Consider the following 115,343-nt stretch of genomic DNA (forward strand, 5'->3'; position numbering starts at 1 on the left):
AGACAAGCGATCAGGGCAAGCGCGAACTGAATTGAAAATAGCCATGAGTAAGCCGCTAAACTCGCAGAGGCAAGTACCACCTTAATTAACTTGGCACTCTTGAGGGCTTTCATACCCAGCGACACTAGCCCTATTAAGCTAAAACGTTTCTCAGGCTTAGGTGCTACAACGGGAGTTTGTTGCTCGATATCTTTAGTATTGCGATTGCCTTCGGTGATGGTTTGGCCATTAACAGACGCTTTGTATGTCATCTCAAATGGTTGCCATTGAACCAACGCCTCAACGTGACACTGCAACGTTTCTTCTCCAGATCGGAGCGTAAATGTATGCGTTCTCGCATCACCTTGATCTGTCGTTGCATCCAACTGAGAGACCAACGTGTTATCCCAAAATAACTGTTGCCACCCTGCCATTGACCCCTCTAAACGAAGCGGTTTACCAAGAAACTCTATCGCGAGTAATTCCAAACTAAAATTCCAATTTAATGACTTTCTAAATGAACCAACATTATGCCGATTTAGCGATTAGCGGTAAACATAAACAAAGTTGTTACATATTGAGCAGTTGAACACTATTTGTACCAATGAGATTCACAATCATTCTGGTCACACCTCCAACCACCAATAAACCATTGATTGTAGTTATATTATTAGTGTTAAAGTCCCGCCCCTTAAAAATATAACTTCACAAAATAACAACTCATTCTTTGACTTTATATGAAATATGAATTTAACATGCCATTTACATTAGAGCTTAGACACCAACAATGCTCAGTGTGTTTTCAACAATAAGAATGAGATTTGATGCCCTAGGAGGGTCACGGATGAAAACAATACAACGCTCTCTCGTTTCGCTTTCTGTGCTATTTGCATGTAATTCACTTGCGGCTGGTTTCCAAGTTGCTGAGCATTCTGCCTCAGGTCTTGGTCGCGCCTTTTCAGGTGAAGGTGCAGTAGCTGATAACGCGAGTGTGCTAGCGAGAAACCCCGCCGCAATGACCCTATTTGATACAGCCCAATTTTCAGGCGCGGTTTCTATCGTTGATCCAGAAGTGGATATTACTCAAAACAACGTTCCAGGATCTGGCGGTCAAAGCCAAGTATCCAAAGACGTAGCGCCACTTCAAGTCGTTCCTGCCGCTTACTACATCAGCCCAATCAACGATAAATGGGCTTGGGGTATAGGTATGTTCTCTAACTATGGAGTTGCTACTGATTATCCGGATGATATTTATGCGGGTGATCTTGCCGGTGATACTTCACTTGTGTCAGTGAACCTGAACCCGAATGTGGCGTATCGAATTAATGACCAATTCAGTGTTGGTGCTGGTGCAAACCTTGTTTACGCAGAGGCAGAACTTAATCGTCACCAGGGTTCTATATCGAACATCACTGGCGATCCTGCTTCTACAAAACTGATTAGCATGACAGGCGAAACCTTTGCATTTGGTTGGAACATAGGCGCGTTATATGAACTGAATGAAAACAATCGATTCTCTATCGCATATCGTTCAGAAGTGGACCTAGATTTTGATGATGGCGACTTCAGCGATTACACGGGCAGCATCGTGCAAGGTAGTGCTACGACAACAACAGGCCGTCTAAAAATTACATTACCTTCAATCATTGAAATCTCAGCTTTTCATCAACTGACGGACCAATGGGCGATTCATTACGGTTGGCAACAAACTGGGTGGAGTAGTTTTAAAGAGCTTAAAGCGACGAGTTCAGATTGTGTAAGTGGCGAGTGTTTTAAAAAGACCGAAGACTACGACGACAATAACCGTTACTCATTGGGTGCGACTTACCAGTTAAACCAAGAATGGACCTTACGAGCGGGTTTAGCTTATGACGAGCAAGCTGGTGAAGCGACATTAAGCATCCCTGACAGCGACCGTTTCTGGTACAGCGCAGGTTTGACTTATCAGTACAGCCCTAACCTTTCAATCGATGCTGGTTTCGCTCTTGTTCAAAGTAAAGAAGGTGATTTCACTGAAACCAATGAACTTGGTCAGGAACTTGAATTCTCTGGTGACGCTGTAGCTTACCTATCTGCAATTCAAATGAACTACACCTTCAACTAAACGGAATTAAAACATGAAAAAGTTATTTAATGTTTCGCTGCTTGCGTCAGCAATGTTTCTTGCTGGTTGTGGTGATGGCTCTTCGAGTTCAGGTGCTTCAACTGCGATTCAATATGAGCAATACATTCAAGATTCACTCGCACAAGCGACGAGCATCAAGTTTCAACTAACGGGCGCGGATATTGCGGTTCCTCTTCCTAGCTTCGCGTTGATGGATGCTACCGACGGTACACTTGGTTTACCGACTGGCGGTGATGATTCATTAACCAACCCTATTGCAGCAATGAATACAATGGATGGCTGGTCAACTTCGATGCCAATCATCATGGACTTTGAAGGTACTGGCTTAGCTGACGGCGTAGCGACTGGTGGGGTTTACCTATTAAAGCTTAGTGGTTCGCTGACTTCAGACACAGCACCAACTGTTACTGGCGTATTGGCACAAGGCACTCATTTTAATGTTCTGTCTAGTGCTTCAACCGACACCTTCACGATCGTATTCAAAGACTCTCTTGATGCTTCAAGTGAATACGTATTGGCGCTTTCCAATGAACTAACGGACGTTAATGGCGATCCTGTTGGCATGTCGGCAAGTTACGCTGCGCTGAAATCAAGTGCGGTAACTTACACCGAAGGTAGCCTTGCTCAAGCACAACAAGTAACACAAGGTGTTGAAAAGATCTTTGCTGGAGCGACTGCAGCTGGTGCTATTAACCTTGATACTGAAAACATCATTTATTCGACGTGGTTTACGACAGAGTCTGTCGGTGATTCCCTTTTCGCTACCAAAGCGGCAACGGCAACAGGATTGGCTACAGCAAACCTCAATAGCGTTTGGACAGGTAGCGCAAACCCTAACTCTGTTGACCTGTCGACAGCTTATGCGATGCAGTTTGGTGCTACAGAGTTGTTCACAACAGCGCTAGCAAACGATACTGACTTTGATAAGTATGTTGCCGGCAGCGACGCGACAACTATCGCAACCTTGAAAGGCGCGATTAATGGCTTGTATGGCGCGACAGACAACGTAGATGTGACTCAAGGTTTTGTTCAATTACCTTATTATCTAGAGACAAGTGCTACTGAATGGAACTCACAGCCATTCGAATCGGGTATGCCTAGCTTAGCAAAAGTTTCAAGTGCTTTAAGTGATGCTAACGAGCAAGCTAACATGGCTGCTCAATTAGTTGCTGCAGGTATCGATACTAGTGTATTAGCGACTGACCAAACAGAACAGCTCAAACTGGTTGGCCTAAACCTTACTCTAGTAGATGGCTCACCACTTGATAGCGAAAGAGTTATAACGAAATACTCTCCAGTTCCTCAAGTTAAATCATTAGAATCTGTCGAATTCTTGCTATTTACGCCTAATGGTACAGATCCTACTGATGTGGTCATTTACCAACACGGTATAACCTCTGCTAAAGAAAATGCTTATGCGTTCGCTTACAACTTAGCGAGAGCTGGCGTTGCTGTTATCGCAATTGACTTACCAATACATGGTACGCGCAGTCTAGATGATACCCGTTCAGCAAACGCAGATGTGTTGGCTTACTTGAACCTTGCTAACCTTCCGGTAGCTCGCGACAACGTTCGTCAAAGTGCACTCGACGTAATGGGATTACGTGCGGCATTGGCAGTATCATCGCAAGCAAACTTACTTGTCGGATCGCCACTTTACAAGTTTGACCTACTTCCACCCACTCTTTCAGAAGTCAAATTCTTGGGGCATTCATTAGGTGGAATTGTTGGAACAACTGCAGTTGCATCATCTAACCGTACGTTAGGTAGTGCGACTGCCGATGCTTTATACAGCTTCAGCGCTGCAGCTATTGAAAACTCTGGCGGACAAATATCTAACCTTTTGCTGGGTTCACCATTCTTTGGCCCACAAGTTAAGCATAACGTGGCATCAGGTGCTTCTACCGAATACGCAAGTTTCGCTAGCGCAAACTGTACGGGTTTAACAGATCAAGTTTGTTATAACACGTTTGAAAAGAATGCAACTGTGGCGCAAAAAGCAACCATGACCGCAGCATTTCAACAGTTTGCGTATGCGGCACAAACCGTGTTAGATACCATTGACCCTTACACAAATGCTGATTACTTGCTAGCAGCTTCTACTCAGATGCCTATTTATATGGGGCAAGCACAAGACGACCAAACAGTGCCAAATACTGTTGCGGATGCACCTTTTGCTGGTACAACACCGCTTGCTACTAAACTTAGCCTAGAAGTGGTAGATGGAAATAATACGACACCAAATGGCACTAAAGACTTTGTTAAGTTTAGTGATGTGGCATCGCACAGTACATTTGTCGCTCCTCAAGATGACACTACACCTATGCCACTAGATTTAAACCATCACATTAGCATGCAGACACAAGCTACAGATTTCTTGGTAAACAACGCTTTATCAGCAGGCTCAATTAATGGAGCAGTATTGGAACAATAACTCTTCCTTACTGAAACCAAATGCCAGCCTAACCGCTGGCATTTTTGTCTCTGTCGTTCGAACAATTCCCTAGTTAACCGTTTGCATAAACCTTTAAAACACAAATGGTTGATCTCAGCTAAAATTAATCAAGGCAGAATACCGTACGACCTCTTTCTTTATTGTAAATAAAGTGGATAATAGCCCCGTAATTTAATACCTAATAAATGTGAGTCCATTATGTCTTCTGAAGCTACGATGCTAGAACGCTGCCAATCTAAATGTGAACTATGTGGTTCTGATTCTTCTCTTACTGCATACGCAGTGCCGCCACACAGCCACGTAACAGTGGATCACGGCATCATGGTATGTGACAAATGTCTTGGTGAGATTGACGACCCTAAAGATATCAACCACTGGCGTTGCCTAAGCGACAGCATGTGGAGTCAAGAAGCGCCAGTTCAAGTAACTGCATGGCGTCAACTTACTCGTCTGAACTCTGAAAGCTGGGCTCAAGACGCACTAGACATGATGTACCTTGAAGAAGAAACGTCAGTTTGGGCACAAATCGGCATGTCTGCTGATGATAAGCCTCTTGATGTGAACGGCGTTGAACTTAAGAAAGGTGACGACGTAACAGTAATCAAAGACTTGCCAATCAAAGGTACTAACCAAGTGATTAAGCAAGGTACTGTTATCCGTGGTATCAGCGTTGGTGACGATCCTAAGCTTGTTTCTGGTAAAACAAACGGCGGTCAATCAATGTACGTAATCGCTGAGTTCTGCCGTAAGAAGTAATCTTACGGTAAGAAAGTGATAGAAAACGAAAAGGCGCTGATTAGCGCCTTTTTTACACCTGAAATTCTTACAACTTGAAGCTATCAATAAGGTGCTCTCGATAGTTCTTGATGACCGATACCAAAGAACCTTTTATTCCGCTGATTTGTTTTGAGTGCGGACACCATAATGCAAAGCCAAACTTGAAACCTTCTACCATTTGTTGGGAACGAATAGGTTCTATCGAATACTTTGAAAACTCCAAATCAGTAAAAAAGGCTTTAGGTAACAATGACCACCCCAACCCTTCTTCGAGCATTTTGATAATCAAAACCAGTTGGTCGATTTCTTCATAATCAGAGCTCACCATAATCTTTTCTGACATCCCTTCTTCAATCAAAGATCTCAATACAAACTGCTTCGAATTTCGGAGTGCCACAAGGACTTCATCTTTGCTCAAGGTAGATAACTCTCCACCTTTTTGCGCAAATGGAAAGAATTCGAAATGCCCTAGAAAAGTGGCATCTAAACTGTGCATAGCACGGCTATCATGAACGTTAACCAAACCAAAATGGTAATCGCCAGTCTGTAACCCTACTTTAATTTCTTTCTTATTCCTGACGAGGAAATTTACTCGCATCATCGGAAAATCGTGTTTTAACTGCTTACGAATATCCACCAGCACACGTTGAGGAATCACACTAGAGTAAGCAATCGTAATGTTTTCTAATCCACCATAGGACAGACTCAACGCCACTTTGTCAAAAGTCCTAGCTTGTTCAATCGTCTGTTTCGCGTAGTGATAAAGAAGGTGCCCGTCGTCGGTCGGCTCGACAGAACGGCCGACTCTTTCAAAAAGATTGACTGCGAGATGATCTTCCAAGTTAGTAATAACTTGTCCAATAGTCGTTCTGTGCTTGTTAAGCTTTACTGCTGCTTTACTAAATGACCGTTGCTCGTAAACGGTCACAAACGCGAGAAGTTGTTCAATACTAAAATTCATTCGATCGCACTGGCTTTCTTGATTATCTCTTTAAGTTATCACGAAATGGTCTGTTTGCACTTTTTGAGGACAACAAAGACAAATCAGATCGACTAGACAAGCGTGAACTGTCTAATTTGTAATCATCACCCATCTATATAAACCACAGTTTTCTGCTTTTGATGGATCTGATCCTCTATAAGCGATTATCCAAATTGTGCCAACTGCTTTATCGTTCTGCCTATCAGAACGAATAGAGAACAACACCATGAACACAATGCCACATGAACTCGTGTGGGGTGAAATCTACTTCCCACCGCTGTTACTGGTTATCGCGCTCGCTTATATGCTGACGATTTTGACGGGTTCAATAGCAACCAAGTTCGGACTGCACAAATATGTCGCCTTTCCTGCATTAGCAGAAATAAGTCTAATTGTGATTTTTACTGGCGTGATTGGCCAATTCATTCCCATCTTATAAGGCCTTACCTTGATAAAACGTTACCTCATCACATTACTATTATTTGTTGCTGCAGGCTCTGTGGTTTATAGCTATTACCAATCTTATACAAGTAACCCTTGGACGAGAGACGGGCAAGTCAGTGCCTACATAGTGTCTATTACTCCTCGTGTCACCGGACAAATCATCAAAATCCACGTAGATGACAACTCTCAAGTGTCTAAAGGCGATCTACTTTTTGAGATCGACCCTAGTATTTATAGAGCGGCTTACAACAAAGCACTAGCGACACAAAAACAAGCGCTTGCTCTACTTGCGAAAGCAAAGAATGAAGAGCAACGTGCAGCGAACCTAGAAAAGAGAACCTCTGGTGCCGTGCCCGTTTTAACGTTGAACAACTTAAGCAATGCTGTTGAAACCTCATCAGCGAATGTTCAAGTAGCCAAAGCCAATGTTGAGGAAGCACATTTGAACCTCGAATTTACCAAGGTCTATGCGCCTACCAACGGATACATTACTAATTTTAACTTACGTGTTGGATCGCAAGTGGTTGCCAACTCACCTGTGGTTGCGTTGATCGATGAAGATAGCTTTTGGATTGAAGGTTATTTTAAAGAAACCGACCTTGTTGGGGTCAATCCACAGGACAAAGCGTTTGTCACTCTCATGATGCACAACAACGTCCTGTTGAAGGGTCACATCAAGAGTATTGGATTTGGCATTGCTAAACAAGATGGCAGCACTGGCAATGATCTTCTACCTAACGTGAACCCAAACTTCGAATGGATTCGTCTTGCTCAGCGTATACCGATTAAAGTGAAGTTAGATAATGTGCCTGAAAACCTACAACTTCGTGTCGGGATGACAGCTTCAATCAAAATAATCAAATAGTTGGATGGCTTTTATGTTCAATGCATCAACCAAAGAAGCGATTAAAGCGGCGCTTTCAATCGTTATCGCGATCTGCCTTGCGCTGTGGTTTCAATGGGAGAAGCCTTATTGGGCTGCAATAGCGGTTGCCGTAATGGCATTGAACGAGAGTTTTGCTCATTCAATCAATAAAGGCCACAACCGTTTAATGGGCACCCTATTAGGAACCGGTTATGCCTTTTTCTTGATCGCGATGTTTTCACAAGATCGTTTTCTGTTCCTGACGTTTTTTACCTTGTTCCTAGGAATATGTATCTTCATGTCGAGTGATGAAAAGTATGGGTACGTCTTTTCGATTGGGTTCGCTGTATGTTCCATCATCGCGTGTATGGGTGGTTTCGATAGTCAAGTAACGTTCTACTTTGCAGTATTACGGATACAAGAAACTCTGCTCGGCGTGATAACGTTCTCTATTGTGTATCGCTTAGTTTGGCCGGTAAACACGGAGCAAAACTTTGTACAGCGCTTTGAAGCGAGCAGAGAGGCATTGTTAACCGCAATGCGTAACACCGACAGCTTAGATATAGAAGCCTTAGAATCCAACACCGCGAATATTGATAAGCTCTACCAACTGCTAGATTTACCATTAAACGGCAGTTATCACCTTAAAGAGAATATTCAAGACTGGCGGTTGAGAATCCATGAATTGGCTCATATTCAGGCTCGACTGCTTGAACTCGCCTCAGATGAACTTACTCATGCTATTGATTGGATTGCTCTGACCCAAAAAATGGAAAAACTGGAGTTAATCGCGCCAAACCAGTCATTGATTGGTGATGTATCGTATGTGGTCGGTAAGAACCAAGGAGTTTCTTGGCACCACGAACATCGCACCTTTGTTCAACATTTGAATGAGGATGGGAGAAAAGTCTTACAAGGTGTCTCGATGTTCGTAACATCGCTATTGGTTTGGATATATCTACCTGTACCAGGTGGTTTTATCTTCCCAATGATTGCAGGTGTGTTTTCTTCCATGCTACCGACCATGCCACCAAGTGTTATCAAAGATGCATTTTTCGGGGTGATCGGCACTGGTACCATTATTTTGCTTCAATACGTCTTTGTCATGCCAATGATGAGTGAACTTTGGCAACTCGCACTTTTTTATTTCGTTAATAGCGTAGTGATATGGAAGGTTTTCGCAACACCTAAGCTTATGATTCATAGGATACTTGGTATTAACTTGCTCGTCGTGCTTACTTCTGGCGCTCTTAACCTAACGCCAATATACCAAATTGAGACACCATTGCTTATGTTGACCACGATCCTGATTATCTTGATGATCGCCAAGCTGTTTACTGATCTCTTTAGAGTAAAGAGCACTGCTTGACTTAAGCGTTAACAAGATCTTTTGAGAACAGACTGACAGACACAAAAAAGGCGCAATTAAGCGCCTTTAAAAGTCTCTTTTTACCGATTCAATATCAGTTATTTCTCAACCAAACATCTTGGTTTTTAGGTGCTTTCTTCTTTTTCTTCTTGCCTGTGCCTGCCGGTGGCGCAACGGGTTTTAATGCAGCAACAAGTGCAGCGGTTGCCTCTTCATCCACTTCAAAGCCTTCAATTTGCTCACGCTCAAGACGAATTTTGTTCTTCTTCTCGATGATTGTGAAGTGATGATAGTCTTCGTGATCGATCAAAGACAATGCTAAACCAACCTCACCCGCACGACCACTTCGGCCAATACGGTGCATGTAGTCTGATGGGCTACGCGGTAAATCAAAGTTGATTACGACAGGAAGCTTTTCAATATCCAGACCACGAGCAGCGATGTCTGTCGCGATCAGAACATCAATCTCGCCAGATTTAAAATCTTCTAGGATACGAGTACGTGAACCCTGGCCTTTATCACCGTGGAATACTTCCGCAATGATACCGCGCTTGTAAAGCTTGTCTGCCAAATGTTCACAGCTGTTCTTCGCATTCACGAAGATCAGGGCTTGGCGCCATTCGTGTTGTTGAATCAGGTGCGCTAACAAAGCTGTCTTGCGGCCTTTTTCGACTTCAAATACACGTTGAACCAGTGTGCTTGCATTAGCACTTTGAAGTTGGACTTCAATTGGGTCGTTCAGTAATTCGTGAGTCAGCGTTTTAACTTGCTCAGGGAAAGTCGCAGAGAACAACAGAGTTTGCTTCTTGCTTGGCAGCAGCTTCAAGATCGCGTCAAGTTCTTCGGTAAAGCCAAGGCTCAACATACGGTCAGCTTCATCAAGCACTAACGTTTTAACTTTATCGAGTTTGATAGCGTTGCTTGAGATTAGGTCAAGCAAACGACCCGGCGTTGCCACCAAGATGTCTGTGCCGCCACGTAGCGCTTGCATCTGAGTGTTCACCGATACACCACCGAATACACAAACAGTTTTGATTGCACCGTTGAAATGTACTGCGTAAGACTTAACGCTATCGGCAACTTGCTTAGCAAGCTCACGTGTAGGAACCAAGATAAGGCCAGAAACATAGTTACCTTTGCCCGAACGACGGTCTAAAGGTGCATCTTCATGGATCTTCTGTAACAGTGGAAGTGCAAATGCTGCGGTTTTACCTGAACCTGTATTTGCGCCTGCAATTAGGTCGCGTCCTGCTAACACACTTGGAATAACTTGCGCTTGGATAGGCGTTGGCTGTTGGTATTCAAGCTCGGTTAGACGAGCCATCAAAGGAGAAATTAAGCCAAGATCGGAGAAGTTGGTTGGTGCTGTGGTGTTAGTCATTAATTGCAGGAACTCAAAGCTAAAATAATAGCGCGCTATATTAACGTATTTCAGCAGTATTACGTAACTAAATCGCCCCTTTATCCCTTGTTTCAGTGGTTAAGACCCACCAAACCAAGCAAGAGATGAAGTAAACGGTATTAGAAGTGTTCTAATCATCGTCTCAGCTTCATCTCAATGTCGTTTATCTTATTGGATTGTCACTCGTGTAACACGGTTGCTCTTGCAAAACGGTCATCCTTACAATTTAGTTCAACCACCCTGCTACCGTTTGTTCCGGCACATACGAGTTAGGCTCGGTTAACCACACGGCCACGGCATCTGGCGTGGCGACTAATGGATCAAAGTCGACATTGAATTGCCATTTGGATTCACCGCGTTGGTAACCATCGTAAACCACCACAAAATCATGCTCGAGTTTCTTACCTTTGTTCTCACCTGCTTTAACGCTAGTGACTTCGTTCATCGCCAATAAGGCAATATGAGCCACATAATCCCCTTTGTCTTCGTAACTTACACTGAACGTATCGCCTTTATGATTGACGGTTAACTTAGGGTTACTTTGTTGTTGGAGCGAAGGGAGATTTCTATCGAGCCAATTAAAGTAACCGCGCCACTCTTTTCCATCGACGATAAAGCCCGGAGTATAAACGCCACTTGTTACTCCATAAGCTTTGTACAAGCGTTGCTTCTGACTGAATGCCTTGCTCGCGAACTTATCTCCCCACCCTAGGTAATCCCAATAATCGACGTGATAGGCGAGCGGAATGACTTGCGTCCAAAGATTAGGGTCGTCTTCAAAAGTACTAAGGTAGGCATCAGCAGGCGGACAACTTGAACAACCTTCAGAGGTGAACAATTCAATAACCTGCGCAGGTTGACCTTCATTACTCCAGGTTTGTGCAAACGACACAGAGGAATAAAAGCCGATCGGTAAGGCAAGTAAACAGAGTTTAATCAATGGTGAGTTGCATTTGGCGTGTGACATACAGAGATCCTTGTACAAAGCGAATTGATTGGCGCTCAAATACAGACCGTTATGCCTAAGTCTTTCTTTCAGGTGATGAGTTTCTTTCAGGTGCTTAGTTTGCGAAGAGATAGAGTTTATTGCAGATACAAAAACGCCAGCTTCAGAAGCTGGCGTTTTCTTAAAATTCTATATTTTACATGTTAACGCTAAGATTAACGGTTAATACCGATATCGCGTTGCATGTGACCAGATAGGTCGCTTGCGTAGTAACTACGTGGAGAGTTGTCTACGAAAAGAATATCGAAAATGTGTGCAATCAATCCTTTGAAGTTAACCGAGTAGGTCTTCTTATCCATAGAGTTAGGAACAGCGATAGTATTCATTTGCATTGCTTGAGCCATGATTGCCTCTCTATAAATTTGTTTATGTGGTTCGTTCTGATGGCAAGAATAATAGGTGATCTTTTGCAGGTTAAAAAATGACTAAAATTAGATATTCGAATTAGTTTTTCTAATAAAACAAACCATTAACAACCCTAAGAGATACATATGCACAATGGGTGAGTATAAATTCAACATGATGCAAAAATCATGCATTTAGTACAAATAACCCACAAACAAAAGTGGCCAATGTCACAGAAATTTTACATAAATAAATTTTCCACTTCATCGACCACGTATCCCTTATCGAGTTTTCGATAAGTTATATTTGTTTTAATTTACTTGTTCAATGTCTGGCTTCTTTGCATAAATCGACGCTATAACCGCAATCGTCATAGTAGAAATAAGCACCGCTAACGACCAATACGTTGGGATAGCCCATTCGCTGTCGACCAGTAGCATTTTCACACCAATGAAGACCATGATGAACGCCAATGCTGGCTTCAAGTAGATGAACTTATCCATCATGCCTTGCAGCACAAAGTACAGAGAGCGAAGGCCAAGTAATGCAAATACGTTTGCAGCAAGTACCAAGAACGGTTCTTGTGTCACCGCAAAGATAGCTGGGATAGAATCCAGTGCAAACATCACGTCCATGACGGCAATCGCACCAATCACCAACATCATTGGAGTAAACGCCCATTTAACGCCCTGTTTAACCATTAACGCAGGACCATGAAAGTCCTCGGTGACAGGCATAATTTTACGAAGTAACTTCTCAGGTAGTGTGTTAACACTCTCTTCTTCGCCCTTGTCTAACGCCAACTTAATACCAGTACCAATCAAGAACGCCGCAAACACGTAAAGCACCCAGTGGTATTCAGCCAACAGCTGCGCGCCTAATGCGATCATAATTGCACGAAGCACCAATGCACCGATTACACCCCAAAGAAGCGCACGTGGTCTTAGATGCTCTGGAACTTGGTATTGAGCAAAGATCATCGCGAATACAAACAGGTTGTCTACGCTCAATGATTTTTCTAACAAGTAACCGGTAATGAATGACACTGTTGCTTTTTGTGCGGTGTAGTCACTATTTGGAGCATAGATGTCCCAAAATAGGTAGATAGAACCTGCAAACAAAAACGCGAGTACGAACCAGAAAACGCTCCAAATTGCCGCTTTCTTAATGGTTACGCTGCCACCACGAGTTTGATAGATATCAATAGAGACGAGAATTACTGTCAGCAGGAAAAAGCCCACATAAGTCGTCATGATTGGCGATGAAAAAAAGGATTCACTATTGGTAGATAATAGAGATTGAGTTGAGTTCATTATTCCTCCGGGCGGAAGAACTGTACAAAGACCTTCCGCAAACAAAGCATATCAAGCTCCATTACGGATCTTGACTGTGATTGCGTTGGTCTCGTTGAAGTGAAATATGGGATTTCACCTTTACATACCGGATAGACTCTTGGCCTAACGAGATGACGATATGTAAACTTGCGCTAACTACTCCCCAAACGCGTGGATAATATTCCCCTATTTATGTTTCGTCTAGATAAATTTGTTCTAAAAAAGAAAAAAGAAGCAAAAGCTCCTTTTTCTATTACCGCTGTTTTATCAAAATGACACACACATTGATTCTAAGAATACCACTCACGTGTTCACCCTAGATGAATGCTTAGTGATACTTGAAACGAATGATATTCACCTATAAACCAGCCATGGGTACCAAGTACACTAACGCAGACCAAACAGACACCCACCCAACGACGGCTACCGCGTCTAACCAATCTTTCTTATCCATGCTTATCTCCACAAGAAGGCAACCTGCAGAAATAAAGCATAAACAATGCCAAATTTATAAATCACCCTCACTAATAATACTAAGTGCAAATATTATTAATGATTATCGAAAGCACTCCATGCAATTAAGCGGCTCGTTGTATTGAAGTGACTCCGGGTGGTCTTGTAAGAATTCAATAAAGCAGTCGGCCATTGAGTCAGTAGTAACAAAGCCATCGCCTATCATATCTAAGACGGCATTATAGCCTTCTTTGCCTTTCATGGTGTAGGCCGATGACGCGCCTCGGTAAATTCGGTCGCGAGCAACTGGCTGCCAACCGGATGTTTCAGAGTGTATTTCTAGATGATGAATACGATGTCCTAAGGGTGCTTCTTTGTGATAACAAAACCTCAAGTTATGAGTATAAGGAAAGCTGCCAGAACCCGTACCTACCACACCATTATCCAGCGCGTTGTTAATTGCCCCTTCTAACATGCCTGCGATCGTTTCACCTTTTACGTCATACACACCAATAGGTACGGCAAACGGTAGTAGTTTTCCGGCAATATCGGCAACGGAGACGTCTCCGCTATTGAGTGAGTTTCTCACCCCACCAGAATTGTGGATCGCAAATTCTACGCCGTGTCCTTTTTTGTTCATCAGATATTGAAACGACTGGGCAACCAAAGGCGCAAGTTGACTAGGCCCTTGTTCGTCAGGGATACGAACATGGCGGAGTTTTGTGCCAGCATGAGCGATAACTTGTTGTTGAAGCTTTCGAACTCTCGGCTGATATTTATCCGTCAGAATGCTTTGCAGTTTAGGATCTTTTTTACATACCGCGATATTCGAGTGGTTGTTTAAAAACTCACACGCCATATCGTGAGCATCGCCTTGCCCTACTTCACTTAATTTGGCGTCTATAAACAATCGACGTCCCAACAGCAGTTCATTCTTGCCATTAAAATGTGTCACTTTGCCTGCAGAATCGAACTCAATTTCACAGTGTCCGAGGCTCATTGCGTGGAAACCGGCTTGTACAACATAGGTGTCGCCAATTTTTACGCCGTAGTCATCGTCTTTCACTAAGCCGATATCTGAGAAATCGCCTTGCAAGCGGTGACTATGACCGCCAACAATCACACCGATGCCTTGCACATTCGAAGCTAGCTCTAAATCAGCTTCATAACCAAGGTGACTAAGCAGCACTATCTTGTTAATACCAGCCTGGTGAATTTGTTCTATCGTTGCTTTTGCCGTTACTAACGCGTTTTCAAATGGTGTATCAAAGTCTGGATTCGCAATGCCCGCCATTTTGTCGATGCTTAACCCGAAGATTGCGACCTTCTCGCCATCAAACTCTTTCGTTATAAAAGAAGCACTTCGAGTTTCAGTTAGGTAAGGCTTAACAATGTCGTTGTCCGCTAAGGTATGAGTTTTATTGATATCCTCATTCGACAAATTCCAGTTACCCGCCAACAATGGGAATCTGATTCTTTTAGCGAAAATGGCGACAGGCTCATTGCCCATGTCTAGCTCATGGTTGCCAAGGGTCATGGCATCAATATTAAGGGCGTTCAACAAATCGGCGTTGGCTTTTCCCTTGAATAGCGAAAAGTACAACGTGCCTTGGAAGCAGTCTCCAGCATGCAGGAACAAGGTTCCGACCTTCTGACGTTTAGCATCTTGCTCTAATTGTTTAAAGCGTGTTGAGATTCGAGCAAAGCCACCAGCACTGACATAAGGTTCAATGATGTGGTTGTTCATTTTAAGTGATAGCTGTAACGAGGTTGGTTCAAAGTATGAGTGGGTGTCGTTGATGTGTGCCAACACTATTTTTGTTGGCTTATTCTTTTTAGTCATATTTTCTTCTCTCTTTGTCCCTTCATACTAGGTTGAGAATCATGACAGAATCGTGAATTTTATGAAACTGCACTGCAAAAAAATACTCAAGATAGATCAAAAATCTCGTTTTGATCCGTATGAATAAAGAGTGGGTTTTGTGACAACTGAGCATACCGGATAACAATTTTTCGATTATGATTAAAGATATCTGTTAGCTTTCAAACAATTAGCAGAGCCTTCCGTTAGGAGTAAGCCTATGCAACTAGAAAGAATCGAGATTTCTGGCTTTCGAGGTATCAAGCGTATTTCACTCGCGTTTGACGAGCTAACTACGCTGATTGGTGAAAATACTTGGGGTAAGTCTTCTTTACTTGATGCTTTGTCCGTCGTTCTTCCTTCAGACGGAGTCCCATATCACTTCGAAATGACTGATTTTCATGTCGATTATTCTGTTTCACATCCACAGTCTCAACATCTTCAAATTGTTCTCGCATTAAAAGCTAACGACAAGAGCGAACTCAACGCAGGTCGTTACCGCAAACTCAAACCTATCTGGGTTCAAGACGAGTTTGGCACATACCGTATCTATTACAGAATCAGTGCGACGTTAGAGCAATATGAAACGACAACCCACTACGCCTTTCTAGGAATCGATGGCAACCCTTTAAAGCTTCATCACTCTGAGAAACTGGCGCAGGAGTTAATGACATTACACCCTGTGATTCGTTTGCGAGATGCAAGGCACTTTGATCGTCCTTTCAACAGCAAATCGCTGAACCACAATGCTCACCTACCAGCCAATGTTCATGCTAGTAACGTTCACGCTAATAATGTGAATGGAAATGGTAACGGCCAGAGTCAAACAACCAATGGTAATGGCAGCAATGGAAACGGCAATAACGGAAATGGGCGTCAGGCAAGGATAGAAAAGCGCATCGACAACACCTGTCGTCGCTTAATGGCAATACCTGGTCATGTAAATAAAGGCGAGATGCGCAGTAGCCTAGAATCGATGCAAAGCCTAATTGAGCATTACTTTTCTTTCAAAAGTACTTCTCGACGAAATCCGAGAAAACAGAGGGATGGTTTGCTTTATTCTGCAGGGGCAAATGACAAGAGCATTCATCAACTTGTCGAAGAGACCAAGAATAAACAGACTCGTTTGTTATTCATGGGTTTGCTCAACGCATACTTACAAGCCAAAGGCCCTACCGATCTAAGACGTTGCGCGCGCCCTCTTTTGATCCTTGAAGATCCAGAAGGTCGATTGCACCCAACACACTTAGCAAGAGCTTGGAGCTTAATGCAAAAGCTGCCGATGCAGAAAATTCTCACCACCAACAGTGGTGATCTTCTTGCTGCCGTGCCTCTTCAGTCTATTCGTCGATTGGTTCGTCAATCAGACAAAACTATCGCTAATCAACTGAACATGAACCATTTCAGTAAAGATGAGCTAAGACGCATTGGTTTCCACATTCGTTTCCATCGTTCAGGGGCTCTGTATGCTCGTTGTTGGTTATTAGTGGAAGGTGAAACCGAGGTTTGGTTGTTTAATGAGTTAGCCAACCAGTGTGGCTATAACCTTGCTGCAGAAGGTGTGCAAATTATCGAGTTCGCGCAGTCTGGTCTTAAAGCGCTCATTAAAGTAGCGCAAGAGTTTGGCATTGATTGGCACGTGGTGACTGATGGAGACGCTGCTGGTAAGAAGTACGCTGCGACTGTGTTATCTAAGCTTGGTAATGATCAGGAAAGACATCGACTTACTGAACTGCCCGATAAAGATATTGAACATTACTTGTATATGAATGGCTTCGAAAACTTTTTCCGAGATATGGTTAAAATCCCTTACGATCACCCTATCCCTCCGAAGAAAGTGGTGGCTAAGGTTCTTAAGAAACACGCGAAACCCGACCTTGCACTCGCGATCGTTTCTCACTGCGAGAATCAGGGACAAGACTGCATTCCGCTGTTACTAAGGTGGACGCTAAAACGTGTTATTACCATGGCAAACGGCAACACCTAAGCGCTTTAATTAATTGATAGGTGCTATTGATTCTCCTGCAGAGAAGTTTTTTAACTGATTACCTAAACCAAAACCAAAAAAGGCACACCAAGTGGTGTGCCTGTATAAATCGATATACAAATTAATTGGGGGTTATCTTGCAAGAGTTCACAGTGACTAAACTAAGGTTAACGAATTAAGCCTTAACTTGCTTAGCGTGTTGTTCAACCGCTTCCGAAGATTGGGTCGATTTTTCGTGAAGCCATAGCCCCGTTGCTTTCATCAAGTATCCGAATACACCACCAAGCAGTAAAGATGGCACGACAAGTTGCCAATCGCCACCTGCCGCAAACGTCGCACAGCAACCAATAAAGGTTCCTGGGATATAACCTAACCACGCTTGTTTCGCTTGAATACACATGAAGAAAGCCACAATAGCAGTAATCACATAGCCTAGAATCTCTAACCCTGCGAAGGTTGAGCTTTCGATAATCACCATTGCCCAGAATACGCCCGTCATGTTGGTCAGTAAGCTACCAGCTAGCCCTTTAACACCGCCTGTTGGCGACGCAAAATAACTGGTGCAACCTAAGAAACCGGCCCATGACAGTAAGCCGAAAGAGATAGCTATCCATCCCCATAGACCTGACAAAATACCTGTTGTTAATGATATCGCGACTAATGTACTCATACTATTTCTAAAGCCTAATTACGCAATTCATCGCAACCGGATTTAGCCTCACTTAAAATCAAGTAAGCATATTATGGGAAGAACGCCTTTATTTAGCCGATCACGATCACATTAATAATGTACGCCGATGTGTATTTATCATCAGATGGAGACCGGAATCGCTTATTCAACACATTCAGTTATAAGGGGCTGTTAACCTTTCGAGCTTGATTTTGCAGCCTTTGTGGGAAATTTATACAAGACAGAGGCTTTGACGTGTAGCTAGCCTACATGAAAAGCCGATAACGCAGTAGAAATGAACCACAAGGGCTGCACGAAGGGTTCGAGCTAGGCGCCCCCGAAAAAATCGCTTTATACTTTGTTGAAGAATATTTGCTTAGAATGACTAGGCTACATACTCTTCGCCGCGTCTAAAACGATTTCACCTCGAACAAAACTTAACCACGAAAGGTCAACAGCCCCTAGCCTTTTATCAAATCTACCTTACAAAACCGACGGTTTGCCTTTCATCATGCGCTTACCTTCTCGCTTAATACACTCAGCAAGCGGGTTTTCTGCCATATCAGCACGCCAAATAAACGAAAGCGTACGTTCCATTTCAAGCTCTGGCACATTCAAGGTAACAAGTTGGCCTGATTCAACAAACTGCTCGACATCGAGATAAGGTAGACACGTTAAATATGGGCCGTTTGCAACCAAACTTCTTAAAACAGGAACGTGTTCATATTCGCGCCAAACATCAAGATCACCAATTAAATGATGAATAGAGCTATCAAAAACCTTGCGAGTACCGGAACCGTGTTCGCGCAATACCCACTTCGCTTGCTCTAACTGAGCCAAACTCACACGTTCACGCTTCGCGAATGGGTGATGTGCTGATGCAACGACCGTTAAATGGTCGGTACACCACACTTCTTGGTTAACTCGACTGTCGTCACAGCGACCTTCGATAACACCTAAGTCATATTTATAATCTAGTACGCCATCAATGACTGCATCGGTACTTTGCACGCCAAGCGAGATTCGCATCTCAGGAAAGTCGTTATCAATAATACTGATGAGGTCTGGAACCAGGTGTTCTGCTGGGGTTTGGCTAGCACCGAGTTTGAGCTCTCCACTAAGTAAATGCTGCTCGTAGAAACCCATCTCAATTTGCTGAGCATCTTGCAGTAAACGCTTCGCTTTAGGCCTTAGCCACATACCCCAATGAGTAAGGGCCATTTGCTTGCCCTGCCTTTCAAACAAAGGCCTGCCGAGCATTTTTTCCAACTGTGCAAGAGACATACTTGTCGCTGATTGAGTCAACGCCAATTTGTCTGCTGCCTGACTAACACTCCCGGAATCTGCCACTGCATCAAATACCGCAAGTTGTTTTAATGAATAACGCAAAATTCATCCTTAATTCTTTTAATAACTTATGTCCTGCTGCTCGTTTTTTGTTAAGCCGATGAGCAATTGATTTCATTCTACGCGTAACCAAATCTATATCAATAATTTTGATGTGGTTTCTAAAAATTATCAATTTTACCTCTACCCCTCAACCCCCTAATCTGGAATGGCAGGACACAAACGAGCCCTGCAAAACATTACTGATTAACCATTACGGATTAACTAAGTCATTAACACTAGGAATTACACATGACGGATTGTTCAAGGGGGGGATATGGCAACCAGCACTTCTGAAAATCAGCAACTGTTCTCGCCAACAGAAATGATGGCGGAAGCCGAGAAGTTTGCATTAAGCAAAGCAAATAAAACCAGCAGCATGACATTGAGTTTGGCAATCATGGCTGGCGCATTCATCGGGCTTGCTTTTTTATTCTACATCACGGTAACCACAGGTAGCGCTGATGCTGGATGGGGGTTGAGTCGTTTAGCCGGCGGTCTTGCATTCAGCATGGGGTTAATCCTGATTGTAATTTGCGGTGGCGAGCTGTTTACCAGCTCAGTGTTATCAAGCATTTCATGGGCTAACAAGCAAATAACCTTCACTAAGATGCTGTCTATCTGGGGCAAGGTTTACGTCGGTAACTTTATCGGAGCCATGTTCCTTTTGGCTTTGGTAAGCGCAGCAGGCTTATATCAATTAGATGGTGGCCAATGGGGTTTAAACGCTCTAAACATTGCTCAACACAAGCTACACCACAGCCCTGTTCAAGCGTTTGCTTTGGGTGTGCTTTGTAACTTGTTGGTGTGTTTAGCAATTTGGTTAACGTTCAGCTCTGCTAACGCCATGACTAAAGCAATGATGACCGTGTTACCCGTTGCAATGTTCGTTAGCTCAGGCTTTGAACACTGTGTGGCGAATATGTTCATGGTTCCGCTAGGCATCACTATTCAAGCATTCGCACCAGAAAGCTTCTGGATGCAAATAGGCGCAACACCAGCGCAGTATGCAGACTTAAACGTCATGAAATTTGTCACCGCAAACTTAATACCAGTGACAATCGGCAACATCGTAGGTGGTTCGGTATTGGTCGGCTTAGCCAATTGGAGCATCTACCGTCGCCCACAACTTAAAGCAGCAAAAATTACAGCAATAACTCAAACAGCAGAAATTACGTCAGTTAAGGAAATCACTATGAACACTACAACAACTATCAAGCAAATCATGAACACTCAACCAATTACACTAAGCGTAGAAATGCCTACATCAGTTGCAATTGATTCACTTTTAGACGCTCACCTTGTTAGCGCTCCTGTGTGTGATGTTGAAGGCCGACTAGTGGGTATCTTATCTGTTCACGACGTAATGGTTGATCTTTGGTGCCAAGACTATATCCCAACTAAAGGTCAGAAAGTGGTAGACCTAATGAGCCGTGACGTTGTGGCTATTGATGCAAACGACAAGCTGGTTGATGTTGCTGAGTTCCTATGTATCGATAAAGAACAACTGTACCCGACCACAAGCATGGGCTACGCCACTCGCCTGACTTCTCTTTCTTTAGAAGAGCGTGCAAAAGCAATGAAAGTAAGCCAACCACACATGCTTCCAGTGCTAGAAAATGGCGTAATGGTCGGTGTACTGACTCGCACAGAAGTGATGCAAGCGTTACGTCCAATCTACGGCGACCGCCTAAACGTGGTTCCACAAGCTGAACTAGAAACAGCTTAACTGGCGATTGTTTGTAAACTAAATATTTCACCAGATACAGATTAACTAATCTAAAGCTGAACTATTAGGGATTAGTCGTTCAGCTAGATAACTCAGTCATGGCAACGTTGACTGGCTAGAAGTAAATGGAGGCTTAAAACGCAACTCAAGGTTTGACACAAAACAGATCGAAACGCGTGGCCATTTACCTCAATAAAAAAGGCGCAAAGTCATTACTTTGCGCCTTTCTCTATTTTTAGCTACTTGTTCTTTTTCTAACTAACCTGCTAGTTGATATCGACCAAACTTTTGATGTTTCTAAAAATGTTGATACCAGTCAGCGATTATTGATAGCTAGATTACTTCTTTACACCTTCAACGTGCAGATCCATATCTACATAGCTTGAAGCGCCCATTACTGGAATGTTGAAGTCAGCAAGTTCTAGACGAGTTGTGCCAACGAAACCAGCACGCTCACCGCCCCATGGGTCTTGACCAGCACCGATGAATTCAGCTTCGATAACGATAGGCTTAGTTACACCGTGAAGTTTAAGGTCACCCATTACTTCAAGTTTGCCTTCGCCTCTATCAACTACTTTTGTGCTGTTGAATGTTGCATCTGAGAATTTGCTTGTATCAATGAAGTCAGAGCTACGGATGTGCTTATCACGTTCTGCGTGGTTTGAATCAAGGCTTGTTGTATCAATCGTTACGTTCACTTTCGATGCTTCAACGTTGCTCTCATCAAATGAGAAGTCACCTGAGAATGTGTTAAAACGACCTTGGATAAAGCTGTAACCTAGGTGGCTAACTTTAAAGTTAACTGAAGCATGCGCTCCTTTTGTATCAATCACGTAATCAGCGGCGTTCGCAGCGAAAGGCATTGCCATAGCAAATGCTAATCCTGTAGCGATAATTGACTTTTTCATTTTGAAGCTCCTATCATTTTTCGTAGCGTATCGTCTTTGTCGATAACGTGGTGTTTTATCGCCGCTAAGGCGTGCACTGATGCCATAATGATCAGTACCCATGCAGCATAGTAGTGAACCGTTCCTGCGAGATCAGATTGGTTTGCAAATAGTTCACCCATACTTGGTACAGTGAACCAATTGAATACCTCGATCCCACGGCCATCTGATGTCGAAATCAAATAACCTGAAATAAATAAAACCGCTAAGTTAATGTACATAAAGCCGTGAGCAATCTTCGCTGCTGCAACTTCATAGCTTTTCCCTTCCACCTTAGGTGACGCGGTAACTAGTTTCCAAAGCAAGCGGATAACGGTAACGGCAGCCAAAAGAATGCCTACCGAACGATGGTAGTCTGGCGCTGTTTTGTACCACTCGCTGTAATATGAAAGATCAACCATCCACAGGCCTACACCAAATAAGCCAAAAATCGCGAGTGCTGAAATCCAATGCATCGCTCTTGCTAAAGGGTTGTAATTTCTAACGTTGTTGTCCATGCATCTATTCCGAATGTTAACGAGTAGTGTAGTTTTGAAAAGCGTACCCTACACCAAGTTTGTGTAACATATTATTTACCAAGCTTTACATTGGTAACATCATTTCAAATTAAACGAGTTATTCAAATTATTTGAACAAGTTTGGGCTAAACGTTAGATTTCAACGATTTGTTCGATCTCGTAAAGCTCATCTGAGATGTCTAACATTTTACGTTCCATCACTTTTTGCGCGTCTTCTATCCCCTTGTTGTAGTAAACAGCACCAAACTTTTTGCTTATGAAGTCGACCAAGAATTCCGTGTCGAACTGACCAAGTTCCACATCGAGTTCATCTTGAAGGTACTTTTGAAGCGTATGAGTGAGTTCAGACTTTTGTTTCGAATCTAATTGAATGGTCATGAATGTTTCCAAATAAAGAGTAAGTAGATCAATTGTGATTAGCTGACTAAGATTAAGCTAGCCACCAGTAACTTTGCTAACTAAGCATAATCCTTGTAACTAATTAGAATTGTTCATAATTTAGAATACAGACCATTGAAGTGCCAGTGCTATCCATAAAATCGCTCGGCAATAGCTAATTTTGATAGAGGGATCAAGAACTCGCACTTTGGCGATAGGTAATGGAACCTCAATTACCGTACTATTGCCCATCAATAAGATAGTAGCTGTGTATAAGGGACTTCATTGTTATTAGATCTAGTGATTAAAAGCGTCAATCAGTTTCAAGACGATTGCCTAAAGCTATGTGAACGCCACTACCCTACGGTACACAATCAAGGAATCAGTGAGCATCACATCGGCAAAGCCTTTGCCCGACGAATGGAACACACCTTTGTTAGCTTTAACCATGCAAGCAACATCAGCCCACTCGAAATGCTCTCTTCTGGTGAAAACCCTCGACACTTCCGAATCTCTTCTGAAATCGGTACCGTTTGGATGATCAGCCATCATATGGTGAGCGCAGGAAAAACCTGTCGTAAAAAGTTGATGTTAGACATTCATAACTGGCAGCAAGAGTATGGATTTGCCATTCAGCCAAATGACGTTTTGATCATTGTCTCCGACCATTGGATAAGCCGAAGTAAAAACAGTAGTGAGTTGTTACATTGGTGGATGGGAGAGCTCCCAGACGAGATGACGGAATACAGCCAGCAAGGCATCACTCTAAGAGAGAGTGATTCTCAATTCGCTTCCGATTTAAATAATAACTTCAGAATCAGCCCTTGCTTTATTAAATTCGGCCACCCACTTAAACGGTCAGGAAATCAACAACTGGTTCGTAAATATCTGCAGCTTTATGCGGTACTTCAATGGCAGTGATAATACGGGTCAACTTTTTCATTCAATATTGAAAGTAAATTGTTAGACCTTCATCCCAATATTTTATAAAAGATAACTCATTCCCTGTTCATTAATTATTCGAACCTTCTGTTTTAATTATTAATAGTTGTTGTACTCGCCGTCTCGATTTTGAGAGATAGATATCATTTCTATGTAACTCGCTTAGCCTCTCCATTTTGTAACTTTGACATTCCCCCACAATCTAGGCCTTTAACCCTACTTTTCTCTGGTGTATCAGCGTTCTAGCCTTATATTGGCTGGGGTTAATATGAGAGAGGTTACTCAGCCATTAAATTCACAGTAACTATCAAACACAGTGAATGATAAGTAAATTTAATGGCTAATGTCATTTATCATGCTGATTTTTCGTTAATTATATTTATTTAAATATTGACCCTACAAATGAATTTTTATTAATTGACAATTTACTTACACCTGTCAATATTGTGACAGCCATGACGTATGTTTTCGTCATTAAATAAACACCTTTATTAGCGACTATGATTTTATCAGACAGAAGTGAATTTATTAGCTGTATATCTGTGGATGCCGATATGCAGTTTATTGCGAAATATCAAGACTTAACACTTAGAAGTGTCTATCAACCTATATTTGACAGTTCAATGACTCAGATAGGCGTTGAGGCTTTGGTTCGTATTTCGAATAGCAAAGGGGATGTTGTTCGTCCTGACCACTTCTTCCATTCCGACGATACCTTGTGTACTGACAAGATCAATGTAGAAAGGCTGAGTCGCGCTATCCATATCCGTAACTTCGCACAATCGAATATCCGCCATTTACACTTGTTTTTGAATGTTCTTCCAAACGTTGGTGAATTGTTTGCTGCAGAAAAAGTCAGTGACAGCCTGTTGGCTAAACGCCTTCATGAACTCAACCTTTCATGTGAACAAATCGTGATGGAATTAGTGGAACTGAATGCCGAAAGTGAAGAGCGTTTGAAAGATGCAGCCCACTCTCTAGCTGAAAATGGTTTTCAAATTGCTGTTGATGATTTTGGTACTCAAGCATCAACAGAGCAGCGTGTTCGTCATATCAACCCACATATCATCAAGATAGATCGTTCTGTCATGTTGGATTTTGAACAAGGCGATACAAGCGAAATGGAGTTGGTTCTCGATCTTGCTAATCAAATTGGTGCTAAGACCGTAATCGAAGGTATCGAAACCCAGCAACAGCTCGCAGCAATGCAAAGCTTAGGCTTCGATATGTATCAAGGCTATCACTTGGCGATGCCAAAGCCGATTGAATTAGATCTCCGCCTCGCAATCTAGAACTGCCCCCTGTTCTTCCTGAAGCCGCTGACCTTTAGTTAGCGGTTAATAATTAATGGTAAGCAGCTTTCTGGTAGCGCCAATCTTGTAGACCAAATCACACCCATAAAAAAGCCCAGTCAAAATTGACTGGGCTGGCTTAAAAGAATCTGTTTTATATCATTCCCTAATAACCCGCAGTGGACGGTTTGATTCTATATAGAATAGCGAACATCACTGGTACTACTATTAGCGTGAGTACTGTAGCAAAGCCTAAGCCTGCCATGATGGTAATCGCCATCGAGCCAAAAAATGCATCGAATACCAAAGGAATCATGCCCAAGATAGTCGTCAATGCTGCCATAGATACCGGTCGTACGCGACTAATCGCACTGTCGACAACCGCTAAGTATGGGTCTTTACCTGTTGAAAGCTCAGTGTTTATCTGGTCAAGCAACACGATACCGTTTTTCAAAATCATGCCGCTTAGACTTAGCAAGCCCAAGAACGCCGTGAAACTGAATGGCATATTAGTCCCTAGCAAACCAATCGAAACACCAATAATAGAGAGTGGTACCGTAAACCAAATCACAAGTGGCTTACGAAGTGAGTTAAACAGAAGCATAGTGATGATAAACATCAGCAAGTAACCCATTGGCAGTGAACCAAATAGAGATTCTTGTGCATCTTTAGAGCTTTCGTATTCGCCGCCCCAACTGATGCTGTAGCCTTCTGGTAGATCTAATGCTTCTATCTTTGGTTTAACACGAGCAAACAAGCTTGCTGGCGTTTCATCACCCAATACATCGTGGTCAGCCAGCACGGTTAACGTACGCTTTCTATCGCGACGTTGAATCAGTGGTTCAGACCATTGAAGCTCTACACCATCAATCACTTGCTCAACTGGAATGTAAGTTTGTAGCGATGGGCTCCAAATTTTCACATTGTTCAGTGATTCAAAGTCAAAACGCTCTTCTTCAGGTAAACGTGCAACGATAGGTAACATATGAGTACCATCACGCAGTAAGCCGATGTTGTAGCCGCCAAACGCCATTTGTAACGTCTCAGACAGATCAGTTTTTGATATGCCAAGGCGACGTGCCTTTGATTCGTTAAATAGTGGCACTAGTTCTTTAGTGCGTTCACGCCAGTCGTGACGAACATTTCGTGAGCCTGGATCGGCAAGTAAGACGTCTTCGACTTCAACTGCAATACTACGCAATACTTGAGGGTCAGCACCGATAATACGCGCTTCTATCTTTGAAGCTGGTGACGGACCAAATTCAATCAGTTTGAACTGGAACGTTGGTTGCTCAAATTCGTTCGCTAAGTCTTTGTCCAACTCGGCTAGAACCTTAAACATGGTGTCACGGTCAGTGGTTCTTACTTGTAACTGGCTGTACGCTTCGTAGCTTTTCTCTGGTTGGTATGTCAGAGCGAAACGTTGCATGCCCTGCCCAACCGTTGTGGTTACAAACTCTACGTCGTCTTCTTGACGAATGTAGCTCTCAACCTTTTCAGTCTGCTTGATCGTTTCACGTACATCCGTACCTTCTGGCATCCACATGTCTACGTAAAACATCGGAGTATTTGATGGCGGGAAGAACTGTTGCTTCACCTTACCAAAACCAACAACAGACACGGCGAGCAATACGATCATACTGACCACAGTTAACCATCTAAAACGCAATGCGAATTTCAGAGATGCACCGAATACAACGAACAGAATACCTTTGTATGGGTCTTCGTTCTCATCGACTTTATCTTCTTCTTTAAGCAGCATCTCAGCAAGGAATGGCGTCAGCGTTAGCGCCGTAACCCAACTCAAGAATAATGAGAAACACAACACCCAGAACAATGAGCCCATGAACTCGCCCGTTGCATCTTTCGACAAGCCGATAGGTGCAAAAGCGGTAATAGCAATAATGGTCGCACCCAATAGTGGCCATTGCGTTTGTGTCACGATGTCTTTTGCTGCTTGAAGCTTAGTCTTTCCTTTCTTCAAGCCAACTAGAATACCTTCAACGACTACAATCGCGTTGTCCACCAGCATACCGAGCGCGATGATCAAAGCACCCAGTGAGATACGGTGCAGTTCAACATCGTTGTAGTCCATCAGGATGAACGTACCGAATACGGTCAGTAGCAGTACTAATCCGATAATCAAACCACTGCGTAAGCCCATTGCAAAAAGCAGTACGATGATAACAATAGCAACGGCTTCTACTAGGCTGATTAGGAAGTCAGCCACTGATTTGTCTACTTCTTGCGCTTGGTTGTAGAAGTAGTTCAGCTCTACACCGGCAGGCTTAATGCTTTCTAAACGATCCAGTTCGGCATCTAACGCGTTACCAATTTCGACGACGTTTACGCCTGAAGAGAACGCTATACCTAGGTTGATAGCTGGCTTGCCGTTATAAGTTAAGACATTGCCCGGTTTTTCTTGGATACCGCGAGTGACCTCAGCAACATCTTTCAAACGGATCAGGTTGCCAGTGTCACGACCATGAATGATTAGGTTTTCTAGCTCTTCAACTGTGCTCAGCGTACCGTTAGGTTTGATCGTTAGGCTTTGGCCATTCAACATTATCTCACCTGCCGATACCACACTGTTTTGTTGTGCTAACAGTGACGTTACCATCGACATATCTAGGTTCAGTGCCGCTAAACGCTCAAGTGACATCTCAACAAACAGTTGTTCTTGTTGGTCACCCGCAATACTTACTTTGCCGACACCGTCGACCAGTTCGATTTCACGCGTTAGGTAATCTGCGTACTGTTTCAGCTCAACGTAATCGTAGCCATCACCAGTCAGCATGATCATCACACCAAATACGTCACCAAAATCATCAATGATCTGAACGGAGTTAACACCACTTGGTAGTGTTGGCTGTAGATCGTTGATTTTACGACGCATTTCATCCCATATTTGTGGTAGCTCGTCTGGGCCGTAGTCCATCTTCATGCTGACCATAATTTGAGACATGCCATTCGACGAGGTCGAAGTGATCTTATCGATATAAGGGAGCTGCCTTATCTCTTTTTCAAGCGGATAAGTCAGTTCTTCCTCAACTTCCATAGACGTAGCGCCAGGGTAAGTTGAAATAATCATTGCATCTTTAATGGTAAAAGCTGGGTCTTCTAAACGGGAGAGATTACCAAAAGACGTCACACCGCCAATGGCCAAAATGACTAGAAACAGCCAGCTGATTACTTTGTTCTTTATTGAATATTCTGCGATGTTCATTCTGCTTTTCCTGACAATTTGATTCCGTCACGAAGTTTTCTTAGATTCGAGTTTACGAGTAGCTCACCTTGTTCAACGCCATGAGCAATAAGTGCGCCTTGGCCGCTGATCTTGTCGACTTCCACTTCGCTTTTGAATGCTTGGCCGTCTTCCATTTTCCACACGTAAAATTGGTTCGCTTCAGCGCCCGCTTGCAGGGTCGTCATCGGTAACTGATAACCTTGAACATCACTCAGGCCTGCTTTCGCCATATCCACATTTACCGTAACGCTCGTACCCGGCAGAATTTCGTTTTCTGGTTGCAACATTTGCATCCAAAACTCATAAGTGCGAGATTGCGGGTGCAGTTCACTGGTGTGCTCTAGGTAAGTCAGAGGGTATTTTCCAGAGTGGCCGCCAAAGGTTGCGTCAGGTCGATAGCTGTTCGAACGCATGTCTGGGCTGATAGATGCTAAGATCGAATCTGATACTTGAATTCGCACATACACCTTGTCGTTCTGGTACACGCTGAGTAACGTTTCGCCCGGTGTGGTGTTTTCGAAACGTTGCTTATCGACGGTTGAAACCGTTCCAGAAAATGGTGCTAAAAGCTCTGTGTAACTCAGCTTACGCTCTGCTGCAGCCAAATTAGCCGATGCCAGTTTGTAATTAGCAGTCAGCTGATCGTGTTCTGATTGCGACAACATCTTGCTATCAAACATCTCAGAACCACGCGCCAGTTGCTTACTCGCTAATTTGAATTGAGATTTAGCGTCTGTCAGATCTTGAAGGTATGTTGCGTTGTCTAAGGTCGCCAGTAGCTGGCCTTTTTCTACGTTGTCACCAGCTTCAACCAATACTTGTTGAATCTCACCAGCAAGCTTAAATGCCAATGGTGTCAGTTCCGCGGGCATCACCTGTCCGTTAAAACTTCTGAATTGGTCAGTCAGTGGCGCGCCAACCTCAAAGGTTGAAACCAAAAGTGAAGGTTGCTCACGGTGGCCAGTTCCATTGTTACAAGCTTGAAGCAATAACGCAGAGGCAACCACAACTGATAATTTGGAAAGGTTCATTAAATACCGCCCTCACGTAACCAAGCTTTTACTTGTTGCCCATCAGATAACACATCGACACCCGCTTCTACGATCAGGTCGCCAGAAGACAAGCCTTCAATAACCTTGCCTTGCCCATCAAGGGTGACTTGTACTTTAGAAATCAATTGAGACTCTGGGTTGTAGCGCCATAGTTCACCCTGGTCTGCTTCTTTGCTTAACCAAGCTGAATCAACAATGCCAATACCGTTGTCCGATCGGTTTTTCTGAACTTCAACTTGTGCCGTCATACCAGAAAGCAGATTAATACCTTCAGGTTTCTCGATAGACACAACCGCTTGGTAGCTGTTGGTGTCTTCGTCTGGTTGCGTTGAGATCTCTTTAAAACGCGTTGGGATACGAATACCGCGGTGGCTATCCATCACAACCCACATGTTTGAGTTGGTCAGGTCCTGAATAGAACGGTCTTCAAGCTTTGATACAGGAATAGAGAAAGTCACATCCATCTCGCTGTGATTTAAAATATTAAGAACCGGCTGCTTTTCAGCGATTAACTGATATTGCTTACCAAACACCATCGATACCACGCCATCGAATGGAGCAACTAAGGTGGTGTAACCAAGGTTTGTTCGTGCTTGGTCCAACTCAACTTCAGCGGCAGTAAAGGTGTTTACGGCTTGGTCGTAGTAATCCGTGCTTACAAGCTTCTTCGAGTACAGCTCAGACGCTTGCTTGTATTGGCTGTTCGCCAAATCAAATTTTGCTTGTGCTGCATCAACCGCGATACGGTAGTCCGTTGCATCTAGTACAGCGAGTACTTGGCCTTTCTTCACTTCTTGTCCCATACGCACAGAGAACGTTTCAATATCTCCGCCCACTTGGAAAGAAAGCGCGGCACGGTCGGTCGCATCCACTTTTGCGATAAAGCTATCAAGCTCGATATCCGTCTGCTGAGGGATCTCAAACAGCTTTACTGGCTTAATAACTTGAACCGTTTCTTCTGACTGAACCTTGTTACATCCGGTCAAAGAGCTTGCGAGTAATAGTGCAGCAAACGCCACTCCTATCTGCTTACCCGTCTTGGCTTGAATAGACAAATTGGACTGCATGATGCATCTCCATTTAATTATTATGATTTATTACACAGGTGGGCAGTATATTTAATATTAAAGAATTCTCAAGCTTTACTTTCCACCTGTGCAGTATTTTTTATTTTAAGGAAAACAGTGTAGAATGTGGTAATCAGGTAAATGTGTGAAAAGAAGATGACAGAAAAGAAACAAGGTAGAAGAAGCGCAAAAGACGCCGAAGAGACTCGATTTTTGATCATGAGTGTTGCTGCGGATATGTTCTGTGAGCATGGTTATGATAGCGTTTCGCTACGAAACATCAGTGAAAAAGCAAGCGTCTCGCATAGCCTTATCCGCCATCATTTTGGTAGCAAAGAAAAGATCTGGCATGCTATAAGTGACTGTTTACATGAATATTTTCAGTCTTACATTGCTAAGATAGTGGAAGAGTTACCAAAAGGCATTGCGCCAAACATTACTATCTATTTATTTAGTATGCGTCTCTTTAGCAACATGATTCACTCACGTAAACCGATGCAACTTATCACTGACTCTGTTCGCCAAAAAGACAACTTGGTCGATTACTTTATCGACAATGTTGGTAATGTCGAAAGACAAATCCATATGTTGGCAGAAGAATATAATGATGCGAACCCAGATAACTTGATCAACATTTATGAAATTAAATGGCAAATGATCATGTATGCGCACGGAGCGGTATGCCTAACCCCTTTCATGGAAAGCACTTGGAATGAAGGTGACATGCAATCGACGCCTGAAGAAGCATTGCTAAAACATTGGCAATTGTTCAACAAGCAGATGATCAGTATGTTCAATATCAGTGAAGAATGGGTCTTGAACCCAAGCTCGATTGAAGAGCTGATTTACGAAGTCCCTTGCGTGTGGAAGTGCAATCAAGAACACCATTAATCGAATGCTTTTGTCTGCCCTGATCGTAAATTAATTGACTTAATATAAAAACGCACCGTTACAGAACCAACTGTAACGGTGCGTTTTTATATGTGTAGATCTTTAATCGAGTTCTTTAGGTCCGCTTATTAGCGACGTGCTTTACCACGGTTTTGATGGATTTTAAGCTTAGCTTTCATCTTACGTTTCTCCGATGAACGACTCTTACTGCGACCACCGCGATCAGGGGCCACATCTTTTTCAAGGCTTGGTTCAAAACCCTCTAGCCACTCTTGAGGCAGGCGCGTATCCAACAATCGTTCAATGTCACCCAGTAGGTAAGCTTCATCTTGACTCATCAAAGAAATGGCTAAACCGCTGTTACCTGCGCGGCCTGTACGTCCAATACGGTGAACGTAATCTTCTGCTTTGAATGGCATATCGTAGTTCACAACTTGTTCTAGTTGCTGAATATCGATACCACGAGCTGCCACGTCAGTCGCAATCAACGCGCGTACCTTGCCTGATTTGAAATCATCCAGTGCCTTTTGGCGCGCACCTTGGCTCTTATCACCATTGATTGACGCCGCTTTAATGCCGTCTAGCTTAAGCTCTTTAACTAGTGCATCAGTGCCCTGTTTAGTTTTAGTGAAGACCAACACTTGTTGCCAGTTCTTGGAACCGATCAAGTAAGCCAGCAGTTCACTCTTGCGTGATTTATCAACGGGATAAACCATCTGGGTAACCGTGTCCGCGGTACTGTTTTTTGGCGTAACTTGAATTTCACTTGGCGACTGCATCATACGATGCGCAAGCGCTTTTATTTTATTATCGAACGTCGCAGAGAAAAACAGAGTCTGACGTACTTCATTCATGCGTGAAAGAATGCGTTTAATATCAGGCATGAAACCCATGTCCAACATGCGATCCGCTTCATCAAGCACCAACACTTCAGTATGGCTCAGTATGATGTTCTTAGTGAACATGTGGTCGATAAGACGACCAGGGGTTGCTACTAAGATATCTGCGCCGCCACGTAGGTTGTCAGTTTGAACCTTCATGCTGACGCCGCCGTAAGCGACAACCACTTTAATGTCGGTACCTTTCGCGTAACTGGTTACGTTATCAAATACTTGTTGTGCTAATTCACGCGTTGGCACTAATACAAGGGCGCGGACTAACTTAGGGTTTGGGATAACGTTATCTTTAGTCTCGATTAATCTTTGAATAATCGGCAAACCAAAAGCTGCGGTTTTACCTGTACCCGTTTGCGCACCAGCCAATACATCTTTGCCTTCTAGCACCAATGGAATCGCTTGCTCTTGAACACTGGTTGGAGCCGTAAAGTTAAGCTCGGTGAGTGTTGTAAGCAGTTGGTCAGACAATCCAAGTTGGTTAAAAGATTTAGTAGGTTCAGACATAGTATGATACTCAAAGATTAAATAGGCGCGGATTGTAGCAAACCTGCATTACGCTGTTTACCTTTCCTTTTGATTTTTCGTCAATTGAAGTGCACTAAACTGGTTTGCTTCTTCTAAAACGCTTGGATACAGCTCATTAAAGTGACACTGCAACTTATCATAATGGCGTTCTAGGTCGTCGTAACAGTTTTTGAGCATGCCTAGCTTAGGCCTTCTTAAAGCCATTCGTTGTAATACCAACTCAATGGAAGACATGTCTTGATAGCTTTCCAACCACCGCTGTTCTGCCATCTTCTGATGAATAGTAACGAAGTTTTCAGGCCAGTGAGGTTCTTGATGTTCGAAAATCTGCTGATGGCTGTCTGAACAAAAGTGCTCTAACGATTGTGTCGAGAACTGGCCCCAATGATTAGCTAAGCAGTGATCCCAAAAGACATCGAGTGCAATAGGAGCAAAGCGCCTTGTTTGATCTGAAAAGAGAGATTTTGCAGAACGAGACACATCATGACGGTCGGTATAGCTATCGACGAATCGATGAAGTCTTATTCCGTTAGAAAGCGAATCTGAATAGTGTTTATTAGGGTCACCCTTAACGAAGTCACCTAACAGGTTACCGGCTAAGTTACTGTTGCAGTGTTGAGCGATGTGTAGGTGTGCGAGAAAGTTCATTGAACCTCATTAAAGTATCGAGAACTAAGTAACATGGTAAACGTACTCGTTTATCTTCGCGAACTTTAATGAGGATAGTTTTGATATGACGTGTGAGCGAATGAGATTTGCTCAGTTTAAGAATTGTCTAATTTGAGAACGTTGAACTACAAAAACTTTTAGCTAAGGAAGCTTTCGTTTAAGTACTTTTGCTTAAAAAGCTCAAGTTAAAAGTTTAAAAGCTTAGTTCGAAGACTTAAAAAGTTCTTCTGCTAATTGTTTAACTGTTTGTTCGTAGTCAGATAAATCAATGCCAATTTCCATAGCATCTAACAACTCAAGACTTTCGTCATTATAAGATTGGTCACTCATAGTGCCCCCTCTATTCCTTGATGTGGACATAATGTCCTGTTAACTAGTACACCATCTTGGACTTATATTATGTCACTTTGATGAACGCACTCTACTCTACCCATTCCATATTTATAGCTTGAAGCTACTCGCGATCATTAACGCTTATTTACGTTAAAGGGGTATACGCGAACGACATATGTACTGCTACCTTACACCAAGTACAACAAATTACTCTACAAATTTTGAAGCAGATCATGGTCAAACGTTTGCTTAGGCATTTCCGATGCCCTGCCACCCACCATTGTAAATATTAATTTACAGTGGATATTTTTAATTACATTAGAGATTGCATTTGGAATTAAACTCAATCAGAATACTTGAAAATCGAGATATTCTTTTGGTTTATGCGCTTAAGCTAGAAGAATTACAATGAAAACACACTCTAACGTAAAGAATTATATACAATGAATAAATCAAAGGTTTTTGGTAGTACTTTGATCATTGCAGGCACCACTATTGGTGCTGGCATGCTCGCTCTTCCACTTGCTTCTGCAGGTATTGGCTTCTCAACTTCGCTTTTCTTAATGCTGTGTCTTTGGGCATTAATGGCCTTTACCGCTTTATTAATGGTAGAGCTTCATCAATTCGCAGAATCGGACGCAACCCTACACACTTTAGCTCACACAATTTTAGGGAACAAAGGAAAGTGGATTGCGAGCTTCGCCGTTATGTTTCTGTTTTACGCTTTATGTGCTGCCTACATTGCGGGCGGTGGTGCTCAATTCAACCAACGTATTGCGGATATTGCAGGCATTGAACTCAACGGCCAAATCACAACCCTCCTATTTACTCTGTTAGTTGCTGGCGTTGTGACGATTGGTACACACAGTGTTGATAAAGTTAACCGCGTTTTGTTTGGCTTAAAGCTAATCGCGATGGTTCTAGTGCTTAGCTTTCTAGCACCTAACATTACTTCTCAGTACCTAATGAGCATGCCTTTACAACAAGGCCTGATTGTTGCGGCGATTCCGGTTGTGTTCACCTCTTTTGGTTTCCACGGCAGCATTCCTTCGATTGTTCGATACCTTGATGGTGACGTCCGTTCTTTACGTAAGGTCATGATCATTGGTTCTGCACTGCCTTTGGTCATCTATGTTTTCTGGCAGAGCGTGACTTTAGGTGTGATTAGCCAAGAGCAGCTATTGTCAGACACCAGCTTGGGCGCACTGTTAGTCTCACTGTCACAGACCGTTCATCAATCTAATCTTAGCGTGATCGTTGGTGTATTTGCCGATCTTGCACTGTTAACCTCATTTATTGGCGTGAGCTTGGGCCTATTCGAATTTATGGGTGATTCATTGAGCAATAAGCTAGGCAGCGCTAAGCGTGTCAAAACAGCATTGATCACTTTCGTTCCACCACTCGGTTTTGCTTTGTTCTACCCACAAGGCTTTATCATGGCTCTGGGTTACGCAGCAATTGCGCTAGCAGTGCTTGCAATCCTGTTACCAACAGTGATGGTTTACAAAGTGCGTTACACTGATTTCGCCGTTAATGGACAAAATACTCAAGAGACTTACCAAGTATTAGGCGGAAGCAAAGCGTTGTTTTTAGCGGGTAGCGTTGGCGTGTTTATCATTGCAATTCAAATCCTTATTTCAGTAGGGTTACTACCTTCATTAGGCTAATAAACCTATACGCGGTATAAATACTTGATTGGGATCTCATAAACGATATGTTGGTATCATTAATTTTCACAATTAGTCGATTGGTATCACATTTTTATTGAGGTCGGTTATTTAGAGTCCACGGTAAAGGATTTACCGTGGAGTTTTTATGAAAGAAGTACAATTTCGAACGATAGACAAGCTGTTTATCAAAATGTCTATCAACGACAAGTTTTGGGTTATTTTCTTAATCTTTTTTGCCGCTGTGGCAAGCCTAGCTGGACTCAACTACGTCAACAAAATGGAACAAATTGACGCGAGTGCAAAACAGCAGGTTGAGTATCAACTCAAAGGCATTTTATCAGCGTCAGATTCCCCTGCCTCTGTTCGTTTTGTTAGCCAACAAACTCGCCCTCAAGAAACCATCATTTCTAACAGTGGCGCGGTTACCGCAACGGCTCTTGCACAAGATGGTAACTACTACTCTCTGACCGTTTCAAATAACGATACACAAAACCAAAAGCAGCAAGCACTGTACACTTTATTACTCAGTCTTTTATGGTGTGCGCCTTTTGGCCTTTTCAGTTACTGGGTTGCGACCTTCCTAGGTGGCGCGTTATGGGTGCTTTACTCAACTACTCAAAAGATTGGTGACGGCGACTTAACCTCACGCCTTGGCTTCCACCCAGGCCGTGATGAGTTTGGTACTATTGGGTGTGCACTTGACCGTTCAATGGACACTCTAAGTGAGTTAGTGAACAACGTAAACCACAGTGCCGCGACACTCAGTGAAACGTCGGCTTCTTTCGAAACAGAGATGAAGCGCAGCGAAACACAAATCATGAGCCAAAACGCGTCTTTGGACTCTGTGGCTACTGCAATGGACCAGATGACAGCATCAGCTAACGAAGTGTCGAATATCTCTGCACGTTCAACTGAGCAAACAGAACAAGATGCACAGCAAATCAACGATAGCCACTCGAAGGTTCAACAAGCCATCTCAGAGATCAGCACACTTTCTTCTCTGATTGAGCAAACCTCATCTTCGGTGACCAGCTTAAATGTCAACACCAGCCAAATTAATGAAGTGATCACGACGATCAACGCAATCTCTGAGCAAACTAACCTACTTGCACTAAACGCAGCGATCGAAGCAGCTCGTGCAGGTGAGCAAGGCCGTGGTTTTGCGGTTGTTGCGGATGAAGTACGAACGCTGGCAAGCAGAACACAGTCGGCGACCGTTGAAATTCAAGCGATGATTGAGCGCCTGCAACAAGAAAGCCAGAACATCGCTAAAATCACTGAACAAACGGTTGATCAGGCTCAAACCAGCAGCCAACTGATTTCAAATATCGGTGATGACGTGAATTCTATCGCGGCTTCTGCGAATACCTTGATGGACATGAGCATTCAGATAGCCACTTCTGCAGATGAGCAAAGTAATGTAGCGAATACCATCGCGGCAGAGCTTAACGATATCCGCAGCCAATCAGATGTGATTAAAGATGTGGCTCAAAATTCTTCAAATGGTGTATCTAAGCTAACTGAAGCCTCAGTGTCTTTGTCTCAAACTTTGGCAAGATACCGCACTTAAGACTCGATGCTATAAACTTGAAAGTCATAACGTTCAAAGCCAACGCAAAAGTGGCTTCCAGTTAACGTGAAGAGAAAATAAACTAAGAAGGACTCGCACTGAGTCCTTTTTTTATTGACGATTGTTAATAACAACTTCCATTAATAACCACGTTATATACACGGTCTTTAAAGATGAGATTATCATTACCATGAAGCAAGTCGCAAAGGAGAGATTATGAAGGGGCAAAACTGTCTAATAATCGAGCTTAGGAGTAATCTAATTAAACGGGTCTTATTTTCGCTTACCCTCTTGCTGCAGGTGACATAATGAATAATACAGAAGCACCAAACAACGAAGACATCACATGCCCTCTATGCCAACACGACGAATATCTGCTCTCAGAAAGCGGAGAAAAGTTTACGTGCGCATCTTGCGGTTTCCACACCAAACAATTTAGTAAAATAGTCAGCCTTCAAATAGGCACTACCCCACCAAAACTCCAGAGTTCGGTATACCGTTCATTGAGCAATGCTTGCCATTAATCCAAACTGAAATTTCTTCCAAACTGTAAATATCCTGAGCCGCTAGCTCTGCTATGTCGGCTTCTGGATCATCATTCAGTGAATCTTCAATCGTTGGTCGCAGTCTAAAAGATTGAATACCCGCTCGAACCCCAGCCTCAATACCTTTCACCGTGTCATCAACATAAATACATTCGTTTGGTAAAAAGCCCATATTCATTGCGGTATACATGATCAGATCAGGCTCAGGTTTCCAACTATTAGCGTCAAATGCCGAAAAAACTTTGCCTTTGAAGTCATCAAGCATACCCGTCATCGCTAGTGATGATTCAACTCTCGATTTCGGAGCGTTTGAAGCGATACAAAATTCGATGTCTTGTCGTTTTAGAAATTCAATCAGCTCAATAGCGCCATCCATAGGTTTCAAATGACGCTGGAAAAGTGCTTCAAGTTCTGAGCGGTAAAGTGGTTCAAGCGTATCAACGGATATCGACAGTCCAAGGCGTTCTTGTGTATCCATCAATATATCGGCCAACTTCCCACCTTGAAAATGGGCGTAACAGTCGTTCACGTTTAAATCAGCGCCGAAACTCGAGAATACGTTCACTAGAGCTTGGCAGCACAGTCTTTCGCTATCGATTAACGTTCCGTCACAATCAAAAATTACACACTTAGTTTGTTCCAACCGCATAGAAATTTCACTCGCTTTGAATCCAAGCTTTATCCTATAAGGTTATCTTCAGGCTCGGCATGATTAAGCTAACACTTTACCTAAACTTAGTTATTTTTCTTTGCAAAATATGCAGCTGATCACCTTATGATTCAATATGCTTAAGCATTTTCATCTAACTTAGAGATATATGAATAGTGTTTTCAGTCCGATATTTTATAAATGATAATTAGTCTCAAGCACAAATATAAACAAGTAGAATATGTAGCGTAGAAAGAATGGTGGGAGAAATGGTTCAGCTCACCCTATGATGAGCTAAAATCACGCACAGTTTGCTTGTTGAGAAGTAGCAGCTAAAGCAACTAGTTCTGAATTGGAACTATCTGGGTAAGTGTCTCTGATCGCAACAAACTCTGGTAAATGGTCCAGCAATAGCTTGGCAAGCTCAGGATCAAACTGTCGACCGCACTCTCGTTCAAATAGGTCTACAACCATTTCTAACGGCCACGGCTCTTTATAGCAACGTGCGCTCAACAAGGCGTCGAAAACATCGGCTACGGCAGTAATGCGTGCAAACAAATGGATTTCATCAGCAGCCTTACCATTTGGGTATCCTTCACCATCCCATCGCTCGTGATGCTCATTGGCGATAATCGCAGCTAAGTTAGTGATGTCACCCGCTCCACTGATCAGCAAATTGTAGCCTGCCGTTGTGTGCAACTTCATCACTTCCCATTCTTCATCCGTTAGTTTACCTGGCTTGTCGAGAATCGATTCTGGCACTGAGATTTTACCTACATCGTGCATCGGGCTGATGATTTCAAGCATTTCTACTTCACGGTGACTTAAACCTCGATGTTTCGCCAAAAGTGCTGATAACTTCGCAACACGCTTTACGTGATTACCCGTTTCGCCAGATCGCGTTTCAATGGCTTCACCTAATACATGAATCATGTCTTTCTGAACGTTCAGTGTTTGCTTCTGCAGAGCGAGAATCCGCTTGTTCTTCTTTGCCAGCTCTTTCTTTTGACGCAACGTAATGAACTGCATCAAGATAATCAGGCTTAAGCCCGCAATCACCATGGTCAAGCCCATCAGCAGTTGGAAGTTCTTACGAATAAAAGAAGAAGGTTCATTGATGACAACAGATTCTTCAGGTAACGCACTCTCACCGATGCCGAACTTTTTCATCGCCGGATAATTGAATACGAAACGTATGTTGTCACCCGGTACCAACGGTGAAGAGAAACCAAGCGATACGTACTTGTCTAACGCATCAACGGCTTCTTCGCCCATACTTTGTGAGTGATTAACATAACCGCCCAACACGTCACCTAAGATATTGAACTGCCATAGTGCGAACACAGGAGCCGCGCTCGATACTGACAAGGTTTCAGCGATCTCTTGATAAGAGTGATAAACGCCTTGTGCGAGTTCCGTGTTGTAGTGGCTGAGCAGAACAGCATCATCAACGGAGATAGTTTTTAAGTACTGTCTCGTCTCTTCAAGGGTTTGATTTCGAATTTCAACCAAATTGATATCGGGAAAACCAACCATCACCTTTTGTACTTCTTTACGAATCAATTCAGAAGTGACACTGTAATCATTTACAAAGTACAGGTTCTTAAGGTTTGGCCTTAACTGTGAAATCAACTCGATGTTAATGTCGATATGATCATTCTCGTGAAGCACGGTTGCTCTGTCAGTAACCGCGTACATGTCTGTACTGGTATCATTAATGCCAACCGCAACAACAGGTGTATTTCGGTCAATTAAAGAGCTGATGGATTCAAGAAAATTTGCTGCGTTATCATCGGTAACAATGACACCATCCAAGTGATAACCTGAATACTTAGCTTTAAAGTAATCGACAAGCGAGTCGTAATATTCTGGACTGTTGATACGCTTGGTATCTAGATACTCAATTGAAAGTTTAACTTCGACTTGAGATTGATTGAACGCGTTATCGATTCCCTTTTGGAAATCGGCGGTCCATTGGTAGGAAGGTCCATAGGAGTGGATAACTAGGATGTGCTTGATATCCCAGTTGTTAGCGTAAGTAGCTGTAGAAAAAGCGCTAACACACAATACAGCGATTGATATCAATAGCTTGTACATACCGGACCCTGTTTAAAAGACGGTGTATTGTACTCAGATTAACGCTTTATCAAAGGTTCTTTAGCTTTCCAACCATACTTTATGGCTAGAACCTTGATCTTGTGCCCAAAATTCGAGTAACTGTTTAGCAAACCCAATACAGTCTTGATCATGCTGGTTTACAACATCTGAGATCAGCAGTGAATCGTCAGTCGCTGTAACAATCGCACTCGCTACCACATCACCGTTCTTGGTACCTACAAATAGTTCATGTTCTTCCGATAGCATTATTTGGCTTAAGAACTCCAAAATATGCGCTCTTTCCGTTTCATCTTGATACGCGCTAGCTTGGTTAAGCGAGAATAGAACCGTCAGCTTATGAAAGTCGACTTTATGTAATTCATCTAATTGGCTAGGAGTTTGATCTTGAGGAAGAAGTTGATATGTTTTTTGAGGAAGTTTGCTTTTGTAGAGGTCTCGACCGAGAAGGCTCTCTTTTGCGGGGTACGCAATATCGAGTTGGCTGAATAGCCATTGGTTTTTCTTATGTGCATTTTCAGGTATTTCGTTATTCATTCTATTAGTACCTACGTTTAGTATCCCCAAATATCACAGTTATTTGGAAGACATATGGTCGACTGAGGTGCCGAGCTACAAGCAGAGAGCATACAGAGCATGACCAAGGCCAACAAGTACTTTAAATGCTTCATATTTTTCATTCTCCAACAACATCCTTTAAGAACTCGGTGAAAAGCTCTACACTCGTATTCACGCTTTCAATATTCCTATAGTAAACAGAACTATATAAATAAAAAGGACTTCTTATGAAAAAAGCCTTAATAGCAGTTGGTATCATGACATTGTTGGCTGGCTGCTCAGACAATGAAGTTGGCGACGTATCTCTCGGTTTCTTCACCATGAAAGATATCAAGATGTCTTCTCTAGATGACGACAAGATCGCAGGTGTAACTTGTCATATCGCATCCATCGAAGCAAACCTTAGCCTGTCAGATCCAAGTGATAGCTCTATCTCTTGTCGTCAAACAGGTGAAATCACACCAGAAATGATTGCTCAAATAGACAAGAGCAAATCCGGCGAAGTGGTATTCAAGCAATCGAAAAGTATCTTTTTCAAAACAATGAAAGTTCGCCGCATCTACGACGCAGAGAATCAATCATTGCTCTACTTGTCTTACACCACAAAAGAAACAGAGGGTAGTTTCAAACACAGCCTTTCCACTGTTCCTCTATGGGGTACAAAGGCTTACGTCGATCCTGCTACGTTAGTCCCTACGGAATAACGAGCTTGAATCACCTGTACAGACATTGTGCAGGTGATTCAAAATGTAATAAAAATGAAAGAAACAGAAACAAAATGTGATATCATGCGGCAAAATTTTTTCACTGTATTTGTCATATGAAATTTCCTGGACAGCGTAAATCTAAGCACTACTTTCCAACTCACGCCCGTGATCCGTTGGTCAACCAAATTCAACAAACACCTAAGCTACACCGCGCAACAGTTGTCGGTATAGGTCAAACGATTGTTGATATCGAAGCCCGTGTTGACAACGAGTTCCTAGAAAAATACGAGCTGAGTAAAGGTCACTCGCTTGTATTGGAAGAAAGTAAAGCCGATGCCCTTTACGAAGAGCTAGTTGAACGTGGTTTGATTACGCATCAATACCCTGGCGATACCATTGGTAACACGCTACACAACTACTCTGTTCTTGCAGACAGTAAATCAGTTCTGCTTGGCGTTATGTCTAAGAAAATCGAAGTGGGTTCGTTTGGTTACCGATACCTTTGCCGTACCTCTTCTCGCATGAACTTAAACCACCTACAAACAGTTGATGGTCCAATTGGTCGTTGTTACACGCTAATTACCGAAGATGGCGAACGTACGTTTGCGATCAACGAAGGACACATGAATCAACTGCTTCCTGAAAGTATTCCTGAACAAATTTTCGAAAAAGCCTCTGCATTAGTTGTATCTTCATACCTAATGCGCGGTAAGCCTGAAGATCCAATGCCTAAAGCCGTACAAAAAGCGATTGAATATGCGAAAGCACACAATGTGCCTGTTGTACTGACGCTTGGTACTAAATACGTGATCGAAGGTAATGCTGAATGGTGGCAAGAATACCTGAAAGAAAACGTTACTATCGTCGCGATGAACGAAGACGAAGGTGAAGCATTAACGGGTGAGAAAGATCCATTACTTGCTGCGAATAAAGCGCTTGAGTGGGTTGACCTTGTTTTATGTACCGCGGGCCCTGTTGGCTTGTACATGGCAGGTTACACTGACGAACCAGCGAAACGCGAAACCACACTGCCATTGTTACCGGGTAACATCCCTGAGTTCAATAAATACGAATTCAGCCGTGCTATGCGTAAGCAAGATTGTGTAGACCCAGTAAAAGTATATTCTCACATTGGCCCTTACCTAGGTGGCCCACTTGAGATTAAGAACACCAATGGCGCAGGCGACGGTGCGCTTTCTGCACTGCTACACGATATGGCAGCAAACAGCTACCACTACGTGAATGTACCAAACTCAGAGAAACACGAGCACGCTTGTCTGACTTACTCGTCACTGTCTCAAATTTGTAAGTACGCTAACCGTGTAAGCTACGAGGTATTGACTCAACACTCACCTCGCCTTTCTCGTGCCCTACCGGAACGCGAAGATAGCTTAGAAGAAACATACTGGGATCGCTAATCTAGATTGAGGCACTGATTCCAACGGGTTAGTGAAGCATTCTAAGATGACCAATTCCTAATAGGGCTGCTATATGCAGCCCTTTTTCTATTGGTGAGTTATGTGAATGGCGCAACACCTAATCAAATCTGATTTTTTGTCAGATTAAGATTTGATCTCGCGCAATGACTGTTTAGATCTGTTATCTTCCAGCACATAATTCGTGTGGTTTGCCTTTACTTGGTCAAATTATACAGTACCATCGCCACGCAAACGTTTACGTAACACCTTTCGGTTCTGATATAAGGAGCAAATATGCTATCTGATATTGATATTTGTCGCTCAACTCCCCTTAAAAACATCAGTGAGATTGCCAAGCAAGCTGGCCTGAATCATGACGAACATCAACCCCTTGGGCTTTACAAGTCTAAGGTTTCTCTTACGTCACTTGAACGCCTCTCTGACCAACAAGACGGCAAATTGATCGTTGTGACTGCGATTACACCGACGCCACTCGGTGAAGGAAAAACGGTCACCACAATTGGCCTTGCACAAGGTCTCGCCAAAATAAACCAATCTGCGATGGCGTGTATTCGTCAGCCTTCTATGGGCCCAGTATTTGGTGTCAAAGGCGGAGCTGCTGGCGGTGGTTACTCTCAAGTGGCGCCAATGGAGCAGTTAAATCTCCACTTAACAGGTGATATTCATGCAGTGACAGCGGCTCATAACCTCGCCTCTGCTGCGATTGATGCTCGTTTGTATCATGAGCAACGTGAAGGGTTAGAAGCCTTTGAAGCGCGCTCTGGCTTAAAAGCATTAGATATAGACCCAAGCAGAATCGTTTGGCGACGCGTGCTTGACCATAATGATCGCGCATTGCGCATGATCACGGTAGGAAAGAACGAGGCAGACAAAACAATCAACGGCTTTGAGCGCGAAGATGGCTTTGATATCTCGGCTGCTTCAGAGCTAATGGCCATTCTTGCGCTGGCTGACGACCTGCAAGATTTAAGAAAACGTATTGGTCGTGTGGTACTCGCTTATAACCACCAAGGCATGCCATTAACCGCAGATGACTTCAACGTTGCAGGCGCAATGACTGTAACAATGAAAGATTCAATTGAACCAACATTAATGCAAACACTTGAGGGTGTGCCAACGCTGATTCACGCAGGCCCGTTCGCAAACATTGCACATGGTAACTCTTCAATTATTGCCGATAAGATTGCTCTCAAACTGAGTGATTTTGTAGTGACTGAAGGCGGTTTTGGCTCCGACATGGGTTTTGAAAAAGCGTGTAACATCAAAGTTAAAGCATCGAATAAAAAACCTGATTGCGCTGTTATAGTCGCTACATTACGCGGTCTAAAAGCCAACTCAGGCTTATACGATTTAAGACCAGGCACCGCATTACCAGAATCAATCTTCAATGATGACCAAGACGCCCTTATCGCTGGCTTTGAGAATCTGAAATGGCACATCAACAATGTTAAGCAATACCAAGTGCCTGCCGTTGTCGCCATCAACCAATTCCCACAAGATTCGATTCAAGAGTTAAACACATTGAAACAACTGATCACCGACTTTGACCCTAATGTGACCGTTGAAATCAGCGAAGCTTTTGGTAAAGGCGGAGAAGGTGCGACGTTATTAGCTCAAGCCGTGGTCAATGCTTGTGAAAACGAGAGCGACTTTAAACCACTTTATGAATCTGAGCAGAGCTTGGAAGAAAAGTTGATGGCAGTCGCCGAGGTCGGTTACGGCGCAGCAAGTATTTCGCTATCACCTTTAGCCAAGAAACAACTCGCTGAATTCAACCAACATGGATACAGCAGACTGTCGGTATGTTTGGCAAAGACACCGCTATCTATTTCGACTGAAGCACAAGTTAAAGGCGCTCCTACCCAGTTTGATGTTCCTGTTAGAGAACTGAAGCTTTGTGCAGGTGCGGGGTTCATCTACGCTTTGTGTGGCAATGTAATGACTATGCCGGGCTTACCAGATAAACCGGCGTTCATGTCGTTAGATATTGATGAAAAAGGAAATATCGTTGGCCTTAGCTAAATAATGATGGCGAATTAATTTTCGATCTAACCGATATACTTGAACAGTATGCTACTTCGAGCCGTCATTTCTGAACGGAATGGTTGCTCGATTAGCAACCTTAATTGCAAAAAGTTGCACTAAAACCATAGTTATATGCAAAGCTTGTTCTAAGTTCTGGGTCAAGATCACATTAAAAACCCCATAAAATATATAGTATTGCGCTGATTCTTTAAGGACAGTGATGAATACGAGTATAAAAAAACTAGTCAGCCAATTTCTATGTACCATTTTTGCCCTAGGACTAGTCCCTGCCCTCTATATTAATTCTGAATTTGATCGGATAGACGCTCAGCACACGCTAAATATTAAGCAATCAAGTCAAAACCAAATTGAATACAGCTTCCACGAGCTTTCTGTCATCGTAGAGCAGATATCTAACTCCGTTCCCTCTATAGCAAATTCACAAACCCTTCTTCGTGCCATTGAAGAACCCTCAACGATTCACAAAGAAGCGCTGCAAGACTTGTGGGTGATGCTTGCTCGTGGGCAAAAATATTACTCACAACTTCGTTATCTCGATATTCAAGGAAATGAAGTGTTCCGCGTCAACTACAAAGACAGTCAAGCCACAGTCGTTGCAGACAAGGAACTACAAAACAAATCAGCGCGTAGTTACTTTGACACTCTTCAAAAACTAGAAGTTGGGCAAGTCAGTTCAAATGGTATCGATCTAGAAGTCGAATACGGGGAAATAGTCCATCCGTTAATTCCGGCGCTTCGTATCATGACGCCTGTAACATCAAAAGATCGCATCATTGGTTACTTTATTGCTAACCTCAATATGCTCGAAATTTATGATCGCCTGCATTATCAAATCGGAACATCTTCTGCTGTTCCGATACTCCTGAATAAAACAGGCCATGTCATCATGGGACCCAACCCAGAAGAATCATTTGGTCATGTTCTTGAGTCTCGTGCTGAAATCACTTACGCAAAGCGCTACCCAGAATTATGGGAAGCAATTAAAGACAACACTTCCTCTAGCTATTTTGATGGCGAAAACTGGTATTTCCACTCAGATATCAGCCCTAAGATAGATCAGTTTGAAGGCCCTATTTATATGGTTCTTCACGTTAAAAACCATCAGTTTAATAACCAGTATCAACAAGAACGCCACGCTATCATCGTACAGATCATTACCTTGACGATACTGATATCAATGATTTCTGCTGGGTTTGTGCTTTGGAATAGAAACCACAAGAAGAACAGCATCGATAGCCAACTGGCTAAAGCAGCAATGAATGGTATGTCGGCCTTGGTCATCACCGATAGAAACAACCGAATAATCAAAGTAAACCAAGAATTTACCCGCGTAAGTGGTTACAGCCTAGAAGATGTAAAAGGTCACCAACCTTCTATGTTTGCCTCTGGTCGCTACAATCAAGAATTCTACATAAAGATGTGGAGCATTATTACTAAGACCGGTGTATGGGAAGGCGAAGTGGTAAATCGCCGTAAAGACGGTTCTCTGATCACTGAAATACTGCGAATCCAAACGATTAAAGACTCAAAAGATGTAATTCAGTTTTATGTCGCGTCATTTGTCGATATCAGTAAACACAAAGAGCTCGAAAATAAACTAAGAAACCTAAGTGAAAAAGATTCGTTAGCAGGCTGTTGGAACCGTCGCAAGTTCGATCTTGAGCTGCGCGATGAATGCTCTCGTGTTAATCGTTATCCTACTCGCGAGCAGTCGTGTTTAGCTATCTTGGATATTGACTACTTCAAACGCATTAATGACCGATTTGGGCATGACTACGGTGATCGAGTCATTCAAACGGTCGCTAAAGTGCTCCAACGCGAATGTCGTGAAACCGATTTTGTTGCTCGTATTGGTGGTGAAGAGTTTGGTGTTATCCTGCCTCACACCTCAACAGAAGAAGCTGAATACGTCCTTAACAGGTTGAGAGTTGCTGTCAGTCTTGATCTCGACAACGTAGTGACTGTGAGTGGCGGGATCACCAACATCACTAGCGATCCTGCGCTTAACTACAAGTGCGCCGATTTGGCGTTATATGAGGCCAAAGCGGCAGGCCGAAACCAAGTCTGTTTATTTCTAGACAAAGAAATGAGCGAAATCGCCTAGCAAGAATCTACATCGTCCCGCTAGGCTGTTAACCAGACCGAGAGTCATTGACTTAGCAGCCTTATCATTCAGTAACATCACCATTTTGCAATCAGTTAGGTGCCGGGTGGAACTCTAACTTATTCCCTTCGACCACCAGAATACAATCCATGTTCGCCGCATGAGCTGCCTGCTTACCAAGATTGGTATCTTCAAACACAACACATTGCTTAGGTTGTAACCCCATACCGAAACACGCGTCCAAGAAGGTATCTGGATTTGGCTTATGATTCTTCACATCTGTTGCTGTTACTAAGATATCCAGCTTGCTCAAGATATCCGTTTTATCTAATAGCTGTTCTGCGCTTTTGCGCTGGCTGCCTGTCCCTACCGCTATTTTCTTGTTGCCTAGATGTTCGATTAGAAGAGAATGCGTGCAAGGGATAATATCGCCTTTGTCTTCAATCGCCGCAAACGATGCCATCTTAAACGTAGATACCGCTTGTGGGTCGAGTGACAAACCGTATTTACTGTTCACTTCACCCGCTATCTTATAACTCGGCATACCACCTAAGCTGTGCAGCCAAGATGCCTCGAAATGAAAACCGAACTCTTCAGCCGTTTGCTGCCATGCTTTTACATGCGCTGGCATTGTATCGATCAACGTACCGTCCATATCAAAGATTAACCCTTCATACGTCGTTAAATCTATTGTCATCACTACTACCACTCTTTAAGAAAGTTACTGATACCATAACCAATATTCAGTATCATGACCCCATATTACCGTTCAAAATGGAAGTTTATGTTACAAATATCTAACTCTGTTTCGATTCAAGACTGGGAACTCCAGTTAACTGCGATCAGAGCACAAGGAGCCGGCGGCCAAAACGTCAATAAAGTATCGAGCGCGATACATTTACGTTTTGACATCAAGCACTCCACCCTACCTGATTTCTATAAAGAAAAACTCCTCGCACACAAAGATAGCCGCATTACTAAAGATGGCGTGATTATCATTAAGGCGCAGCAGTATAGAACTCAAGAACAAAACCGTGATGATGCTTTGGTGCGTTTGAAAGAACTGATCTTGGAAGCAACAAAGGTTCAAAAAGTAAGACGAGCAACTAAGCCGACGCGTGGCTCTCAAAAAAGACGTTTAGAAGGAAAGAAACAAAGAAGTACCACCAAACAACTGCGCGGAAGAGTAGAATAATTGTTTCATGTCACCCAGTGAACACGTCACCCATGCAACAACCACTCTAACTCTATTTATTTAGATAAAAGACGATACCTATTAGAACAGAACGCTATGGTTGTTTTTTGACTGATAAAATCAGTTTGATCAACAACATTCTCTCTTCGCTGGTCAGTAAACGACTGACCGCTGCAACATCTTCCGCCGTGGCTTGCGATGCACCAACAATATCAAGCACGACATCTAAATCCGTCACTTTCAAGGTTCTTGTGATAGAACGATACTGGGACATTTTGATGTCAGCTTCACCACGTTCAATACGTTGATAGGTTTTTAAACTCATTCCCGCACTTGAGGCCAATTTTTCTTGCGACAAATTGGCGAGCTTTCTGCGATCAATCAGCGCCATTATTATGGGTTCTTGTGACATAAGCTTATCCTCAATAGACAGTTATGACCTAATTTCAGCAAGAAGCAGACCATATTGACTTGTAACGGTTTACATACGCCATCAAAGGCATATTATGCGATTATTAAAAAACGTTACGTTTCATAAACTTTCGCACTTTGATCGGTCGTGAACGTGCAGGCTAGTAAACTTGATTACTTAAGTGTTGGGAAATAATAAAAATTGCAAATTGCGAATAACAAAGACGTCAAATTGGAAATTGCGAATCGTTATACATTGGCATTTCCTTGCATAAAGCACGCTTTAGAATCAGACAATACCCGCAGTCAAATTATCGCGGTACAGCATAGGCTACTCACCTACAAAGAAGTGTTGTTGCACAGGAACATGTTGGAAGATAAGGAATTAAAACGGGCTTTTTCTGCATTGAATCAAAGTGAGAGAAGTGTCGCGCAAAGTGGTATCAAAAGCATCAATGATGCGATAAAAGAGATGGATGAGATTCTAGAAAGGTACAGCCGAAAAGCAGCTGTAGAACTAAGCAACTAAGTAACTAAGCGGGTAAATGACTAAACAGATAAACCTGCAGAAATAAAAAGTCGACGCTATCGTTAGATAAAGCGTCGACTTGTTCAAAACATTGAAGTTCTAACGTTTAACTGCCTTTCTAACACCCGCAATCAACATCAGCATACCTAGCAAACCAAATGAAACACTACCACCACTGCTACCAGAGCCAGATGATGTCCGTGCATTCACATAAGCTGTTCGCTTAGCATCAGTAGAAACAAACTGGGCGGTTTCGGTACCAGCAATAACACTGTCTATCCAAGCTTCATAATCATAAATTTCAGTGAATACCGATGTCACAGTAGCACTACCACCACAAGTATCTGGTCCAAAACTGGTAATACCAACTTGTCTGTAATCAGCACCGTCTTTCCAATACACTGGGCCGCCTGAATCGCCTTGGCACGTACCGCCGTACAAGCCAGAAGCAGCTCTGTCACCAACAAAACAGATTTGATTATCAGTTAACGCAGAACCATCAGTAAAGGCTGAAGCACAAGTAGCGTTATCTACGTAATTCAGGTCAGCCTTCTGCAACAAAGTTGTCCCGTCAAAGCCTGAACGTGTATCACCATGGCCAACAGCAACAAAGTCATTAACACCAATTCGATAGTTCGTGTTTGACGGACGCTTAACAACATCATTAATTGAATCGATATTCAGTGCACTTTCTAGCTTAAGAATCGCAACATCGTTGCGGAGTAGATCACTCAACGCATTTGAATAGTCATTGCGATAGTAAACTTCTGAAACTCGCGCTTTTTGAATGTTACCGTTAGGGAATTGAGACGTATCTTCAATTTGAGGGACTACAGTAGTAAATAGCTGCCCTTCTTCATTGCCGTAAATACAGTGTGCTGCCGTCAGGATATGAGTCGGGTTTAAAATGGTCGCACCACAGTAAGGGCCTTTCGAGTAAACACCATCATAATCAATACGATCAATGAACAAGCTCGCCATTGAAGGAAATTCAGTCACTGAAGCGTTACTACCATTCACGATATAAGGTGTGACACCCACATCAGGAGCACTCTCGGCCGTGTTTTCCGTCGCCAATACACTAGATGTATAAATCAACGGTGCTAAAAGCACTAAAACGGCTTTACGAACCGGACTCACTGTATAGTTCACATTCATAGTTAACTCCTTGTAACCACTACGACTTATTTATAAAAATGATATGTGGCCACCATAACACGGCATAACCCTGAGTATAGTAAGTATTTGTAACGATATGGCCACATCTCTCATTTTATAAACGAAATTCCAGACGACGTATCTTTACCAGTACTCAAAGTTATGTACGTTACCGAATACAAAAAAGCCTACCGTCATACTTCTTAATATAAAGAGGTAAACAATAGGCTTTCATTCAGCTTAGTGGTTTATCTTAAAAGAGATTAGCCACGGTAGTAACGTTGAGGTACGAAAGGCATTTTTTCTACTGTCATTGGTAGCTTCTTGCCACGAACGTCAGCGAATACTTCAGTACCAATTGCTGCTAGATCTGTACGAACGTAAGCCATTGAAACTGGCTTACCAGCGTTAGGGCCAGCAGTACCGCTCGTTACAACGCCAATCTTGTTGTCTTCAGCATCGAACAGCTCTGCGCCTTCACGTACTGGCGCCTTAGTTTGACCCACTAGACCTACACGCTTACGTTGAACATCTTTCGTTGCGATTTGCTCAAGGATGATATCAGCGCCAGGGAAACCGCCTGCACGTTCACCGTCAGTACGACGCACTTTTTGAATACCCCATAGAAGGCTAGCCTCTACTGGTGTTGTCGTTGTGTCTAGGTCGTGACCGTATAGACATAGACCACATTCAAGACGAAGTGAATCACGTGCACCAAGGCCGATCCACTCTACTTCTGCTTCTGATGTTAGCTTACGAGCAAGTGCTTCAGCGTGATCGTTCGGTACTGAAATCTCGTAGCCATCTTCACCCGTGTAACCACTGCGGCTTACGATGCATTCAACGCCATCGATATCGACTTTTTGAACATCCATGAACAGCATGTCGGCAACGCTTGGTTGGAAACGAGCAAGAACTTCAGACGCTTTAGGGCCTTGAAGTGCTAATAGAGCACGATCATCAATCACTTCCATTTCTACGTCAGCTGGAAGGTGCGCAGTTAGATGGTCGATATCTTGTGTCTTACAAGCCGCGTTCACAACAACAAATAGGTGATCGCCTAGGTTAGCAACCATCAGATCATCCATAATGCCGCCCTGCTCGTTAGTAAAAAACGCATAGCGCTGCTTACCAGAAGGAAGGTCAATAATATCTACAGGAACCAAAGATTCTAAGACAGCAGCTGCGTTCGCGCCATGAAGACGAAGTTGCCCCATGTGAGAAACATCAAAAAGACCGGCAGCATCACGAGTGTGTAAGTGCTCTTTCTTTACACCTAGTGGGTACTGAACTGGCATATCGTAGCCAGCGAAAGGAACCATTTTTGCACCCTCTTCAACGTGAAGTGCATGCAGTGGTGTTGTTAGTAGGTCTTGATTAGCGTGTTCTTGAGTCATTTTCTTCTCCATGAAGCGTTGCAGGCTGTCCAAATCGAGTCTGCCGCTTATATCTCTATTTAGAGTCGCTTCTAACGATAAGTTTCATCATTAGTCACCTCAGCGTATTCGCGTCAGTAACCTTGGCGTCTTAACCTTAGAAACAGTAGATAGTAAAAAGTGATGTCTTTTATATAGGCTTATATCGTTAGCTTGATAAATCAGGTTAGCTGTACAAAAGCTCTACAAGTCACTTTCTAAGAATTCACTTCAGTAAACTTCAATCAACATGAGTAAACCGTGTTCACTATAATAAACAAGCCTGCGTCAGTTTTACACCCTTAACAATAGTCAAACAGCTCAAAATGTGACATTTAACAATTTAAAAACAATTATTCGATACATACAAAAACGCGATATTGATGATTATCACACCAATATCGCGTCTAATGCCTAACGTTCGAAACAAAAGCAAACGTTTGCATCCACTATAAGAAATTCTAAGATTGTTAATTTATTTTGCAGTCACCCACAAAATGAGCGCGTCGTCTGCACTGGTCGAGATAAGCATATGGCCCATATTGGCATCGTAATACATGCTATCACCTTCACTCATCGGTACGGGTTCGTAAAATTCTGAGTAGAACATCACATCGCCAGATATGATCATTAAGAACTCTTCCCCATCATGGCGAACCCAATCGTTATACTCTTCAAAAGTACGCGCTCTCACGCGGCTCTTAAACGGCATCATCTTCTTATTAGAAAGCTCTGTGGCAAGTAACTCATGTTCGTAAGTCGGTGTTGGGTGTGGCTTTCCTTGCCCTGCCTTAGTTAAGTCACGACGTCCTGTTGCAACTTTTTTCCTTGGTGGTTCAAAGAGTTGAGGCATGTCAATTTGCAAACCCATCGCCAGTTTTTGCATAGCTTGAAAGGTTGGCGAGATTTGCTCGTTCTCAATTTTACTGAGCGTAGAACGCGCCAAGCCTGTTCTTTGGCTTGCTTCTTCTAGCGTAATCCCAAGCTTGCCGCGGATATCTTTAATGCGCTGGCCAAGCCTAAGTGGTTCAATATTCTGGTCTAACGTTTCCTTCGCCAACGTTAAAGATGGGTACTCATCATAAATGTCTTCTGACATAGGTCCCTCATTAATTTCTTGCTTCCTGTCTATTAATTTCATTGTTGCATGAAGCGCTTTGTTGATTAAAGAGCACACAGAGAAATAAAGCGTGCTCCCCGTAGCAAAACAAGAAAAGTTGTTTCCTATTGGAAATTTTTGTTGAAAATTGATTTTATCGGAGCTATGTTATCGACTTGTTAGATGAAGAGATGCTACTTCAGCTTGCAGCAAATGATAGATTTAACATTTGTAAGAGCTGTTTTTTACCCGAACTTTTGGGAAACAATTCGTGCTGCATTGACCCTACAACGATCGCTTAGACGCTGTAAGAGTATATTTATAACGCAATTCACGTTTATCTATACCTATATAGCGCAAACGATACCGATGCAGAAATCAACTTAAGACCTAATGGACTATAAAAACAATCACCATTAGCTTAATGAAAGGTCTCGACAATGAACGCTTACCAAAACCATAGCTTAGACAGTTTTTTCACTACGAACTTATCTGGTACTGATGACGCAGTATTTGCTGGAATCCAAGCAGAGAACACTCGTCAAAACGAACAAATCGAACTTATTGCTTCTGAGAACATTGTTTCTAAAGCAGTAATGCAAGCTCAAGGCACTTGCCTAACCAACAAATACGCAGAAGGCTACCCAGGCCGTCGCTACTACGGTGGTTGTGAGCACGTAGATACCGTTGAAGCTATCGCGATTGAGCGTGCTAAACAGCTGTTCAAATGTGAATACGTAAACGTACAGCCTCACTCTGGCGCTCAAGCAAACGGCGCAGTTAAACTTGCCCTACTTCAACCTGGCGACACTATCCTAGGTATGTCTCTTGACGCTGGTGGCCACCTTACACACGGTGCGCGCCCTGCAATGTCTGGTAAGTGGTTCAACGCAGTTCAATATGGCGTAGACCGCGACACTCTAGAAATCGATTACGAAGCAGTTCGCGCTTTAGCAATCGAAAGCCAACCTAAAATGATTATTGCTGGTGGTAGTGCTATCCCACGCGTTATTAATTTCGCTAAGTTCCGTGAAATCGCTGACGAAGTTGGCGCTATCCTAATGGTCGATATGGCACACATTGCGGGTCTTATCGCGACAGGTGCTCACCCTAGCCCACTACCACACGCACACGTTGTTACAACAACAACGCACAAAACACTTCGTGGCCCACGCGGCGGTATGATTCTTACGAACCACGAAGACATCAACAAAAAAATCAACTCTGCAGTGTTCCCTGGCCTTCAAGGCGGCCCACTAATGCACGTTATCGCGGCTAAAGCAGTGGCGTTTGGCGAAGCACTTGGCCCAGAATTTAATACTTATATTGATTCAGTGATCGACAACGCAAAAGTTCTTGCTGAAGTGTTGCAAACTCGCGGTTGTGACATTGTGACTGGTGGAACAGACACGCACCTAATGTTGGTTGACCTTCGTCCTAAGGGCTTGAAAGGTAACGTAACTGAAGAAGCATTAGAGCGTGCAGGGATCACATGTAACAAAAATGGCATACCATTCGACACAGAGAAGCCTATGATTACTTCGGGTATTCGTTTAGGTACGCCAGCTGGAACCAGTCGTGGTTTTGGCACTGAAGAATTCAAACTTATCGGTGAATGGATCGGCGATGTACTTGATGGCTTAGTTGAAAGCCCTGAAGGCAATGCTGAAGTTGAGCAACGTGTTCGCAAGCAAGTTAAAGAGCTTTGCAAACGCTTCCCTCTTTATCGTTAAACCGTTTTTAAGATTTAAATTAAAACCTCATAAATTTTTGGAGAATAAGCAATGGACAATACACTAAAGTTTGCAGACAGCCACGAGTGGGTAAAAGACAACGGTGACGGTACTGTAACTATCGGTATTTCTGAGCACGCTCAAGAGATGCTAGGTGACGTTGTGTTTGTTGACCTGCCTGACACTGGAGACGAAATCGAAGCTGGCGAAAGCTTCTCTCTAGTTGAATCAGTGAAAGCAGCTTCTGATATCTACGCACCAATCTCTGGCGAAATCGTAGAAATCAACGAAGAATTAGAAGATAGCCCAGAGTTAATTAACGAAGAATCTTATGAAGGTGGTTGGATTGTTAAAGTGAAGATGTCTGATGCGTCTGAACTAAACAACCTTAAAGATGCGGAAGAATACCTAAGCTCTATCGAAGAAGACTAATAGGTTCCTCATTACGATAAAGCTGCTCTTTGGAGCAGCTTAATTTTAGGGGCTAGCTCACGGCTCCAAAGAGAAAGTAGAACATATCATGACTGAATTACTTCAAAGCCAATTACTAAAAGACTTGGGTACTCAAAACGAGTTTGTTGCTCGTCATAACGGCCCTAATAAAGCAGACCAGCAGAAAATGCTTGAAGCGATCAACGCGACTAGCTTAGACGCACTGATCGACGAAACGGTTCCTGCACAAATCCGTCTTGAAAAACCAATGACACTTGCTGCGCCACTGAGCGAAATGGACATGCTGACCTCTCTTAAAGAGATCGCAAACCTAAACCAAGTGAAACGTACTTTCATTGGCCAAGGCTACTACAACACATTCACTCCAAACGTTATTCTACGTAACGTTTTAGAGAACCCAGGCTGGTACACAGCTTACACACCATACCAACCAGAGATTTCTCAAGGTCGTCTTGAAGCTCTACTCAATTACCAACAAATGGTAATGGACCTAACCGGTATGGAAATCGCGAACGCATCCCTTCTTGATGAAGCGACAGCGGCTGGCGAAGCAATGACACTGTGTAAGCGTGCTGGCAAAAGCAAGAGCAAAGTATTCTTCGTTGCTGACGATGTTCACCCTCAAACACTAGAAGTTGTTAAAACTCGTGCTGAGTACATCGGTTTTGAAGTAATGGTTGGTGCTCTTGAAACACTTCCAGAGCAAGACGTATTTGGTGCGCTTCTTCAATACCCGAGTACAACGGGTGAAGTTCGTGACCTAACAGACATCATTGCGAAAGCTCAAGCTAACAAAACACTGGTTACAGTTGCTACTGACCTACTTGCTTCTGCTCTACTTAAGCCTGCTGGCGAAATGGGCGCGGACGTAGTAATCGGTTCAGCGCAACGTTTCGGCGTTCCTATGGGTTACGGCGGTCCACACGCTGCATTCATGGGTACTCGTGAAAAGCATAAGCGTACAATGCCAGGTCGCGTCATCGGTGTATCTATCGATACTCACGGTAACCAAGCGCTACGTATGGCAATGCAAACTCGTGAGCAACACATCCGCCGCGAGAAAGCGACATCGAACATCTGTACAGCTCAAGCACTTCTAGCAAACATGGCGTCTTTCTACGCGGTTTACCACGGTGCAGAAGGCCTACGTACTATTGCTCGTCGTACACACCACATGACAGCTATCCTAGCGGCTGGCCTGACTAAATCGGGTTACGAGCTAACGAACAACAGCTTCTTCGATACCATCACGATCAACTCTGAAGAGAAGACAGATGCACTGTACGCGAAAGCGCAAGCAGCAGACATCAACCTTCGCCTTCTTAAGGGTAAGATCGGTATCAGCTTAGATGAGACAACAACGATCGACGACGTGAACTCACTGTTTGCAATCTTCGACGTGAAAGAAGACGTTCAAGCACTATCTTCTGACATTGCATCAAACGAGTTTGCAGCAATTCCAGAAAACTGCCGTCGTGAATCAGAGTTCCTAACTCACCCAGTATTCAATACGCACCACAGCGAAACGCAAATGATGCGTTACCTAAAACAGCTTGAGAACAAAGACTTCTCGCTAACGCACGGCATGATCCCACTGGGCAGCTGTACGATGAAGCTGAACGCTGCTGCTGAGATGATTCCAGTAACATGGCCTGAGTTTGGTTCAATTCACCCATTCGCACCTCTTGATCAAGCAGCAGGTTACACAGCGCTAGCAAAAGATCTTAAAGAGAAGCTATGTGAAATCACTGGTTACGACGATTTCTCACTACAACCTAACTCTGGTGCATCTGGTGAATACGCAGGTCTAATCGCGATTCAACGTTACCACGCAAGCCGCGGTGACGCTCACCGTAACGTTTGTCTGATTCCAAGCTCTGCGCACGGTACTAACCCTGCAACGGCATCTATGGTTTCAATGAAGGTAGTGGTTGTTAAGTGTGATGAAGATGGCAACATCGACATGACAGACCTAGCTGCGAAAATCGAGAAGCACAAAGAAAACCTATCAAGCATCATGATCACTTACCCTTCTACGCACGGCGTATACGAAGAGCAAGTGAAAGAAGTATGTGAACAAGTACACGCAGCGGGCGGTCAGGTTTACCTAGACGGCGCGAACATGAACGCTCAAGTAGGTCTAACTTCACCTGGCTTCATCGGTTCAGACGTATCTCACTTGAACCTACACAAGACATTCTGTATCCCACACGGTGGTGGCGGTCCGGGTATGGGTCCTATCGGCGTTAAATCGCACCTAGCACCTTTCCTACCAGGTCACATCGAAAACGGTGTACAAGGTTCTGACTACGCGGTATCAGCTGCAGATCTAGGTAGTGCTTCAATCTTACCTATCTCTTGGGCTTACATCGCAATGATGGGCGAACCTGGCCTAACAGACGCAACGAAAGTCGCGATTCTTAACGCGAACTACGTGATGGAAAAACTACGTCCTCACTACCCTGTTCTTTACCGTGGCACTAACGGCCGTGTAGCGCACGAATGTATTATCGATATTCGTCCGCTTAAAGAAGACACAGGCATCAGCGAAGAAGATATTGCTAAGCGTCTAATGGACTTCGGTTTCCACGCACCTACGATGTCTTTCCCAGTAGCAGGCACGCTAATGGTTGAGCCAACTGAATCTGAAGATTTAGAAGAGCTAGACCGTTTCTGTGAAGCGATGATCGCAATCCGTCACGAAATGGCAGCAGTGAAAGCGGGTGAATGGCCACTAGACAACAACCCTCTAGTGAACGCACCGCACACACAAGTTGACCTTTCAGGCGCAGAATGGGATCGCCCTTACTCTCGCGAACTGGCTTGCTTCCCATCGAAAGCAACGAAGAACTCGAAGTACTGGCCGACTGTTAACCGTGTAGACAACGTATACGGCGACCGTAACCTAATCTGTTCTTGCCCAAGCATCGATAACTACGAAGACTAATTCGTAGCGGCGCAAAGCAGCGAAACATAACAAAAGGCGAACCAAACGGTTCGCCTTTTTGTTGCCTGAAATCCAAGGTTAACAAATGCATTGACCTTACCGTAAGGGAAAGGTTTAAGGTTGATCTAAACCAACACTGAATTAGGAATCAATTATGGGATGTTGTAACAAAGCGCCAAAAGGTGGTGCTCCTCTTGGCTTACTTCTAAAGGTCACGCTTGGGATTGGTCTTTTCGTGTTTCTGCTGTCTTTGTGGCAGTAGAAGACTGATAAAGCTCTTGGTTTGAAACTAAGACGTGATGGTACTTAAAAGTCATGTATCTTGTCGCCATAGTCGTTTGTTAAGCATTTCTTTTTGGTTTCTTACTAGTTCTGACTTCATCAGCTATTGCTTTTAGGGCTACTTCTTGATGCTTCAATATATGCTGTAAATCATTGATAGGTAACATATACTGCTTTCTCATTTCCGATTCTTTATAGGAAGACTTACTTAGTACCTCTTCAGACATGCACTCATCTAATTTAATTTGAAAGCGTAATTCATGAACACTCGCACTATGCATACGTTTTAATCTGTCATCTATTACAAGAAAGTTAATTTGATTTAACTTCAATAGCTCTGAGAATTTGTCATCGAAAGACACAAAGAAGGGCAAAAAGAACGAACCTAAAGCCGTAATTGTTGACATAGTTTCCAGCGTTCGCACATGAGAAATGTCCCACGCCATTCCTTTTAAATCTGACTCAATCTTTTTTGCAACATCGGCTAGAGGACCAAAGAAACGTACACGCTTTGGTTTTTCTAAAAATTGAAGTGCTACAAGCAATTCATATTTTGGTAGTTTACCCAATTGCAACACACAAAAGTCGATCAGTTTGCTAAAGACCTCATCTGGTTTAGTCGGATTTTTCAGCCATAAAATAGCTAATTCAAACAATATAACCTGAGTAAAAACAGCTTTATATTCTCGGTTTTTAACCTCTTCATTGGTAACAAAACTTTCGTAATCCCTCTCTGATTCTTTTAGTAACTCTTGCTCATTACAAATGAACTTCGGTTTATAAGGATCTTTTTCAAAACTATCCCAGTCTATATGATCAAGTTTTTTGAAAGCTAAAATAGTGTTTAAGGGGCGAAGGTTTTTATTGTCTTCACGTGACAGTCTTAAATTCTCGAATAAAAATGGCACTAGGTCTGTCTGAAGCGAATACTCTTTCTTTAGCTTAAGTAAAGTAATAATCCTATCTTGATCTTTCTTATTTATGTTTTCATGATTCACATAAGCCCTCACACGCTCACCAACATTCGAGTCAAAAGAAAAACTCCAATCGATTGGAACTGAAGATGTTCCACCTGTTAAGTGACTTTGAAGAGCCGTAGAGGCAGAGTTGAGAAATACCTTAGGTCCAATAAAAAGAGGGGTTACCCAAGGGGCTTTACTTGTTATATCTTCCAAATTAATATGCAGGCCAGCTGCATTAGCTGACTCTGTAGATATAGCAGTCCGAATATAAACTGCATCCTGCGGTCGAGAAATACCCTCCAACCTCTCTAGGTCACCCTTTACCAGAATGTCATAAATTTCATCTACTACAGGTCTATCCATTTTTTCCTCAAATTTTGAAATGCTTAACAGTTCTTAGACCGAAAAATTCTGCATTTAAATACAGAATTTTCTATCTAGCTCCTTATGCCATCAATTGTACTAGCCTTAGTATATCTATAACAATAGCTTATAGTGCAACCTTAGTGAGAAGCGTAGCAAATACTGAAATTACCTAACCAATATAACGCCCGCCAAATCATAAACTTATGCGCTTTTTAACTGTGTTTTAACCATCAGAACCCTTCCCTATGTCAGAGCTGATTTAACTCTATAAATCCAAAGCTTGACCCTATACGGTAAGGTGTTTATATTGTCGCCCGCCCAACGGGGCACATCCTAAAATGCACACCGGCCATCCTGCCATCATTCGTGTATTTATATTGGTGTTGTGAACTTCCATGCTAACGAAATTTCGTCCTTTTACTCGTGAATCGGGTGCGCTTATGCATCTTTCGATTCCAATCATTTTGACTCAAATAGCTACCCAAGCGATGGGATTTGTCGATACGACAATGGCTGGCCAAGTAAGTCCTGCCGATCTCGCCGCTATTGCACTTGGCACCAGCCTTTGGATTCCTGTGTTGTTGTTGCTACGTGGTGTGATTATGGCGTTAACGCCTGTTGTCGCTTACCACCGCGGTGCTCGTGACTTCCAAAGTATCTCTGTTGAATTCTTCCAGATGGTTTGGTTGGCATTAATTGCTAGCGTACTGCTTATCGCTTACTTGGTGAGTGCGAAACCGATCTTAGAATGGATTGGCGTAGCCACTGAGATCATTCCAATTGGCAGTGACTATGCCTTTGCCCTAGCCTTTGGTGTACCAGGGATTGCCCTGTTCTACACCTTGAACGGCTTCTGTGAAGGCATGAACAACACCAAAGTGCCGATGATCATTTCTGTGGTTGGTTTGTTGGTGAATATTCCGGTCAACTACGTGCTTATTTACGGTAAGTTTGGCTTCCCTGAAATGGGCGCTGTGGGTTGTGGCTGGGCGACAAGCTTAGTGTATTGGCTAATGTCGGGAATGCTGTATTCCTACATTAAAGGTCATCACCACTACAAGACCATTATTAGCTTTGCAGATGCAAAACCAAAAGCGAAAGAGATGCTTCACCTTCTAAGATTAGGTTTACCTATCGGGATGAACATTGCGGTATGTGGCAGTATCTTTGCGGTTATCGCTTTGATGATTGGCCGTATTGGTGCAGAGAACGTGGCAGCCGCACAAATTGCACTTAACATCTCGAGCCTGACTTACGTGATACCAATGAGTATTTCGTTTGGCATTACGATTCGTGTTGGACATGCATTAGGTCAGAAAGACGAACTAAGCGCAATTGAACGCAGTAAAGTCGGTATTTTGGTTGCCGCGTTGATCTCATTGCTTTCGGTTGCGATGTTCCTGTTGTTCCCAGAGTGGATCATTAGACTTTACACCACCGACCCAGCAATTAGCGCAACGGCAGCAGTATTGTTGACCTTTACTGCGATGTACCAATTCAGCGATGCATTACAAACGTCTGCTAACGGCGCACTGCGTGGCTATAAAGATACTAAGATCCCAATGATCTTAGCCATCGCTTCATACTGGGGCTTAGCACTTCCACTCGGCATGGTGTTGGGCTTAACAGACCACATTGTTCCTGCTATGGGTGAGGAAGGATTTTGGATTGGTATCCTAACGGGCTTGAGCGTTTCAGCAACGCTGATGTTAATTCGCTTACGATACGTGATTAAGAAGCGTGACTTGCCACCAACAAGTGCTCCATTGGCAAACTAAGACAAATCATCAAGCTAATACAAAAAAGCGCGTTATTGCTACTCGGCAATAACGCGCTTTTTTATTGAGTTTCTATAAATCAGTTCATGTGTTCGGTTTAACACTCATCGTTAACTACTTGAACTGTACATACACAACCATTAGCTGGGCATGTATCTCCACTTGTTCTACCACCAAAAGAATCATAGAGAACGTAACAACCGGATGGAAGATCGTCTATTATCGCGCCGCCAAGATCTCCAGTGGTAAACGGGTATTCATAACCAACCACTGTATATCTATTAGCAAAGTCAGACGTTAAGCTGTCATCATCTGACAAGGTAAGGAAATCGAGCATGTTCAATTTGTCGCCAGACTCCCCTCGGCTTTCAGGACAAAGTGTACCCCAGTCGACCTCAACGCTACCGATACCAAAATCGATAACATAGTTACTTTGATCACTTGGGTTGCTGGCAGCCGGATCTAATCCGACAATAATCGCTTTAGAGGTTACCTGAGTGATGACCCCTTCCATTGCACCCGCAACACCCTCAAGTACCGCTTCTCTCGCTGACTCTTGGATATTAAGAAACCTCGGAGCTGCCGTAACAGCAAGAATTCCGAGTATGGTGATAACGACGATCAACTCCATTAACGTAAAACCATTTTTCTTCATAACAACCACATCAACCAACAATTAAAGAATATTCAATAAGTGAATGAATTATCAACAACTATACATTGTGGAGAGATGCGTAACACCTTATGTGTCACATCAAAGCTGCTGTTTAGTCGATTTTTTGAACTTGAGCATGTGAGCTAAAGGTAAGTAGCTCATTGTTACTGTCTTATTTATCCACGTTGTTTGGAATAAGCTAAATTGTCACGACATAGCGACGCGGTTACATTCTTCATTTCTGTTTTGCGCTATTGGTGTATCTGCGTTGGCATGTCGCAAAAAAAAGCGCTCATGTATAACATAAGCGCAATTGAATAACTGGAGACTCGACATACCTCTTAAAGATGCATGTTAGAAAATCTAGATTTTAAATGAACCGACATAACGGTCGAGAACTTGTGATAACTCAGCCAATTTCTGACTTGATTGCTCTAACTTCTCACTTGCGTTCAAGCCATTTTTGACTGAACTATTAACCGTATCCATGTTCATGTTTATCTCATTCGCTACCGCTGATTGCTGCTCAGTTGCCGTCGCGACTTGAGTGTTAATATCAAGAATAGCCAATACTTGTGTAGAAATTTTTTCCAAAGCTTGGCGAGCCATTTCCGTTTCGGACGTACCCTCTTCAATTAAGCTCTTACTGTTACTCATCGAGCTGACTGCGTTCTTAGCTTCGGTTTGAAGTTGATTAATCATGGTGTCAATTTCATCGGTCGACTGTGCTGTTTTTGTCGCAAGATTACGAACTTCATCAGCAACGACAGCAAAGCCTCGGCCCGCTTCACCAGCACGCGCAGCTTCGATTGCAGCATTAAGTGCAAGCAAGTTTGTTTGCTCAGAGATACCTCGAATAACGTCAAGAATAGTGCCAATCGACTGAGTATTATCAGCAAGGCTCACGATGATGTTAGAAGCACTATTCATCTCAGCTTCAAGGTTGGCAATCGAAGTTGTGGTCTTCTCGATTGTCTTGTGACCTTCTTGAGTTTCACTCGCGGCCATGTTTGCGGCACTTGCTGCACCTGCCGCGCTAGACGCAATTTCATTAACCGTAGAAATCATTTCATTCATAGACGTCACGACCAACATGGTTTGTTGGTTCTGCTCTTGCCCTCTTTGCAAGGCTTGTTGTGACTGTTCACGAAGACCAATCGCGGTACTGTTTAATTCAACACCCGTGTTCACTGTTTGTGTAATTATCTCGTGTACCTTGCCAACGAACACATTGAAAGCCGATGAAATTTGAGCGACTTCGTCATTCCCTTTGATCGGCAGACGTACTGATAGGTCACCATCACCTTCAGAAATATCGTGTAATGTGTTTTTCAATACCAAGAGAGGTTGCATCAGTTTGCTAAGAAGAAGCGATAAAACAATGAGGCAGACAACAAAAATGAAAACCATTGAAGCAAGCTGGTAGCTAATAATACCATTCGTTGCTTGGCTCACTTCCGTGATCGGAATACCGATATCAAAGGTACCGTACAGCTGACCGTTGACGTAGATAGGTGCCATAATGTCAAACACCCACACTTGTTGAACATCCGCGTACCATTTTGAATACTGTTGGACGCCTTGGGTTGCGCCTTTAACGGTATAGCTATCTTCATAAACTTTATTCAGTTTATTTTTGTCGCTATGCGCAACAGCGCTTACGTTACTATCAATAACAATGGCATAAGTGACATCAGATCGCTGTTTCAGCTCACCCACCAGCTTTTGTAAGTCTTGAACTGGATTATCCGAATTCTCTAAGATATACCCAGCGTTTCCAGCCAAAAATTCAGCTTGAACTTGAGATTTGTTTAATATTATCTCATCAATTTTTTCGCTTGAAATGAAATAGGTTGACGCCATACTCGCAGCGACTGCAATGCCAAACATAATAAAAACGGCAAATAGGATTGTTTTCTTCATTTAGGTTGTCTCGACGCAAGTTTGTTAAAAGTTCTCTAAAGGTTTCAAAAAGCGAAACCAAAGCTCGCACGTTTTATCTCGTGTTAGAGCTCCCCACTAGTCCTTTATCTGTAAAAATCTCGATAACTTTAGCTAAATCATACGAAAAACATATGTTAATCACACTTACCTAACATATGAGTACATTCAACGCGAAACGAGCACTTGGAAATCTGATTAACAAATAACAGCACTGCTTAAGAGGTATAGGTGAATAGCGAGTAGAAAATAGAGGATAGAAAATAAAGAGTAGGTTTCGCGTATTGACCCGCAGAACCAGTACCTTGAGAAATGTTGGAGGCTTGATGCAACCGTTCACTTGTGAGTACTTAATATTCTCGCCTCTAGTTGATGCGACAACAAAAAAGCGAACCTTTGGGTTCGCTTTTTTAGTTAAATTAAGTCGTGTTTATCTGTTTATCGCGAGATAAGATCCAGCTGCAATCATTATCCCACCAGCACTTTGGTTTAATCTTCTATGTGCGCGTGGTGTTTTAAGTAACGCAGACATTCTGCCCGCACCCAAAGCAATCAGCATTAAACCAGACATCAACGCAACAGACGCTAAAACGGACACCAAGACGATATCTTGGGAACGTAAAACCGTCAGATCAACGAAAGTCGGTAAGAACGAAATATAAAACAGAATCACTTTAGGGTTTGATGCAGAGATCAAAAAGCCTTGTGCGAAACTCGCAAGTGCCGATTTCTGACTTTGTTTGGCGGCGAGCTCCGCTGAACCTTGCACTTCAGGCAGACTCTTAAACATCTTGTAGCCCAAGTAAATCAAATAAGCGGCACCAACGTAGCGAATCACCTCAAACGCAAAAGACCAATTATCAGCAATCGTCGCTAGACCAAAACAGGCTAAAACAAGATAAATAAGGTCACTGCATATCATTCCTAACGAAAGAGTGATGCATTTACGCCATCCGTGAACCATACCGCGAGCCAAAATAGCGAATACGCCAGGCCCCGGAGTAATACCAAATATAAACATGGCAATAAAGAATGTAACAGCCCCTTCTAGTGACATCCGCCTACCCTCAAATATCATTCAACATTATTAGTTTCGAACGTATCATGGAGCCTTGATTCGAGTAAAGAACGCTTTTTAACAAGGGCGATTCAAACGATTCATGTTTTGAACAAGTGTCACACGTAATTTCCCCGCTAAGCATGACCCGCAAAGCTAAAAGCTAAACCCAACGTGTTTTTCGTTAAGACATAAAAAAGGCGAACTCTATGGTTCACCTTTGTATTCATTTAAGACTTAAGGCAATTCAGCCTAGTGTCTACCGCCATATAAATCTAGTTAGCTATTGGTGACAACAGTTCCGGGTTTACGACTATATTTCTCACACCGTGTGCATGGTCTTCGTTAAAATCGTTTCCTTCACACCAGTTCCCAACCGTCGCGATATTCACTTTCGCCACTTGTGGACGCACGCTCCAAGTCACTTGGAATGGCGAACCTTGCTCGTTGTAACCAGGGCCCGTTGTAGAACCTGCGTATTGAATCGCTGAACCGGTATCTTGTGGAATGTTTGGAGCTTGGTGCAAACCGTTGACTTTAGAGTGCTTAGCCAGTGCTTCAAAGTCGAGTGCCTTGTCGTCATTTACTAATACGTAAACTTGGGTTTCTACACGCAATTGCGGGTTGGTAATCGCATCGTTGAAGCAAGCGCCAAGCGTTTCACCCGGTTCGACTTGTGCGGTTGAATACACGTAATGCACCTCGATGGTGTCGCCCGAATGCAAAGAACCATGATCGCTCGGACAAACCTTGCCCTCAAATGGTTTCAGCTCAGCAGAACTTAGCTTGCCTGTGTATTTAAAGCCACTCTGGAAACCTTTTCCATCACCGTTACCAGCGTATTGAGTAAACTCGCCACCTTTATGCTCTGCGTTCTTATGGAAGTGAATATTACATAAGTTCATGGCTGTTGAATCTGGCGCATCCGAAAACAGGCGAGCATTAGTACCCTCAAGTGAACCCAAGTCACGAGGAGCTTGTGGGCCAAAACCTTTTCCTTGAGTATTTTCAGATAGATTCGCTCTTTGCTCAGCGATAACACTGTCTGCTACAGACTCATGGCTCCCCTCAGATGCGTTCGCTTGAGCAGCTAACATAACCATCGCGACGCTTAAAAATGCACTCTTATTCTTCATATCTCTTCCCTAGAATATTGATAACAAAACCTAAACAACGGATTTAACCGCAAACATGCTACTATGCTCACAAGTGAATATCAGACATTGTCTTTGTAAGATTAGATTTCACGGCTTACTTTGGGGAGAGTATTAAAACCCTTGATGCATATAACAAGTCAACTACGGTAAATACGGCGTGTCCATTCCAGAATAAACAAATACCTACTTTGCTGACTGTCTCTTGACTCAAGCCGACAGACAAGCAAACGACACGCTATAACCAGAGCTAACAGTAATTTTTTAATATAAAAAAGGCGAACCGTTTGGCCCGCCTTATTGACTGATTCGATGTTCTTGGTTCTGAGCTCTTCGTTCAACCGTGGCCAGTGGCAAAGATTCCAAAGGTCAGGATGTTCAATGTATCTGTCACACCCTCTAACGATTTAATGACTTTCTTAGTCGGCTCATTGTTAAGTAATAGGTAACTTCCAAGCCCTTTCTCATTGTCGGTCTCGACTTTATCTTGAGTCACTTGTTTAGCTGCTACTTTAGAAACATGTACTTCAGAAGCGTGAGTTTGAGATGCACTTCCTTGAGTAGCATTAGCTTGAGAAGCTTCAACTGATTCAGCTTGTCTCTTACCGTTTATATTAGAGCCTTTAATTAAATCAGCATTTGTCTCATCAGTAGACTCAGTAATGACGTTTAGATTCGTCTCGTCTTCAATAGTGTTAGACAGAGTGTCTTCGTTGCTCAATGTCTTTTCATCAATTTGCTCATTACTCGTTGTGGAGCAAGCGGTTAAGAAAAACAGACTAAAGATGAATGTGACTAGGTTTCGCACCATGACGAAAAGGCTCGAATTAATAAAACATTGTTCAATTGTAATTTATTTGTCTTGTTACATCTAGCCCAAGCGGCTTTGGGTGTGAAGTTATCTACTCGTAAACAAACCAAAAATGAAGTTTGACTCTGAAACCTAGTAATTCGAAATCTCAATCAGATTGCCATCAGGGTCTCGAACATAAACGGAGACAATTTTCCCCGTCGCACCTGTTCGTTGTACTGGCCCCTCTTCTATTGTGACCCCTTGAGCTTCAATATGTTCTATCACCGTTGCCATTGGTGTATTGGTGATAAAACAAAGGTCAGCACTACCCGCTTGCACGTGCTGCGCTTTTGGTTCGAACTCATTACCTCGTTGATGAAGGTTTATCTTTTGGCTGCCAAATGATAACGCTAAGCGACCTTCTCCAAATTGGATAGGCTTCATACCTAACACGCGCTGATAGAAATCCACCGTCACGGTTAAGTCTTTAACGGTTAACACCAAGTGATCTAAATGACTGATTTCCAATTTAATCATCCTTGTTTCGTCGTTACTAGATATTGCATGCTGAGTGTCGAATAAGGCTAAGCCATATACTCTAATGTTGGACGTGCTAACACAAGATCAGCATACATCTTCACTTCTCACTTTGAACGAATAAAGGGAGCACAAACTGCACTCCCTTCTCATCGGTTTTAGCTCACTTAAATCACTTTAAGTCGTTTTAACTAGTAACAAGCACCTTCAAATACCCAGTACCAATAATTGTTGAACGGGTCTGCTCCCCAGTTATCCGCAGACGCTGAGAATCTGTTGCCATAATATTGAACTGCCGTACCTGCTGGATAATAGTAGTTTGGGTTCCACTCTTGAAGATTATCACACAAGCCTTGTGGCTCAGGTTTAGGCGCTTCTAAGTCAGCACTAACCGCAACATACGCATCCATCGAGCCTTTAGAGCCAGAAGCCATCACATATATATCAGCACCCTGTACGCCATTTAGACCACAATATTCACGATTACCTTGATTGGTAGAGGCGCAATCGTAATCATTTACTGATGCTGGTCGACCGACTGCAACGTACATGTCTACATCACCGTATCCATTGTAAGTTTGAACCCAAACTTCATCGGCCGGTGCATTCTTAAGTACAAACTGTTGCTGATCATCACCTTCTGCCTGAATAGGTGTCGGCATGTTTATCTCTAGATCCACGACGCCAGGTGTTGGTGTTGGTGGATTAGGATTCGGGTTCGGGTTCGGGTTTGGCAGACCAGAACCACAGTTTTGTACATCAATGCCCACTTCGTTAAATGCAGACTTCACCGCAGAGGTCTCATAACCTAGCTTTTCTGCTGCTTTGCACACCCCATTGGCACCTTGTTGGAAATCCGAGTTTGGTGTCCAGTAAAGTTGGTTCGCGGTTGCGTAAGCCTTAAACGCTTTTTTGATGTCCCAACTGTTGCTTGTTGCTAGGTGGTAGAAGGCTTTATTAAAGATCCCTGAACTATGGTGGACATCAATGCCATTGTAATACTGGTTGATGTGACCGATAGACATACCATCCTGGCTCGGTTTAATGAAATAACGCATTGCATCGCTATGCTTCATTACATGTTCACCCATCTTCCAATTGAAACTACCGTGCACATATTCACTTAACGCTGCTGCTGCCACGTCCGAGAAAGATTCGTTCATTCCGCCCGACATGCCACGATATTCAAGACCCGAGTTTTGCTCAGTAAAGCCGTGACTCACCTCATGAGCAATCACGTCCCACGTCGCTAATGGATACATCGATTGGTTGCCATCACCAAACGTCATTTGGCGACCATCCCAAAATGCGTTTCCATAGTTCGAGCCATAGTGAACACGCATCTTTAACTTTTGTTGAATGGGACGAGTGTTCAACCAATCTTGGTACATGTCGAACACACGTTGACCAAAGTAATGTGCATCGTTCATTGGCGCATACGCACCGTTGACGGCACGATAATTATTAACGTTGCTCCCACCATTATCGTTACAACTAAATTGATGTACCTGACCGGAGCTCTGCTGGTTGTTCATGTTAAGCGTTATTACGTCTTGGCTGTCCATCTGACAGAACGAGTTGACTTGGAACGCGCCAAACTGTGTATTGGAGCCAAAATAGTAACGGCCACTTTTCTGGTTTCCGCCAGGCCCTTCTGCCTCAATGAATGCAATCCCTTCCCACTGGTCGAGCAACTCGCCAGATTTCGCGTCAACGAGTGTAATCGGTCGTGACGGCGCCATACCTTTCGTTTGTAGGAAATCAATCTTATAAATAAGGCGTGCTTGTTGCTGTTCATCAAGCCAAATTCCAAGTTCAGTATTTGGACTGTGAATGGTCGCTGCCGCTACACCTTGATATTGTGATTTAGCAATAGCGAATGCTTGCTGAGCGTTAATCATTGGCAATGTTGAGCCGATATCAGCTTCGATATCCGTTAACACTTGTCCATCTACTGCTTTAGTAATGCCCTTCAGGGAAAGATCAACCACTACCGATTTACCGTAAACCGGAATCCCATAGTGGAGTTGTTTCTTACGTAGGAGTGTTGTTGTACCAGTATCCACACGACTTGCATCTTGGTAAGCAAGTGGTTGGCTTACAGCGGTAAAACCCTGTGTTGTTTGATTGAGTACTGTAGATAAATCGACTTGCGAGTAGTCGACAACATTGGCAGCTTGAGAAGTAAACGCTATCGGAAATAGCATTAGTAAATGTGCACCACGCATACGTCACCTTTATAATTATGTTTTTATAAATTCACCCACTGGATGAGCGCGCATCTTAACGATAGAAACTCCATATAATTAAATACACCTAATTGCATATGTGATATCGATTCAGAACATAGTTCCTAGTACAATTAAAAATGAGAATGGCAGTCAAAAATCAATAATTTCTTATAGTTATCAACAACTCAACAAATAGACCTAAAATATGAAGGGGTATCTGATTTTCGATGATATGCACAAATTTCATGCTTCAAATCGTTACGAGATTCAGTATCGATATCGATTGTTAAATAACAGCACCAACTCACCCTCACAAGATTCAACTCCCGCAGTCACACAAGATGGTATCGAGTAAAATAATGATGAGGGTATGTTGGCGGTGGTTGAGACTTAGTGTTTGGTTTTGTTGAGCGTGTAAGTGACCAAGCTATCGTCCGCTATCTTAAACATCCAAGTATTATCGTTGTCGGTAAACAGATACTCATCCTTGGACGGGGTTTGCGTCAGCTTACCGATGAACTCGGATAACTGAGGCTCGTATATACGAAAACTCCCCTCAGAGGTGTTGATGTCTAAGTCGTTATTCACTTCAATCTGCAACGTTGAGCTAGGCAAGATGTCGGGCAACCAACCTCTATCAAACAAACGATCTTGTTGAGCCAATTCGTAAGTTGCGTACTCGTCACTGACCACGTCAGAACAGCCCGAGGCTAGAAGTAAGATTGGGAGTAATAATTTGGTTTTCATTTAATTCCATCATTTGAAGAAAGGCCTCGTTCACTCGCCCAGCCATAAAAGCATTAAAAAATCAGCAAGCGAGTAACAAGTGCCGTTACAAAAGCGATGTTATAAATTAATCACTATTCCCATTCAACGTAATTGACTTTATTTACATATAACCCACACTCAAACCATTGATAATTTTAATGTTAGACACTGGCATTTGTGTGCTAATAGTCGCCTTGCAATCAGAGTATATTCAGCCCAAACACGCCCTTTACATCAAATAATACATTTGCTGTTCTTTCTCTCGATACCTGCGTGCCTTTACGTAAGATATCAATCAGCTGAGCCTTGTCGTCTAACAGTTCAGTTCGGCGCTTTCTAATCGGTCGAATCATGTCCTGTAGGCATTCTTCCAACACCTTCTTAGTTTGGCCATCACCTAACCCGCCTCTGCGGTAATGATCTTTTAGTTCATTGACAAAGTCAGCGTCAGTATGGAAGGCATCGAGATAAGTAAACACGATGTTCCCTTCTACTTGGCCCGGGTCTTCGATTCTTAGATGATTTGGGTCGGTATACATGGATCTAACTGCTGCACGAATCTCTTTTTCTGTCGCGCCAAGGTTAATAGCGTTGCCCATTGATTTAGACATCTTACTTTTGCCGTCAGTACTCGGAAGGCGTGAAGCATTGCTAAGCAGCGGTTTACACTCATTTAAGATGGGCTTGCCCGCGAGTGAGTTTACTTTTCTCACGATCTCGTTGGTCTGTTCTAGCATTGGCAATTGATCGTCGCCAACAGGAATCAAGGTTGCGTTAAACGCCGTGATATCTGCCGCTTGTGAGATGGGATAAGTCAGAAAGCCAGCAGGGATTGAGCGGCCAAATTCCTTATTCTGAATTTCGCTTTTAACAGTGGGATTGCGTTCCAAGCGAGCAATAGAAACAAGGTTGCTGTAGAACATAGTGAGCTCAGCCAATGCAGGCAGCTGTGATTGGAGACAAATGGTTGTCTTTGTCGGATCGATACCCACTGCAAGATAGTCAGCGACGACATTAAGAATGTTGGACGAAACCTTTGCAGGGTTATGAGCATTGTCGGTGAGCCCCTGCATGTCTGCGACCAGTATTGTTTGGTCGTGATGGTTCTGAAGAGACACGCGTTGCTGTAATGACCCGACATAATGACCAAGATGCAGTGGTCCTGTCGCGCGGTCACCCGTTAAAATAATTTCAGGTTTTTTGGTATCTAGAGTGGTTTTCATAGGTATCTCCAAGTAAAAAGGCTACTGGAGATAAAAAGAGACGACATTCTTGGTGACATTCTTAACTACCTTCCAGCAGCTTAAGAATGTAAGTATTCCGTGCTGCTCTAGATAGAGCACCACCAGAAGAAAATTGAAGTTGAAGCGGAAGTAAATTTCATCCTAAAAACGTATCAATAATGGCCTTGAGCCACAACCATTATTTACACATTGTCTTACTACAGCCAAAAAAACGTTATTCACACAGAGTCGTAATTCTAGCGAACATGGCTTGATTTACTGAAAAGTGCGTATTCAAAAACGCCAATTGCGCGAGTGCCGACTCAGCCGTTCTGTCATAGCCTTGTGTGAACGTTGGCAGTAACTTAGCAAATTGAGGGAAACGCGCCTCTAGCCTTCTATCCGACATAAATTCATCGACGAATTCCGGCTCAGACGTTTCAGTTTGATCGACAAGATCGATCAGACGATCAAGCGCGTAGGATTGAACAAAGCGAGAGCCTGAAAGCTTCTCACCGCGATTATATCGGCTCATGCCCACATAAAGATTGGTTAACGCCTCGCCGATGATCCACTCTTGAGAATTCGTTTCAGCCGCACCTTTTACTGGTGGAACACAACACTGAGTATCAAAGTCGGCTTCCTGCCAAACAATGCGACCTTCAGCAAACGGAATATGCGCTAATTCGTGTGGTTCAAACACGGCAAACTCACAGAATATTCCATCGGCATAAAGTACTTTATAGCCATCGACGGTGTTCCTTACGGCATAGTCGATTGGAAGAATGTCAGATAACCAATGCAAGCTGTCTAAGAAGTATTGTTTGTGCCCTTCTTGGACTATCGCAAAGAAATCCACATCTGAGAACTGATCCAATCGCTCCGTTTCAATACCAACAGAACCTAGCCCCAATAAAGCATGCGCCTTACCAGAAGCTTTCAAAGATTCCCCAATGGCATCTAGGCGCTGTAAGAGTTTTTCTGGTGTATTTGGCTGTTGTGCTTGCATCTCTCTATCCCTATCAAGTTGAATGCCACTCAACCTAACTGATAGTTAGAACATCTATGAAGTCTAATTTATAAAATATGTGTTTTAAGTAACGATCTGCGCAACTTATTGCTTCGTTTAAACTCATAAATCATCAACCAGCGTACGACTTTCTATCTGATTTACACCGAAGACTTTGCTAAATACGCAGCCATTTCTTGCTCTGGCACCATGCCGCCGCCTGTCGCCCAAACAAGATGCGTCGCGTTGGCTAACGTAGAGTCATCAATACCTAACCGCGCCAAATACTCACTGTTGTGTTCAACATGTACAGCTCCCGGCATACCCGCCAGTGCAGAAGGCTCCAATTGAATTCCCTCCGCTCGATTCAGTTCACTTAGCAATTGATACATGCGTTCGTCGGTTAACGTGTAATAGCCGTCGAGTAAACGCTCCATTGCTCTTCCAACAAAACCTGAAGCGCGACCTACTGCGAGTCCGTCTGCGGCAGTAAGGTTATCAATACCCAAATCTTGCACTGCGATTTCATCATGCAAGCCAGTATGGACTCCCAACAACATACAAGGCGAATGTGTGGGTTCTGCAAAGATACAATGTACATGGTCACCAAAAGCCATCTTTAGGCCAAATGCCACACCACCGGGGCCGCCACCTACACCACAAGGCAAATAAACGAACAGCGGATGGTCTTGATCGACCAGAATCTGTTGATGTTCAAATTGTTGTTTTAGCCTTTTCCCTGCCACAGAATATCCAAGGAACAGAGTTTGTGAGTTTTCATCATCAATGAAGAAACAACTCGGGTCTTGCTCCGCTTCTTTACGGCCTTGCTCTACCGCAACACCATAATCTTGCTCGTACTCAACCACATTGACGCCATGCTCACGCAGTTTGTTTTTCTTCCATTCTCTCGCATCGGCAGACATGTGAACCGACACTGTAAAACCTAATTTGGCGCTCATGATACCAATCGACATGCCTAGGTTGCCTGTTGAACCAACGGCAATGCTGTATTGTTTGAAGAAGTCACGAAACTCAGGTTTTAGCAGTTTGCTGTAATCATCGCTCTCACAGAGTAACCCAGCTTCAAACGCTAATTTCTCGGCGTGAGTTAACACTTCGTAGATACCACCACGCGCTTTAATTGAACCCGAGATTGGCAAGTGACTGTCTTTTTTCATCATTAAGCGACCTTTTATCGACGACTGATAATGAACTTCTAATACTGATTTCATCGCTGGCATTTCAATAAGCTCAGACTCAATAATGCCATTGGTCACTTGTGTTTCTGGGAATGCCTGCGCTAGATAAGGGGCAAACCTTTGTAATCGCAGGCTTGCATCTTGAATGTCTTCTTCACTTAACCCCACATAAGGTAAACCCTGTTCTAACGTCGTGATGTTTGGGTTAAACCAACTCACCTCTTGCAAAGCAGTCAGTTGCTCCAACAAAGGAAATTTATTGGTCAGTTCAGCGATATTCAATTCAGTCATGGTTATCTTCTTTGATAAAGGAGCGATCGATGCTTAAAAAAGTAATCAGTTGAACAAAAGTCCAATCGACTCAAATCTAATCACAAGGTTTCGTTGCTATTTAAACGCTATATGACCGTTTGTTCAAACGACAAAAACTCACATTCACATGATGTAGATTCACCTATTATTCCGATTCTTGACTATTTACGTAAAAGAAAGCCACTATGAGTAACTATTATTCACGCGTGGTTTTATAATGTTGTGGTCTGTTCATTCCAACAATGGTGTTTCTAATATGTATAGCCAAGACAATGTGTACTCCAAAAGCCAGCGATTAAACAGTCAACAGCTATCAAAACTGCACACGTTCGAAGTAGCAGCAAGGCATGGTTCATTTTCGTTGGCGGCGCAGGAACTCTCTATGACACCCAGCGCCATATCTCACCGTATCAACAAGCTTGAGCAAGAGATGGATGTTAAGTTGTTTGAACGTGCACACCGCAAGATCTTACTCACCGCCGAAGGCAAACGTATCTATGCCGCGTTGAGTAAAACCTTGAACGACTTAAACCAAGAGATTTTGGATGTTAAGAATGAAGAGGTTTCAGGCACGCTGACGATTTATTCACGCCCGACCTTCGCGCAGAGTTGGTTGGTTCCTCGTGTTGCTGAATTTAAACAGCGCTATCCAGCGATCACACTAAAACTACTCACCGGCAATGAAAACATTAGCTTTCAAGGCCACGGGATTGATATCGCCATCTACTACGATGACCAATTGCCCGATAAGCTTTGCTGCCAAACATTTATGCAAGAAAGTATTACTCCCGTTTGCTCCCAAGAGTATGCAGATAACCATGAGCTTCATAACAACCCTGATAGCTTAATTAACGCGACCTTACTGCACGATAACCAAGCGTGGAATTATGACTCAAGCCACAGCGAGTGGGCAGTATGGGCCAATGCCAACCAATTTGATGAGGTGAGTTCAGAATCCAATATCGAATTCGATCGATCCGATCTAGCTGTATTGGCTGCGATAAATCATGCGGGCGTGGCCATGGGTAGGTATAGCGTGGTTTCTCAATACATTGAGGCTGGCACTCTTATTGCGCCTTTTAACGCACAACCCATTGTGTGCAAACAACAATATTATTTCGCAACGCCGACAGAGCAGCACTCGCCCAAGGTCTCGCTATTTATTGATTGGGTCTTAAAACGAGTGACGTAAATCGTCATAAAGTCAGTGAATGTTGAGGAATAGCAGCGTCATTACCGTTTATATGACTAATTAACCTCTTTTTAACAACGGTAATTGTGCAGCAACTCAATGCCCTGTAGGCTAGCCTCTCTTCTCATAAGCAAACAGTAGAACAACCTATGAGCGCCTCACTTCGTAATAGTATTTTCGTCATGTTAGGGATTCTATTCCTTTCACTTAACCTGCGTGGGCCTTTTACTAGCTTGGCCCCTGTACTTTCTCAGGTTATGGAAGGGCTCAACCTTAACTCTTCTGCTGCTGGATTCTTAACGGCTTTACCGCTGCTCACGTTCGCCTTGTTTTCGCCGTTAGTCACCAAAATATCCCAACGAATCGGCCTTGAGCCAAGCCTGTTGTTAGCATTAGTTTTGATCACGACAGGTATCACGCTGCGCTCTTTTGGAATTATTCCAACCTTATACATCGGTACGGTGATGATAGGAATGGGCATCGCGATTGGTAATGTTCTTCTACCTGTTGTGGTCAAAATCAGTTTTCCGACACGAATTGCTACGGTTACGTCTCTGTATATCTTTACGATGGGTATTGGTTCGACGTTAGGCTCAAGTTTAATGGTGCCATTTTCAGATCTAACCTTATTTACGCTAACGGGTTGGCAATTGGCGCTGTTAATGAATCTCGTGTTTCCAATACTGGCCTTGATGATCTGGCTACCTAAAATCAGAAAACGTTCCTCTTCTGCTACCAATAAGAAGCAAGAAGATAAACCTCTACCGATGAAAAAGATGATTAAGAGTGGTGTTGCGTGGCAAGTGACGCTAGCTCTTGGGCTTAACTCATTTACCTTCTACTCTTTGGCAGGCTGGTTACCACAAATCTTGAACGATCTTGGTTATAGCGAGATCGATGCAGGTTACATCTACGGGTTCCTACAGTTTTCAACCATGGTTCCAGGCCTACTTTTACTGCCATTCTTAGGTAAAAACGATAATCAACAATGGCTCATTACCCTTTGTACTTCGAGCGTGTTTATTGGATTGATTGGCCTACTGTATTTACCTGAGTTTGCGATATTCTGGGTGGGATTATTTGGACTGGCAAACTGTTCGACCTTTATTATTGCGCTTTCTTTTGTGGGTCTGAGAACATCGAACAGCAGCCAAGCGGCTTCACTGTCTGGTATGGCTCAGGGCATTGGTTATGCCTTAGCGGCAACGGGCCCGACTTTGGTCGGTAAGCTTCATGCTTTGACTGATTCTTGGAGTGTGCCCATTCTATTGATCGCTGCGGTCGCGTTTGCTTGTACGATTTTCGCGGCACTGGCCGCAAGAGACAAGAAGATCAATGTATAACAAGACCTCCCAAGCTCATTAATTAGCCGTCACTGTTTTAATGTAATCACTCGGTGTTAGACCGAACTTACCTTTAAAGCGTTGACTAAAACGCCCTTCGGATTGGTATCCACAAGACTGAGCCAACATTGCGACATTCTGTTGGCCATGTTGCATCAAATATAAAGCATGGCTTAAACGTACCTCAGCCAGTACTTCTCGGTACTGCTTCCCTTCGTGTTTGAGTTTTCGAATCAGCGTTGCTCGGCTCATTGCAAAATGTTCTGCAACTGCTTCAAGTGGGTGTTTTTCATCTGGCGAACGTGACAGATAATGACTCAATTTCTGGCTAAAAGAGGCATTAGCGCTCACAAACAACTGGTGCAATGCGCCTTTTTCAGCCAACTGTTGATACAAGCCTAGCAGCCAAAACTGTTGTGTCTCTTTGCTCATGCTCTGCACATCAAATGAAAACAGCGCATTCAGTGATTCTTGCAATGCTCGATCAGCGTCTACAGTTGGTAATGATTCACTGCTTGCCCGTTCCTCGCTCAGTTCAAGCATGGCTTGAGTTGGTTGATAGTGAAAACTGAATACGCGAGACAGAAAACGCCCTTTATGGGGTAAGTTCTCGAAACTCAGCGAAGCAGACGCCTCACACAATAAGAGCTGAGAGTGTGAAAGATCAAATGGCGACTCTTTCCAAAACAATCGCTTACTACCAGTAATGATCTGAATAATACTCGGGGAAAGAATCCTCACATTGCGCAACTTTTGTAGCTGCTCAGCACGAAATGTCGTGACTTGATATTGGTGATTCATCTTTCCCCCTCTCTATACTAAAAAGCTGTGATTATCGTTAGCGAGTATAAGTCGCGGTTAGTTTTGCTTTGTCTAGCGCCATGCTATTCAACGTAAAGCCAACAACGGCAGACGGTGTGTTTTCATCAAGATTCAGTTTGTCTGCTGGCAACGCCCAAACAGTAAACTGGTAACGGTGCATACCGTCGTTTTCTGGAGGGCACGCACCACCAAAACCAACCGTGCCGTAATCGATGCGCCCTTCTTTACCACCCAACTTAGAGATATCGACACCACGAGGCAATTCATTTACCGATGCTGGAATATCAAACGCAACCCAGTGCCAAAAGCCACTCTCAGTCGGTGCGTCAGGATCATAAGCCGTTATCGCGAAGCTTTTGGTTCCTTCAGGTGCATCTTTCCACATCAACTGTGGAGATAGGTTCCCCCCATCACAGCCCCAGCTTGAGTATTCAAATGTTTTAGCCATTGGATGGCCTTCTTGAATATCCTTACTGGTGAGCTCAAACGCTTGTGTGGAGCCTGCCGCTAAAAGACTAAGTACCAATACTGATTTAGTGAATGCTTTCATGATTGTGTTCCTCTGATTAGGTATGAGTTAAGTATATTTACTCACACAGGAATGCGCCAAACATTAAGTATCATATTAACTCAAACACAAGCAACTAATGATACTTTTTGGTTTTATCCCAGTTTAGTCAGGGCTCTATAACGAACAGAACCAACGAAACAAAAAGAAAACAAAAGCAAAACAACCGGAAGTATTAAAACGTTCCGGTTGATCCTTAAATGCGATTTTTCAGTAGCTTAGTAATACGAAACGACTTCACCTTCAATTTTCACTATCTCTCCATCTTTGATAATGGTTGATAGGTACGTTTTTGGTTGAGCCACGATGTTTATATCATCCAATGGGTTAGCCGAATACAGAAGTACGTCAGCCATCGCCCCTTCTTCAATCACGCCCACTTTGCCATAAGGGTTGCGTTTGCCGGTCAGTTGTAGAATTTCGCTGTTAGTACCCGTCGCTTGAATCAAGATCTCTGCTGGTGTGAACCACTTTTCACGTAAAGCCAAGTCCTGTAGTTGTTGCTCTCGGTTATCTAAACCTTCCAACAAATCGGTTCCCCAACCCGTCTTAACATTGTATTTCTTAATATGGTCAAAGATATTGTCTAGATTATCCCAACCTTGCTTAGCTTTAGGGTAACGCGGGTCGCTTTTATCTATCGTGTCGAGTAGCTGTTTAAATACCAACACTTGAATCGAAGTATAAAGCCCTCTGTTGGCAATCATTGCGAATGTCTCTTCATCGGCCATTGCCGCATGCTCGATGGTTTTTACCCCCGCTTTGATGGCTCTTTGAATGCCTTCTGAAGAGTGAGCATGAACCATCACATAAGTACCGTAGTCAGAGGCAACTTTCACTGCCGCTTCTATCTCTTCCAACGTGTATTCGTTCACGTATAGCGGATCGGTGGTAGAGCTAACACCACCCGTTACGGCCATTTTGATTTGTGTGGCGCCTTGGTACAGGTTGTTACGTGCAGCTGCCAATACTTCATCGGTACCGTTCGCTAAAATACCAATGCCCATCTGTTCGATTGGGTCTACTGGACCACCCCACTCTTTAGGTAAGAAGTTCGGGTTTCTGAAATCAATATGCCCTGAGTATTGGCCAATCAGAGCCTGTGATGGATAGATTCTAGGCCCCGGTATGAACTTATTGTCGATGGCCATTTTTAACCCAGCGGAATTCCCTGCCGCGTCTCGAATCGTCGTGACACCACGAAGTAACATGTCTCCAAGTTCATCTACCGCAATCGCATCAACGTATTGGTTTGGTGCTCGTAAAAGTTGGCCTAAAGGGAGTCCGAGCGTTGAGTGCCAATGGTTGTCGATGAGTCCGGGAGTCATGGTTTTCCCTTCGCCATTAATAATCGTCATGTTTGGCAGTGCTGCTAAGTCTTCGCCAATTTGTTTGATGATATTGTCTTCAATGATCACATCCATGCTCTTCTGTAGCTGCTTTGATGTGCCGTCAAAGATGTCTACATCCTGAATAAGAATGTCCGAAGCGAAGCTAGGAGTTTGGACTGCAAGTAAGATGGCGCATGCCAATAATTTTTTCATGAGTAACCTTTACGTCAATTGAAATGAGTCACTGCTCCCCTCTAATATTTACCAACATATGTAGTGGGTGCGTTTTGATGAGGTCACTTTAACGACCAATAAGATCACTAACATCACAATCGAATAAAAACGTCATTAAAATTAAATAAAACAATACAACTCAATCACTTAAATAAAATTCTCAGATGTGGTTTGTGGGTGTTTTATATGTTTTTTATGTGGGTTTGATATCGTAATTTCTTTATCTATCTTTTCGTTGCGTATGGTTCGTCGATAGGTTCAATTTGATGGTGCCGATTTCAGAACTTAACAAGTTCACGATGATTGATTGGCATGCTAATCACAGTTTTAAACAAAAGTGCACTTGTTGACATTCAGGTTACAAAACTTAACCAAAACAATTTAGACTCACCCCAACAACTTTTAACGAGAATGACTGGATGCGCAGGCTGACATTAGCCCTTTGTTTGACCCTTTGGCTCCCTACGCTAGCCAATGCCCAAAGTTTGCAAGACAAGTGGCAAACTCTGTATCAATTGAGCTGGCAATCGTCTCCTATCTCAATTTCTCAGAAAGAGTTAACCCAATACCCGAAAGCACTTCTTCAGGAAAGCAGCCGCTACCCGGACTTCAACAAATTCAGTTGGGAAGACATCGCCGCACTAGCCTCGATACAAGTTCACTGTCAAGCGATTGAAAGCTCCAACCCTTCTTTGAATGATGCCATCGAATTCGAACTCGCTGTGTGTCAACAACAACCCTTGGATTCAATCTGGTTCGCGGCACACTCAAAACGACACCCTGCTGGTGGTAGCTTCGCTGATCGTTACGTAGCTCGTTACCCAGAAAACAATGAACAGATTCATCCGTTTTTGAGTATCAGGAATCCTTTGCATCCGTTATTTTCCAAGCTAGAAAACTTAACCGCACAAGGCAGAGAAGCACTGCTCAATGGATACCGCGCTTGGCAACAAGGTGATGTGCTTTGGTTGAGTGGCGAACAAGGTTGGAAAGCAATTCCATCGGAGATTTGGAAGCCTATTGCCGAGCAACAAGAAGTGACCTTGTCAGGTGAAAGCTGTTCTTTTCGTTACAGTAACCTGTGCCTGAGCGAGTCTAGCAACGACAACCTGATCATGAAAACGTTGATCTTTTTATTGCTGTTAACATTGTTTTCCGGACTCGGTAGAGTCTTATACCTAAGAACAAAACAACGAAAAGAGAGGCAGTTCGTTTTACAGCTTCTTACTCATGAACTGCGCACGCCAATTACTAGCCTAGGTCTAACTGTCGAGATGTTCAGAAATCGTTACGACGATTTTCCCGATGAGACCCAAGGGGCAGTTTGGCGTTTAATCTCAGACTATCAAAGGCTTTCTCAGCTCACCGAAAACAGCAAAGTGTATCTAAGTTCGGATCAGTCTGAACCTTTGTTGAAGCAAAACGCATCATTGGAAGAGTGGCTCGACCATGTCTGCGAAAAGCACAATATTGCTTATCAATGTGAAGCAGGCGAAGTCGAGCTTAACCTGCCTTATTACTGGCTAACCATCTGTTTAGATAACTTGATCAAGAATGCCAAGCAGCACGGACAAGGTAAGGTTTTAGTTAAAGTCATCCTCGCAGATAAACTGAAAATAGAAGTACAAGATGAGGGTCACTTCCCCTCTTTGATACAACGACTTATTTCAAGAACAACACCGTGTGCCAATCACAAACAAGATAATATGGGCATTGGCCTGACTATTGTCGAACACTTGATGAAGCAAGCGAATGGCCGTCTCTTCATTCTCCGTAATCCAACCCGATGTATTTTGGAAATCGCTTATGAACACCCTACTGCTGATTGAAGACGACCAATTGCTTGGGCAAGGCCTCGTCAGCTTCTTCGAGTCCAATGGTTATCAATGCCTTTGGGTGCAAGATGCTCAGAGTGCCAGTAAGCTGTGGTTACGTGCCGATCTCGTGGTGCTTGATCGACAACTTGAAGACGGCGACAGCTTGCGACACTTGCCTAATTGGTTACTGCTCAAAGCGCTACCTGTGATTGTGTTGACCGCCAAAGTTGAAGTTCAACAACGTGTTGAAGGTTTAATGGCAGGTGCCAAAGATTACGTGACTAAGCCATTTTCGAACGATGAATTGCTTGCTAGAGTCATTACGCAACTTCGTCCGTTAGGTGTTAGCCACTTAAATTACGCAAATATCCAAATCAACTTGTCGGAACGGATCGCTTATCTGGATGAAAGTCCAATCACGTTGAAACCTAAAGAGTTTCAGCTATTGGTACTGTTTATTCAGAACCAAAGTCGTGTGTTTCACCGAGATGAGTTGCTCAATAAAATTTGGGGTTATCAAGCCTTCCCAAGCACAAGAACCGTTGATAACCACATACTGCGTTTACGTCAAAAGCTACCAACGCTAAATCTAGAGACGCATCGTGGCGTTGGTTATCGTTTGGCTGGGGAATCACAATGAAAGTAAGCTCTCTAACAGCACTGTTCTGCACATTGCCCTTTGCGTGTAATGCGGCTTGGTTTACAGACACGCCATTGCAACACACCTATCAATCACTGCTCGATAATCAACCGCAAGTGGCATGGCAAGAACTGCAAATCGCGCTTGATCAAGCAGAGCTTAATAGTCAGCTTTGGTTACCCGTTAAACAAGAAATCCTGAGTCGGACTCAATGTGGAAGCACTCTTGAACAAAGTGCTACACCCAACAACCACATTCAAGTCAGCTTCATCAAGCGCCACGGTCTTTCATCACAAGGCTATCAAATCAAAGTGTCTGCAGAGCAACTCAGCGAAGTGTTAGAAGATCAAACACAACGTATTTCTCTGGTCTCACCTGATGGGAAAGTTGTGATCGACGGACAACTCAATTCTGATGTCGAATATCAAGAGATTGAAACCAGTGAGATGTTCATCAAGCCGGAATCGGGTGTTTATCAGTTAACGATAGGTTCGAACAACTACCCTATTATTGTTGCTTTAGACGACAACAAACGATGGCTAACACTCGAAAGCAAACTCAACGACCCTCACATTGTGGTAACGCCACCCAAGGTGATCGACAACTGCCCGGACACCAATGTGAGCTGGCAATGGTTTGATGAAAACTACGATATGTTAGGTTTCAAGGTACCAATCAAGTCACTTGAAACAACAGTTCCGACAGAAAGCCCTTCGGCAACTAAAGCCAAACATTTGAGTGCATCGGTTGAAATGTTTGAATACCAAGGTGCGATTGAAATCCAATATGTACAGCGTGTCGCGGTGCCTTTCTAAGTTAATCTCGCATAAGAAAGCATTAAACACCCAAGGAAAAGAATAGAGACATATAGGTGACAAAGCACTAACACGACTTAGGTGTAATAACCGTACTTACCCTTTACGGAATCTAGATATGGTCAACGTTCGTCATCAACTTAATTTTACGCCTTTTGCTATTGCGGCTCTATTCACGACTTGTGCGCTCTCGGCAAACGCACAAGATAATCAAGTCGCCCTTATCAGCAATAGCCACACCAACAACATAGTATCGATTTCAACAAAAACATTAGCGATAGATTGGAATGGCTTAAGCGTTAATAGCACTGCTTTGACCGTTGATCGTCAACCTCAAAAAGTTACTCACCTAGTCATAGACTCAAAAACCAAGGCATCTTGGACACTCATGCCGAGCGGAATCAATGTTGAAGCTGAGTTGAAGCAAGATAATCTTCTCGTCCAATTCACCTTACCTTCAAACACACAGGTAAAGCGAAACCAACCCATTGAACTCGTTTGGTTTGACCTAGCAGAACAACAAACTCAGACTCTATTCCTGCCCTTTAGTGAGGGGATGCGCGTACCGACCAACAACAAGCAATGGGCCAATTACCTAGTCGAAAACCATTCAGGAAGTAACACCACTCAAGACTTAAAAATGCCATTTTGGACGGTACAACAGAACGATCAATTCATCAGTTATCAGATGATTAACCCAACCAACAACCAATTGTTCTTTTCTGATGCATCGTCGGATACGCCCTCTGATAAGAAGACCAAGATTGATATGAGCGCTTCACACCAATTTACAACGTTGAATCAATCACAGCCTTTTACGGTTCACATAACACTTGGAGACTCTTGGTTAGATGGCGCTAAACTATACCGTGATTGGCGTATTGAGAATGGTCTCTCTGAATCGCTTGTCGAAAAGCAAAAGCGTAACCCAGATGTGAATAAGCTGATCGGCGCAAGCCACGTCTACTTGTTTGGTAAAGATGCTTTAAGTATCCAAGATGTGAGCGATTGGTGGGGATTAAAAGCCTGGTATCTCGAGGACTCTCACTTAAACATTTCAAGTGAAGCAAAGCGAGAGTTATCCCCTCTGTCTAAAGGCAAAGATTGGTTTAGCCAGTATCACAAACAGCTGTTGTTGGACTCTATTAGCCAATCATTGCAAAGCTTGTATCCTGTTGCAACGCCAACACTGGCTGATAACACCGTAAAAGCTCAACACACCGCAGCTCAGAGCAAGAAAAGCTGGTTGATTAAGCGTGCTTCCTCTTATCTCAATGCACCGGATACTTGGGGACAAGCCTTGTCATCAGGCATGGTCAACAATATGAACAAAGTAGGATTAAACAAGCTTTGGTTAGGCTTCGATAGCTGGATGCCAGCATTCTATCAACCGAATGCAGTAGAACTGGCTAAGCAATCAGGTTATCTGGTTGGAACCTATGACTCCTACAACACAGCCATTCCTGCGAAGCTCAATGACAACTGGCTAACCGCCCAATTACCAGAGCCGATGCGTCAAAGTTGCGCGATTAAAATGGCGGATGGCAGTTTGAAAAAAGGATTTCGAGGAAACGGTTTTTACTTGAACCCGAATTGCCATTTGGATTATGTAAAACAGCGCGCTGTAGACATCATGCGTTTTGGTCACTTCAATAGCCTGTTCCTAGATGTTGATGCGACGGCAATGGCGCGTGAGGACTACAGCGATAATAGCAGTGAGTCGGATGTACTTTCTGCCTTCAATAACCGAATGCAGTGGTTAAGCGATCAACCAGATTTGGTGCTTGGTTCTGAAGATGGCAATAGCCTGACGACAAAAGGCATCGCGTTTGCACACGGCTTAGAAACGGTCGGCTTTGGTTGGTCAGACAAAGAGATGAAGGAAAACCTCCAATCACCTTATTACTTGGGTCGTTGGTATCCAGACCATAAACCTGACTTCTTCTTCAAGTCCGCTAAGGTCAAAGAACCCTACAAGTCATTGCTGTTTTCGTCTCAATACCGAATTCCGCTATACCAAGCCGTATTTCACGACGAAGTGATTAACACCCACCACTGGCATTCAGACAGTTTGAAATTCACCAATGTAAAAGCCAATCGTGATTTGACTGCCATGCTTTACAATACGCCAGCGATGGTTCACTTGACGAGAGATGAAGCATTGTCGAGCTCAAGCCCAAGGATTAAGGCATTGAAACACTATCAAGATGGATTTAAGCCAATACACGAACAACTATGGGACAAAGCGCTGGTTGACTTCATATGGTTAGATAAAGACGGCAAGGTTCAACAAACCGTGTTTGATGATGGCAGTAAAATCATTGCCAACTTCTCAGACCAAGCATTTCACCCAAACGGTGTCGATGTTGCGGCAACGTCTATCAAAGCCGTATTAAGTAATGGACAAGTCGTAGAGTGGAAACCAGAGCTCAATTGATCGAACTCTTATTTTTTCGCTAGTGAGTTCTTCAGTTCTTTGGCTTTCTATTTCGGACTAAAGAACTGAATACTTGTGTCGCGACTTAAGAGTGGTTAGAAAAAAGCTACTCATGCTTGCGGCTTTGAAATGCCGTGAGTAGATAATCAATGAATACCTTTTTGCGCTTGGGCATCAGTTGTCTGTCGGCATAAACCAAGCTTACTGAAACTTCCGGCATCTCATATTCTGGCAATAGGCGAACTAACCTACCCGTCTTAAAGTGCTCTCTACAAATAAACTCTGGTAACACCGCTAACCCAAGTCCATCCACACAAGCAGTAAGACACGCAGTAATCGTATTTACCCTCAACTGATAAGGTAAATCGATCAATACCGACTCACCTCCCTCCAACTGCAAATGCCACTTAGGTAAACGAGCAGCTTTATTTACCACTTCAATCAGACGAAATGGAGATTTTAAATCTGAGGGTGTTTTAATTTCTCCAAACTGTTCCAGATATTCAGGGCTTGCCACAAGCGTTCTTTTTGAAGTGGTGAGATATCGAGAAACCAGACTCGAATCCACCAATTCACCAATTTGCGCATATAGATCAATACCCTCTGCAATGATGTCGACTTCTCGATTAGTCAATTCCAAATTCAAAGTCACATTCGGGTGTTCTTTTAAGAAACTGTGAATGTATTGCGCTAACACTTGATGCCCAAGCTCGACAGGAAGCACCACATTAAGAGGGCCTCTGATCAAGTCTTGATTGGCAGAAACCTCTAACTCAGCTTGGTTCATGATCTCTTGCATCTGCATACTTGACTGATAAAAGCGCTCACCCTCTGGCGTTAACACTAAACTTCGTGTCGAACGGGTGATCAACCTCACACCTAAATGCTGTTCTAACTCTGCCAGTTTTCGGCTAACTGTTGATTTAGTCATATTGAGCGCTTCGGCGGCATGCGTAAAACTCCCACAATCAACCACTTGTGTAAAAACAGTCACAGCATTCAAGTCCATACTCGTCTCCCAAACTCGCTATTAGTTAGATTTTTGCAACAGTGTTTCTCTTTTTTCCTATCTTATCAATCAATGAGATTCATTTACAATTCGTTACATCTAAATAAAAGCAAAAAGAGAAAGAGAAATGACAGAGAACAACAACGCTTCGCAACCAGTAAGCACAAAAAAACGTAAAAAAGCACCGCTTATTGCTACTGCGATCATGCTGTCATTGGGCTTAGCAGGCGCTGGATATTGGTATGGCTATGGCCAGTACTTCGAATCTACTGATAACGCCTACCTACAAGGCGACATTACCAATATTAGTCCTAAAGTAAGTGGCTATATCGTTAAGTCTTATGTCAGTGATAACCAATCGGTTAAAGAAGGTGATTTGTTGGTTCAAATCGATGACCGTGATTACCAATCAGCACTCGCTCAAGCCAATGCCCATTTAAGCGTGGTGCAATCAGACGTAAAAAATCTAGTGGCACAACAAACGTTACAACGTAGCAAAATTAACCAAGCAGAAAGCCGTGTCGATTCCGCACAAGCTGAATACGAACGTGCTATTCAGCAAGTGGTACGTTCTCGTAGCTTACTTAAACGTAACTACGCGTCTCAAGATGAAGTCGATAGCATGGCTGCACAGCAAAAAGTCACTCAAGCGGATCTCGAAGAAGCAAAAGCAAACCTCGTTGCGACCAACGATCAATTAACCGTTATTGCTAGTGAGATAGAACAAGCAAACGCATCGGTAACTGAAGCTCAAGCGCAAAGAGATCAAGCACAACTTAACCTTGATTACACCAAAGTTTACGCGCCAACAGACGGTGTAATTGGCAAACGCAGCGTACGTGAAGGCTTGTTGATTCAAGCAGGCGCGCCATTGATGAGTTTAGTACCAAACAACCAAGTGTGGATCGAAGCTAACTTCAAAGAGACACAGCTAAGCGGCATTCATAAAGGTCAATCCGTAGAAGTTGAATTAGATGCCTTCCCGGGACAACCACTCGAAGGCGTTGTCGACAGCTTCTCCCCTGCAACTGGTGCCAAGTTTGCACTCCTACCACCAGAAAACGCGACAGGTAACTTCACTAAAATCGTTCAACGTGTACCGGTGAAAATCATCATTCCAGATCAGCAAGAGTTGAAAGGTCGACTGCTTCCTGGTTTGTCTGTGGTAGCGACCATCGATAAACGAGGCTAGGCCATGAGTAACGCTGGTGTTGTCACCCACACTAATGATGATGGCGAGGTTTCAAGACGTCATTGGATCGCCCTATTTGGCGGTTTGATTGGCGCGTTTATGGCGATCTTAGATATTCAGATCACCAACTCGTCCCTCAAAGATATTCAAGGTGCGCTATCTGCCACCTTAGATGAAAGCTCGTGGATTTCTACGTCTTATCTAGTCGCAGAGATGATTGCTATCCCACTCAGTGGTTGGCTTTCTAAAGCGCTTGGTAAACGTCGTTATATCACGTGGACGACGGCCATTTTCACCATTTCATCTTTGCTGTGTTCGTTCTCTTGGAACATGACCTCGATGATTGTATTCCGTGCGATGCAAGGTTTTAGTGGTGGTGCTTTAATCCCGCTTGCTTTCTCGCTAGTGATTCAGCTTTTGCCTGTCAACAAGCGTGCCGTGGGTATGGCATTGTTCGGCGTAACGGCGACGTTTGCTCCGTCTATTGGCCCAACGTTTGGTGGCTGGTTAACCGAGAACTTCTCGTGGCACTATATTTTCTACATCAATATCCCACCCGCTCTACTCGTGATCACCATGATCCGATATGGCTTGGATGATGAAAAGCTCGACCTTGGCACGTTGAAAAAAGCTGATTGGTTTGGTATCGCGACCATGGCGTTAGGGCTCGGTTGTTTGGAAGTGGTGCTAGAAGAAGGTAACCGTGAAGAGTGGTTCAGTTCGAGCTTCATCATAGGCTTGAGTATTGTGTCTGCAGTGAGCTTAGTTTACTTCGTGATAAACGAACTCCAACACAAAAAACCACTGGTGAATTTGCGGCTATTGCGGGATGGGCAGTTTGCTATGTCTTGTATCGCCTATTTGATTCTAGGGATGGCATTGCTCGGCTCTATCTATGTGCTGCCAATGTATCTCACTCAAATTCAACAATATAACGCAATGGAAATTGGTGAAGTCTTGATGTGGATGGGTTTCCCACAGTTGTTGATATTCCCAATCGTGCCCAAGCTGACGCAAATCATTAAGCCTAAGTACTTAGTGACCTTTGGTTTCGCGATGTTTGGCTTCAGTTGTTACGTGAATACACATATGACGATTGATTTTGGTGGCCAACAATTGATCTTGTCTATGGTTCTGCGTGCTATTGGTAGCCCGTTTATTATGGTTCCGCTGTCTTTGGTTGCGATGAAAAACATCAGCAAAATGGACACACCTGACGCTTCGACCTTAACCAACGTAATGCGTAACTTGGGTGGCGCATTCAGTATTGCGATTATCGCTACGCTTCTGGATAACAAAACGCGCGAGCATTTGGCGCATATCAAAGAGTCGCTGCCTTCGGTGAGCCAATTGGGTTGGCAAACGCTCAAGGATCAACAAGCATTCTTTATTCAGTCAGGCAGTGATGCCGCAACGGCGATGCAACAAGCGCAAGCGAGCTTACTTGGAACCATGCAACGTGACGCCGCTATCATGGCTTATAACGATGTGTTCTTAATGATGACGGCATTCTTAGCATTAGCTGCGGTATTAATCCTTAATATGCGAGATTAGACTTAGAAGCTCCTTTCAGGCTTCCATATCGACAACAAAGCCAAGAATAGAAAGTAAAACAATCGAGTGCAGAATAAAGAGGTAAGCTTATTAGCTTGCCTCTTTTGTTGGTAAAGCTGGTATCACCATACAAAATACAGGTCAAAAAACAGCCATAGAACGGGTTTCATTGATGTTATCGAATACTCTTTAATTACCAATAGTTTATTGAGCGATTACATGTGATCTAGACACCTTGACAATGTGCAACCTGACACCTAAATTAAACATAACATTTGGTATTGAGGAAAATGGATTTGACCTTACCACCAGACCTACGGGTTTTGATTGTCGACGACTCTAAAAGTGCAACGATACTTATCAAGCAACAATTGGCGAGCCTAGGCATTGCACGCGACTGCATTTTTATTGCAACCGATTATCGACAAGCCATTAAAGCGGTCGAGACGCACTCTTTTCATGTACTCCTCATCGATTACCACTTAGAGCAATCCTTTACGGGGTTTGAACTTTTGGGGATCCTGTATCGAAATAGACTTATCGATCATACGGTGGCAACGATATTACTCTCTGGAGACATGCGTCAGGAAACCGTATTAACCGCCCTCTCCGGCGAGGCGCATCATTTCATTTCTAAGCCGATTCATACTCAGTCATTAGGTAAGAAAATTCAAAGTTCGGTGTTCGAGTCGCAGCAAATCGATCAACTAAATCGTCTCTACCCGATTAACACACCAGACTTACTTAAACAGGCGCTCAGCATCCCCAGTAACCAAGTGAATGTTCAGTTCGAAGCGACACTGATTGAACACTTAATTTCAGGTCAAAAATGGGACTTGCTGTCGAATGTTATCACTAACTCGAAAACGAAAATGCACCCAACCAAGTTAGTGGCTGAGGCATTAATTTTAGACAGCTTAGGTAAGCCAAACCTGGCGATAGAGAAACTGCACAATTATCTGATTGTTCAGCCATTATCATTGAACGTGATTGATTGCTTAAGCTGCATCTATGAAAAGCACAAGATGCTGTTACCTGCTCTCAAATTAGCAATTCGCGCATTTGAAATGACACCGAGCATCAGCCACAGAGCAATCAGAGCGATCGACTTAGCTGAAAACTCAGACAATACCCATATGCTAATTAAGCTTGGGGAAATGTATGCGACACACATTTCGTCCGCTGACATTGATCTTATTCATTCCATAGGTACGCATTACGACTCTCTGAAAGCGACCTATCAACGTGAAACTCAAACACAGAACAAACGGATGTTACTTGAGCACGCCAACCAATTTACTGAGCTGGTTAATTTAAAGCTGCCAGCAAAGCTACAACAACAAGTGTTAGCAAGCCTTGCTCTGTTTCAAAGCAGTATATTGCTGATAGAAAACAGCCCATCGGTTGCACATAAAAAAGTAATACGAGCAACCAAGCTTTTATCGAATCAATTCTTCAACCAACCCACTTCGCTGCTCGCTCAGCTGCTGCCTTTGCTCAGTCATTTTGGCGAATACTCTTTATACCACTTAGTCGCAGAATGCCTTAAATCGCGCGGCGAGCAGGTACAGGAACAACTTGCGTCAAACACAGCCGACCCTTCGACCTGCATCAATATTGGAAATTCGGGGTCGATCCAAGAATTAAAAGATTACATTCACAATTACCCCTATTCAGTCGCCGCTAAACTTGACTATCTATATGCCGTCAATAACGCTCAAATAGAAGCAAACCTTAGCGACGAATACATAGAAGAATTGACACAACTAGAACTTCCACCCAGATGGAACCAATGGGTCAGTGATTCATCAAGGTATGGTTTTTCCACTAAACCACCTAGTCCATTTTCAACAAGCAGCCGACAGGAGTCTATATGCTAGATTTTGATGCTTTAAATGCCTACTTAGATAATGACAGAGAAGTAATTTTCGCTGTGCTGTCTGTGTATCAAGAAGACCATGGCAATTCATTAGAAGAGATACAAGAACTGGTACAGCAGCAGGATTGGGGCAAGCTTCATTTTACGGTGCATACATTGAAAGGTATCTTAGCCAGCTTCGGCGAAGAAACGGCCACTGTGGCCTTAGAAAGAGTCGAGCAAAATACGCTTAATAAACTTGCGCCTCAAGATGATGATCTTTCGGTTATCTACAGCGAAGTAAAGATCATTAATCAGCAAATTGATGAAGTGCTTAGCAGTTATTAATAAATTCACTGAGCTTGTTTGACAACAGATTTTCAAACGTTACGCAGTGACCAATATCAGCTGTACAGATTAAAGAGTTGGGGAGCTTTGGCAACATTGAACCTCGACTCTTGCCATTTTCACCTCATTATTCCTTGTCAATTACAGAGTCCAAATACACCTATAAATTCACCTCGCTTATCTACATATAACGATGCATAACACGTGCTTTATAAACCCTGCATGTTCATGTTTTATCTGCAATAACGCCCCTCTCAATAAGATGCAACTTAGTTTAATATTTGTAGTTCTTTTTGTGACAGTAACACACGAAATTGCATTTTATTTATTGGTAAAGAAGAAACTGTTATCTACACTCTAATGAAACCAAGCGTTAATCACTTGGTGGCATAATAATAAAAAAAATAAAACGTTCAGTCGGCTAAAAAAGGACAAGGAAATGAACAATGACAGTTTTGCTGCGTTTCAGGGGCTCACGAATGAAACTCCCATTAAAGAATCATTTTCTACTGCTACAGAACCTTATGCTCACTATCTAAAGGATATTGTGGGCATTGATCTGTTGTCGCGTGAAGATGAATTGTATTACGCAAAGTTGAATCGTGCGGGTGACAAACAAGCGCGCGATGTAATGATCGAATCAAACCTACGCCTCGTTGTAAAAATCGCAAAAAGTTATCTAAAACGCAAAGGCAACAACTTCACACTGCTCGACCTCATCGAAGAAGGGAATATTGGCTTGATCAAGGCCATCGATAAGTACGATCCAGAACCTGGCTATCGTTTTTCGACTTATGCTGTGTGGTGGATTCGCGAAAATATTGAAGCGGCTTTAATGAATAAAGGTCGTACCGTTCGCTTACCTGCTCATGTGTGCAAAGAAATTAATAGCCTTGCATCAAAGAAGCTCGATGTAAGCAAAAAAATGCGTAAAGAAATCTCGATCTCAGAATTATCGAATAGCTCAGGCGTAAAAGCTGAACGTGTCGATCAACTGGTCGCGTTAAGCGGGTTTATTGATGTAACAACAACGGTTGGTATCAGCCACGCACCACTTGTACTTGAACAGTGCGAAAGTGAATACATCCCCGACCCTCAACAAGATTGTGAAGACCAATCATTTACACATGCGCTAGAGCAGATCATAAACACACTGCCACCTAAATTGCAGAAGGTTCTTATTCACCGTTTTGGTTTCTTCGATAACAACGTGAAGACGCTATCCGAAGTGGGAGAAATGTTGGATGTAAATGTGTCTAATGAGCGAGTTAGACAGATGCAGAAAGAAGCGGTCGAGAGAATTCAAAAACGACTGAAATTTGATGGTTGGGTGTAAGTGGCACCTGTATAGAATTAGGTGAAAATAACGGCCAGTAAAAACTGTAACGTTAAGTAAATAAAGAACCTTAAGGGTGAGCCTCAAAGCTTGCCCTTTTTGTTTGCCTACTTTCTTAGCAAACTTAAGTCCTCATAAACATTCAAAACAAGCAATCATGATCAGCGAACCTAGACTGCTTTTAATCACCTTAACGAAGTGGCTCTTTCGCTGCGTAGAATGAGGTAATTAACATAGGTGGTTTCAAGGCAATCTTGTTCCCACAAAGATAGGATACGCTTAGTGGCAAAGTAATAGTCTCTGTTCCTCAATAACATGCCAACAGTGCGGCTAAGTTTCTCAAATCGAACTTGGTCGCTTGCCGAAATGTAATCGTCATCACTTTGAATAATGGGAGCCAAACCATCGGCAAACCAATTATTTAGAATTTCTCGCATCTCCAATTCAGACTCAGGAACATCCACACTCGACAACTCACGATGTTGAGGTGGTGGCACGATGTATCTCGACGCTTGTGGCGAACTGACATATCGATACATGTCGTCCCTCCTTTTAATTAACTCTTCTAATAATTAAGGACATTTTTATCTGTTCTCAAGTTTATTTAGCGAGACAAAAACAAATAAAAAAGCCACGCAAAGGCGACTCTGCATGGCTTTAACGAGGGCAACATTACGCTGCCCTGTCTGATTATAAGTTCAAAGGAGAACTGAACTCGTTAGGTTAAATTGAACTTTGATCGAAGTCGTTGCCTTGATCAGTGCCAGTTTGAGAATCTGAATCGAAGCTTCCAGAGTCGTCCGTGAAGTCAACACCTTGATCTTGACCACCAGAACTTGTCCAATCGCTACCGCCGGATTCCATACCCGCCATGTCTGGTTGCTGCTCTTGGGTAGAACCTTGCATGGTGTATTGATCATCAACCTCAACTTCAACAGAACCGCTCGCGCCGTCAATTGATCCACCCAATTCGTCGTAACCTTGGAATTGGATTTCACTAGTACCTTCGTAGCCCTCCGGAAGTTCAACCGATACAGACTGATCTAAGTTACCGCTGATTGTGAAGCTACCATCACCGTTATCCAGTGCGTTACTCACAGTAGCTCCCTCAGGTAAGCCAGACATTTCAGCATAGTCAACCGATTCGTTACCACTCACCTCATCTGGAATTGAGATAGAGATGGTATCGCCCGGAGCCGCCGTTACATCAGCCACGCTGTCTTCGGCGTCGGCTTCAGTATCTTGAGCTTGGTCATCAGCTTGTTGTGCCACTTCCACTTGCTGCTCTTCTGTTGCTTGAGCAGCTTGAACTTGTGGTTCATCACTTTGTACTGAATCATCGGCTACTTGGATACTTAAGCTATGGCTCGACACCTCACCACCATCGTTAACGTCGACATTCATCGCTAAGTTGCCGTCAAAGTCTTCGTTTGGCCAGTAAGTCCACTCACCTTCGCCAGATTCAGCAAAGAAGCCTGCATCGTTCGCGTCTGCAACATCAACAACTTGTGCAGAATCACTCACGCCTAACTCATCCACCAGCTGTGACTCGGTGATAGTTAGTGATCCGTCATCAGCTAAGACATAACCTTCACTCGCCGCTGCTTCATCGCCACCTTGAATATCCACATTGAAGAAGCTTTCGATGCGATTTTCGCCATCAGTCGCTATAAACCCAACTTGAACATCGCCGGTGTAGTCTTCAGCAGGTGTGAATTGATAGTTACCTTGGTTATCGCTCTCAATTACGCCCTGACCTTCCATCAAGCTCACTGACTCTATGCTCAAGCTATCGCCTTCTGCATCGGTCAGGTTCGCTAACATGTCTTCATCAGTAAACGACAAGGTTGCATCGGCTGCGATTTCAGTGGTTGTGATGCTGTTAACTTCTGGTGCTGCATTCTCTTGTGAATCGCCCTCTTTCACGACCACGCCAGTCTGCTCATCATGAAGCACGCCATCTTTATCAACTACGTAAGCAATGTCTGCTTCGCCAGTGAAACCTGGTGCTGGTGTGAACGTCCAAGTGCCATCGCCATTATCGACAATCTCACCTTGGCTGCGGTCGGCAAGATGAACCAGTTTCACTTCATCGTCGCTGTCTGCATCCACATTCTCAGCCAATCCGATTAGATCATCAGCGGTTAAGATGATGGAATCACCCGCCACGGTCTCGAAGTCACCAGAATCGATGCCATCTTCAAACGCTTCAGGCTCATCTCCGTAATCAACCGTTGTTGCACTTACTGTTACAAAGAACTCACCATGGAAGTCCTCAGGAGGCGTCATTTGAATGTTTGAGATATCCCAGTCGAACAGGTCGATGTATTGACCCGGCTCAGTGATCATCACGGTATTCACACCATCGGTTACCTCGAATCCAACAGGGAAACCTGTCATCACTAGGTTACTTAGCGTTTCTGAATCATCGACTAGTCCAACATTCAATCCTAAGTGACCGGTTTCATCTTCACCGAACACTAATGGACCGTCATGGTCAGTTGAAATAACCGCACCATCTGCGACAGGACGTACGTACACAGGAACATCGAGAACCGTTTCGAATTCACCATCACTCACGACAACTTGTAGGTCAGAGACGCCTGCAAAGTCACCTGTTGGTGTGAATGTCCAAGTACCATCACCGTTGTCTGTTACTTCACCACCATCTTCACCGTCTGCGGTAATAATGCGTGAAACAACAAGGTCAGCAGTATCAATGTCACCGAACAAGTTCATCAAGTCGCCAGCATCGAAGGTGAACGCGCCATCTTCGTTTGTGGTCATCATTGCGTTGCCGACGTTAAACGGTGCGTCGTTAACAGGAATGACATCCACATTCAGCGAGCCATCAACCACTTCTTCACCGTCAGTTGCTTGATAACCGAGTTCTACTAAGCCATTAAAGTCTTGAGTAGTAACTAAGTGATACATGCCGTCTGGTTGCTGAGTTAAGGTCGCATTCGCTGGAGCTCGAACTGTGATGCTCTCGATGCTGATCTCGTCGCCATCAAGGTCTGTGACTTGATCCGCGATGTAAGCTGGGTCAATCACCATGACCACATCTTCTTCGCCTTGCATCTCAATCATTGGTGCTTCAGGTGCATCGTTCACTGGCGTGACATCGATGCTACCGTCGACTGAAATTGTCTCTTGGCCATCACTAACATTAAACGTCATCGGCACATCGCCATTGAAGTTTTCGTTTGGTGTAAATGACCAAGTACCATCTTCGTTGTCTAGCAACTCACCCAAGCTAGGGTCGATTTGTAGACCAGAAGCTGACAGCTCGTCTGCGGTGTTATCTATATCCGTCGCCTGAGCCAACAACATGTCTTGTGTGATAAGAATGGTGCTGTCTTCGGCTGTGGTTAGTTTCACATCCTCCGACTCAGGTCCATCATTCACAGCCAGAACTTCGATGCCTGCCGTTGTTGTCGCTGTTGCACCGTCATCGTCGGTTACAACCACATCTAGGCTGATATCACCGTTAAAGTTCTCACTCGGCGTGAAGGTCACCGAACCATCATCATTTTGAACCAATGCGCCGTCAGAGCCAGTGTAAGTCACGCTTTCAAGCGACACTTCACCATCAACGTCTGAGCTGTTCGCAATCAACTGCTCAGGGCTAATAGTAATCGTGCCATCTTCGTTCATCTGGTAAGACGTTGAACCCGCCACTGGTGCATCATTCACATCCGTTACGGTCACATCAATACTGGCATCGACTGTCTCAGTGCCATCAGACACTGTGAAGCCAAGGTTTACATCGCCATTGAAGTTCTCGTTTGGAGCAAAGCTGTAAGTGCCATCACCGTTATCAGTGAACACACCTTCAGCGCCCGTGTAAGACACATCCGTAATAGACAGGTCATCTCCGTCGATGTCTGCAGCGCCTGCTAGTAAGTCTGCATCCGTGAAGGTTAGCGTTCCATCTTCCTCAACGGTGAAGCTTTGGTCAGCAGCTGTTGGTAAGTCATTAACAGGGTTAACCGTTAAGTCGACGCCTGCTTGAACAGTTTCAAGGCCATCTGACACATCGAAGCTTAGGTCTATGTCGCCGTTGAAGTCAGCATCAGGAGTGATAGTAAATGAACCATCATCGTTCGCTGTTACAGTCGCATTATCGCCTGCAGATAGGTTGCTTGCGGTCAGTGCATCACCATCAACATCGGATGCGTTAGCCAGCAACTGCTCTTGAGATAACGTAATTGAACCGTCTTCATCAACCGAGTAAGCCACGTTTCCAGCCACTGGTGCGTCGTTAACTGCAATGACTTCAATACCAGCGGTAGTCTGAGCCGTTGCACCATCGTCATCAATAACCGTCACATCAAGGTTGATGTCGCCGTTAAAGTTTTCGTTTGGTGCGAACGTTACCGAACCATCTTCATTTTGAACCAAGATACCGTCTGCACCTGAGTAGCTCACGCTATCAAGCGACACTTCACCGTCCACATCGGAGCTATTAGCAATCAACTGCTCAGGGCTCAATGTGATGGTGCCATCTTCGTTCATTTGGTAAGACGTTGCGCCTGCCACTGGAGCATCATTAACGTCTGTTACCGTTACGTCGATATTTGCACCAACCGTCTCTGTACCGTCAGATACTGAGAAGTCCAGACTTACATCACCGTTGAAGTTCTCGTTTGGTGCAAAGGTGTAAGTACCATCGCCATTGTCGGTAAACACACCCTCTGCGCCAGTGTAAGAAACATCGGCAACTGAGAGCTCATCACCATCAATATCAGAAGCACCCGCTAGCAGTTGCTCGTCTGTAAAGGTAAGTGAACCGTCTTCTTCAATGGTGTAAGCGACATCTTCTACAACTGCGATGTCATTCACTGGATTCACAGTAAGGTCGGCTGTTGCAACAACCGTTTCAGTACCATCAGAAAGGTCGAAGCTAAGGTCAATGTCGCCATTGAAGTCAGCATCCGGTGTGATAGTAAATGAACCATCATCGTTTGCCGTTACTGTTGCGTTATCACCCGCGCTTAGGTTCGCAGCGGTGAGAACATCGCCGTCCACATCAGAAGCTTGAGCAAGCAGTTGCTCTTGGCTAAGCGTGATTGAACCATCTTCATCCACTGAGTAAGCCAAATCGCCAGATACTGGAGCATCGTTAACCGCGATAACTTCAATACCCGCGGTGGTTTCAGCCGTTGCACCCTCTTCATCAGCAACGATCACATCTAGACTGACATTACCATTGAAGTTTTCATTTGGTGCGAAGCTGTAAGTACCATCACCATTGTCGGTGAAGATACCGTCGGCACCTGAGTAGGAAACATCGCTAACGGATACATCACCCTCAATATCTGAGCTGTTTGCAAGAAGCTGTGCATCAGAAATAGTAATCACGCTATCTTCGTCAACACTGTAGGTCGTTGAACCTGCAACCGGTAGGTCATTGACGGCAATTACGTCGATGCCAGCGGTTGTTTCAGCGGTTGCGCCATCTTCATCCATAACAGACACATCAAGGCTGATGTCACCGTTGAAGTTTTCGTTTGGCGAGAAGGTGTAAGTACCATCACCATTATCAGTGAACACACCATCTGTGCCGCTGTAGCTGACATCGCTAACAAACACTTCCCCTTCAACATCTGAGCTGTTCGCCAGAAGTTGCGCATCGCTTAGGGTAATGCTGCCATCTTCTTCAACACTGTAAGCGGTGGTTCCAGCAACCGGTACGTCATTAATTGGCACAACTTGAACATCAATATTCGCCGATACAACATCCGTACCGTCACTCACATCGTAAGTTAGGTCGACGCTGCCATTGAAGTTCTCATTTGGAGCGAAGGTATAAGTGCCATCGCCGTTATCCGTAAACACACCTTCGGTGCCTTCGTAGTTAACAGATTCAACAGAAAGGTCGTCGCCATCGATATCCGTTGCACCAGCGAGTAACTGCTCATCAGTGAAGGTTAATGAGCCATCTTCATTGATGATGTAGTCATGGTCGTAAATAACCGAAAGGTCATTAACTGCTGTTACGGTAACGTCAAGTTCCGCAGGTGTAACCCCTCCGTTGCCATCGTCCACGTTGTAGCTAATGGAGAATTCACCGTTGAAGTTCTCTTCCGGAGTAATGGTGTAAGTGCCGTCACCATTGTCAGTGATAAGAGCGTTCTCAATTGAAACATCTCCAACACTTGGTTCGTTACCACCCGTCTCACCAGAATCATCACCTTCATCGCCGGTTAGCAATTCAGAGATATCAATGCTGTTTTCATTCGCAAGCGCTTCTTCTGCCGTTGGCAAATCAAACGCGTTTTGTGTACCGACATCTTGGCTTGGAACAATAACGCCGTTCACGATATCGAATACATGCCAGTGGTCACCCGATGGGTTTTCAGATAAGTCAGGACTAAAGGTTTCAACCAATGTATCGCCAACAAACACCTGAACCTGTACATCTTCAACACCATCCACATCCCAACTTCTGCTGGTGTAGTTGTGTACTGAATAGTGCATGTCAGCATCTTGATAATTTGGAATAGTGATGGTTTCAGGACCACCGCCATTCGTGTCATCCACATCTTGCTGAACGACATTACCTTCGCCCAAATCGTGGCTCATGTCGCGATAGTAAATATGGTCTAGCTCATTGCCATTTTCTGTATCGTAGAGCCATAGATGGTTGTCCATATCACGTGGGCTTTCACCCCATGTGACCACGATACGCATATCTGTTTCTTCAAGTACTTCAGATATTGCAGTTACGCCACCGTTGGTATCTTCACCAGCTGGAACTAGGAAGCTGCTAGTAATAGAGCCTTCTTGTTCAATAGTAACGGTACCTTGGTCAACAACAGGACCGCTCACAGAGTAGTTACCGGATTGATCGGTCACCGCTGTGTAAGAGTGACCCGCATTGTCGGTTAACGTCACATCCGCACCTGCGATTGGATTGCCAGTTTCAGCATCTAACACGGTACCGGTTACGGTTGTTTCATCACCCGGCTCTCCGATAATTGCGGTCATGTCATCGTCTTCGATGTCAGTTGCGAATTGTAGGAGTTCTTCTTGGGTAATGGTGTACGAACCATCCTCTTCAATGGTTATCGCCACATCAGCAGAAACAATTGGCGCGTCGTTAACTGGATCAACGGTTAAGCCCAAGTTAGCGGCAATTGGTGTGTCGCCATCGCTGATGCTGTAGGCAACATCGATGTAGCCATTGAAGTTCTCGCTTGGAGTGATTGAGAACGTGCCATCGCCATTGTCGACAATCGTTGCATCGTCACCCACTAAGGTTAAGTCGGAAGCGACAAGGTCATCGCCCTCAATATCAGCGGCATTCGCAAGTAGCTGCTCCTGCGTGATAGTGATGACATTATCTTCATCAACGTTCGCGTAAACATCGGATGTTGTTGGCAAGTCATTGACTGGGTTTACCGTCAGATCGGCATTCGCCACAATTGACTCAGTGCCATCCGAAATATCAAAGCTTAGGTCGATATCACCATTGAAGTTAGCATCTGGCGTTACCGTAAAGGTGCCATCGCCATTATCAACAACGGATGCATTATCGCCTGCGCTTAGATTGCTTGCAGTCAGGTCATCGCCATCCACATCGGATGCTTGAGATAGCAACTGATCTTGAGTCAGAGTAATAGAACCATCTTCATCAATGCTGTACGCCAAGTCGCCCGATACTGGTGGATCATTAATAGGCAGAACATCAATGCTTGCCGTTGTGGCTGTGGTTGCGCCATCCTCATCGGTCACCACCACATCGAGGCTAACATCGCCATCGAAGTTTGCGTTTGGCGCGAAGCTGAATGTTCCATCGCCATTATCAGTAAAGATGCCGTCAGCGCCTGTGTAGTTAACGCTATCAATCGCCACTTCACCTTCAATATCGGAAGAGTTCGCCAACAGTTGCTCTGCACTGATGGTGATAACTTCGTCTTCATTCACTGAGTAGCTGGTAGAACCTGCGATTGGCGGATCGTTCACCTCAAGTACGGTGATTCCTGCTGTGGTCGCTTCTGTTGCTCCTTCTTCATCGGTAACAACAACCGCTAAGCTCACATCACCATTGAAGTTCTCGTTTGGTGAGAAGGTGTAAGTTCCGTCACCGTTGTCTTCGAACACACCGTCACTGCCAGTGTAAGTCACGCTATCAATCGCAACCTCACCTTCAATGTCTGAAGAGTTGGCTAATAGCTGTTCGTTACTGATCGTGATTGAGTTGTCTTCATGCACAGTGTAAGACGTACCACCCGCCACTGGTGGATCGTTCTCTGGCGTCACACTCACATCAATGTTGGCTTGAACCGTATCTGTGCCATCTGACACATCAAAGCTGAAGTTCACATCACCATTGAAGTTCTCGTTTGGCGCAAAGCTGTAGCTTCCGTCGCCATTATCAGTAAGAACACCATCAGCACCCGTGTATGTCACACCTTCTACCGTCAGGTCATCACCTTCAACATCCGTTGCACCTGTTAACAGGTCAGCGTCAGTGAAGTTAAGAACCCCATCTTCACCAATAGTGAATGCTTGGTCTTGTGGCTCTGGCGCGTCATTGACTGGTGTTACCGTCAAGTCTAGGCCAGCAGCGACCATCTCTTCCCCATCGGTGACATCGTAACTAAACTCGATATTACCGTTAAAGTTTTCACTCGGAGTAATGGTGAAGCTGCCATCGTCGTTCATTTCAACGGTCGCATTTTCGTCATTAGTGGTTAGGTTGATTGCGGATAGATCATCACCATCAATGTCGACAGCGTGCTCTAGCAACTGCTCTTGAGTTAGCGTGATACTGTTGTCTTCGGCCGTAACGGCACTGATGTCACCATCAACTTCTGGAGCATCATTCGCTGGCGAGATGTGAATCGTCACATCTTGTGTTGCCGTTGCGGTGGTGCCCGTATCAACATCAGTCGATGTCGCATTGACCGTTAGTACCACATCACCATTGAAATCACCTGAAGGGATAAACTCTAGCCCTTCTAGCTCGCCTGGTTGCAATGACCATGTGCCATCACCGTTATCGGTACCTGCAGAAAGCGAGCTGCCTTCCGGCACGTCTTCAATCAAGATAGCGAGGTTTTCTGAGCCATCGGTATCAGTTAACGCCGCATCAATATCCAGTGGTACTGGCGTATCTTCGGTACCAATAATTTGGTAATCCGCATCAGACACTGTGATTTCAATGTTATCGATGCCAAACGACTCATCACTCACACCTTGGTTCAAGGTTGAACCGAAGCCTAACTCAAGTTGGCCATCTTCAACTGGTACCGTTAGGTTGATTTGGTGTGCTTGGTCGTTCCAACCACTGAAGCCTTCACCTTGCGACACGCCATGAACGACTTCACCCACTTCATTGCCAGCGGAATCGTACAACGTTGTCGTGCCATCTTCGGTACGGAACGCAGAGTTATCTAACGAGGTAAGCTCTTCGCCACCGACAAAGATTTGGAATGACTCACCATCCCAAGAATCAATTTCGTAGAAACTGAACGAGATATTAACTTCGCTCACATCACTTGGAATGTCGTAAATTTTGCTGACTGCTTCATCGCCACCAGTGCCACCAATACGACCTAGCATGTCACCTGATTCGAAGCCTTGTGAGCTTTCAGTGCCCGCATTCCAGCCGTTCGAGCCAGACTCGAAGTTGTCTGAAGCAATCACCAAGTCAGACGCAATCGACAGCTCTGGCATATCAACCACAGATTGAACATCAATCGTCGCTTCTGCTGGTACTATCGCTGTGCCGTCATTCACATCGAAGGTCACATTCACATTGCCATCGAAGTTTTCATTCGGAGCAAATGTGTAGGTGCCGTCGCCGTTATCAACCAGTGAACCACTGTCAGAAGCGACATTTTCAACCGATAAATTATCGCCATCAATATCGCCTGCATTTTGCAGCAGTTGCTCTTCTGTGAAGGTAAAGCTCGTGTCTTCTTGAGTCACAAACTGTGGCTCACCGACAGTTGGCAAGTCATTGACAGGGTTAACGGTAAGATCAGCCGTTGCTTGAAGCGTCGCATCACCATCGGTAATGTCGAAGTTCAAATCAATGTCGCCATTGAAGTTCGCATCTGGTGTGATAGTAAAGCTACCGTCATCGTTTGCAGTGACGGTCGCATCACCACCAACGGTCAGGTTAGCCGCTGTTAAGTCATCGCCGTCAACATCACTCGCTTGAGCAAGTAATTGCTCTTGGCTCAACGTAATTGAACCATCTTCGTCCACGCTGTACGCCAAGTCGCCCGATACCGGAGCATCGTTCACAGGCAGAACATCAATGTTTGCAGTGGTAGCTGCGGTTGCGCCGTCTTCATCGGTCACTACTACGTCTAGACTTACGTCACCGTCGAAGTTTGCGTTTGGTGCGAAGCTGAATGTTCCATCGCCATTGTCAGTAAATATGCCGTCAGCGCCTGTGTAGTTAACGCTATCAATCGCCACTTCACCTTCAATATCAGAAGAAGCATTCGCCAACAGTTGCTCTGAACTGATGGTGATAACTTCGTCTTCGTTCACTGAGTAGCTGGTTGAACCCGCAATTGGTGGATCATTCACCTCAAGTACAGTAATACCCGCGGTTGTCGCTTCTGTTGCACCTTCTTCATCGGTAACGACAACATCTAGGCTAACTTCACCGTTGAAGTTTTCGTTTGGTGAGAAGGTGTAAGTACCGTCACCGTTGTCTTCAAAGACACCATCAGCGCCAGTGTAAGTCACGCTATCGACTGCCACTTCACCTTCAATGTCTGAAGAGTTAGCGAGTAACTGTTCGTCGCTGATGGTAATTGAGTTGTCTTCATGAACGGTGTAAGACGTGCTCCCCGCAACAGGCGGATCGTTCTCTGGTGTCACGCTGACATCAATGTTGGCTTGAACCGTATCCGTGCCATCTGACACATCAAAACTGAAGTTCACATCACCATTGAAGTTCTCGTTTGGCGCAAAGCTGTAGCTTCCGTCGCCATTGTCAGTAAGAACACCGTCGGCGCCTGTGTAAGTCACGCTTTCAACCGATAGGTCATCCCCATCGATATCGGTAGCACCTGTTAGCAAGTCTTCATCTGTGAAGTTCAAGATGCCGTCTTCGCCAATGCTGAACGTTTGATCTTGTGGTTGTGGAAGGTCATTAACTGGATTAACGGTGAGGTCAGCCGTCGCAACCAGCGTGTCTGTACCGTCGCTAATGTCGAACGTTAGGTCAATGTCGCCATTGAAGTTCGCATCTGGCGTAATGGTAAAGCTACCATCATCGTTAGCAACAACTGTCGCGTCTCCATCAACCATTAAGTTAGAAGCAGTAAGGTCGTCTCCGTCTACATCGTTAGCTTGAGAAAGAAGTTGCTCTTGGCTCAAGGTAATTGAACCGTCTTCCTCTACGCTGTATGCCAAGTCTCCTGATACTGGAACATCATTGATTGGTAAGACATCAACCGTAATATGAGTATCAACTTGAGCGCCGTCTTCATCTTGAATGGTCACATTCAACTGCACTTGGCCGTTGAAGTTTTCATTCGGTGCAAAGCTACATGTGCCGTCACCATTGATTGAGAAGATTCCGTCTGGGCCGTCGTAGTTGATCTCAACAAGTTGTACGTCACCTTCAATATCAGAGGCGTTCAGCAGAACTTGAGACTCATTAAAGGTCAGTACCGAGTCTTCATCGATAGTGTAAGACGTTGGGCCAGCAACTGGCGGATCGTTCACTTCTAGAACCGTAATGCCCGCAGTCGTCGATACGGCTGCATCGTCTTCATCCACAACAACCACATCTAGGCTAACTTCGCCATTAAAGTTTTCGTTTGGAGAGAAGGTGTATGTGCCGTTACCGTTGATTTCAAGCACACCATCACTACCACTGTAAGTCACGCTATCAATCGCTACTTCCCCTTCAATATCTGAAGAGTTCGCTAGCAATTGTTCGTTACTGATCGTGATGGAGTTGTCTTCATGAACCGTGTAAGACGTGCTACCCGCGACAGGTGGATCATTCTCTGGCGTCACGCTGACATCAATGTTAGCGGTTACCGTATCGGTACCATCTGATACATTGAACGAGAAGTTTACATCGCCATTGAAGTTTTCGTTTGGCGCGAAGCTGTATGTACCATCGCCATTATCGGTTAGAACACCATCTGCGCCAGTGTAAGTCACACCTTCAACGCTTAGGTCGTCCCCTTCAATGTCCGTCGCACCTGTTAATAGGTCTTGGTCTGTGAAGGTTAATACACCATCTTCATTGACTGTAAATGCTTGGTCTTGTGCTTCTGGACCATCGTTCACTGGTGAAACAGTTAGCTCTAGATTGGTAGAGACAACATCATCACCATCAGACACATCAAACGTAAAGCTAACATCGCCATTGAAGTCAGCATCTGGCGTTAATGTGTAAGTACCATCACCGTTATCTGTGATAGTTACGCTGTCGTCATCAGTCGCTAAGTTAAGCGCTGTTAGTTGGTCGCCATCTAAATCGCGAGCATTGGCTAACAAGTCTTCTTGCGTGATGATGATAGAGCCATCTTCTTCCACTGTTGCTGCAACAGGAAGTGCTTCAGGTGCATGCTCAATGTGTGCGCCTGTCGCGTTAATGTAGATGGTTTGAGAAACCGTTTCAGAATCATCATTCGATAGCTCTGTTGCGGTTGCGGTTACATGAACTTCAAGCTGTTCGTTGAAGTCTTCTGGTAACTGGATCTGTAGCGCATTTTCGATAGCCGTTGTTGGTAAGTTCACCGTACCATCAGGGCCAACCGTCACTTCACCGCTGTAGATTTGGCTGTTCACTTCACCGACATCGATTGTGAAGTTGAAGTCTGAATAGTCGGCATCACCGCCGCCATACAAATCTTCAAATCCGTAAACGAGTTCGCCGTCTTCATTAACCGTGGTACGCGTATGTTCGATACCATCTTGGTTTAACTGAGAGCTTGAACCACCATGGAAGATCGCGTCGCCATTCTGCCCTTGAACTACGGTTTCAGTTCCATCAGCCGCAACAAATACAAGTTGAGGATCAACCGTATCCATGTTTGCAGGCGAACCATCCGCGGCACGGAACTCGTACTGACCTTCCTGCATCGCGTCAAAGTCATTGTGCTGATGTCCGTTTGGAATCAAGAACAGATTGAAACTTTCACCTTCTTCAACTTGGAAGCTGAACTGGTCTTGTCCTGGAACAAGGTCACCACCGCCACCAACTTGTGATGCGTTTTCGTAAACAACTTCAACACCTGTGATGTTGCCGTCTTCATCGACTTTGTAGTAACCCGCTGCGTTTTGGTATCCCGCAGTTTCACCTTCAAACGTTACTGTGATTTCAGTATCGTTGTAACTGGTGATACCGTTTTCTTGGTCATTCAGAACGCCTTCATTATCGTATTGAATAACCGAACCTTCAGGAACACCATCCACAGTTACCGTCAGTGTCTCTGATAGATCTTGGTCTACTAACGCGGCCGCAATATTAAGCTCAACAATGCCGCCAGGCTCAACCAGAATTGCTTCATCATCAACGTTAACGCCGTCGCCATCGGTTATCACAAGATCCGGCGCATCCGCGACCGCTTCAATATGAACGCTAAGGTCTTGTTCTACCTCATCCGTACCGTCGGTCACAGTAAAGCTAAACTGCAAATCACCACTGAAATGCTCTTCAGGAACGAAGCTAAACGTGCCGTCACCATTGTCGGTGACTGTACCTTCATCACCAGAGTAATTGATGCTGGTAACGCTAAGGTCATCGCCATCAATATCAATCGCACCGCTCAATAGATCTTCTTGAGTGAACAGGATGCTGCCATCCTCTTCAATGTGGTACATGCCTGGGGCAACAATTGGAATGTCATTCACCGGATTCACGGTCAATGTCATGTCATTGACGGTACTGAGTTCACCATCACTCACTTCATACGTGAATGCGATATCACCATTAAAGTTTTCCGACGGTGTCACTGTGTAAGTACCATCGCCATTGTCTACGATACTTGCATTCGGATCGTTGGTTTCTAGCGCGCTCGCAAACAGCTCATCACCATCTTGATCACTCGCGTTCTCCAGCAACATCGCTTGTGTAACGAGAATTGAACCATCTTCGTCGACATCCGCAACCATTGGCGTTGCTTCTGGAGCATCATTAACGAACTCAACTTTTAGGTCGATGTTTGCAGCCACCACGTCGGTGCCGTCACTCACATCAAACGTTAAGTCAACATTGCCGAAGAAGCCCTGCTCTGGCGTTAATGTGTATGTGCCATCACCATTGTCTGTCACATCTACCGTATCACTCGCACTTGTCACGTTCAGTACGGAAAGCTCATCACCTTCAACATCTGTCGCTTGTGCTAATAGTTCAGCTTCTGTAATAGTGATCGCTTGACCATCTTCCGTTGTGAAAGACATGTCTGGAACGTCTGGTGCATCATTGATTGGGTTTACGGTTAGGTTAAGGTCAGCTGCAACAGTTTCGATCGCGTCAGTGACATCGTAAGTAAATTCAATCTCACCAAAGAAATCAGCACTTGGTGTAATCGTGAAACTACCGTCTGAGTTTTCTACGATAACCGCATTTGGATCGTTGGTCGCAAAGTTAACCGCTTCAAGGTTATCGCCATCGACATCCGTTGCATTCGCCAACAGATCCTCTTGAGTGATAGTGATTGAACCATCTTCATCAACAGCGGCTTCAATTGGGCCGCTAACTTCAGGGCCTTCGTTGACAATTTCAACGTCGACTCTAGCGGTACTTGGTGCACTCGCTTGACCGTCACTAATATCGAAAGTCAGATTCACTTCACCGTAGAAGTCCTCTGCAGGTTCGAATGTGAAAGTATTGTCTCCATTGTCCGTTAATGTACCTTGTGATTGGTCAACAAGCAGTAGATTCTCAACATGCAAGATATCGCCATCAACATCGGTCGCGCCAGACAATAGGTCTTTCGCTTCGATGATCATAGAGCCGTTTTCAAGCATTTGGGTGTGCAATGGCTCGCCCGGAACCGGCACATCATTAACAGGTACAACGGTCAGATCTAGATGGGTTGCAACTTCATCGGTGCCATCGAATACCTTGTAATCAATGTCGATTTCACCATTGAAGTTTTCATTCGGCATGAAGGTAAATGTACCATCACCATTGTCGATTAAATCACCGTCATCACCGCCGTAAGTGATGTCAGAAATAGACAGCGCATCACCCTCTACATCTGTAGTGTTCGCCAGTAAATCATCAGCACTGAACGTAATACCTTGGTCTTCGTCTGTCGATAGAACCATTGGACCAGAAACGATTGGCGCATCATTCACCGACTCAAAGTTGATGTTAATGATGTTGTCATCAGTCAGTTCACCATCAGAAACTTGGTAACCCAGCTCAATTTCACCGTAGAAGTTTTCATCTGGTGTCACCGTCCAAGTACCATCACCGTTGTCAGTCAGTGTTGCATGCTCTGAGTTTTCACCCACCAGCTCAAGATTTTGAATATCAAGATCATCGCCATCGATATCTGATGCTTGTGCCAGTAACTGTTCTTCAGTAATCACGACAGAAGCAAACTGAGTTGAACCTTCAGTATCGATAGTGATATTCGGAAGATCAGCCGTTAGCTCGATTTCGTTGTCACCGGCATGGATGTTCAATTCAACCGTTTCGGTGATTTCTGAACCGTCTACGCCAATCGATGTGAACACGGCTTCATCATGACAAGTTTGTGACACTGTCATGTTTTGAACAACATAAGTACCATTTCCTTGAACTGTACCCAGTTCAAAGTAAGACACAGGTTGATCAACGGTTAGCGTGTAGTCTGTCTCGAAAGTACCACGGTCTTCTTTGTGGTAAGTCATCGAGTCAATCATGTCACCGTCTTCATTGAAGGCGCGAATTTCGACTTCAGTAAAGTGACGAGACTCTTCCATGAACCAGCCACCCAAACCATCTAGGTGGAAGCTGATTTCATTGATGTCTTGACCTTCAACCGAGATAGTCAGTTTTTCATCACCACTCAAGCCTTGACGGTCAGTATCACCGATACCATGACCAATGTGCGTATTCCCATTCCATGCACCAAGAGGATCATCGTTACTTTGAACCGTAACCGTTAAGTCGCCATCCGAGAACTCACGAGTGTAAGGGTCAACTTCTGTGCCCCAATCGTCAACGCTCGCGTTATCATCGAAGGTACCAATTTGTGTGGTATGCGTGCCTTCAGCTAAAGCGTCTTCACTTGGTACAAAGCGTACTTCTGTATCGGCAGGAACTTCTTGCCCAACTTCGAGTACTACCCACTCATTATCAAGATTAGCTTCGATAATGCCGTTTTCTGGTGCTTGGTCTAGACGCAGTGCGGGCTCTTCACGAAGCGTTACGCCAACCGTTTGGTCTTCTTGCGCTTGGATGAAGATCTCTTCGCCCGCTTCTGGCGCATCATTAACTGGATTAACCGTTAGGTCGAGTGTGGTCAGGACTTCATTGTCACCATCACTGATGCTGTATGTGAAATCTAACTCGCCATTGAAGTTCTCGGTATGCGTGATAGTGAATGAACCATCGTCATTAGCAACAATTGTCGCGTCAGGGTCGTTGGTTTGAAGGTTAGACGCCGTTAACTCATCACCCTCAACGTCAGTAGCATTCGCAAGCAACTGTTCTTGAGTAATAGTGATTGAATTATCTTCGTCGACTTCGGCTTCAATACCGGACGTTTCAGGGCCGTCATTGACAGCGATGACATCAATGCCCGCTGTCGTTGTCGCCGTTGCACCGTCTTCGTCAACGACAACAACGTTTAGTGAGATGTCTCCGTCGAAGTTTTCATTTGGCGTGAAGGTGTAGGTGCCATTGCCGTTATCAACGAACGAACCATCGTCACCAGCGTAAGTTACACTCGATAGAGCAACATCACCCTCTACATCTGAAGAGTTCGCTAATAGCTGTTCATTACTGATCGTGATTTGGCCATCTTCTTGAACTGTATAAGCTGTCGAGCCCGCTACAGGAGGATCGTTCTCCGGCGTTACACTTACATCAATATGGGCGGCTGTTGAACCCGTGCCATCAGAAACATCAAATGAGAATTGAACATCACCATTGAAGTTCTCGTTTGGTGCAAAGCTGTAAGTGCCGTCACCATTATCACTAAGAACACCATCAGCGCCCGTGTAGAGCACGTTTTCAATCGACAGCTCATCACCATCAATATCTGACGCACCTGCAAGTAGGTCAGCATCGGTAAATAGTAACGTACCGTCTTCTTCAATCGTGAACTGTTGATCTTGTGCTTGTGGCAAGTCATTCAACGGGTTCACTGTGATATCAAGACCAACTTGAACCTCACCACCATCGTTATCGATGATATCGAAACTCAAGTCTAGGTCGCCGTTGTAATCAGCGTCTGGTGTAATGGTGTAGCTACCATCGTCGTTTTGTTGGATGGTTGCGTTTTCATCGGTCGAAAGGTTAATAGCTTCTAGGTTTTCGCTATCAATATCACCAGCTCGCGCCAATAACTGATCTTGGCTTAGTGTGATTGAGCTGTCTTCATTTATGGTGTAAGCCAAATCGCCCGATACTGGTGGATCGTTAATTGGCAGTACATCAACATTAATCTGTGTCTCTACCGTCGCACCATCTTCATCTTGAATGGTCACACCCAGTTGAACCTGACCATTGAAGTTTTCGTTTGGTGCAAAGCTACATGTACCATCACCATTTACAGTGAAGATACCGTCTTCCCCATCGTAATTGATGCCGACTAGTTCTACATCACCTTCAACATCAGAGGCATTCACTAGAATCTGAGATTCGCTGAACGTCAGTACCGAATCTTCATCAATGGTGTATGACGTTGGGCCTGCGACTGGTGGATCATTCACTTCTAGAACGGTAATGCCCGCGGTGGTCTCATCAATCGAACCGTCTTCATCAGCAACAATAACGTCAAGGCTGATATCGCCACTGAAGTTTTCATTAGGAAGGAAGGTATAACTGCCGTCACCATTGTCTTGGAACACACCATCGGTGCCACTGTAAGTCACGCTATCAACCGATACCGCGCCTTCAACGTCAGAAGAGTTTGCTAACAATTGCTCATCAGAAATTGTGATGGCGTTGTCTTCATTGACCATGTACGAGGTAGAGCCCGCAACGGGTGGATCGTTCTCTGGTGTCACGCTCACATCAATGTTTGCACTAACCGTTTCTGTGCCATCAGACACATCGAAACTGAAGTTGACATCACCATTGAAGTTTTCGTTTGGTGCAAAGGTATAAGTACCATCACCATGGTCTGTTAATACACCGTCACCGCCTGTGTAGCTGATGCCTTCTACGGTGAGGTCATCGCCATCAATATCGGTGGCACCGGTAAGTAAATCAGCATCTGTAAATTGCAGCGTACCATCTTCTGCAATACTGAATTGTTGATCTTGAGGAACCGGCAAGTCATTAACTGGATTAACCGTAAGATCGGCGGTAGCTTGAACCGTGTCAGTACCATCCGTGATGTTGAATTGAATATCAACGTCACCATTGAAGTTCGCATCTGGAACAATGGTAAAACTGCCATCATCATTAGCGGTTACCGTTGCGTTTCCATCAACCGTTAGGTCGCTCGCGGTTAGGTCTTCACCTTCAACATCGGACGCTTGAGACAACAGTTGATCTTGGCTCAATGTGATTGAACCGTCTTCGTTTACGTTATAAGCCAAATCACCCGATACTGGTGCATCGTTGATTGGCAGAACATCCACGTTGATGACGGTATCAACTTCTGCACCGTCTTCATCACGAATGGTCACATCAAGTTGAACTTGGCCATTAAAGTTCTCATTCGGAGCAAAGCTGCAAGTGCCATCACCATTTACCGAGAAGATACCGTCAGGGCCGTTGTAGTTAATACCAACAAGCTCAACATCCCCTTCTACATCAGAAGCATTCAGTAGCACTTGTGACTCACTGAAGGTCAGTACTGAGTCTTCATCAATGGTGTAAGACGTTGGGCCTGCGACTGGCGGATCATTCACTTCAAGTACGGTGATACCCGCAGTTGTCGCATCGGTTGCACCTTCTTCATCGGCAACCACTACATCTAGAGCAATTTCACCATTGAAGTTCTCGTTTGGCGAGAAGGTGTAAGTGCCGTTACCGTTGATTTCAAGTACACCATCACTACCCGAGTAAGTCACGCTGTCTATCGATACATCACCTTCAATATCTGAAGATGTTGCCAATAGTTGTGCATCAGAAATGGTAATCGAATTGTCTTCATTAACAGTGTAAGACGTAGAGCCAGCAACTGGCGGATCGTTCTCTGGAGTCACGCTAACATCAATGTTTGCAGACACCGTATCGGTGCCGTCTGAAACATCGAAACTAAAGTTCACGTCGCCATTGAAGTTTTCATTTGGCGCAAAGCTGTATGAGCCGTCACCATGGTCTGTCAGTACCCCATCAGTTCCTTCATAACTGATGCCTTCAACCGTTAAATCATCACCTTCGATATCGTTTGCACCAGTTAGCAGATCTGCATCAGTAAACTGCAGCGTACCGTCTTCTTCAATGCTGAACTGTTGATCTTGGGGAACTGGCAGGTCATTGATTGGGTTAACAGTTAAATCGGCAGAAGCTTGAACCGTGTTAGTGCCATCTGAGATATCAAAGCTGATATCGATGTCGCCATTGAAGTTCTCATCTGGCGTGATGGTAAAGCTGCCATCGTCGTTTTGAGTAACTGTCGCATCGCCACCAACCGTTAGGCCACTAGCAGTTAGGTCATCGCCTTCTACATCTGATGCTTGAGACAGCAATTGCTCTTGGCTTAGACGAATCGAACCGTCTTCATCGACTGAGTAAGCTAAGTCGCCAGATACTGGTGCATCATCAACCGCTGTTACGCTTACATCAATGTTTGCAGCAACCGTGTCTGTACCGTCTGATACATCGAAGCCGAAGTTTACATCACCATTGAAGTTTTCATTCGGAGCAAAGGTATATGTGCCGTTACCGTTATCAGTAAGGATACCGTCGCCACCATCGTAGGTAACGCCTTCAACGGTTAGGTTGTCGCCTTCAATGTCCGTCGCACCGGTTAACAAGTCGGCATCAGTGAAGATCAATGTGCCGTCTTCTTCAACACTGAACTGTTGATCTTGAGGAACTGGCAAGTCATTGATTGGGTTAACGGTTAAGTCAGCAGAAGCTTGAACCGTGTTAGTACCATCTGAAATATCAAAGCTGATATCGATATCGCCATTGAAGTTCTCATCTGGCGTGATGGTAAAACTGCCATCGTCGTTTTGAGTAACTGTCGCATCACCACCAACCGTTAGGCCACTAGCAGTTAGATCATCGCCTTCGACATCAGATGCTTGAGACAGTAATTGCTCTTGGCTTAAACGAATCGAACCGTCTTCATCGACTGAGTATGCAAGGTCGCCAGATACTGGTGCATCATCGACTGCTGTTACGCTTACATCAATGTTTGCAGCAACCGTGTCTGTACCGTCTGATACATCGAAGCTGAAGTTTACGTCACCATTGAAGTTCTCGTTTGGCGCAAAGGTGTACGTGCCATTACCGTTGTCGGTAAGAATACCGTCGCCGCCATCGTAGGTCACACCTTCAACCGTAAGGTTGTCACCTTCAATGTCTGTCGCGCCTGTTAATAGGTCAGCGTCAGTGAAGATAAGTGTGCCGTCTTCTTCAACACTGAACTGTTGATCTTGAGGAACTGGCAGGTCATTGATTGGGTTAACGGTTAAATCGGCAGAAGCTTGAACCGTGTTAGTGCCATCTGAGATATCAAAGCTGATATCAATGTCGCCATTGAAGTTCTCATCTGGCGTGATGGTAAAGCTGCCATCGTCGTTTTGAGTAACTGTCGCATCGCCACCCACCGTTAGGCCACTAGCAGTTAGATCATCGCCTTCTACATCAGATGCTTGAGACAGTAATTGCTCTTGGCTTAGACGAATCGAACCGTCTTCATCGACTGAGTAAGCAAGTTCGCCAGATACTGGTGCATCATCGACTGCTGTTACGCTTACATCGATGTTTGCCGCTACCGTATCGGTACCGTCAGATACATCGAAGCTGAAGTTTACATCACCATTGAAGTTCTCGTTTGGCGCAAAGGTATACGTGCCGTTACCGTTATCAGTAAGAATGCCATCGCCGCCATCGTAGGTAACGCCTTCCACAGTAAGGTTGTCACCTTCAATGTCGGTTGCACCCGTCAGGAGGTCTGCATCCGTGAAAACAAGTGTGCCATCTTCTTCTATTTCAAACGTTTTATCTTCTGGTATAGGTGCGTCATTAATAGGACGAACCGTTAAATCAATTGCGCTACTTATGGTTTCTTGGCCGTCACTGATATCGAAAGTAAGGTCTAGCTCGCCATTAAAGTCAGCGGAAGGTACGACTGTGAACGTACCGTCACCATTATCTTGAACCGTTGCATCTGCGCCAACTTGAACGTTTGAAGCAACAAGCTCATCACCATCAACATCACTTGCGTATTCGAGTAATTGTTCTTGAGTAAATGTTATGGAGCCATCTTCATCCATGATGTAAGCCAGATCTTGTTCAGCCTCCGGAGCATCATTCTCACTTTCCACTTTGATTTTGAACGTTTCACTTGTTGTCTCAGAATCAAAGTCATCTTCAACTTCACTGATGGTCTCTTCGTCAGAAGCTTGAACATCAACGGCGAATGTCTCTTCTACCGTCTGTGAATCTAAATCATCGTCCACTTGTTGGCTATCCGATTCAGAAGACGAAGAATTCGATGCAGCAGCAGTTCTCGCTGCTTCACCTTGTTCGTTATTACCCTCAGCGTTTGAAGAACCGCCCGAACCCGCAGCATTTTCGCCACCGACAGCTTGAGCGCCCGCGCCAGAATTACTGGCACCACCGCCAGCACCTTCTCCGCTACCAGAGGCAACACTGTCGACTACATTCGATTGTTCAGCGTCTGAACCTTCACTGCTTTCTGGAGAGTCTTCTTGTACCGCTCCGCCAGAAGCCGAAGCTTCTTCTGTATTACCAGCACCACTTGGATTGTCTTCCAACGCTTGGTTCACTTCGTCTGCCGCGTCGGTATTTTCAGCACCCGTCGCTACCGTCGACGCAATCGTGTTCTGTTGATTTTGTTGATTCTGCTGTTGGGAGGGCGTACCCGCGTCGTTCGTGTCCGTCTGTTCTACCGCGTCATTGAGATCTTCATTTTGGTTGTTTTGGTTATTTTCGCCTGCCATTACAGCCTCCGTTGCTACTAGCTAACTGATCGTATTTAGAGGCATTAAAGGACACCATTT

At 44.0% G+C, this 115,343-nt stretch carries 79 protein-coding genes (1 of these 79 only partly in view); 35 read left to right on the top strand and 44 right to left on the bottom strand.

Features of this window, described 5'->3' with window-relative positions:
• Window positions 1-467 carry the start of a site-2 protease family protein gene (locus AC3CKG_RS23695; protein WP_372203011.1) on the bottom strand. The gene continues 616 nt to the left of window position 1, outside the view, so the window shows 467 of its 1,083 coding nt (coding positions 1-467); it begins with the start codon at window positions 465-467; the stop codon falls past the left edge of the window.
• Window positions 468-823: 356 nt separating this feature from the next.
• Between AC3CKG_RS23695 and AC3CKG_RS23700 the strand changes: the two genes are divergently transcribed.
• From AC3CKG_RS23700 to AC3CKG_RS23710, 3 genes are all read left to right on the top strand, one after another.
• Window positions 824-2,083, top strand: a complete 1,260-nt coding sequence (locus AC3CKG_RS23700; RefSeq protein WP_280620105.1) for an outer membrane protein transport protein — start codon at window positions 824-826, stop codon at window positions 2,081-2,083.
• Between the two features lie 13 nt (window positions 2,084-2,096).
• Window positions 2,097-4,538: a VolA/Pla-1 family phospholipase gene (locus tag AC3CKG_RS23705; RefSeq protein WP_488529498.1), complete on the top strand. Its 2,442-nt coding sequence runs from the start codon at window positions 2,097-2,099 to the stop codon at window positions 4,536-4,538.
• Window positions 4,539-4,757: 219 nt separating this feature from the next.
• On the top strand, window positions 4,758-5,315 hold the full coding sequence (locus AC3CKG_RS23710) for a PhnA domain-containing protein (protein ID WP_017111983.1): 558 nt from the start codon (window positions 4,758-4,760) through the stop codon (window positions 5,313-5,315).
• Window positions 5,316-5,382: 67 nt separating this feature from the next.
• On the opposite strand, the gene AC3CKG_RS23715 is transcribed toward AC3CKG_RS23710, so the two are convergent.
• Window positions 5,383-6,297 carry a LysR family transcriptional regulator gene (locus tag AC3CKG_RS23715; RefSeq protein WP_488529499.1) on the bottom strand — a complete coding sequence of 305 codons (915 nt, stop codon included), beginning with the start codon at window positions 6,295-6,297 and terminating at the stop codon, window positions 5,383-5,385.
• A gap of 247 nt (window positions 6,298-6,544) precedes the next feature.
• Between AC3CKG_RS23715 and AC3CKG_RS23720 the strand changes: the two genes are divergently transcribed.
• The 3 genes from AC3CKG_RS23720 to AC3CKG_RS23730 are packed head-to-tail and all read left to right on the top strand — an operon-like array spanning window position 6,545 to window position 8,996.
• Window positions 6,545-6,757, top strand: a complete 213-nt coding sequence (locus tag AC3CKG_RS23720) for a DUF1656 domain-containing protein (protein ID WP_065105717.1) — start codon at window positions 6,545-6,547, stop codon at window positions 6,755-6,757.
• Window positions 6,758-6,766: 9 nt separating this feature from the next.
• Window positions 6,767-7,627, top strand: a complete 861-nt coding sequence (locus AC3CKG_RS23725) for an HlyD family secretion protein (protein WP_488529500.1) — start codon at window positions 6,767-6,769, stop codon at window positions 7,625-7,627.
• Window positions 7,628-7,640: 13 nt separating this feature from the next.
• A complete protein-coding gene (locus tag AC3CKG_RS23730; RefSeq protein WP_488529501.1) occupies window positions 7,641-8,996 on the top strand; it encodes an FUSC family protein in 1,356 nt (451 codons plus the stop codon).
• 94 nt (window positions 8,997-9,090) lie between these two features.
• Here AC3CKG_RS23730 and AC3CKG_RS23735 read toward each other — a convergent pair whose 3' ends face one another.
• The 5 genes from AC3CKG_RS23735 to AC3CKG_RS23755 all read right to left on the bottom strand — a co-directional run bounded on the left by AC3CKG_RS23735 (window position 9,091) and on the right by AC3CKG_RS23755 (window position 15,379).
• Complete coding sequence (locus tag AC3CKG_RS23735; protein WP_029223683.1) at window positions 9,091-10,377, bottom strand: DEAD/DEAH box helicase; 1,287 nt, start codon at window positions 10,375-10,377, stop codon at window positions 9,091-9,093.
• A gap of 247 nt (window positions 10,378-10,624) precedes the next feature.
• Window positions 10,625-11,365, bottom strand: a complete 741-nt coding sequence (locus AC3CKG_RS23740; RefSeq protein ID WP_488529502.1) for a DUF1223 domain-containing protein — start codon at window positions 11,363-11,365, stop codon at window positions 10,625-10,627.
• A 194-nt stretch (window positions 11,366-11,559) separates the two neighbouring features.
• A complete protein-coding gene (locus AC3CKG_RS23745) occupies window positions 11,560-11,748 on the bottom strand; it encodes a hypothetical protein (RefSeq protein WP_010429554.1) in 189 nt (62 codons plus the stop codon).
• 312 nt (window positions 11,749-12,060) lie between these two features.
• Window positions 12,061-13,062, bottom strand: coding sequence for a TerC/Alx family metal homeostasis membrane protein (locus AC3CKG_RS23750; protein WP_065105712.1), 1,002 nt, complete (start codon window positions 13,060-13,062; stop codon window positions 12,061-12,063).
• Between the two features lie 577 nt (window positions 13,063-13,639).
• Window positions 13,640-15,379, bottom strand: a complete 1,740-nt coding sequence (locus tag AC3CKG_RS23755; protein WP_488529503.1) for a bifunctional metallophosphatase/5'-nucleotidase — start codon at window positions 15,377-15,379, stop codon at window positions 13,640-13,642.
• Window positions 15,380-15,617: 238 nt separating this feature from the next.
• On the opposite strand from AC3CKG_RS23755, the gene AC3CKG_RS23760 reads away from it, so the two are divergent.
• The gene (locus AC3CKG_RS23760; RefSeq protein ID WP_488529504.1) at window positions 15,618-17,384 is read left to right on the top strand and encodes an ATP-dependent endonuclease; all 1,767 of its coding nucleotides are present in this window, start codon (window positions 15,618-15,620) and stop codon (window positions 17,382-17,384) included.
• 175 nt (window positions 17,385-17,559) lie between these two features.
• On the opposite strand, the gene AC3CKG_RS23765 is transcribed toward AC3CKG_RS23760, so the two are convergent.
• Both AC3CKG_RS23765 and AC3CKG_RS23770 read right to left on the bottom strand, forming a co-directional pair.
• Window positions 17,560-18,054: a DUF1097 domain-containing protein gene (locus AC3CKG_RS23765; RefSeq protein WP_017105899.1), complete on the bottom strand. Its 495-nt coding sequence runs from the start codon at window positions 18,052-18,054 to the stop codon at window positions 17,560-17,562.
• A gap of 483 nt (window positions 18,055-18,537) precedes the next feature.
• Window positions 18,538-19,443 (bottom strand): LysR substrate-binding domain-containing protein, encoded by a 906-nt coding sequence (locus AC3CKG_RS23770; RefSeq protein WP_017105900.1) that lies wholly within the window; start codon window positions 19,441-19,443, stop codon window positions 18,538-18,540.
• A 274-nt stretch (window positions 19,444-19,717) separates the two neighbouring features.
• Between AC3CKG_RS23770 and focA the strand changes: the two genes are divergently transcribed.
• On the top strand, window positions 19,718-21,169 hold the full coding sequence (focA, locus tag AC3CKG_RS23775) for a formate transporter FocA (protein WP_102311976.1): 1,452 nt from the start codon (window positions 19,718-19,720) through the stop codon (window positions 21,167-21,169).
• A 338-nt stretch (window positions 21,170-21,507) separates the two neighbouring features.
• Here the strand turns inward: focA and AC3CKG_RS23780 are convergent, their stop codons facing one another.
• The 3 genes from AC3CKG_RS23780 to AC3CKG_RS23790 form a co-directional block, all read right to left on the bottom strand.
• Window positions 21,508-22,077 (bottom strand): YceI family protein, encoded by a 570-nt coding sequence (locus AC3CKG_RS23780; protein WP_488529505.1) that lies wholly within the window; start codon window positions 22,075-22,077, stop codon window positions 21,508-21,510.
• Window positions 22,074-22,613, bottom strand: a complete 540-nt coding sequence (locus AC3CKG_RS23785) for a cytochrome b (RefSeq protein ID WP_048660207.1) — start codon at window positions 22,611-22,613, stop codon at window positions 22,074-22,076. Before AC3CKG_RS23785 ends, AC3CKG_RS23780 begins: the two co-directional genes overlap by 4 nt.
• Before the next feature lie 153 nt (window positions 22,614-22,766).
• Window positions 22,767-23,012: a DUF2164 domain-containing protein gene (locus AC3CKG_RS23790; protein WP_017059821.1), complete on the bottom strand. Its 246-nt coding sequence runs from the start codon at window positions 23,010-23,012 to the stop codon at window positions 22,767-22,769.
• A gap of 285 nt (window positions 23,013-23,297) precedes the next feature.
• On the opposite strand from AC3CKG_RS23790, the gene AC3CKG_RS23795 reads away from it, so the two are divergent.
• The gene (locus AC3CKG_RS23795) at window positions 23,298-23,933 is read left to right on the top strand and encodes a hypothetical protein (protein ID WP_017105905.1); all 636 of its coding nucleotides are present in this window, start codon (window positions 23,298-23,300) and stop codon (window positions 23,931-23,933) included.
• A gap of 575 nt (window positions 23,934-24,508) precedes the next feature.
• The gene (locus tag AC3CKG_RS23800; RefSeq protein ID WP_080585208.1) at window positions 24,509-25,246 is read left to right on the top strand and encodes an EAL domain-containing protein; all 738 of its coding nucleotides are present in this window, start codon (window positions 24,509-24,511) and stop codon (window positions 25,244-25,246) included.
• A 166-nt stretch (window positions 25,247-25,412) separates the two neighbouring features.
• Here the strand turns inward: AC3CKG_RS23800 and AC3CKG_RS23805 are convergent, their stop codons facing one another.
• The 3 genes from AC3CKG_RS23805 to AC3CKG_RS23815 are packed head-to-tail and all read right to left on the bottom strand — an operon-like array spanning window position 25,413 to window position 30,612.
• The gene (locus AC3CKG_RS23805; protein ID WP_488529506.1) at window positions 25,413-28,472 is read right to left on the bottom strand and encodes an efflux RND transporter permease subunit; all 3,060 of its coding nucleotides are present in this window, start codon (window positions 28,470-28,472) and stop codon (window positions 25,413-25,415) included.
• Window positions 28,469-29,524 (bottom strand): efflux RND transporter periplasmic adaptor subunit, encoded by a 1,056-nt coding sequence (locus AC3CKG_RS23810; protein ID WP_488529507.1) that lies wholly within the window; start codon window positions 29,522-29,524, stop codon window positions 28,469-28,471. Before AC3CKG_RS23810 ends, AC3CKG_RS23805 begins: the two co-directional genes overlap by 4 nt.
• Window positions 29,524-30,612 carry an efflux RND transporter periplasmic adaptor subunit gene (locus AC3CKG_RS23815; RefSeq protein ID WP_488529508.1) on the bottom strand — a complete coding sequence of 363 codons (1,089 nt, stop codon included), beginning with the start codon at window positions 30,610-30,612 and terminating at the stop codon, window positions 29,524-29,526. Before AC3CKG_RS23815 ends, AC3CKG_RS23810 begins: the two co-directional genes overlap by 1 nt.
• Before the next feature lie 156 nt (window positions 30,613-30,768).
• Here AC3CKG_RS23815 and AC3CKG_RS23820 point away from each other — a divergent pair, with 156 nt between their 5' ends.
• A complete protein-coding gene (locus AC3CKG_RS23820) occupies window positions 30,769-31,503 on the top strand; it encodes a TetR/AcrR family transcriptional regulator (protein ID WP_076670504.1) in 735 nt (244 codons plus the stop codon).
• 128 nt (window positions 31,504-31,631) lie between these two features.
• Here the strand turns inward: AC3CKG_RS23820 and AC3CKG_RS23825 are convergent, their stop codons facing one another.
• The 3 genes from AC3CKG_RS23825 to AC3CKG_RS23835 all read right to left on the bottom strand — a co-directional run bounded on the left by AC3CKG_RS23825 (window position 31,632) and on the right by AC3CKG_RS23835 (window position 33,923).
• Window positions 31,632-32,903 carry a DEAD/DEAH box helicase gene (locus tag AC3CKG_RS23825; RefSeq protein ID WP_065105705.1) on the bottom strand — a complete coding sequence of 424 codons (1,272 nt, stop codon included), beginning with the start codon at window positions 32,901-32,903 and terminating at the stop codon, window positions 31,632-31,634.
• A 57-nt stretch (window positions 32,904-32,960) separates the two neighbouring features.
• On the bottom strand, window positions 32,961-33,572 hold the full coding sequence (locus AC3CKG_RS23830; protein ID WP_372223619.1) for an ACP phosphodiesterase: 612 nt from the start codon (window positions 33,570-33,572) through the stop codon (window positions 32,961-32,963).
• Window positions 33,573-33,794: 222 nt separating this feature from the next.
• Window positions 33,795-33,923, bottom strand: a complete 129-nt coding sequence (locus tag AC3CKG_RS23835) for a hypothetical protein (RefSeq protein WP_017059831.1) — start codon at window positions 33,921-33,923, stop codon at window positions 33,795-33,797.
• A 446-nt stretch (window positions 33,924-34,369) separates the two neighbouring features.
• Here AC3CKG_RS23835 and AC3CKG_RS23840 point away from each other — a divergent pair, with 446 nt between their 5' ends.
• The 3 genes from AC3CKG_RS23840 to AC3CKG_RS23850 all read left to right on the top strand — a co-directional run bounded on the left by AC3CKG_RS23840 (window position 34,370) and on the right by AC3CKG_RS23850 (window position 37,690).
• A complete protein-coding gene (locus AC3CKG_RS23840; protein ID WP_102352222.1) occupies window positions 34,370-35,593 on the top strand; it encodes an aromatic amino acid transport family protein in 1,224 nt (407 codons plus the stop codon).
• A gap of 148 nt (window positions 35,594-35,741) precedes the next feature.
• Entirely contained in the window at window positions 35,742-37,166 is a 1,425-nt protein-coding gene (locus tag AC3CKG_RS23845; protein ID WP_488529509.1) for a methyl-accepting chemotaxis protein, read from the top strand.
• Window positions 37,167-37,474: 308 nt separating this feature from the next.
• Window positions 37,475-37,690 (top strand): hypothetical protein, encoded by a 216-nt coding sequence (locus AC3CKG_RS23850; RefSeq protein WP_080585209.1) that lies wholly within the window; start codon window positions 37,475-37,477, stop codon window positions 37,688-37,690.
• Here the strand turns inward: AC3CKG_RS23850 and AC3CKG_RS23855 are convergent.
• From AC3CKG_RS23855 to AC3CKG_RS23865, 3 genes are all read right to left on the bottom strand, one after another.
• Complete coding sequence (locus AC3CKG_RS23855) at window positions 37,632-38,360, bottom strand: HAD-IA family hydrolase (RefSeq protein WP_017111961.1); 729 nt, start codon at window positions 38,358-38,360, stop codon at window positions 37,632-37,634. The two genes, AC3CKG_RS23850 and AC3CKG_RS23855, sit on opposite strands and share 59 nt — an antisense overlap.
• A gap of 300 nt (window positions 38,361-38,660) precedes the next feature.
• Window positions 38,661-40,457 (bottom strand): HD domain-containing phosphohydrolase, encoded by a 1,797-nt coding sequence (locus AC3CKG_RS23860; RefSeq protein WP_488529510.1) that lies wholly within the window; start codon window positions 40,455-40,457, stop codon window positions 38,661-38,663.
• Window positions 40,458-40,517: 60 nt separating this feature from the next.
• On the bottom strand, window positions 40,518-41,012 hold the full coding sequence (locus AC3CKG_RS23865) for a hypothetical protein (RefSeq protein ID WP_029223677.1): 495 nt from the start codon (window positions 41,010-41,012) through the stop codon (window positions 40,518-40,520).
• Between the two features lie 248 nt (window positions 41,013-41,260).
• On the opposite strand from AC3CKG_RS23865, the gene AC3CKG_RS23870 reads away from it, so the two are divergent.
• The 4 genes from AC3CKG_RS23870 (at window position 41,261) to AC3CKG_RS23885 (ending at window position 47,329) form a co-directional block, all read left to right on the top strand.
• Window positions 41,261-41,737 carry a CreA family protein gene (locus tag AC3CKG_RS23870; protein WP_017111959.1) on the top strand — a complete coding sequence of 159 codons (477 nt, stop codon included), beginning with the start codon at window positions 41,261-41,263 and terminating at the stop codon, window positions 41,735-41,737.
• A 116-nt stretch (window positions 41,738-41,853) separates the two neighbouring features.
• On the top strand, window positions 41,854-43,158 hold the full coding sequence (locus AC3CKG_RS23875; RefSeq protein WP_017111958.1) for an inosine/guanosine kinase: 1,305 nt from the start codon (window positions 41,854-41,856) through the stop codon (window positions 43,156-43,158).
• Between the two features lie 294 nt (window positions 43,159-43,452).
• Window positions 43,453-45,201: a formate--tetrahydrofolate ligase gene (locus AC3CKG_RS23880; protein ID WP_488529511.1), complete on the top strand. Its 1,749-nt coding sequence runs from the start codon at window positions 43,453-43,455 to the stop codon at window positions 45,199-45,201.
• 223 nt (window positions 45,202-45,424) lie between these two features.
• Window positions 45,425-47,329, top strand: a complete 1,905-nt coding sequence (locus AC3CKG_RS23885) for a GGDEF domain-containing protein (protein WP_488529512.1) — start codon at window positions 45,425-45,427, stop codon at window positions 47,327-47,329.
• Window positions 47,330-47,420: 91 nt separating this feature from the next.
• Here AC3CKG_RS23885 and AC3CKG_RS23890 read toward each other — a convergent pair whose 3' ends face one another.
• On the bottom strand, window positions 47,421-48,026 hold the full coding sequence (locus AC3CKG_RS23890) for a beta-phosphoglucomutase family hydrolase (protein WP_488529976.1): 606 nt from the start codon (window positions 48,024-48,026) through the stop codon (window positions 47,421-47,423).
• A gap of 87 nt (window positions 48,027-48,113) precedes the next feature.
• On the opposite strand from AC3CKG_RS23890, the gene arfB reads away from it, so the two are divergent.
• Complete coding sequence (gene arfB / locus AC3CKG_RS23895; RefSeq protein ID WP_004730912.1) at window positions 48,114-48,524, top strand: alternative ribosome rescue aminoacyl-tRNA hydrolase ArfB; 411 nt, start codon at window positions 48,114-48,116, stop codon at window positions 48,522-48,524.
• Between the two features lie 94 nt (window positions 48,525-48,618).
• On the opposite strand, the gene AC3CKG_RS23900 is transcribed toward arfB, so the two are convergent.
• The gene (locus AC3CKG_RS23900; RefSeq protein ID WP_017111955.1) at window positions 48,619-48,936 is read right to left on the bottom strand and encodes a helix-turn-helix transcriptional regulator; all 318 of its coding nucleotides are present in this window, start codon (window positions 48,934-48,936) and stop codon (window positions 48,619-48,621) included.
• Window positions 48,937-49,137: 201 nt separating this feature from the next.
• On the opposite strand from AC3CKG_RS23900, the gene AC3CKG_RS23905 reads away from it, so the two are divergent.
• Complete coding sequence (locus AC3CKG_RS23905) at window positions 49,138-49,464, top strand: hypothetical protein (protein WP_372094487.1); 327 nt, start codon at window positions 49,138-49,140, stop codon at window positions 49,462-49,464.
• A gap of 99 nt (window positions 49,465-49,563) precedes the next feature.
• Here AC3CKG_RS23905 and AC3CKG_RS23910 read toward each other — a convergent pair whose 3' ends face one another.
• The 3 genes from AC3CKG_RS23910 to AC3CKG_RS23920 form a co-directional block, all read right to left on the bottom strand.
• On the bottom strand, window positions 49,564-50,622 hold the full coding sequence (locus tag AC3CKG_RS23910; protein WP_488529513.1) for a S1 family peptidase: 1,059 nt from the start codon (window positions 50,620-50,622) through the stop codon (window positions 49,564-49,566).
• A gap of 263 nt (window positions 50,623-50,885) precedes the next feature.
• Window positions 50,886-52,019 carry a glycine cleavage system aminomethyltransferase GcvT gene (gene gcvT, locus AC3CKG_RS23915; RefSeq protein ID WP_029223675.1) on the bottom strand — a complete coding sequence of 378 codons (1,134 nt, stop codon included), beginning with the start codon at window positions 52,017-52,019 and terminating at the stop codon, window positions 50,886-50,888.
• A 493-nt stretch (window positions 52,020-52,512) separates the two neighbouring features.
• Window positions 52,513-53,136: a helix-turn-helix domain-containing protein gene (locus AC3CKG_RS23920; protein ID WP_102294852.1), complete on the bottom strand. Its 624-nt coding sequence runs from the start codon at window positions 53,134-53,136 to the stop codon at window positions 52,513-52,515.
• Window positions 53,137-53,576: 440 nt separating this feature from the next.
• Here AC3CKG_RS23920 and AC3CKG_RS23925 point away from each other — a divergent pair, with 440 nt between their 5' ends.
• The 3 genes from AC3CKG_RS23925 to gcvP all read left to right on the top strand — a co-directional run bounded on the left by AC3CKG_RS23925 (window position 53,577) and on the right by gcvP (window position 58,269).
• Window positions 53,577-54,869, top strand: a complete 1,293-nt coding sequence (locus AC3CKG_RS23925; RefSeq protein WP_488529514.1) for a serine hydroxymethyltransferase — start codon at window positions 53,577-53,579, stop codon at window positions 54,867-54,869.
• Between the two features lie 51 nt (window positions 54,870-54,920).
• Entirely contained in the window at window positions 54,921-55,301 is a 381-nt protein-coding gene (gcvH, locus tag AC3CKG_RS23930; protein ID WP_004730871.1) for a glycine cleavage system protein GcvH, read from the top strand.
• Between the two features lie 88 nt (window positions 55,302-55,389).
• Window positions 55,390-58,269: an aminomethyl-transferring glycine dehydrogenase gene (gcvP, locus tag AC3CKG_RS23935; protein WP_102306853.1), complete on the top strand. Its 2,880-nt coding sequence runs from the start codon at window positions 55,390-55,392 to the stop codon at window positions 58,267-58,269.
• 341 nt (window positions 58,270-58,610) lie between these two features.
• Here gcvP and AC3CKG_RS23940 read toward each other — a convergent pair whose 3' ends face one another.
• Window positions 58,611-59,876: a hypothetical protein gene (locus AC3CKG_RS23940; protein WP_372035500.1), complete on the bottom strand. Its 1,266-nt coding sequence runs from the start codon at window positions 59,874-59,876 to the stop codon at window positions 58,611-58,613.
• A gap of 398 nt (window positions 59,877-60,274) precedes the next feature.
• Between AC3CKG_RS23940 and AC3CKG_RS23945 the strand changes: the two genes are divergently transcribed.
• Window positions 60,275-61,657, top strand: a complete 1,383-nt coding sequence (locus tag AC3CKG_RS23945) for an MATE family efflux transporter (protein WP_099166712.1) — start codon at window positions 60,275-60,277, stop codon at window positions 61,655-61,657.
• A 97-nt stretch (window positions 61,658-61,754) separates the two neighbouring features.
• On the opposite strand, the gene AC3CKG_RS23950 is transcribed toward AC3CKG_RS23945, so the two are convergent.
• The 11 genes from AC3CKG_RS23950 to dsdA all read right to left on the bottom strand — a co-directional run bounded on the left by AC3CKG_RS23950 (window position 61,755) and on the right by dsdA (window position 74,518).
• Window positions 61,755-62,312 carry a type II secretion system protein gene (locus tag AC3CKG_RS23950; protein WP_099166726.1) on the bottom strand — a complete coding sequence of 186 codons (558 nt, stop codon included), beginning with the start codon at window positions 62,310-62,312 and terminating at the stop codon, window positions 61,755-61,757.
• 363 nt (window positions 62,313-62,675) lie between these two features.
• Complete coding sequence (locus AC3CKG_RS23955; protein WP_170960670.1) at window positions 62,676-64,202, bottom strand: methyl-accepting chemotaxis protein; 1,527 nt, start codon at window positions 64,200-64,202, stop codon at window positions 62,676-62,678.
• Between the two features lie 481 nt (window positions 64,203-64,683).
• The gene (locus tag AC3CKG_RS23960) at window positions 64,684-65,310 is read right to left on the bottom strand and encodes a LysE family translocator (protein WP_102282303.1); all 627 of its coding nucleotides are present in this window, start codon (window positions 65,308-65,310) and stop codon (window positions 64,684-64,686) included.
• 275 nt (window positions 65,311-65,585) lie between these two features.
• Complete coding sequence (locus AC3CKG_RS23965) at window positions 65,586-66,446, bottom strand: delta-class carbonic anhydrase (RefSeq protein WP_102311963.1); 861 nt, start codon at window positions 66,444-66,446, stop codon at window positions 65,586-65,588.
• Window positions 66,447-66,801: 355 nt separating this feature from the next.
• On the bottom strand, window positions 66,802-67,275 hold the full coding sequence (locus AC3CKG_RS23970) for a hypothetical protein (RefSeq protein ID WP_065105687.1): 474 nt from the start codon (window positions 67,273-67,275) through the stop codon (window positions 66,802-66,804).
• A gap of 132 nt (window positions 67,276-67,407) precedes the next feature.
• Window positions 67,408-67,785: a VOC family protein gene (locus tag AC3CKG_RS23975; protein ID WP_065105686.1), complete on the bottom strand. Its 378-nt coding sequence runs from the start codon at window positions 67,783-67,785 to the stop codon at window positions 67,408-67,410.
• Window positions 67,786-67,985: 200 nt separating this feature from the next.
• Window positions 67,986-70,022, bottom strand: coding sequence for a M4 family metallopeptidase (locus AC3CKG_RS23980; RefSeq protein ID WP_488529515.1), 2,037 nt, complete (start codon window positions 70,020-70,022; stop codon window positions 67,986-67,988).
• A gap of 393 nt (window positions 70,023-70,415) precedes the next feature.
• Window positions 70,416-70,772 (bottom strand): YbbD-related protein, encoded by a 357-nt coding sequence (locus AC3CKG_RS23985; protein ID WP_065105684.1) that lies wholly within the window; start codon window positions 70,770-70,772, stop codon window positions 70,416-70,418.
• Window positions 70,773-70,993: 221 nt separating this feature from the next.
• Window positions 70,994-72,016, bottom strand: coding sequence for a tryptophan--tRNA ligase (gene trpS, locus AC3CKG_RS23990; protein WP_065112953.1), 1,023 nt, complete (start codon window positions 72,014-72,016; stop codon window positions 70,994-70,996).
• Between the two features lie 235 nt (window positions 72,017-72,251).
• Window positions 72,252-73,025 (bottom strand): hypothetical protein, encoded by a 774-nt coding sequence (locus AC3CKG_RS23995; protein WP_488529516.1) that lies wholly within the window; start codon window positions 73,023-73,025, stop codon window positions 72,252-72,254.
• Window positions 73,026-73,186: 161 nt separating this feature from the next.
• Window positions 73,187-74,518 carry a D-serine ammonia-lyase gene (dsdA, locus tag AC3CKG_RS24000; protein ID WP_076670243.1) on the bottom strand — a complete coding sequence of 444 codons (1,332 nt, stop codon included), beginning with the start codon at window positions 74,516-74,518 and terminating at the stop codon, window positions 73,187-73,189.
• Window positions 74,519-74,795: 277 nt separating this feature from the next.
• Here dsdA and dsdC point away from each other — a divergent pair, with 277 nt between their 5' ends.
• The gene (dsdC, locus tag AC3CKG_RS24005; RefSeq protein ID WP_076670240.1) at window positions 74,796-75,731 is read left to right on the top strand and encodes a DNA-binding transcriptional regulator DsdC; all 936 of its coding nucleotides are present in this window, start codon (window positions 74,796-74,798) and stop codon (window positions 75,729-75,731) included.
• 149 nt (window positions 75,732-75,880) lie between these two features.
• Window positions 75,881-77,074: an MFS transporter gene (locus AC3CKG_RS24010; RefSeq protein WP_065105679.1), complete on the top strand. Its 1,194-nt coding sequence runs from the start codon at window positions 75,881-75,883 to the stop codon at window positions 77,072-77,074.
• 18 nt (window positions 77,075-77,092) lie between these two features.
• On the opposite strand, the gene AC3CKG_RS24015 is transcribed toward AC3CKG_RS24010, so the two are convergent.
• From AC3CKG_RS24015 to AC3CKG_RS24025, 3 genes are all read right to left on the bottom strand, one after another.
• Window positions 77,093-77,875 carry a helix-turn-helix transcriptional regulator gene (locus AC3CKG_RS24015; protein WP_076670237.1) on the bottom strand — a complete coding sequence of 261 codons (783 nt, stop codon included), beginning with the start codon at window positions 77,873-77,875 and terminating at the stop codon, window positions 77,093-77,095.
• Between the two features lie 37 nt (window positions 77,876-77,912).
• Window positions 77,913-78,446 (bottom strand): YbhB/YbcL family Raf kinase inhibitor-like protein, encoded by a 534-nt coding sequence (locus tag AC3CKG_RS24020; RefSeq protein WP_065112947.1) that lies wholly within the window; start codon window positions 78,444-78,446, stop codon window positions 77,913-77,915.
• A 236-nt stretch (window positions 78,447-78,682) separates the two neighbouring features.
• Window positions 78,683-80,008 carry a metal-dependent hydrolase family protein gene (locus tag AC3CKG_RS24025; RefSeq protein ID WP_488529517.1) on the bottom strand — a complete coding sequence of 442 codons (1,326 nt, stop codon included), beginning with the start codon at window positions 80,006-80,008 and terminating at the stop codon, window positions 78,683-78,685.
• 440 nt (window positions 80,009-80,448) lie between these two features.
• Here AC3CKG_RS24025 and AC3CKG_RS24030 point away from each other — a divergent pair, with 440 nt between their 5' ends.
• From AC3CKG_RS24030 to AC3CKG_RS24045, 4 genes are all read left to right on the top strand, one after another.
• Complete coding sequence (locus AC3CKG_RS24030; RefSeq protein WP_488529518.1) at window positions 80,449-81,858, top strand: ATP-binding protein; 1,410 nt, start codon at window positions 80,449-80,451, stop codon at window positions 81,856-81,858.
• Window positions 81,836-82,486 carry a response regulator transcription factor gene (locus AC3CKG_RS24035; protein WP_488529519.1) on the top strand — a complete coding sequence of 217 codons (651 nt, stop codon included), beginning with the start codon at window positions 81,836-81,838 and terminating at the stop codon, window positions 82,484-82,486. The genes AC3CKG_RS24030 and AC3CKG_RS24035 overlap by 23 nt, the downstream gene beginning before the upstream one ends.
• Window positions 82,483-83,301 (top strand): DUF2861 family protein, encoded by an 819-nt coding sequence (locus AC3CKG_RS24040; protein WP_488529520.1) that lies wholly within the window; start codon window positions 82,483-82,485, stop codon window positions 83,299-83,301. Before AC3CKG_RS24035 ends, AC3CKG_RS24040 begins: the two co-directional genes overlap by 4 nt.
• Window positions 83,302-83,419: 118 nt before the next feature.
• Window positions 83,420-85,738 (top strand): glycoside hydrolase, encoded by a 2,319-nt coding sequence (locus AC3CKG_RS24045; RefSeq protein WP_488529521.1) that lies wholly within the window; start codon window positions 83,420-83,422, stop codon window positions 85,736-85,738.
• Window positions 85,739-85,844: 106 nt separating this feature from the next.
• On the opposite strand, the gene AC3CKG_RS24050 is transcribed toward AC3CKG_RS24045, so the two are convergent.
• On the bottom strand, window positions 85,845-86,747 hold the full coding sequence (locus tag AC3CKG_RS24050; protein WP_017105947.1) for a LysR family transcriptional regulator: 903 nt from the start codon (window positions 86,745-86,747) through the stop codon (window positions 85,845-85,847).
• Between the two features lie 127 nt (window positions 86,748-86,874).
• Here AC3CKG_RS24050 and AC3CKG_RS24055 point away from each other — a divergent pair, with 127 nt between their 5' ends.
• The 5 genes from AC3CKG_RS24055 (at window position 86,875) to AC3CKG_RS24075 (ending at window position 93,035) form a co-directional block, all read left to right on the top strand.
• Window positions 86,875-87,939, top strand: coding sequence for an HlyD family secretion protein (locus AC3CKG_RS24055; RefSeq protein WP_102542257.1), 1,065 nt, complete (start codon window positions 86,875-86,877; stop codon window positions 87,937-87,939).
• Window positions 87,940-87,942: 3 nt separating this feature from the next.
• Window positions 87,943-89,493 carry a DHA2 family efflux MFS transporter permease subunit gene (locus AC3CKG_RS24060; RefSeq protein ID WP_065112940.1) on the top strand — a complete coding sequence of 517 codons (1,551 nt, stop codon included), beginning with the start codon at window positions 87,943-87,945 and terminating at the stop codon, window positions 89,491-89,493.
• 290 nt (window positions 89,494-89,783) lie between these two features.
• Window positions 89,784-91,373: a response regulator gene (locus tag AC3CKG_RS24065; protein WP_488529522.1), complete on the top strand. Its 1,590-nt coding sequence runs from the start codon at window positions 89,784-89,786 to the stop codon at window positions 91,371-91,373.
• Entirely contained in the window at window positions 91,367-91,699 is a 333-nt protein-coding gene (locus AC3CKG_RS24070; RefSeq protein WP_102361503.1) for an Hpt domain-containing protein, read from the top strand. Before AC3CKG_RS24065 ends, AC3CKG_RS24070 begins: the two co-directional genes overlap by 7 nt.
• A 439-nt stretch (window positions 91,700-92,138) precedes the next feature.
• Window positions 92,139-93,035: a sigma-70 family RNA polymerase sigma factor gene (locus tag AC3CKG_RS24075; RefSeq protein ID WP_102294801.1), complete on the top strand. Its 897-nt coding sequence runs from the start codon at window positions 92,139-92,141 to the stop codon at window positions 93,033-93,035.
• Window positions 93,036-93,220: 185 nt separating this feature from the next.
• On the opposite strand, the gene AC3CKG_RS24080 is transcribed toward AC3CKG_RS24075, so the two are convergent.
• Both AC3CKG_RS24080 and AC3CKG_RS24085 read right to left on the bottom strand, forming a co-directional pair.
• On the bottom strand, window positions 93,221-93,574 hold the full coding sequence (locus AC3CKG_RS24080) for a hypothetical protein (protein WP_488529523.1): 354 nt from the start codon (window positions 93,572-93,574) through the stop codon (window positions 93,221-93,223).
• A gap of 184 nt (window positions 93,575-93,758) precedes the next feature.
• Window positions 93,759-115,283 carry a tandem-95 repeat protein gene (locus tag AC3CKG_RS24085; RefSeq protein ID WP_488529524.1) on the bottom strand — a complete coding sequence of 7,175 codons (21,525 nt, stop codon included), beginning with the start codon at window positions 115,281-115,283 and terminating at the stop codon, window positions 93,759-93,761.
• Window positions 115,284-115,343 lie beyond the last annotated feature (60 nt).

This window comes from Vibrio sp. QJM3NY_15 (assembly GCF_057785995.1).

What these genes read in the sequence shown, in the direction of transcription:
- AC3CKG_RS23700 (WP_280620105.1), top strand. Translation starts at nt 824, where the DNA reads ATGAAAACAATACAACGCTCTCTCGTTTCGCTTTCTGTGCTATTTGCA.
- AC3CKG_RS23705 (WP_488529498.1), top strand. Translation starts at nt 2,097, where the DNA reads ATGAAAAAGTTATTTAATGTTTCGCTGCTTGCGTCAGCAATGTTTCTT.
- AC3CKG_RS23710 (WP_017111983.1), top strand. Translation starts at nt 4,758, where the DNA reads ATGTCTTCTGAAGCTACGATGCTAGAACGCTGCCAATCTAAATGTGAA.
- AC3CKG_RS23715 (WP_488529499.1), bottom strand. Translation starts at nt 6,297, where the DNA reads ATGAATTTTAGTATTGAACAACTTCTCGCGTTTGTGACCGTTTACGAG.
- AC3CKG_RS23720 (WP_065105717.1), top strand. Translation starts at nt 6,545, where the DNA reads ATGAACACAATGCCACATGAACTCGTGTGGGGTGAAATCTACTTCCCA.
- AC3CKG_RS23730 (WP_488529501.1), top strand. Translation starts at nt 7,641, where the DNA reads ATGTTCAATGCATCAACCAAAGAAGCGATTAAAGCGGCGCTTTCAATC.
- AC3CKG_RS23735 (WP_029223683.1), bottom strand. Translation starts at nt 10,377, where the DNA reads ATGACTAACACCACAGCACCAACCAACTTCTCCGATCTTGGCTTAATT.
- AC3CKG_RS23740 (WP_488529502.1), bottom strand. Translation starts at nt 11,365, where the DNA reads ATGTCACACGCCAAATGCAACTCACCATTGATTAAACTCTGTTTACTT.
- AC3CKG_RS23745 (WP_010429554.1), bottom strand. Translation starts at nt 11,748, where the DNA reads ATGGCTCAAGCAATGCAAATGAATACTATCGCTGTTCCTAACTCTATG.
- AC3CKG_RS23750 (WP_065105712.1), bottom strand. Translation starts at nt 13,062, where the DNA reads ATGAACTCAACTCAATCTCTATTATCTACCAATAGTGAATCCTTTTTT.
- AC3CKG_RS23755 (WP_488529503.1), bottom strand. Translation starts at nt 15,379, where the DNA reads ATGACTAAAAAGAATAAGCCAACAAAAATAGTGTTGGCACACATCAAC.
- AC3CKG_RS23760 (WP_488529504.1), top strand. Translation starts at nt 15,618, where the DNA reads ATGCAACTAGAAAGAATCGAGATTTCTGGCTTTCGAGGTATCAAGCGT.
- AC3CKG_RS23765 (WP_017105899.1), bottom strand. Translation starts at nt 18,054, where the DNA reads ATGAGTACATTAGTCGCGATATCATTAACAACAGGTATTTTGTCAGGT.
- focA (WP_102311976.1), top strand. Translation starts at nt 19,718, where the DNA reads ATGGCAACCAGCACTTCTGAAAATCAGCAACTGTTCTCGCCAACAGAA.
- AC3CKG_RS23780 (WP_488529505.1), bottom strand. Translation starts at nt 22,077, where the DNA reads ATGAAAAAGTCAATTATCGCTACAGGATTAGCATTTGCTATGGCAATG.
- AC3CKG_RS23785 (WP_048660207.1), bottom strand. Translation starts at nt 22,613, where the DNA reads ATGGACAACAACGTTAGAAATTACAACCCTTTAGCAAGAGCGATGCAT.
- AC3CKG_RS23790 (WP_017059821.1), bottom strand. Translation starts at nt 23,012, where the DNA reads ATGACCATTCAATTAGATTCGAAACAAAAGTCTGAACTCACTCATACG.
- AC3CKG_RS23800 (WP_080585208.1), top strand. Translation starts at nt 24,509, where the DNA reads ATGCAGTTTATTGCGAAATATCAAGACTTAACACTTAGAAGTGTCTAT.
- AC3CKG_RS23805 (WP_488529506.1), bottom strand. Translation starts at nt 28,472, where the DNA reads ATGAACATCGCAGAATATTCAATAAAGAACAAAGTAATCAGCTGGCTG.
- AC3CKG_RS23810 (WP_488529507.1), bottom strand. Translation starts at nt 29,524, where the DNA reads ATGAACCTTTCCAAATTATCAGTTGTGGTTGCCTCTGCGTTATTGCTT.
- AC3CKG_RS23815 (WP_488529508.1), bottom strand. Translation starts at nt 30,612, where the DNA reads ATGCAGTCCAATTTGTCTATTCAAGCCAAGACGGGTAAGCAGATAGGA.
- AC3CKG_RS23820 (WP_076670504.1), top strand. Translation starts at nt 30,769, where the DNA reads ATGACAGAAAAGAAACAAGGTAGAAGAAGCGCAAAAGACGCCGAAGAG.
- AC3CKG_RS23825 (WP_065105705.1), bottom strand. Translation starts at nt 32,903, where the DNA reads ATGTCTGAACCTACTAAATCTTTTAACCAACTTGGATTGTCTGACCAA.
- AC3CKG_RS23830 (WP_372223619.1), bottom strand. Translation starts at nt 33,572, where the DNA reads ATGAACTTTCTCGCACACCTACACATCGCTCAACACTGCAACAGTAAC.
- AC3CKG_RS23835 (WP_017059831.1), bottom strand. Translation starts at nt 33,923, where the DNA reads ATGAGTGACCAATCTTATAATGACGAAAGTCTTGAGTTGTTAGATGCT.
- AC3CKG_RS23840 (WP_102352222.1), top strand. Translation starts at nt 34,370, where the DNA reads ATGAATAAATCAAAGGTTTTTGGTAGTACTTTGATCATTGCAGGCACC.
- AC3CKG_RS23845 (WP_488529509.1), top strand. Translation starts at nt 35,742, where the DNA reads ATGAAAGAAGTACAATTTCGAACGATAGACAAGCTGTTTATCAAAATG.
- AC3CKG_RS23850 (WP_080585209.1), top strand. Translation starts at nt 37,475, where the DNA reads ATGAATAATACAGAAGCACCAAACAACGAAGACATCACATGCCCTCTA.
- AC3CKG_RS23855 (WP_017111961.1), bottom strand. Translation starts at nt 38,360, where the DNA reads ATGCGGTTGGAACAAACTAAGTGTGTAATTTTTGATTGTGACGGAACG.
- AC3CKG_RS23860 (WP_488529510.1), bottom strand. Translation starts at nt 40,457, where the DNA reads ATGTACAAGCTATTGATATCAATCGCTGTATTGTGTGTTAGCGCTTTT.
- AC3CKG_RS23865 (WP_029223677.1), bottom strand. Translation starts at nt 41,012, where the DNA reads ATGAATAACGAAATACCTGAAAATGCACATAAGAAAAACCAATGGCTA.
- AC3CKG_RS23870 (WP_017111959.1), top strand. Translation starts at nt 41,261, where the DNA reads ATGAAAAAAGCCTTAATAGCAGTTGGTATCATGACATTGTTGGCTGGC.
- AC3CKG_RS23875 (WP_017111958.1), top strand. Translation starts at nt 41,854, where the DNA reads ATGAAATTTCCTGGACAGCGTAAATCTAAGCACTACTTTCCAACTCAC.
- AC3CKG_RS23880 (WP_488529511.1), top strand. Translation starts at nt 43,453, where the DNA reads ATGCTATCTGATATTGATATTTGTCGCTCAACTCCCCTTAAAAACATC.
- AC3CKG_RS23885 (WP_488529512.1), top strand. Translation starts at nt 45,425, where the DNA reads ATGAATACGAGTATAAAAAAACTAGTCAGCCAATTTCTATGTACCATT.
- AC3CKG_RS23890 (WP_488529976.1), bottom strand. Translation starts at nt 48,026, where the DNA reads ATGACAATAGATTTAACGACGTATGAAGGGTTAATCTTTGATATGGAC.
- arfB (WP_004730912.1), top strand. Translation starts at nt 48,114, where the DNA reads ATGTTACAAATATCTAACTCTGTTTCGATTCAAGACTGGGAACTCCAG.
- AC3CKG_RS23900 (WP_017111955.1), bottom strand. Translation starts at nt 48,936, where the DNA reads ATGTCACAAGAACCCATAATAATGGCGCTGATTGATCGCAGAAAGCTC.
- AC3CKG_RS23910 (WP_488529513.1), bottom strand. Translation starts at nt 50,622, where the DNA reads ATGAATGTGAACTATACAGTGAGTCCGGTTCGTAAAGCCGTTTTAGTG.
- gcvT (WP_029223675.1), bottom strand. Translation starts at nt 52,019, where the DNA reads ATGACTCAAGAACACGCTAATCAAGACCTACTAACAACACCACTGCAT.
- AC3CKG_RS23920 (WP_102294852.1), bottom strand. Translation starts at nt 53,136, where the DNA reads ATGTCAGAAGACATTTATGATGAGTACCCATCTTTAACGTTGGCGAAG.
- AC3CKG_RS23925 (WP_488529514.1), top strand. Translation starts at nt 53,577, where the DNA reads ATGAACGCTTACCAAAACCATAGCTTAGACAGTTTTTTCACTACGAAC.
- gcvH (WP_004730871.1), top strand. Translation starts at nt 54,921, where the DNA reads ATGGACAATACACTAAAGTTTGCAGACAGCCACGAGTGGGTAAAAGAC.
- gcvP (WP_102306853.1), top strand. Translation starts at nt 55,390, where the DNA reads ATGACTGAATTACTTCAAAGCCAATTACTAAAAGACTTGGGTACTCAA.
- AC3CKG_RS23940 (WP_372035500.1), bottom strand. Translation starts at nt 59,876, where the DNA reads ATGGATAGACCTGTAGTAGATGAAATTTATGACATTCTGGTAAAGGGT.
- AC3CKG_RS23945 (WP_099166712.1), top strand. Translation starts at nt 60,275, where the DNA reads ATGCTAACGAAATTTCGTCCTTTTACTCGTGAATCGGGTGCGCTTATG.
- AC3CKG_RS23950 (WP_099166726.1), bottom strand. Translation starts at nt 62,312, where the DNA reads ATGAAGAAAAATGGTTTTACGTTAATGGAGTTGATCGTCGTTATCACC.
- AC3CKG_RS23955 (WP_170960670.1), bottom strand. Translation starts at nt 64,202, where the DNA reads ATGTTTGGCATTGCAGTCGCTGCGAGTATGGCGTCAACCTATTTCATT.
- AC3CKG_RS23960 (WP_102282303.1), bottom strand. Translation starts at nt 65,310, where the DNA reads ATGTCACTAGAAGGGGCTGTTACATTCTTTATTGCCATGTTTATATTT.
- AC3CKG_RS23965 (WP_102311963.1), bottom strand. Translation starts at nt 66,446, where the DNA reads ATGAAGAATAAGAGTGCATTTTTAAGCGTCGCGATGGTTATGTTAGCT.
- AC3CKG_RS23970 (WP_065105687.1), bottom strand. Translation starts at nt 67,275, where the DNA reads ATGGTGCGAAACCTAGTCACATTCATCTTTAGTCTGTTTTTCTTAACC.
- AC3CKG_RS23980 (WP_488529515.1), bottom strand. Translation starts at nt 70,022, where the DNA reads ATGCGTGGTGCACATTTACTAATGCTATTTCCGATAGCGTTTACTTCT.
- AC3CKG_RS23985 (WP_065105684.1), bottom strand. Translation starts at nt 70,772, where the DNA reads ATGAAAACCAAATTATTACTCCCAATCTTACTTCTAGCCTCGGGCTGT.
- trpS (WP_065112953.1), bottom strand. Translation starts at nt 72,016, where the DNA reads ATGAAAACCACTCTAGATACCAAAAAACCTGAAATTATTTTAACGGGT.
- AC3CKG_RS23995 (WP_488529516.1), bottom strand. Translation starts at nt 73,025, where the DNA reads ATGCAAGCACAACAGCCAAATACACCAGAAAAACTCTTACAGCGCCTA.
- dsdA (WP_076670243.1), bottom strand. Translation starts at nt 74,518, where the DNA reads ATGACTGAATTGAATATCGCTGAACTGACCAATAAATTTCCTTTGTTG.
- dsdC (WP_076670240.1), top strand. Translation starts at nt 74,796, where the DNA reads ATGTATAGCCAAGACAATGTGTACTCCAAAAGCCAGCGATTAAACAGT.
- AC3CKG_RS24010 (WP_065105679.1), top strand. Translation starts at nt 75,881, where the DNA reads ATGAGCGCCTCACTTCGTAATAGTATTTTCGTCATGTTAGGGATTCTA.
- AC3CKG_RS24015 (WP_076670237.1), bottom strand. Translation starts at nt 77,875, where the DNA reads ATGAATCACCAATATCAAGTCACGACATTTCGTGCTGAGCAGCTACAA.
- AC3CKG_RS24020 (WP_065112947.1), bottom strand. Translation starts at nt 78,446, where the DNA reads ATGAAAGCATTCACTAAATCAGTATTGGTACTTAGTCTTTTAGCGGCA.
- AC3CKG_RS24025 (WP_488529517.1), bottom strand. Translation starts at nt 80,008, where the DNA reads ATGAAAAAATTATTGGCATGCGCCATCTTACTTGCAGTCCAAACTCCT.
- AC3CKG_RS24030 (WP_488529518.1), top strand. Translation starts at nt 80,449, where the DNA reads ATGCGCAGGCTGACATTAGCCCTTTGTTTGACCCTTTGGCTCCCTACG.
- AC3CKG_RS24035 (WP_488529519.1), top strand. Translation starts at nt 81,836, where the DNA reads ATGAACACCCTACTGCTGATTGAAGACGACCAATTGCTTGGGCAAGGC.
- AC3CKG_RS24040 (WP_488529520.1), top strand. Translation starts at nt 82,483, where the DNA reads ATGAAAGTAAGCTCTCTAACAGCACTGTTCTGCACATTGCCCTTTGCG.
- AC3CKG_RS24045 (WP_488529521.1), top strand. Translation starts at nt 83,420, where the DNA reads ATGGTCAACGTTCGTCATCAACTTAATTTTACGCCTTTTGCTATTGCG.
- AC3CKG_RS24050 (WP_017105947.1), bottom strand. Translation starts at nt 86,747, where the DNA reads ATGGACTTGAATGCTGTGACTGTTTTTACACAAGTGGTTGATTGTGGG.
- AC3CKG_RS24055 (WP_102542257.1), top strand. Translation starts at nt 86,875, where the DNA reads ATGACAGAGAACAACAACGCTTCGCAACCAGTAAGCACAAAAAAACGT.
- AC3CKG_RS24060 (WP_065112940.1), top strand. Translation starts at nt 87,943, where the DNA reads ATGAGTAACGCTGGTGTTGTCACCCACACTAATGATGATGGCGAGGTT.
- AC3CKG_RS24065 (WP_488529522.1), top strand. Translation starts at nt 89,784, where the DNA reads ATGGATTTGACCTTACCACCAGACCTACGGGTTTTGATTGTCGACGAC.
- AC3CKG_RS24070 (WP_102361503.1), top strand. Translation starts at nt 91,367, where the DNA reads ATGCTAGATTTTGATGCTTTAAATGCCTACTTAGATAATGACAGAGAA.
- AC3CKG_RS24075 (WP_102294801.1), top strand. Translation starts at nt 92,139, where the DNA reads ATGAACAATGACAGTTTTGCTGCGTTTCAGGGGCTCACGAATGAAACT.
- AC3CKG_RS24080 (WP_488529523.1), bottom strand. Translation starts at nt 93,574, where the DNA reads ATGTATCGATATGTCAGTTCGCCACAAGCGTCGAGATACATCGTGCCA.
- AC3CKG_RS24085 (WP_488529524.1), bottom strand. Translation starts at nt 115,283, where the DNA reads ATGGCAGGCGAAAATAACCAAAACAACCAAAATGAAGATCTCAATGAC.